Raw genomic sequence first — 115,343 nt, 5'->3', positions numbered from 1 at the left:
CCGACGAGTTCGCCGGCCTCGCTTTCGGCGTGGATGACCTCGAGCACGTCTTCGAGTGTGAGCGGCTCGAAGTACAGACGATCAGAGGTATCGTAGTCGGTCGACACGGTCTCCGGGTTGCAGTTGACCATGATGGTCTCGTAGCCCGCGTCGTGGAGTGCGAACGAGGCGTGCACGCATGAGAAGTCGAACTCGACGCCCTGACCGATGCGGTTCGGGCCCGAGCCGAGAATCACGATGCGCTTCTTGCCCGACTTGGCGACTTCGGTCTCCTGCTCGTAGGTCGAGTAGTGGTACGGCGTGCGCGCGGGGAACTCACCGGCGCAGGTGTCGACCGTCTTGTACACGGGGCGCAGCCCGAAGCCATGCCGGGCGTCGCGCACCTGCTGCTCGGTCAGACCGCGCAGCTGCGCGATCTGCACGTCGCTGAAGCCCTCTTCCTTGGCGATGCGCAGCACGTGCGCGTCGAGCTCGACCGCTTCGGCGATCCAGTCTGCGGTCTCGTTGATGTGCTGGATCTGGTCGAGGTACCAGGGGTCGATGCCGGTCGCCTCGTGCGCCTGCTCGATCGACGCGCCGGCGCGCATCGCCTGCTGCAGAGTGACGATGCGGCCGTCGGTCGGGCGCTTGGCGATGCGCAGCAGCTCTTCGGCAGTGCTGGGCCTGCCCTCGGCGTCGGTCGGCAGCTCGCCCCAGTGGAAGGTCGATCCCTTCTTCTCGACCGAGCGCAGCGCCTTCTGCAGTGCCTGTGTGAAGGTGCGGCCGATGGCCATGGCCTCGCCGACCGATTTCATCGTCGTGGTGAGCGTGTCGTCGGCGGCGGGGAACTTCTCGAACGCGAAGCGCGGCACCTTGACGACGACGTAGTCGAGCGTCGGCTCGAAGCTCGCCGGCGTCACCTGCGTGATGTCGTTGGGAATCTCGTCGAGGCGGTAGCCGATGGCCAGCTTGGCCGCGATCTTGGCGATCGGGAAGCCGGTCGCCTTCGAGGCCAGCGCCGACGACCGCGACACGCGGGGGTTCATCTCGATGACGATGATGCGCCCGGTCTCGGGGTTGATCGCGAACTGGATGTTGCAGCCTCCGGTGTCCACGCCCACGGCGCGGATGATGTCGATGCCGATGTCGCGCATCTTCTGGTACTCGACGTCGGTGAGCGTCAGCGACGGGGCGACCGTGATCGAGTCTCCGGTGTGCACGCCGACCGGGTCGAAGTTCTCGATCGAGCAGACGACCACCGTGTTGTCGGCGTTGTCGCGCATCAGCTCGAGCTCGTATTCCTTCCAGCCCAGAATCGACTCTTCGAGCAGCACCTCGGCCGTCGGCGAGTAGTCGAGCCCGGCCCCGGCGATGCGACGCAGGTCGTCTTCGTCGTAGGCGAAGCCCGAGCCGAGCCCGCCCATGGTGAACGAGGGGCGCACGACGACCGGGTAGTGCAGGTCTTCGACCGCCTCGAGGCAGTCTTCGAGCGTGTGGCAGATGTGCGAACGAGCCACGTCGGCGCCGCACTCGACCACGAGCTCTTTGAAGATCTCGCGGTTCTCGCCGCGTTCGATGGCGTCGACCTTGGCGCCGATCAGCTCGACGTCGTACTTCTCGAGGATGCCGGCCTTGTCGAGCTGGATGGCCGCGTTGAGCGCCGTCTGGCCGCCCAGCGTGGGCAGAATCGCGTCGGGCTTCTCTTTCGCGATGACGGTCTCGAGCACCTCGGTGGTGATCGGCTCGATATAGGTCGCGTCGGCGAAGTCAGGATCGGTCATGATCGTGGCCGGGTTCGAGTTCACCAGGATGACGCGGATGCCCTCGGAGCGCAGCACACGGCAGGCCTGGGTGCCGGAGTAGTCGAACTCGCAGGCCTGGCCGATGACGATCGGGCCCGAACCGATGACGAGCACACTGTTGATGTCTGTTCTGCGTGGCATTACTTGTCGTCTCCTTCCAGGCCCGAGGCCTGAACATCTGTGGCTGCGCCCTGCCCGCTGAGCACCAGCTCGCGGAAGCGATCGAAGAGGTAGCTCGCATCGTGCGGGCCGGCGGTGGCCTCGGGGTGGTACTGCACCGAGAACGCGGGGATGTCGAGGCAGCGCAGCCCTTCGACGACCTGATCGTTCAGGCCGATGTGGCTGACCTCGACGCGGCCGAAGCCCTCGGGCGAGTCGATGACGCCCTCGGTGTCGGCCTGCACCGCGAAGCCGTGGTTCTGCGCGGTGATCTCGACGCGACCTGTGGCCTTGTCGAGCACCGGCTGGTTGATACCGCGGTGGCCGAACGGCAGCTTGTACGTGCCGAGACCGAGCGCGCGGCCGAGCAGCTGGTTGCCGAAGCAGATGCCGAAGAAGGGGATGCGATGACCCAGCACCTCTCGCAGCGTCTCGATGACGTCGTCGCTGGCCGCGGGGTCGCCTGGTCCGTTCGAGAAGAAGACGCCGACCGGCTCGAGCCGCTGGATGTCTTCGAAGGTCGCCGTGTAGGGCAGCACATGCACGTCGAAGCCCTGTGCGGCGAGCTTGCGCACTGTCGCACGTTTGACACCGAGGTCGATGATCGCGATGTTGCCGTGCGACTGGCCGACCGCCGGCTCGACATAGGCCTCGGGCGTGGTCACCTGGGCCGACAGGTTCTGCCCGGCCATGTGCGGCGAGGCGAGCACCTGCTTCAGCTGCTCGTCCGGCGACAGTGCGGCGGCGTCTCCCGAGAAGATGCCGGCGCGCATCGCGCCTTTGTCTCGCAGGTGACGGGTCAGCGCACGGGTGTCGATGTGCGAGATGCCGATGATCCCCTGGCGCTCCAGCTCGTCGTCCAGGCTCGAGGTGGCGCGCCAGTTCGACACGATGCGACTGGGCTCGCGAACGGCATAGCCGGCGACCCAGATGCGACGCGACTCGTTGTCTTCGTCGTTCACGCCGGTGTTGCCGATCTGCGGCGCCGTCTGAATGACGATCTGCCCTGCGTACGACGGGTCGGTGAGGGTCTCTTGGTAGCCGGTCATGCCGGTGGCGAAGACGGCCTCTCCAAAGGTGGTGCCCTGTGCTCCGTAGGCGCGCCCGGTGTAGCGGGTGCCGTCTTCGAGCACGAGAATTGCTGGTTCAAACACTGGTGAGTGCTCCTTGCTCTGAATGGTCTCTGTGACGTTCGTGACGTCGTCGGTCTGATGGATGCTGGTGCAGGCTGCGGGGGATGTGCCGGAGAGCTGCGGTCTCGGTCTGCGTCTGATCAGAACATGAGATCGCGAGCCCTCCGTGCCGCAGACTGCGGTGGGGCGATGGTCCGGACGGCCGTGACGATGGCAGGGCCGTCCTGGGGTCGTCGCATGCGGAAGAACGAGGTGACCTCGCGGTCGCCCCACCGCCAGTCGATGCCGGTGAGGCCGCCTTTCTCCACGCCCTTGTCGACCGCGTAGCTTTCGAGTCCGGCACCGTCGAGGCTCGGCTGTGCGATGAACAGCGGCTGAGAGCCGTCGCGCTCGACGACGACGCCCTGCGCGTAGACGTGCACGGTCGCGCGTGCGCGGAACCCCAAGTCGCCTGCGGTGATGCGATTCAACGGGTCGTCGGCCTCGGTCGTCGCGACGTAGAGCCCGCTGCCGGCGGCCATCGGCTCGCCGAGCTGCTCGGTCGACGGCGCCGGCGCGAGCCCGGGCAGCTCGGCCTCCTGCTGGCGGGTGCGTCGTCGCCAGCCGAGCCACATGCCGACGAATGCCGCGATCACGACGAGCACGGTCACGACGGTGGGAAGGACTTTGGGGTCTAGATCCACGTGTGCACCGCCTCGGGTGTGCACAGCGCGCCGTCGAGCACGGTCGGCACGCCACGACTGATCGTGGCCACGATTCGACCGGGCAGCTGCTCCCCCAGCCAGGGCGAGTTCCATGACAGGCTCGCGATGTCGTCGCGCTGCAGCGTCGTGCTGCCCAGCGGATCGACCAGCACGAGGTTGGCGATCGCATCGGCGGTGAGCTGCTGCCCCTGTTCGGCGTCGCCGGCGATGGCGGCAGGGGCACTGCTCAGGACACGGGCGAGATCGCCCCAGCTCAGCACGCCGGTGTCGACCAGCGCCGCCTGGGCGACGTGCAGGGCGGTCTGCAGCCCCAGCATCCCCGGTTCGGCGTGTGCCCATTCGCACTCTTTCGCCTCGGGCGGCTGCGGAGCGTGATCGGTCGCGATCGCGTCGATGGTTCCGTCGGCCAGGCCCTCGCGCAGTGCCTCGACGTCGGCCTGAGCGCGCAGCGGCGGGTTGACCTTGTAGCGGGGATCATAGCCGGCGATGAGCTCTTCGGTCAGTGCGAGGTGATGCGGGGTGACGTCGGCGGTCACGTCGATGCCCCGCTGCTTCGCCCAGCGCAGCACGTCGACGCTGCCCTTCGCCGAGACGTGGCGCACGTGCAGTCGCGCCCCGACGTGGTCGGCGAGCAGCACGTCACGGGCGATGACCGAGGCTTCGGCGACGGCGGGCCAGCCGTGCAGCCCGAGACGGCTTGAGAGCTCGCCCTCGTTCATCTCGGCGTCTTTGGTCAGCAGCGGATCCTGCGCATGCTGCGCGATGACGCCGTCGAAGGGCTTCACGTATTCGAGTGCGCGACGCAGCAGCAGCGGGTCGGTGATGCCGGTCTCACTGTCGCTGAAGACCCGTACCTGTGCGGTGGAGTGCGCCATCGCACCGATCTCGGCGAGGCGCTCGCCCCGCATGCCGACGGTGACGGCACCGATCGGACGCACGTCGACGTAGCCGGCGTCCAGCCCAAGCCGGTGCACCAGTTCGACGTTGCCTGCCGTGTCTGCGACAGGGTCGGTGTCGGGCAGAGCGTGCACGGCGGTGAAACCGCCGAGTGCGGCTGCCTGCGACGCCGAGGTCACGGTCTCGACCTGTTCGAGGCCGGGCTGGCGCAGGTGCGCGCCGAGATCGACAAGACCGGGCAGTGCGATGAGTCCCGAGCCGTCGATGACGAGATCGGCGTCACGACCGCTCTCGCGATCGGCGGCGGATGCCGTGGTCGCGCCCGTCGGCTCGACCGACACGATCTGCTGACCTGAGACGCGGATGTCGACGGCATCGCGACCGAGCAGCCGTGCGTTGGTGATGACGATGTCGCGGCTCATGCGAGACCTCCGTTCGTTTCGCCGAGGCCGGCTCCCATGCCCGTTCCGAGCAGCGAGTAGAGCACGGCCATGCGCACAGAGACGCCGTTGGCGACCTGCTCGCGCACGGTGGCCTGCACCGAGTCCGCGGCGAACGAGCTGATCTCGAGGCCGCGGTTCATCGGCCCGGGATGCATGACCAGCGCCTGCTCTCCGAGACGGCGCAGGCGCTGCTCGCCGAGACCCCAGAGGCGGGTGTACTCCTCGCTGGTCGGGAAGAATGCGTCGTGCATGCGCTCCAGCTGGATGCGCAGCATGATGACGACGTCGAACCCGGCGGCGATCGCCTCGTCGAAGTCGTCGTACACACGAACCGGCCAGCCGTCGATGCCGAAGGGAATCAGCGTGGGCGGGCCGGCGAAGGCGACCTCCGCTCCCAGCGTCGTGAGCAGCCACAGATCGCTGCGCGCAACTCGGGAGTGGTCGATGTCTCCCACGATCAGCACGCGCACGCCGTCGAGAGCGAGGCCGCGTGAGGCCTCGCCGTGCAGGCGTTTGCGGATCGTGAAGGCGTCGAGCAGCGCCTGAGTGGGGTGTTCGTGCGTGCCGTCGCCCGCGTTCACGACGCTGGCGTCGATCCAGTCTGTCTGCGCGAGACGGTGAGCCGCCCCGTCGGCGCTGTGTCTGATGACCACGCCGTCGGCGCCGATGGCCGTGAGCGTCTGGGCGGTGTCTTTGAGAGACTCGCCCTTGGTGACGCTCGAGCCCTTCGCAGTGAAGTTGATCACGTCGGCCGACAGCCGTTTCGCGGCCGCCTCGAACGAGATGCGCGTGCGAGTCGAGTTCTCGTAGAAGAGGTTGACCACGGTGCGACCGCGCAGCGTCGGCAGCTTCTTGATCTCGCGGCGGTTGACCGCATCCATGTCTTCGGCGATATCGAGCAGGCCGACGGCGGTCGACTGGTCGAGATCGCGTGTGCTGAGCAGATGCTTCACGAGATCACCACCTCGTCGGTGGCGTCGAGCGGCTCGAGGTGCACCTGCACCTGTTCGCTGCGCGAGGTCGGCAGGTTCTTGCCGACGAAGTCCGCCCGAATGGGCAGCTGACGATGCCCGCGATCGACCAGCACCGCGAGGCGGACGACCTCTGGCCGCCCCAGCTCGCCCAGCGCATCCAGCGCCGCGCGCACGCTGCGACCGGAGTAGAGCACGTCGTCGACCAGCACCACGGTCTTGCCGTCGATGCCGCTCAGCGGCACCTGCGTGGGCTGGGGATGCTTCAGCGGCTTGGCGCGAAGATCATCGCGATACATGGTGATGTCGATCGAACCGACGAGCGCGTCGGGATCGGGAAGCGACTCGGTCTTCGCGATCTTGGCCGCGAGACGTTGAGCCAGGGGCACTCCCCTGCTGGGAATGCCGAGCAGCACCAGATTGTCTGGGCCTTTGTTGCCCTCGAGGATCTCGAAGGCGATGCGTGTCAGGGCGCGATCGATGTCGCCCGCCTGCATCACAGTTGTTGCCACGGGTTTCTTCCTTTCCCGCCTCACAGGACGGTCGTTAAAGGATGTTCAACCGAGTGTAGCACTGGCATCAGGCTCTGCGATCGGCAGCGCGGTGCCCGAAACGGTGATGCCGCCCGACCGCGGGATGCGCACGGCGAGTCGGCTGGGACGGCCGACGTGTCTGCCCTGCAGCACGGTCACGTGGCCGGGCACCGGGGCCTGGCCCAGCGCGCGCAGGTAGCCGCCGAACGCAGCTGCCGCCGAGCCCGTCGCCGGATCTTCGACGATCTGACCGACCGGAAACAGATTGCGAGCCTCGAACCGGTTGGCCGTCTGCCGATGCATCACGGTCACGGTGCCCGGCCACCCCTGCTCGTCCATCAGTGCCCGCACCGCCTGCGGATCGAAGGAGAACTCGTCGAACACCGCGGCGTCGGCGATGGTCAGCATCGGGTGGTCGTTGCCCGCATAGGCGACCCGCGGTGGCAGCTGTCGGTCGAGATCGTCGGTCTGCAGACCGAGCAGCTGCAGCAGCTGCTGCAGCACCTCGGCCTCAATCGGCCTCACGACGGGCTCGACGCTCGTGAACGAGGCGACCGTGCCGGAATCACTGCGCACGGTGTCGACCGTGAGCGGACCGACCGCGGTCTCGAAGACGTAGCGGTGACGATCGCCGGTCGGCTCGCGCTCGGCAAGCGCCACAGCCGTCGCGATCGTCGCATGCCCGCAGAACGGCACCTCGGCCTCAGGTGAGAAATACCGGATGCCGATCTCGTCCGGAACCTGCTCGGTCGCCGGGCGAGTCACGAACGCGGTCTCCGAGAACCCGACCTCACGGGCGATCGCGAGCATCGCATCAGCGTGGAGCTTCGAGGCGTCCAGCACGACGCCGGCGGGATTGCCGCCGCCCGGTGCGTCGGCGAAAGCGGCGAGGCGGAGCACATCGACTGATTCGATCATGCGGTCATTGTGTCACGACGGACGAGAGCACCTCGCCGCTGACCGATCGACGAACTGCGACGGGTCTCTCACTCTGTGGCGGCGAGCTGCCCGCAGGCGCCGTCGATCTCTTTGCCACGAGTGTCACGCAGAGAGGCGGCGACACCGGCTGCTTCGAGACGCCGGATGAACTCGCGGGTCGCGGCGGGCGTCGACGCCGTCCAGACTGAGCCCGGCGTGGGGTTCAGCGGGATGGGATTCACGTGTGCCCAGCCCTGCCCTCGCTCGTTGAGCTTCTCTGCGAGCAGATCGGCGCGCCAGCCGTGATCGTTCATGTCTTTGATGAGCGCGTACTCGATCGAGACTCGTCGACCGGTCACCTCGTAGTAGTGGTACGCGGCGTCGAGCGCCTCGTCCACTTTCCAACGGCTGTTGACGGGAATCAGCTCGTCACGCAGCTCGTCGTCAGGTGCATGCAGCGACAGCGCGAAGGTCACCGGGACGCCCTCATCGGCGAGCTTGCGGATGGCCGGGGCGAGCCCGACCGACGACACCGTGATCTGACGCGCGGCCATGTTCATGCCCTCGGGCTCGGGGTCGACCATGCGGTGCACTGCGCCCATCACCCGCTTGTAGTTGGCGAGCGGCTCTCCCATGCCCATGAACACCACATTGCTCACACGCTCGTCGTCGCGCGTGCCGCCTTTGAGCGCACCGCTTGCGATGACTGCGTTCGCCGCGACGATCTGGGCCACGATCTCGGCAGTCGAGAGGTTGCGAGTGAGTCCTGCCTGGCCCGTGGCGCAGAACGGGCAGTTCATGCCGCAGCCTGCCTCGCTCGAGACGCAGAGTGTGATGCGCCCGGGATACCGCATCAGCACCGACTCGACGAGCGCGCCGTCGAACAGCTTCCAGAGAAATTTGATCGTGTCACCGCGGTCGGTGACCAGGCGACGTTCCTCTGTGAGGAGCTGCGGCAGCACCGTGGCCACCAGCTCGTCACGGCCCTCTTTGGGCAGATCGCTCATCTTCGCCGGGTCGGCTGTGTGATGCACGAACCAGTGCTTCGAGAGCTGCTTCGCTCGAAAAGCCGGCACGCCGAGTTCTTTGAGCCACTCTTTGCGCTCGGCCAGGGTGAGGTCGGCGAGGTGCTTCGGCGGCTTCTTCACCCGTGGCTTCGCGGCGAACTGCAGCACTGGACGGCCGTCGGCCGCCACCTGCTGAGTCCAGCCTTCGGTGCGCGGGCGCACCTGTCTGTGCGCGCGCGCTGCAGGCTGCTGCTCGGTCACTCCGCCTCGGCAATCGCGTGCAGCACACCGCTCACGAAACGCGGCGAGCTGTCGGTGCTGAGCTCTGCGGCAAGCTTCGACGCCTCCGAGATCGCGACTGCAGCCGGAACCTCGTCGTTGTAGAGCACCTCCCACACACCGACTCGCAGAATGGCCAGGTCGACCTTGGGCAGGCGGGCCAGCGTCCAGTCCTTGGCGTAGCTCTCGATGAGCTCGTCGATGCTCGACTGGTGGTCGCCCACACCGGCGGCGATCTGCCGAGCGTAGGTGTACGTGTCGAGGTGGTCGAGTTCGCGCTCTGCCTCGAGCTGTCGCAGCCCTGCCGACTCGCTCTGCGGGCGGCTGTTCGCGAGGTTGTCTCGCGCGTTGCTCAGCCAGGCCTCGATCGCCTCGGCGACGGACTGCCCGCGCAGATCGGCGGCGTACAGCACATCGACGGCGCGCTGACGAGCCAGCGTGCGCCCGCTGAACGGGCGACGCGTGCTGTCTTCGGTCTGGTCGGTCACGGCCATCAGTCGGTCACGCGGCCGAGGTACTCGCTGGTGCGGGTGTCGACCTTCACCTTGGTGCCGGTCTCGAGGAACAACGGCACCTGGATCTCGTAGCCGGTCTCGAGTGTGGCGGCCTTCGTGCCGGCGCTCGAACGGTCGCCCTGCAGTCCGGGCTCGGTGTAGGTGACCTCGAGGGTCACCGATGCGGGCAGCTCGACGTAGAGCGGCGAGCCCTCGTGGAAGGCCACAGTGGCCTCCTGGTTCTCAAGCAGGAAGTGCTCGGCGTCGCCGACGACGTTGGCCGGCAGGGTGATGAGCTCATAGTCCGAGTTGTCCATGAACACGAAGTCTTCGCCGTCTTTGTACGAGAACTGCATGTCGCGCTTGTCGACGGTCGCAGTCTCGACCTTGGTGCCCGCGTTGAAAGTACGGTCGACCACCTTGCCGGTGAGCACGTTCTTCAGCTTGGTGCGCACGAACGCCCCGCCCTTGCCCGGCTTCACATGCTGAAACTCGATGACGGTCCAGAGCTGGCCGTCGATCTTCAGCACGAGTCCATTCTTCAGGTCGTTGGTGGTTGCCACAGTCTTCCGTTCGTTCAGTCGTCTTCGGTCACGTGACGGGGATGCTGCACTCACTCGCGCTGCGTCGACATCCGTCGCGCCGGTGTCGCTCATCCGGGGAGCAGACACACTCTGCCAGTCTACTCCCTCACCTGCCGGTGATGCGATCCACGTCGTGGCTCAGCGGCCCTGCAGCCGTGCGATCGCCTCGAGCGCGAGCACATACGAGTCGAAGCCGAAACCGGCGATCGTCCCGGTAGCCACCGCTGAGATCACGCTGCGCTGCCGGAACCGTTCCCGCCCGGCGGGGTTCGAGATGTGCACCTCGACCAGCGGCAGGCCAGCCTCGGGAACCTGCACCGCAGCATCCGCGAGCGCGTACGAGTAGTGCGTGAACGCAGCCGGATTCAGCACGACCGGGCTGCGCTGCTCGATGGCCTCGAAGAGCCAGCCGATCAGCTCCGCCTCGTCGTCGCTCTGCCGAACGTCGACCCGCAGCCCGAGTCGCGCGCCCTCGGCGCCAAGCTCGCGGGTCAGGTCGTCGAGGGAGGCTGTGCCGTAGACCTCGGGCGTGCGGGCTCCCAGCCGACCCAGGTTCGGTCCGTTGAGCACCAGCACTGTCGGTGCCTCGGTCGTCCGCTCGGCCGCGGCGGTCATTCGGCGATCTCCTGGTACGCGGTGAAGAGCAGATCGGGTTCGGGCCCGGTGAGCACGATCGGGCGACCGATGCCGTCGAGAATGATGAAGCGCAGCACGTCGCCGCGGGCCTTCTTGTCACGGTGCATCACGGCGAGCAGCTGCTCCCAGGCGCCCCGACGGTAGGTCGTCGGCAGCCCCAGCGACTGCAGCACGCTGTAGTGCCGGTCGAGGTCTGCGTCGCTGAGATGGCCGGTGAGGTGCGAGAGATGCGCGGCGAAGACCATGCCCACCGACACTGCTGCTCCGTGGCGCCACTGGTAGCGTTCGGCATACTCGATCGCGTGCCCGAGCGTATGCCCGTAGTTGAGGATCTCGCGTCGTCCGGCCTCGCGCAGATCGCCCTCGACGACGTCGGCCTTGAGCGACACGGCCTGGGTGAGCGCGTCGAGGAACACCGGCGACGCGGGATCGACCGCCTGGTCGCCGTGCTGCTCGATCAGGTCGAGAATCGAGTTCTGACCGATGAACCCGCACTTCGCGACCTCGGCGTAGCCGGTGAGCAGCTCATTGCGCGGCAGCGTCTCGAGCGTCGTCGTGTCGGCGAACACCGCCGCCGGCGTGTGGAACGCACCGGCAAGGTTCTTGCCCTCGTTGGTGTTGATCCCGGTCTTGCCGCCGACGGCGGCGTCGGCCATGCCCAGCACCGAGGTGGGCACCTGAATGACTTTGATGCCGCGCAGCCACGTCGCCGCAGCGAATCCGGCGATGTCGGTGACCGCTCCCCCGCCCACGCCGATGATCAGATCGGTTCGGGTGAAGTCGGCCTTGCCGAGCACCTGCCAGAGAAATCCGATCACTTCGATGCGCTTGCCCTCTTCGGCGTCGGGCACCTCGGCGGTCATCGCCTGCACCCGTCCGTCGAGCTGGGCGCGCAGCCGTTCGGCGAGCGCCTGCCCGGTCGGCTGGTGCACGATCAGCACTCGCGTGACCCGGTCGTCGATGGCCTCGGCAAGCCGGTCGAGCACGTTCTCGCCGATGAAGACGTCATACGGGTGCTGCCCGCCCACGTGCACGGTGCGAGGTTCGAGCCCGCTTCCCTGCGTCACGGTCTCGTCTGCCTGCTGCATTTGTCTCCTCTGTGCGATCGCCTGTTCGACCTCGTCGGCTACCGACTCTCGATCGAGATCGCGCGTGTCGACGGTGTGGTCCGCCAGACGTGCGTAGGTGTCGAGTCTCTGATCGTAGAGTCTCTGCCATGCGTCGATGCCGCCGGCCAACAGCGGTCGGGCCGTCTGCTGGTCGCCTGCGCCGGATCCGGCGTCGGCCTGCGAGGGCAGGCTGCCGTCGATGCGATCACCGACGTGTGCGGCGTCGACGTCGAGAAAGACGACGAAGTGCTCGGTGAGCAGCCGCTGGGTGGTCGCTGAGAGCGGAGCCCCGCCGCCGAGGGCGACGATGGCGTCCGGGTCGTCGTCTGCGAGCGCCTGTGCGACCATACGCTCCTCCTTGCGGCGAAACTCGGCCTCGCCGTCGTGCAGGAAGATCTCGGGGATCGGCCCGTACTGCTGCGAGATGAGCACATCGCTGTCGACGAAGGGAGCTCCGAGACGCGCCGCCACGGCTCGACCGATGCTCGACTTGCCGACTCCCGGTGGGCCGATCAGCACCGTCACCATACGGAGTTCACCTCATGGCTGGTGCGCAGCGCGTCTGGCACGCCGGCCTGGAAGCTCTGCAGATTGCGTCGCGTCTCGGCGATCGAGTCGCCGCCGAACTTCTCAAGCACGGCCTCGGCGAGTACGAGCGCGACCATCGCCTCGGCGACGACGCCGGCCGCCGGCACCGCACAGACGTCTGAGCGCTGGTGGTGGGCGCGGGCCGCTTCGCCGGTGCTGACGTCGACGGTGCGCAGTGCGTGCGGCACGGTCGCGATCGGCTTCATGGCGGCGCGCACCCAGAGGGGCAGCCCGGTCGACATGCCGCCCTCGAGACCGCCGGCGCGATTCGATGCGCGAGTGATGCGCTGCCCGGCGGGCGTCTCGACGGCGCCGATCTCGTCGTGCGCCTGCGAACCGGGCACCGCTGCGAGACCGAACCCCTGACCGCATTCGACCCCCTTGATGGCCTGAATGCCCATCAGCGCCTGGGCGAGGCGACCGTCGAGGCGGCGGTCCCACTGAATGTGCGAGCCGAGGCCGACCGGCAGACCGTAGGCCACGACCTCGACGACGCCGCCGAGTGTGTCGCCGTCTTTATGGGCCTGGTCGATGCGCTCGACGATGCGCTGCGAGGTCTCGGGATCGAAGCAGCGTACGGGATCGGCGTCGAGGCGCTCGACGTCGTCGGGCGTCGGGTGCGGCTCGTCGTCGGGTGCTGCGACGCCGCCGATGGCCGTGGTGTGGCTGACCAGTCGGATGCCGAGCTCGCCGAGGAACGCTCGGGCGACGGCGCCGAGCGCCACGCGTGCCGCAGTCTCACGTGCACTGGCGCGCTCGAGGATCGGTCGTGCCTCGTCGAAGCCGTATTTCTGCATGCCGACCAGGTCGGCGTGGCCGGGCCGAGGTCGGGTGAGCGGCGCGGCTCGACCGCCGGTGAGCGTCTGAGGGTCGACCGGATCGGGGGTCATGACCTCCTGCCACTTCGGCCACTCGGTGTTGCCGATGCGCAGCGCGATCGGCGAGCCGATGGTGCACCCGTGCAGAATGCCGGCCGAGAGCGTGATCGCGTCCTGCTCGAACTTCATCCGGGCGCCGCGGCCGTAGCCCAGTCTCCGGCGGGCCAGATCGGCAGAGATCTGCTCTCTCGTGATCGGAACGCCCGACGGAAGGCCCTCGATGAGCGCGATCAGTTCTGGACCATGAGACTCGCCTGCAGTCAGCCAACGCAACATGTGCTCCATCTTTCCATAGGGTCGAAGGTCAAACTCGTTTCGGTGCCGAAGCCGAGGCGTCAGGGCCGCGGCAGATCACCCGGCGGCATCCCGTTCGGCGGCAGCACCGCACGCATCGCACGCACGATCGTCGGTTCGTCGGGCAGCTCGCGCGTGTCGTCACCGAAGACGAAGAAGCGCACCTGCGCGACCGCCTGCCAGAGCAGCATCTCGATGCCCGAGACTGCGGTGCCGCCGATGGCCTGCCAGCGGGTCGCCAGCGTCGAGGGCCATGGGTCGTAGGCGACGTCCAGCAGCACGTCGCCCGCCGAGCCGAGTCGAGGTTCAATCGCATCTGCGGCATGGGCGGGCAGCGTCGACACGACCGCCGGTGCCGTCAGCGCGAGCTCTCCCCCGGTCAGCGTCACGACATCCACCGTGACGCCCCAATCGGCCGCGCGATCGACCAGCTCGCCGGCGTGCTCCGGCGTGCGTGCGTGCAGGCGGACGCGGCGGGCGCCGAGATCTGCGAGCGCCCGCAGCGAGCTCAGTGCGGTCGCACCCGAGCCGATCACCTCGGCGCTCTCGAGTCGTTCGATTCCGGCTTCGCGCAGGGCCTGTTCGATGCCCCACACGTCGGTGTTCGCCCCTTGCAGCACGCGGGTGTCGGAGCTCCTACCCGGGGCGAAGCGCAGCGTGTTGGCCACCTGCAGTTCGTCGACCAGCGGAGTCACTTCGTCGAGATAGGCGATGACCTCACGCTTCAGCGGCATCGTCAGGCTGAGCCCGAGCCAGTCGTCGCCGAGCCCCTGCAGAAAGGGCAGCAGCTCGCCGCCGCCGACCTCTGCGCGGTCGTACTGCCAGGGCAGCCCGAGGGCGGTGTAGGCGGCATTGTGCAGCAGCGGAGACAGCGAATGCTCGATCGGGCTGCCCAACACGGCCAGGCGTCGCTGCGACCGCACGGTCGCAGCGGAGGCATCGGCAGCCACTACTGAATGCCTTTCTGCTGCTTCCAGGCGTTGTACCGGTCGACCGACGCCTGATGCTCCTGCAGCGTCGTCGAGAAGACCGTCTCGCCGGTGTCGAGGTTCACCGTCACGAAGTACAGCCAGTCGCCGGGGGTCGGGTTGAGCGACGCCTGGATGGCGTCGTCACCCGGGTTGCCGATCGGTCCGACCGGCAGGCCCTTGTTGGCGTAGGTGTTGTACTTGTTGCTCGCATCGTCGCGTTCCTGTTTGTCAGGCTCGACGATATCGGTGCGCCCCGACCCGTAGGTCACAGTCGAGTCCATCTGCAGCGGCATTCCCTGGGCGAGCCGGTTGTCGATCACACGCGCGACTTTGCCCATGTCGGCGACGCTGCCCGATTCGGCCTGCACGACCGAGGCCTTCGTCATCACGTCGTAGCGTGCCGCGTCGCCCTGCACCCCGGCGTTGTCGAGGGCCTTGTTGGCGCGATCGACCATCTGCTTGATGATGTCTTTCGGCTCGGCCTCTGGGTCGATCGTGTATGTCGCCGGGAACAGGAAGCCCTCCAGGGACTTATGATCCTTCGCCTGCTGCGGAACGTCGTAGGCGTTCACGTCGCGCGCGGCGGCCTGCAGCTTCTCGAGCGGCAGATCGACCACCTCCGAGATGCGGGCCAGAATCTGCGACTGTCGGTAGCCTTCGGGAATGACGACTTTGAGGTCGACGCGGTTCGACGGGTCGCTCAGCACATCGATGACCGTGGCCGAGGGAGACTCTTTCTGCAGCTTGTACGCCCCCGGCTGGAAGACCGGTTCAGGAGACCGTTTGTGGTACTCGTCCAAGAAGCCCTTGTACGTCTTGATCACGCCGACGTCGACGAGGTTCTCGGCGATGTCGGTGCCCGACTCACCGTCACGGATCACGAACGTCACGTCGTCGGTGCCCGGCCCCGGATAGTCGATGACCTCGCCGATGCCCATCTCACGCATCAGCGACCGCCCGGCGAAGAGCAGCGCGGCGATGAAGACGGCGACCAACACCGTCACAACGATCCAGGTGATCGTGCGTTTGCGTCGTGTGCGGCGTCTGCCTGCGTGTCTGCTCATGCATCGTTCCTTTCGACAGCGTCGCCGGGCAGTCGCCCGGTGTGCTGCTCAATCTCCAGCGCCTGCTGCAGGATGGCAACTGCGGCTGCCTGATCGATCACCGATCGCTGCTTCCCGCGTTTGCGACCGCTCGGCCGCAGCTGACGGGCCGCGACGTTGGTGGTCAGCCGTTCGTCGACCAGATGTGCAGCGATGCCGGTTCTCTCGACCAGCTGCTGACAGACATCACGGGCGTCGTCCGTCGACTGTGTGTCGCCGCCGCGCAGATTGATCGGCAGGCCGCAGACCAGCCCTACGGCGCCGTACTCTTCGGCGATTTCTGCGATGCGTTCCGCCCATGAGCCGTCATCAGTGCGCTGCACCGTCTCGACAGGGTAGGCCAACAGGTGGTCGGCGTCGCAGGCGGCCACTCCGATGCGGGCCTTGCCGACATCGATGCCGAGCAGCACGCCGCGACGCTCACCCGCTGCTGTCACCGGTCGCGCACCTGCACACGCACCGCTTGGAGCGCGGCCTCGACTCCGCTGGCGTCGGTGCCGCCTCCTTGAGCGAAGTCCGGCTTGCCGCCGCCTCCGCCGCCCAGACGCGTCGCCGCAGCCTTGACCAGGGCCCCGGCCTTGACGCCGAGATCACGAGCCGCCTGATTCGTGGCGACGACGACCGTCGGTCGCTGACCGACGACCGCGACCAGCGCGACCACGGCTGCGTCCGCGCCCAGAGCTGACCGCACCTGCATGCCCAGCTCTCGCAGGGCATCCGCATCTGACACCTCGACGCGTGCGACGACCGCTCGCACGCCGGCGAGGTCTTCGGCACGTCCCACGAGAGCGGGAACCTGGGCGCCGAGCTTGGCCTTCGTGAGATCTTTTACCTGTTTCTGCGCGGCATGCAGCTCTTCGACCAGAGCCGAGACTCGCTGTTCGAGCTGGTCGGGCTTGGTCTTGAGCTGAGCGGCGAGCGAGGCGATGAGCTGCTGCTGCGTGATGCCGTGCTGCACGGCGTCCATGCCGACCAGTGCCTCGAGACGACGCGCACCTGAGCCCACCGACGTCTCGCTGATCAGGTTGACGACGCCGATCTGCGAGCTGTGCGCGACATGCGTGCCTGCGCAGAGCTCGCGTGACCACGGGCCGCCGATCTCGACGACGCGAACCTCGCGACCGTATTTCTCGCCGAAGAGGGCCATCGCGCCGGTCGCCTTTGCCGACTCGAGATCCATGATCGTAGCGCTGACCGGCAGATCGTTGCGCACGGCCTGGTTGCAGATCTCGTTGATCTCGCTGACCGTCTCAGGGCTCAGCCTGTTGTTCCAGGCGAAGTCGAGACGCATGTAGCCGGGGCGGTTGAGCGACCCCGACTGCACCGCGGTGCGGCCGAGCGTCTGACGCAGGGCGGCGTGCACGAGGTGTGTGGCCGAGTGTGCCTGGCTGGCCTCGAGACGATGCAGCGCGTCGGCGTGCACCTGCACGCGGTCATCGACCGCCAGTGTGCCTTTCGAGACCTGCACCGAGTGCACGGTGAGCCCCTTGACCGGTGCCTGTGCGTCGACGATGCGTCCGGTGAAGTTGGCACCGACGAGCGTGCCGTGGTCTGCGGTCTGGCCGCCGCCCTCGGCATAGATCGGCGTCTCGTCCAGAATGACGTCGACCGACTCGCCCTCGGTGGCAGTCGGAACCGACTGACCGTCGCGGATGAGGCCCAGCACACGTGCCTCGGTCGACAGCGCGTCGTAGCCGAGGAACTTGGTCGCACCCAGCGCGCGCAGATCCCGGTAGACCGCGAGATCGACGTTGCCGGTCTTCTTCGACTTTGCGTCGGCCTTAGCGCGTTCGCGCTGCTCGGTCATGAGCTTGGCGAACTCGTCGCGGTCGACGTCGAGGCCGGCCTCCTGCGCGATCTCGACGGTGAGGTCGATGGGAAACCCGTACGTGTCGTGCAGAGCGAACGCCGTGTCGCCCGACAGCGACGAGCTCTTCGCCTCTTTGGTGTGCTCGATCGCGAGGTCGAGGATCGTCGTACCGGCGCCCAGCGTGCGCAGGAATGAGTCCTCTTCGTTGTAGGTGATGTTCGAGATGCGCTCGAACCCGGTTTCGAGCTCGGGGTACGAGGCCTTCATGGCGTCTTTCGACACCGGCAGCAGGTCGGGCATGACCGGCCGGTCGACGCCCATCAGACGCATGGCGCGCACGGCGCGACGGATCAGGCGGCGCAGCACGTAGCCGCGGCCGTCGTTCGAGGGGCTGACGCCGTCGTTGATCAGCATCATCGCGCTGCGCACGTGGTCGGCGACGATGCGCAGCCGCACGTCGTCGTCGTGGCTCTCAGTGCCGCCGTAGCTGATGCCTGCAAGCTCGGAGGCCCGGTCGAGCACGGGGCGCACCTGGTCGATCTCGTACATGTTCTCGACGCCCTGTTTGACGAAGGCGACGCGCTCAAGCCCCATGCCGGTGTCAATGTTCTTGTGCGGCAGCTCGCCGACGATGTCGAACTCGGTCTTCGAGCGCACGTTGTTGATCTCGTACTGCATGAACACGAGGTTCCAGATCTCGAGGAATCTCGAGTCGTCCACGGCAGGCCCGCCGTCACGGCCGTATTTCGGGCCGCGATCGTAGTAGATCTCGGAGCAGGGACCGGCGGGGCCCGGCTGACCGGTCGACCAGTAGTTGTCCTCGCGGCCGAGACGCTGGATGCGGTGCTCGGGCAGGCCGGCGATACGGCGCCACAACTCGTGCGCCTCGTCGTCGTCTTCGTAGACGGTGACCCAGAGGTCTTTCTCGTCGAACCCGTAGCCGCCGTCGGCTTCGGACGAGGTCAGCAGATCCCAGGCATAGGTGATCGCGCCCTCTTTGAAGTAGTCGCCGAACGACCAGTTGCCGAGCATCTGGAAGAAAGTGCCGTGGCGGGCCGTCTTGCCCACCTCTTCGATGTCATTGGTGCGGATGCACTTCTGGCAGTCGGCCGCCCGCGGGTACGGGGCGGGAACAGCGCCCGTCAGATACGGGATGAACGGCACCATGCCGGCGACGGTGAAGAGCAGGGACGGATCATCCGAGATCAACGATGCCGAGGGAACGATGGTGTGATCTTTGCTGGCGAAGTAGTCGAGCCAGCGCTGTCGGATATCCGCAGTGTACATATGCCTTCACAGACGTTTCGTAGTGGGGAAACGGGTGCCAGGTGCGGATCTCTCCGCACGATGGCACCCGTCCGGTGAGTCGTTCACCGTGAGAAGTTTTGGGCTCAGCGCAGATCAGTGCTGCGCAGCGTCACGCAGTTCGTCCTGCAGATCGTCGATCGCCTCTCGAACCTCGGCAGTGCGCTCCTGAAAGCTGCGCGCCACGGTGTCGGTGAAGTCGTTGACCTCGGCGAAGAATGCCTGACCCTTCTCGGTCTGCGACACCTTGTGAGCCACGAGGAATCCCGTGCCGATGCCGACGATGAACCAGAATACCTTGCCCATATGCGCCTACTTTCGCTTCGCGGTGGTCTTGGCCTGCTTCGCCGTCGTGCGACGGCTTTTGCCGAACGACGCCGCGATGCCAGCGACGCGCCCTAACGGCGAGTTGACGACCGAGGTGACCGTCGCGACGACGCCGCTGACGTTGTCGGCGACCTTCGTCAGGTTGGTCGTGATGCCGTCGACCTTGACCAGCTGCCGATTGGCCTCGGCCACGGTCGCCGTGCTCTCTTCGATCAGGGGGGCGACGTTGTCGGTGAGATCGCGCACGCTCTCGCGTGCCTCATCGAGCAGATGGCCGAGCTTCCAGAGCGGCACGATCAGCACCGCCACCAGAACGACGAAGGCGATCGCAGCGATCAGCGCTGCAATGTCTCCTCCAGTCATGACCGTTCTCCTCTCTCCCACCGACAACGTCGGATGGGTCAGTGATCAGCGCGCAGCGTAGTACTCGACGACCAGCTGGACTTCACAGGTGACGGGCACTTCGGCGCGCTTCGGGCGACGCGTCAGCGTGGCCTCGAGCTTGTCGAGCGTGACGTCGAGATACTCCGGCACGGCCGGCAGCACCTCTGCGTGGGCGCCTTCTGCGGCGACCTGGAAGACGTCGAGCTTCTCGCTCTTCTCGTGCACGTGAATGAGCTGACCCGGCTTCACGCGGAACGACGGGCGGTCGACGCGTTCGCCGTCGACCATGATGTGACGGTGCACGACCAGCTGGCGAGCCTGCTGGATGCTGCGGGCGAAGCCGGCGCGCAGAACGAGCGCGTCGAGACGCTGCTCGAGCAGCTCGACCAGGTTCTCACCGGTCAGACCCTCCTGCTTGCGGGCTTCGCTGAACACGCGGCGCAGCTGTGCCTCGCGGATGCCGTACTGGGCGCGCAGACGCTGCTTCTCGCGCAGACGCACCGCGTAGTCGGAGTCGGTGCGGCGCTTCGTGCGGCCGTGCTGACCCGGGGGGAACGGACGGTTCTCCATCAGTCGGGCAGCCTTGGGGGTCAGTGCCACGCCCAGCGCGCGGGACAGACGGGTTTTGCTATGAGTACGCGACTTCGTCGCCATTGTTTCCTCTCGATGACGCTAAATACAATCAATCAGTGAGCCGGGGCAACGCTCGGCTACAGAGCGCCACCATTCACTCCGCGGGCGCAGCCGCTCGCCGTGCAGAGTTCAGGCCGAATAACACTACCACGCTCCTCTGTGCGCGGCGCCCGCCGCACCGTCACTTCTTCTCGAGCCCGTCGTCGGCATCCGCCGTCGCCTCAGGCGACGACTCAGCCGCCTTGCCGGAGGGCACCTCAGGGGTCTTACCGGAGGGCACTTCAGAGGTCTTCACCGTGGGGGTCTGCGCAGCTCGCTGCATCGGCAGCCCGGCGAGCAGCCGACGCACCTGATCGAGTCGACGGCCGATCGTGGCGTCGAATCCGTGGCCGGTCGGCTCGTAGTAGCGGCGTCCCTGCAGCGAGTCGGGCAGATACTGCTGGGCGCTCACTCCCGTCGGCTCGTCGTGGGGGTACTGATAGCCGATGCCGTGGCCCAGTGCTCGCGCCCCTTTATAGTGCGCATCGCGCAGATGGGACGGCACATCGCCTGCCTCACCGGCTCGGATGTCGGCGATCGCACGATCGATGGCCAGGTACGCAGCATTCGATTTGGGGGCCGAGGCCAGATAGACGGTGGCCTCGGCCAAAGGGATGCGCCCCTCGGGCATGCCCACCATCGCGACCGTCTGCGCGGCAGCCACAGCGATGCTCAGCGCCTGCGGATCGGCCGTGCCGATGTCTTCGGCAGCCGAGATCATGAGACGTCGTGCGATGAACCGGGAGTCTTCGCCGCCCTCGATCATGCGGGCCAGGTAGTGCACCGCCGCGTCGACGTCTGACCCGCGGATCGATTTGATGAACGCGCTGACCACGTCGTAGTGCTGATCGCCGTTCTGGTCGTACCGCACCAGCGCTCGGTCTGCCACGATCGCGACCACCGCCGCGGTGATGCGGGGCAGCCGAGCCTGTTCGGACGAGTCTGCGTCGTCGGTCTTCTCAGCGGACGCAATGTCGGCGTCTGCTTGGCCGGCGGCCGCCTCGAGCAGTGTCAGCGCACGCCGGGCGTCGCCCGAGGCGAGCTCGACGATGGCCGTTCGGGCCTCGTCGTCGATCGCGACCGCCCCGTGCAGCCCACGTTCGTCGACGATGGCGCGATCGATGAGAGAGAGCAGGTCGTCGTCGGAGAGCGACGTCAGACGCAGCAGCAGCGATCGGCTGAGCAGCGGCGAGATCACAGAGAACGAGGGGTTCTCAGTGGTCGCCGCCACCAGTGTGACGATGCCGTCTTCGACGCCGGGCAGCAGGCTGTCCTGCTGCGCCTTGGTGAATCGATGGATCTCATCGAGAAACAGCACCGTCTGCGTGCCATAGAGGTCACGGTCTGCCTGCGCCTGCTCCATCACGCGTCGCACGTCTTTTACTCCGGCGCTGATGGCCGAGAGCTCGATGAAGCGGCGCTGTCCCTCGGTGGCGATCACATGCGCCAGCGTCGTCTTGCCCGTTCCCGGGGGGCCGAAGAGAATGACCGATGCCGGGGTGCGCTCGCCCTCGGTCGGGTGGCACAGACGCCACAGCGGTGTGCCCGGTCGACGCAGCTCGCTCTGGCCGACAACGTCGTCGAGCGTTCGCGGTCGCATGCGCGCCGCCAATGGTCGGCTGGCTCGGGCACCTTGCAGAGACGTCATGCCGACAGCGTAGCGCCAGCCGACGACACGGCCGCTCAGACCGGCTTCGCCAGCGCGTCACGTGCACAGCAGCCGTCTGCCACCGGCTAGACTGGTGCAGCATCGAAGCGGGATTTGAGGAGAGTCGTGAGCGAGACACACCAGCAGCAGTTCGGCCGCGCCGACGGCGAGGGAAACGTCTACCTGGTCACAGGTGACGGCGAACGCTGGGTCGGGCAGGTCACCGGAGCCACCGCCGAGGAGGCGCTGGCCTTCTACAGCCGCAAGTTCCAAGACCTCGTCGGCCAGGTCGCTCTGGCCGAGCAGCGGGCACGCACCGGGGCGAAGGCCCGAGACGTGCGCAAGAGCGTCACGGCACTCGACGAAGCGCTGAAAGAGCCGGCGGTCGTCGGCGACCTCGACGCGCTGCGCACCAGGGTCGACGCGCTGCGCACGCAGGTCGACGCACTGGAGAGCAAGCAGCAGGAGCAGTCGGCGCAGGCCCTCGCAGAAGCCGCGGCACAGCGAGAGGCCATCGTCGAGAAGATCGAGCAGCTGGCCGCCACCCCGGTCGCCAACATCCGCTGGAAGGACGTTCACGCCCAGGTCGAGCAGATCTTCGGCGAGTGGAAAGAGCACCAGCGCACCACGGCCCGCCTGCCCAAGCAGCAGGCCGACGCCCTGTGGGCGCGGTTCAAGCAGTCTCGCCGCAAACTCGAAGACGGTCGACGGGCGTTCTTCGCCAGCCTCGACGAGCAGCATCGCACGGCCAAGCAGACGAAGCAGCAGCTGGTCGAAGAGGCGCAGAAGCTGGCCGAGCAGGCCGAGCCCCGTGTCAATGACTACCGCGCGCTGCTCGACCGTTGGAAGGCCGCCGGACGCGCCGGCGCCAAGGTCGACGACCGCCTCTGGGAGCAGTTCAAGGCAGCCGGAGACGTCATCTTCGCGAAGAAGCAGGAGCACGACGCCGTCACCGACGCCGAGTATGCAGAGAACCTGCAGAAGAAAGAGGGAGTGCTGACGCGGGCTGAGGCGCTGCTGCCGGTCACTGACTGGAAGGCTGCTCGCTCCGCGCTGCGTCGTCTGCAAGACGAATGGGATGAGATCGGTCGGGTTCCCCGTGCCAGCATGCGCTCCGTCGAGGCTCGGCTGCACGCTGTCGAGACGGCGGTCAAAGAGGCCGAAGACGCACACTGGTCCAAACGCAACAGTGAGAAGAGCGATCGCGCCACCGGTCTCGCCGCGCAGCTGCAGCAGAGCATCACCGATCTCGAGGCAGAGCTCGCTGCTGCTGAGGCGGCAGGTGACGCAGAGAAGACAGCCGAGATCACCAAAGCGCTTGAGACGCAGCGCAGCTGGCTGAAGGCCACCGGCATCGCCTGATCTGCCATCGGTCTCACAGGCCCGGCGGATGCTCCTTGTGCACAGGAGCATCCGCCGGGCCTTTCTGTACACAGCGTTGCTTTGACCCGTGTGCTTCGCCAGCGCTCATGATCGACTGGCCTCATGCACCAGACAGAGGCAAACGGCCTGCGAACTCCGGGCACCCGATCATCCGCTCACGCACCGAGCCCCGAATGCTCCGCTCTGGCGGCGTTCTTCTCACCAGAAGAGCGCCGCCGGCTCACTCTTGACGGCCTGCTGAATGATCTCGGCGGCGTGCACCTCCCGTGGTTTGCAGCCAGCACTCCCCGAGCGCGGGCCGCCTCCCTGCCGACGCTGCCCGAGCCACTGGTCTGGGCAGGACGAACCGCTGCCTGGGTCTGGACGGGGTCACGCCGCCGCCCGTTCTATGAGGCGATGACGGCTCCCGGTCGACGCTGGGACATCCGTCGCGACGCCCTCGGCTCCGGAGTGATCTGCAGAATTCGCCATATGCGGCTGCAGCACTCGCACGTCGACGCTCTCGACCGCGCTCGCGTCACCGGCCCGACGCGCACCGCGAGAGACCTCGCCATGACGCTCGAGCATCCTGATGACTGTGTGCTGCTGGCCGACCTCGCGGCGCAGCACCGCCACGCGGTCGAACGGGCGCTGCCCATGCTGCCCGCCGGCGATCAGACGCAGCACTCCGCGCATGCGCGACGCGCGCTGCAGCAGGCGCTCGCGCTCAGCCGTTGACGCGGTAGACGTCGTAGACGGCGTCGATGCGTCGCACGGCGTTCAGGATGCGATCGAGATGCACGGTATCACCCATCTCGAAGACGAACCGAGAGAGCGCCAGACGGTCGTCAGAGGTTTTGACGGAGGCTGAGAGGATGTTCACATGATGCTCGGAGAGCACCCGAGTGACATCGGAGAGCAGACCGGAGCGATCGAGGGCCTCGACTTGGATGTTCACCAGGAACACGCTCTTGTGCGTCGGTGCCCACGAGACCTCGACCATTCGATCATGCTGGTTCTCATTGAGGTCGGCAACGTTGCGACAGTCGGCTCGGTGCACTGAGACGCCTGCGCCGCGAGTGATGAAGCCCACGATGTCGTCGCCGGGCACCGGAGTGCAGCACTTCGCCAGCTTGACCATGACGCCCGACTGACCGCGCACCAAGACCCCGGAGTCGCTGGTGGCCGCGCGCTGATGCGTCGTCGGATGCGGATGCGCCATGATCGGCAGTTCGCTGGTCGTCTCATCGAATTCGTCGAGTTCGATGCGCTCGATGACCGATTGAGTCGAGACGTGTCCCTCGCCGAGCGCCGCGTACAGCGCCCCGATGTTGGGGTACCCGAGGCCTGACGCGACCCGTGTGAACGCCTGCTGATCGCCGATGACGCGCAGCGGCACTCGGTTCTTGCGCAGCGCCCGCTGCAGGGCCTCTTTGCCGGCTTCGATCGACTCGTCGCGGCGCTCTTTGCTGAACCACTGGCGAATCTTCGCACGGGCTCGCGGGCTCGTCACGAACGAGAGCCAGTCTTTGCTCGGCCCGGCGTCCGCAGAGCGCGAAGTCAGGATCTCCACGACTTCGCCGCTGGCGAGTCTGGTGTCGAGCGGCACCAGACGACCGTTCACCTTCGCTCCCATCGCACGGTGACCGACCTCGGTGTGCACCGCGTACGCGAAGTCGATCGGCGTCGCGCCGCCGGGCAGACCGACGACCTTTCCCTGCGGGGTGAAGACGTAGACCTCTTTGGCGCCGATCTCGAATCGCAGCGAGTCGAGGAACTCCCCCGGGTCTTTGGTCTCGGACTGCCAGTCGGAAAGGTGCTGCAGCCAGACCAGCTCCTGGTTGATGCCCTGCTCGGCGGTCTGATTCATCACCGGCTTCGCCCCGCTGGCCTTATAGAGCCAGTGCGCAGCGACCCCGTACTCGGCGCGCTGATGCATCTCGTAGGTGCGAATCTGAATCTCGACAGGGCGTCCGTCCGGACCGATCACCGATGTGTGCAGCGACTGGTACAGGTTGAACTTCGGGATAGCAATGTAGTCTTTGAAGCGCCCGGGAATCGGGCTCCACCGGGCGTGAATGGCGCCGAGAGCGGCGTAGCAGTCTCGGATCGAGTTCACCAGGATGCGAATGCCCACGAGGTCGTAGATCTCGTCGAACTCACGCCCGCGAACCACCATCTTCTGGTAGACGGAATAGTAGTCTTTCGACCGTCCGACGACCTCGGCCTTGATCCGCTGTCGACGAAGATCGTCGTCCACCATCGAGATCACGCGCTTGACGTATGACTCGCGCGCCGGCGTGCGCTCTTTGACCAGACGCACGATCTCGTCGTAGACCTTCGGGTAGAGCGCCTTGAACGAACGGTCTTCGAGCTCGTGCTGCAGGGCACTCAGGCCCAAACGATGAGCGAGCGGCGCGTAGATTTCAAGCGTCTCTTTGGCCTTGCGTGCCGCTTTCTCAGGCGGCACGAAGCCCCACGTCCGTGCGTTGTGCAGTCGGTCGGCCAGCTTGATCACGATTACTCGCACATCGCGAGCCATCGCGACGACCATCTTGCGAACAGTCTCGGCCTGGGCGTTCACCCCGTACTTGACTTTGTCGAGCTTCGTGACGCCGTCGACCAGCATGGCGATCTCGGCCCCGTAGTCGGCCGTGAGCTGATCGAGCGTGTAGTCGGTGTCTTCGACAGTGTCATGCAGCAGCGCAGCCGCCACGACTTGGGCTGATACGCCCAAGTCGGCCAGAATCTGCGCCACCGCGATCGGGTGGGTGATGTACGGTTCGCCGCTCTGACGCAGCTGCCCGTCATGGGCGGCATAGGCCGTCAGATACGCCCGCCTGATCAGTGCGAGGTCTTCTTTCGGATGATGGTGCCGAACCGTCTGCACCAGTTGCGAGACCTGAGCGTCAAGACCGGTCGCCGGCCGCTGGAAGAGACGCGGCAGGCCGAGACGTCGTGGGGCTGACGGTGTTGACTGCTGCTGTGGCTCAGGCATGGTGTCGCCCCCTGATCGGTCGTGCGCTGTGGTGCTCCTGATGACTACTTCAGAGTACTCGGTTCGCCCGCAGACGTCGCATCGCCCGCCATCGCCTCTGTCGCCTCGCCAGCAGACGATCCTGCAGCCTCGAGTTCGGCACGATGCTCGGCGACGACTTCGTCATGCGCGACGATCTTCGGCTCTCTGCTGCGCAGCAGCGCATAAGTGGGCGCGGCCAGGAAGATCGTCGAGTACGCACCGACCAGGATGCCGATGAAGAGCGCCGTCGAGATGTCACGCAGTGTTCCCGCACCGAGCAGCCCGCCGATGAACAGAATGGATGCGACCGGAAGCAGCGCCACCACCGTGGTGTTGATCGAACGAATCAGCGTCTGGTTGACGGCGAGGTTGACCAGTTCTCCGAATGTTCGCGTCTTCTGTTCTTCGAAGCCGCGCGTGTTCTCACGAATCTTGTCGAAGACCACGACGGTGTCGTACAGCGAGTAGCCGAGAATCGTCAGAAAGCCGATCATCGCCGAGGGGGTGACCTCGATGCCGACCGCACCGTAGATGCCAGCGGTGACCACGAGGTCATGGAAGAGGCTCAGCATTGCCGCGAGCGACATCTTCCAGGTTCGGAAGTAGATCGCCATCAGCACCGAGGCCAGTACGAGGAAGATGATCAGACCGCGCAGCGCCTGCGCTCCGACGTCCGCACCCCAGCTCGGGTTGATGTATGACACGGCCACGTCGTCGCCCGGCACCTGATACGTCTGTGCCAGAGCCGACGAGATCTGCTTCGACTCGTCTTCGCTGACCTGGTAGGTCTGCACACGAATGGTGTCGTCGCCGATCACGGCGATGCGCGGCTCGATCTCGCTGTTCTGCAGCACCGATTCGACGGCGTCACGCGCCGGCTGCTCCTGGGGGTCAACAACGTGCGTCACGCGGAACTCACTGCCTCCGCGGAACTCGATGCCGAGGTTGAACCCGCCCCGGGCGATCGGGAGGATCACCGAGAGCAGGATGAGCACGGCTGCGATGAGGTACCACACCTTCCAGCGACCGATGAAATTGACTGAACGCTTGCCTGAGTGCAGGTCGAAGCCCAACTGCGAGAAGGCGGCCATCAGCGCTGCTCCCCATTCTTCTCATCGGCTGCCGAGTCTGTCTGGGCAGCGTCTTTCTGTGCGTCGTTCGTCGAGGCGGCCTCGGCTGAGTCGACGCCGTCATGCGGATGCGGTTCGAAGCCCGCAGCGCGCGCCTTGCGTTCGGCGATGGTCAGGCGGCGTTCGGCCTCGCCGGCAGCCCGGCGCGACTTCTTCGCTTTGCGACTGCCTGGTTCGGCGGATTCTGCCGCCCGAGCGGCGAAGTCCAGGTTCAGGCGTCCCCGATAGGCGTTGCCGAGCATCTGCGGGTTCAGTCCCGAGAAGTGATGGCCCTCGCCGAAGAACCGTGTGGTCGCAAGCAGCTGCATCATCGGGTGGGTGAAGAGCATGACCACCACGAGGTCGACGATGGTGGTGAGCCCCAAGGTGAAGGCGAAGCCCTGCACACCGCCCACGGCGAGCACATAGAGCACGACGGCCGCGAGGAAGTTCACCATGTCCGAGGCCAGAATCGTGCGCAGCGCACGCTTCCAGCCGACCTCGACGGCGGGGATGAGCGTCGACCCGTCTCTGAGCTCGTCGCGTATTCGTTCGAAGTACACGATGAACGAGTCAGCCGTGATGCCGATCGCCACGATCAGGCCGGCGATGCCGGCCAGTGACAGGCGGTACCCTTCTGTCCACGACATCAGTGTGACGAGCAGATAGGTGATGCCCGAAGCGAGCACCAGTGACACGATGGTGACTAGGCCGAGGGCACGATACTGGAAAAGCGAGTACACGACGACGGCCAGCAGACCGATCGCACCGGCGATGAGGCCGTAGACCAGCTGCTGGGATCCGAGTGTCGGAGTGATCTTGTTCTGGCTCTGCACATCGAAGCTGATCGGCAGTGCGCCGTACTTGAGCTGATCCGCAAGCGTCTGCGAGCTCTCCTGGGTGAACTGCCCGCTGATCTGCGCGCGTCCGTCGGTGATGATCGCATTCGAGGTGGGTGCCACGATGACTTGTCCGTCGAGCACGACGGCGAAGCGGTTGGCCGGCTCGGTCTGGCTGGTGAGGTCGCTCGTGACCTTGTGGAACATGTCGGTGCCGACATCGTTGAATTCGATGTTCACGACCCAGTTGTTGGTGACGGTGCCGTTCTGACCGGCCTGCTGGCCCGCCTTGGCGTCGCTCAGCTGTTCGCCGTCGAGCAGCGCTCCGTCGGCTTTGTCATCCTGACGGTCGACCGGAGCGAGCAGCAGCTTCTCGCCGTTTGCGCTGCAGGCGATCTTCGGCAGGTCGGCACTGTTGACGCTGGTGCCGTCGGCATCGACCGAGGCACGGTTCGGCACGGGGTCGGCCATCTTGTACTGCTGCTGCGATGCGGCGTCGTCTCCGTTCTCCGGAGTCGATCCGTCTGCGGGAACCACGCAGCTGTATGCGTCGAACTGCGAGATGATGTCGTTCGACGCCTTCGTGCGAGCGGCGTTCTCGGTGGGATCCTCGCCGTCGAGCGTCGGCAGCTTCTCGGTGACGCCCGGCGTCGTCGGCGTCGTCGAGGTGGCGGCAGCGGAGCGCCAGACCCGACGAAACTCGAGCTTCGCAGACGACCGGATGCGCTGCAGCTGCTCGTCGGTGGGGTCGCCTGGAAGACTGATGACGATGTTGCGGCCGCCCTGCGTCGTGATCTCGGCTTCGGAGACGCCACCGGCGTCGACACGCTGGCGCATGATGCTCTGCGCCTGTTTCATCTGGTCGGCGCTCGGGTCGCTGCCGTCCTCGGTCTCTGCGGCGAGCACGATCTCCGTGCCGCCCTGCAGATCCAGCGCCAGCTTCGGCGTCGCCGAAGCTCCGCCCCAAAGGATGCCGCCGCCCAGGGTCGCCGCGAGAGCGACGATCACCACCCCGAGCCAGATCAGAGACTTGCGTGCCTGTCGCACCGGACCGCTTGCTGCCACTGTGTCGTTCTTCCTCGTCGTCAAGAGCACACGACCTGCCGGTCAGCGCACCGAACCGAGCGGTCGTTCCCCCCGGCTGCGTGGCCGTCTCATCTCTTCGAGACCGGACCACTCATGCGAATGAGCCGATGCACGTGGGCATCGGCTCATTCGCATGTCATCTAGTTGTTCTTGGGCTTGTCGTCATTCTGCGACGACGCATCGTCATGATCAGCGGTCGTGTCATAGTTCGAACCGCCGTTGTAGCGGTCGTTCTCGTCGCTGCGCAGGCCGTACTTCGGCGAGCCGTCCTCATCGGTGAGCGGCTCGGCAGCCGGGGTCGAGTCGCTCGCCACGGCGGCGGCCGGAGCATCGTCGACGGGAGACGATTCGATCTTGGTGATCGTCTGACGGTGCACGCGCACGAACGTTCCCGGCGTCGACTCGAGGGTCACGGTGTTGTTCGCCTCATCGATGTCACGGATCGTGCCGAACAGGCCGAAGCTGGTCATGACCTGGGCGCCGACGACGGCCTTGTCCTGGGTCTGCTTCGCCTCCCGCTGTCGTTTCTTGTTGTTGCGGAACGTCACGAAGATCAGCACGACGAATACCGCCAGCAGAATCAGAAGCATTGGATCCATGGAATAAAACTCCACTCTCATCGTCGGTTGCGGTCATCGGGCACGCACAGACGACCCGATCCAAGAGACTAGGCTACCCTAATCGTCCAAAAGCGTGGGCTGTGCGTTCCCTGCGGACGAGAGTTTCGCCTTCGGCGGAATCAACCCCAGATGCAGCCAGGCGTCACGCGATGCGACACGGCCCCGAGGGGTCCGCAGCACGAGACCGCTGCGCACCAGGTACGGTTCGACGACTGACTCCAGAGTGTCGGTCTCCTCGCCGACGCTCATCGCCAACGGGCCGAGCCCGACCGGTCCCCCGGCGAACTGTCGGATCAGCACGCCGAGCACGTCTCGGTCGAGCCGATCGAGGCCGAGCTCGTCCACCTCGTAGAGCGACAGCGTCGACGAGACCGCCTGCAGAGGATCCTCGTCGGGGTGCACGATGAGGTAGTCGCGAACACGGCGCAGCAGCCGGTTCGCGATGCGAGGCGTTCCTCGTGACCGCGAGGCGATCTCGGTGATGGCGTCTTCGCTCAGTTCGATCTCGAGCAGACCCGCGGTTCGATGCAGCAGCTGTGCGAGTTCATGAGGCGGATAGAACTCCATGTTCGCGGTGAACCCGAAGCGGTCGCGCAGCGGTGCGGGCAGGGCACCCGCGCGCGTCGTCGCACCGACCAGCGTGAACGGCGCCAGCTCGAGCGGAATCGACGTCGCACCAGGCCCTTTGCCCACCATGACGTCGACGCGGAAGTCCTCCATCGCGAGGTACAGCATCTCTGCAGCCGGCTTCGCGATGCGGTGGATCTCGTCGATGAAGAGAACCTCGCCCTCGGTGAGCGAGCTGAGGATGGCGGCGAGATCGCCGGCATGGGTGATCGTCGGGCCACTCGTCAGGCGCAGCGGTCGCCCCAGGTCATGCGCGACGATCATCGCCAGAGTCGTCTTTCCGAGTCCGGGAGGTCCCGCCAGCAGAATGTGATCGGCTGCACGCTCTCGCACTCTGGCGGCCTGCAGCACCAGATCGAGCTGTTCGCGCACTCGGCGCTGACCGACGAACTCATCGAGATGCTGCGGCCGGAAAGCGACGTCGTTGGCCGAATCGCGGTCGTCGAGCGGCGTCGGCGAGACGACGCTCTCAAGAGGCGCAGACGCTTCGCCGCGCGGGGTCTCGTCGCCCGCCGACGATCCTGGACGGCGCCTCGAACTCATCGAGCACCCCCGAGCAGGGCGAGCGCAGCTCGCAGCAGTGCGTCATCGCCTTTGGCGCCCACTTCGACGGCTCGCGCGACGGCCTCCTGCGCGTCACGCTCGGCCCACCCGAGGCCGACCAGAGCCGCGACCACGTTGACCGAGACGGCGGCGGATGCCGTGGACGTCTGCTGCGCAGGCGCCGGTGGTGCGATGCGGCCGGCAAGCTGCACGGTGATCAGCTTCGCGGTCTTCGCACCGATGCCGGAAATGGTCTGGAACGTCTTCGCATCTTCGTCGGCCACCGCCTGAGCGATGCGCTGCGGAGAGAGACCGCTCAGCACGGCGAGAGCCAGCTTCGGTCCCACACCGCTCACGGTGCGCAGAACGTCGAAGAGGCCTTTCTCCTCGGGAGTGCGAAAACCGAACAGCGTGACGGCGTCCTCACGCACGATCATGACGGTGAGCACGCTCACCTCGCTGCCCTCGCGCAGGCTCCGAGCCTGTTCTGCCGTCACCGACACCAGGTACCCCACTCCGTTGACGTCGATCAGCAGCTGGTCGGCGCCGGCGCTGACGACAGTGCCCCTCAGAGATCCGATCATCCTCGCCTCATCTTCCACTGCCCCGTCTTCGCCGCATCGCCTGCTGTGCGTTTGGAATTTGCCTGGCCGCGTTCGCGACCCAGCCGCCACTGCCGCTGCGCCGCCGTCTCGCCGGCCGGCGCGACGGCCTTCGTGTCGCTCGCAGTCGGCTTGAACGACTCGCAGATCGCCACGGCCAGGGCATCGGCGGCATCGGGCGGTCCGTCGACGTGGTCGATGCCCAGCAGCCTCGCGACCATGTGCTGCACCTGCGACTTGTCGGCTCTTCCGCTGCCGGTGACCGCAGCTTTCACCTCACTGGGCGTGTGCAGCACCAGCGGTATGTCGGCTTCGCCTGCGAGATGCATCACTGCGCCGATGATGTGCGCGACGCCCATCACCGACGGCAGGTTCTGCTGAGCGAAGACGCGTTCGACCGACACGGCTCGAGGCCGATGTCGCCGTATCAGCCGTTCGACCTCATGTGAGATCCGATGCACGCGAACCGCGATGTCGGCGGCCGGGTCGGAGCGGATCACGCCCACGTCGACCAAAGCGACGCGACGTCCCGGGTGCGACTCCACGACTCCGAACCCACAGCGGGTCAGGCCGGGGTCGATGCCCAGGATGACCGACATGTCAGTCTTCTTCGGCCAGCGTCTCGACGATCTCGTCGCTCACGTCGAAGTTGCCGAACACGTTCTGCACGTCGTCGCTGTCTTCGAGCGAATCGATGATGCGGAACAGCTTGCGTGCCGTGTCGATGTCGACATCGATCTGCAGACCGGCGACGAACTCGTTCTCTGCAGAGTCGTAGTCGATGTTCGCGCCGACCAGGGCCTGCCGAACGGCCACCAGGTCGTTGGGCTCGCTGATCACGCGGAAGCTGTCGCCGTTGTCGATCACTTCTTCGGCTCCTGCGTCGAGCACCGCCTCGAGGATGGAATCCTCGGTGACACCGTCAGCCTTGGCTACGGTGACGACACCCTTGCGGCTGAAGTTGTACGCAACCGATCCCGGATCGGCCAGCGTGCCGCCGTTGCGGGTCAGCGCGGTGCGCACGTCGGCCGCTGCGCGGTTCTTGTTGTCGGTGAGGCACTCGACCAGCAGCGCGACGCCGCCCGGAGCGTACGCCTCGTACATGATGGTCTCGTACTTCGCACCGCCGTCGACCTCGCCCGAACCGCGCTTGACGGCGCGGGTGATGTTGTCGGCCGGAACCGAGTTCTTCTTCGCCTTCTGAATGGCGTCGAAGAGGGTCGGGTTGCCCTCAGGGTCGCCGCCGCCCAGGCGTGCGGCCACCTCGATGCCCTTGATGTACTTCGCGAAGGCCTTGGCGCGCTTCGCGTCGATCGCGGCCTTCTTGTGCTTCGTGGTCGCCCATTTGGAGTGGCCTGACATGTGACTCCTTGTTCGTGATCTCTCGATGAATCTTACTCGTGATGACGATTCGGTACTCCGGTGGCCCGCTGAGCCGACTCGACCAGTGACCGTCGACGGATGCCGTGCGCCGCAGCAGCGTGCGGTGTCGGCCCGACGCGAATCGCTACTCGGCCGCGGCAGCGGCCTTCGCCTGCTGTGCTGCCACTTCGGCCAGTGCGACGGCCGGCGCCTCGACGCCGGAAGCGGACGTGGCATCCACCGCGCTGCTGACCTGCACCCTGGCGTCGGCGAGTCCGCGCAGCCAGGTGATCGCCTCGGCGACGGGCACACCGTTGCACTGCGAGCCGTCACGGAAGCGGAAGCTCACCGTGCCCGACGAACGGTCGTCCTCGCCGGCGATGAGCATGACCGGAACCTTCTGCTTCGAGTGCGTACGGATCTTCTTGGGCATGCGGTCATCCGACGTGTCGACGCTGGCACGCAGCCCGACGGCACGCAGCTGCGCCGCGACATCCTCGAGATACGGTGCGTACTCGTCGGCCACCGGGATGCCGACGACCTGCTCTGGTGCGAGCCACAGCGGGAACGCGCCAGCGTAGTGCTCGGTGAGCACGCCGAAAAAGCGCTCGATCGATCCGAAGAGCGCGCGGTGAATCATCACCGGGCGCTGCAGCGTGCCGTCGGGTGCGGTGTACTCGAGGCCGAACCGCTCAGGCAGGTTGAAGTCGAGCTGCAGCGTGCTCATCTGCCAGGTTCGGCCGATGGCGTCGCGCGCCTGCACCGAGATCTTGGGCCCGTAGAATGCGGCGCCCTCTGGATCGGGCACGAGTTCGAGACCGCTCGCCTCGGCGACCTCTCGGAGTGTGCGGGTCGCCTCTTCCCAGACCGCATCGTCTCCGACGTACTTCTTCGGATCCTTCGTCGAGAGCTCCAGATAGAAGTCGTCGAGACCGTAGTCTTTCAGCAGGTCGAGCACGAACTGCAGCACGCTGGTGAGCTCGTCTTTCATCTGCTCGCGCGTGGTGTAGATGTGCGCGTCGTCCTGGGTGAACCCGCGGGCACGAGTCAGACCGTGGATGACGCCGCTCTTCTCGTACCGGTAGACGGTGCCGAACTCGAAGAGTCGCAGCGGCAGGTCACGGTAGCTGTGCGCCTTGCTCGAGTAGATGAGGTTGTGCATCGGGCAGTTCATGGGCTTCAGGTAGTAGTCCTGCCCCTGACGCCTGACGTTTCCCTCTGCATCGAGCTCTTCGTCGACGTGCAGGGGTGGGAACATGCCGTCGCTGTACCAGTCGAGGTGACCGCTCACCTCGTACAGGTGTGATTTCGTGATGTGCGGGGTGTAGACGAACTGATACCCGGCCTCTTCGTGACGCTGACGCGAGTAGTCTTCCATCACCTTGCGGATGATGCCGCCCTTGGGGTGGAAGACCGGAAGGCCGGAGCCGATCTCGTCGGGAAAGCTGAACAGATCGAGCTCGACGCCGAGCTTGCGGTGGTCGCGCTTCGCCGCCTCAGCGAGGCGGTGCTCGTAGGCCTTGAGCTCCTCTTTGGTCGGCCAGGCCGTGCCGTAGATGCGCTGCAGCTGCGCGTTCGCCTGATCGCCGCGCCAGTAGGCCGCTGCGGTGCGCAGCAGGTCGAAACCGTTGCCGATCAGACGGGTGTTCGGCAGGTGCGGTCCGCGACACAGGTCGCACCAGATCGTCTCACCGCTCTTCGGGTCGACGTTGTCGTACATCGTGAGGCCGCTGCCGCCGACCTCGACCGACTCTTCGTCGTCACCTGCGTTGCCCTTGAGGCCGATCAGCTCGAGTTTGTACGGCTCGTTCGCCTCTTCGACGCGGGCGTCGGCCTCTGAGACGGGACGACGCACGAAGCGCTGCCCCTGCTTGACGATGCGCTGCATCACCTTCTTGATCTGTTTGAGATCTTCGGGGGTGAAGGGCTCCTCGACGTCGAAGTCATAGTAGAAGCCGTCGGTGATGAACGGACCGATCCCCAGCTTCGCGTCGGGGCGAACCTGCTGCACCGCCTGTGCCAGCACGTGCGTCGTCGAGTGACGCAGAATGTTGAGCCCGTCCTCGCTGTCGATCGTCACCGGCTCGACGGTCTCGCCCTCGGCGACGGTGCCGGCGAGATCGCGAAGCTCTCCGTCGACTCGCTGGGCGACGACGTCGCGGTGGTCGGCGAAGAGATCGGCGCCGGTCGTTCCAGCTGCCACCTCTCTGTGCTCGCCGTTGACAGTGATGGTGATGGGTGACGACACCGGAGCTCCTTGAGCATGGCCGCGCCGACCGATACGAAGCGGTCCGCGCGTGGGTGATTGCTGTTGACCTGACTATCCTACCGCAGGGTGTGCGCAGCCTTGGAAAAGTACGCTATACTTGTCGAGTTGCCTGAAAGGCAGCAGTCGTTTGGGCGATTGGCGCAGTTGGTTAGCGCGCTTCCTTCACACGGAAGAGGTCGCTGGTTCGAGTCCAGTATCGCCCACAGTAAGACAGCCCCGGAATCACGCGGATCGCGTGGTATCGGGGCTGTTCTCGTCTCATCTCGCAGGTGAGGGGCTGTGTCGAAGAGCCTCTCAGGCGCACGGCCAGACACGACGGTCACAACATGTGTCCGCTCCCTGGCTCAGTGGCCAATCGTATTCACTCCCACCAGGATGCTCAGTTCGCAGCAGAAGCCTCCTAGAATGCGAATCACCTGGTGATGCGCCAGGGGCTGTCAGACGCAACGAGGCGTCGACCGGCCGAGATGCAAGGAGGCATCAGCATGATCACCAAACGCGTCAGCCCAGTCGTCATCGACGGCCAGCGGTATTTTCCACTTGAGCGCCCAGAGCAGCTGCCTCGTGAGTTCGGCAGCATCGAGCTGTTCATACGCAACAAGGTGCCGGTGCGATTCACCCGAGTCGCCGACAACACCTGGGTTGTGCACCGCACTGATCGCCCGGGCTCGACCGGCGTGCTCGTGGATGACCCCGAGGGCGACGCAGAGGCCAGGAGCGGGGTCACTGTGAAGGCTCCGGAGGCTCACGAGTCGAACCGTCCACGTCCCCGTTTCATCTATTCCGCGGCTGCAGCCACCAACGTCGGTCTCCCCGATTGGCGAATCCCGCTGCAGCGCGTCTCATGGGACGACTTTCTGAAGTTCTTCGAGTCGGCATCAGTCTGATCACTGAGAGAGACGAAAACAGCGGCCCCGCATCCGTAAGATGTGGGGCCGCTGTTCTGCTCAGCAGGTCAGTCGACGATCAGTGTGCCAGCCGATTGCGGTGGTTCTCAAATGAGAAGCCGATGACGGTCACGACCAGCAGCGCACCGCCGATGATCGTCATCCACGTTCCGACGGCCAGGCCCAAGAAGATCACTCCAGCTGCCAGCGAGAGCGCGAAGGGCCACCAGCTCCACGGGCTGTACCAGCCGTAGTCGGGGTCGGCGTCTTCGATCTTCGCCTCGAGATCATCCTCAGGAAGGGTTCCGCCTGCGTTCTTCGACGCCTTGTAGAAGTAGAAGGCGGGAAACCACGCCATGCCGATGCCCAGGGCCAGCACGGTCGCACCTGCGGGCTCGATCGGAACGGCAGGGTTGAACAGGCCGACGCCGTCGTTGACGAACGCGAGGCTGCACACGAAGTATGCGACCAGACCGACCAGGAAGAACAGGCCGATGCCGAAGAAGATATGTGCTGCAGTCTTCATTCTCAGTTCTCTTTCTTGTCGCTCGCCGCACGGACGGCCGGCACGTCGGCGAGAGCCTCATGTCGATCTGCCTGCTCGGTCTGCTTGGCCGTGGCGAGTGCGAGTTCGGGATGGTGCAGGTCGAACGCCGGACGCTCCGAGCGGATGCGCGGGATCGCCGTGAAGTTGTGCCGCGGCGGCGGGCAGCTGGTGGCCCATTCGAGCGAGCCGCCGAAGCCCCAAGGATCGTCGACGTTGACGCGCTTGCCGTAGCGAGTGGTCATGTAGACGTTCCAGAAGAACGGCAGGAACGAGATCGCCAGAATGGCGGCACCGATGGTCGACACCTGGTTCAGCACCGTGAAGCCGTCCTGCGGCAGGTAGGTGTAGTAACGACGAGGCATGCCCATCGCGCCCAGCCAGTGCTGCACGAGGAACGTCGTATGGAAGCCGATGAACAGCAGCCAGAAGTGCACCTTGCCCAAAGTCTCGTTGAGCATCTTGCCCGTGAACTTCGGCCACCAGAAGTACAGACCGGCGAACATGGCGAACACGACGGTTCCGAACAGCGTGTAGTGGAAGTGCGCCACGACGAAGTAGGTGTCAGACACCTGGAAGTCGAGAGCAGGGCTGGCCAGGATCACACCGGTGAGTCCACCGAAGCAGAAGGTGATCAGAAAGCCGATCGACCAGAGCATCGGAGTCTCGAAGGTGAGAGACCCTCGCCACATCGTGCCTATCCAGTCGAAGAACTTCACGCCCGTCGGAATGGCGATGGCCATCGTCATCAGTGAGAAGAACGGCAGCAGCACCTGGCCGGTGACGTACATGTGATGCGCCCAGACGGTCGCGGAGAGGGCCGCGATCGAGATCGTCGCGAGAACCAGTGTGCGGTAGCCGAAGATCGGCTTGCGACTGAAGACCGGAATGATCTCTGAGACGATGCCGAAGAACGGCAGCGCGATGACGTAGACCTCAGGGTGCCCGAAGAACCAGAACACATGCTGGAAGAGCATGGCTCCACCGGTCTCTGGATCGAAGATGTGCGTGCCGAACTTGCGGTCGGCGAACAGAGCGAAGAGCGCAGCTGCGAACGGCGGGAACGCCATGATCACCAGGATGCTGGTGACCAGCGTGTTCCAGGTGAAGATCGGCATACGCCACATCGTCATACCCGGCGCACGCAGCGAGACGATCGTCGCGATGAAGTTCACCGCACCCATGATCGTTCCAAAGCCGGACATGGCGAGGCCAATGACCCAGAGATCGCCGCCCATACCGGGTGAGTACGTCGACGTCGACAGTGGGACGTAGGCGGTCCAGCCGAACGAGGCTGCGCCCTGAGGCGTGAGGAACCCGGCGACCGCGATGAGCGAACCGACGGTGTACGTCCAGTAGCCCAGCGCGTTCAGGCGCGGGAACGCGACATCCGGTGCACCGATCTGGAGTGGCACCAGGACGTTTGCGAAACCGGCGAAGAGCGGTGTCGCGAACATCAGCAGCATGATGATGCCGTGCATGGTGAAGAGCTGGTTGTACTGCTCTTTCGTCGGGATCACCTGAAGGCCCGGCTCGAAGAGCTGCGCTCGGATGAGCAGGGCCAGCACGCCGGCGAACAGGAACCAGACGAACGACTGGACGATGTACAGGTAGCCGAGCGTCTTGTGGTCGGTCGTCGTCAGGAATCTGACGATCGAATGGCCTTTCTTACCCAGCTTGGGCGAGTAGCCCGCGACTGCTGTTGCGGAAGTCATAGTTCTCTTCCCCTCAATTCTCTGTCACGGCAGCAGCGCTGTGCGTGTGCTCGGCATCATCGGAGTTGTATTTCAGATCTTGGCGGCGGTCGAGCTCATGCCCGAGTGCGCCGGTGTTGCCACGCTCGCGGAGCTCCGCGATGTGAGTCTGGTACTCGCTGTCGGAGACGACCTTCACGTTCATGAGCATCATCGAGTGGTACTCGCCGCAGAGCTCGGCGCACTTGACCGGGAACGTTCCTTCTTTCTCAGGAGTGAACGTCCAGTAGTTGTTGTGCACGCCCGGAAGCAGATCTTTCTTGTACAGGAACTGCGGCACCCAGAACGAGTGGGCGACGTCGCGAGCGTCGAGCTTGATCTTGACCTCTTTGTTCACCGGGAGGTACAGCGTCGGCAGCTTCGACTCGTCGAACGTCGGGCCGCTGACATAGTCGGCCTGAATGCCGGCGTCTTCGTGAACGTCAGGGTCGCCAGCAGTGGTGAGGTAGTTGATGTCCCAGCTCCACTGTTTGCCGACGACCTGCACCTGAACGTCGGCTCCGTCGTAGGCAGGCGTCGCCTTGGCCTCGGTTGCCGACTGCACATGGACGGTCGCAATGAAGAACCCGATGATCAGCACGAACGGCACGGCGGTGTACAGAACCTCGATCGGCAGGTTGTAGCGAGTCTGCGACGGAACGCCGGTGTCACCCTTACGACGCCGGTAGACGACGACGCACCACACGACCAGGCCCCAGACGACCAAGCCCACGCCCAAGAGCACGACCCATGAATGAACCCACAGATCAGTGATCTGCTGAGTGTGGTCAGTGGTGTCTGACGCGGGGAGAAACCCTCGCTTCGCATCATCTGAACACCCGCTCAACGCCAGGGCCGCGATGCCCAAGACGCCGCTCGCAGCGACGGCTCTCTTCACTCTCGAACGCACCATTGTTCCTATCGGTAGCTTCTGAACGCAGCATCGACATACATCGACGCACTATCCATATTACCCACTCCGAACCGTCTCACTGACCATATGCACACCGAAAGACTGAATTCTCCGTGCATCGGCTGTGAAATTCACAGCATGAGCCCTGAGCCCGTGGGCCTGGACGCCGCGACACGCAGACGGCGGTCACCGCCCGAGACTCACACTCGGGTGGTGACCGCCGTCTGACGAAGCCGAAGAATCAGTGGAACGAGTCGCCGCACGCACATGACCCCTGTGCGTTGGGATTGTCGATCGTGAAGCCCTGCTTCTGAATGGAGTCTTCGAAGTCGATGGTCGCACCGTCGAGATAGGGTGCGCTCATCTTGTCGACGACGACTTCGACTCCCTCAGCGAACTCGGCGAGCAGATCGTCGTCGAGCAGCCGCTCATCGAAGTAGAGCTGGTAGATCAGGCCTGAGCAGCCCCCGGGCTGAACGGCAACACGCAGGCGAAGGTCCTCACGGCCCTCCTGTGTGAGCAGAGCGTGCACTTTCTCCGCCGCGGAATCGGTGAGCGCGACGTTGTGCTTCTCAATGGTGTCGGTTGCCACGATGGTCTCCTTCTTCAGCTGCACCGCACGTCATCGACGCCCGGCGATCTCTGCAAGCATCCTACGTCGTTTCCAACGTCGTCGCGCACTGGTGTGTTCCCAGCACTGCGGAGTTTCGCCGTGCAGGGCCGGCTCGGGCCATCGCCATGCCGGTTGGCGTCGCTCCGGCACCGCATAGAATGGAGCAGTGCGTCGGAGACGGCGCCCGAAGGTCGGCGCTCCGCGTCGATCTGGCACACCTCGACTTCCAGGAGCAGCACGCGTGAGCAGCAGGCACCACGATTCCGCACAGGGCAACGATCAGAATGAGTCGACTGACGAGACGTTGCATCAGGGCAAAGGGCGCCCCACCCCGAAACGCCGTGAGGCTGAGGCCCGAAACCAGCGGCCACTCATTCCGAACGATCGCAAAGAGGCGAAGGCTCGTGCCCGTTCCGAAAGAGAGAAGGCACGGCTCGGTATGGCCGCGGGCGACGACCGGTTTCTGCCGGCCAAAGAGAAAGGGCCGCAGAAGCGTCTGATTCGCGACTACGTGGACGCCCGCTGGTCACTGGGAGAGTTCATGCTTCCCGTGATGATCATCGTCATCGTGCTGACCTTCATCCGCGAGCCGATGATCGTCACGATCTACACCGTCGGTCTGTGGGTCTTCGTCGCCGCTCTGCTCATCGACTCGTTTGTGATCGGACGAAAAGCACGGAAGATCGCGGCCGACCGCTTCGGCAAAGACGAGGTCGAGAAGGGTCTCGGCGTCTACGCTGCGATGCGCGCGATTCAGATGCGCGGCATGCGTCTGCCGAAGCCGGCGGTCAAGCGCGGCGAGTTCGACCCGAACCGCCGCCTCTGACTCAGCGGTACGCGGCTGCGGTCAGCTCGGCGAACGATGAGAAGCGGCTGCGCTGCAGCCGCTTCTTCAGCTGCCGGTTGATCTGTCGGGCCCACCCCGGGCCGGCATAAATGAACTCTGAATAGCCCTGCACGAGTGTCGCCCCGAGTTCGAGGCGCTCCCACACGTCAGCTGCGTCGCGGATGCCGCCCACAGAGACGATGGGCAGGCGGGCTTCGTTGTGTGCGGCGAGCAGACGCAGCACTTCAAGGGAGCGATCGTGCAGTGGCCGTCCTGAGAGACCTCCGGCGCCCATGCGCTCCACGGTCGCGGGGTCGGTGGTGAGCCCTTCCCGCGACACTGTGGTGTTGGTCACGATGATCCCAGCGAGCCCGAGCTCGGCCGCCATCGCCAAGATCGCGACGAGTTCGTCATCGCTCATGTCCGGAGCGATCTTCACCAGCACCGGCGTTCTGCCGGCGACCTCGCGAATGCCGCTGAGCAGTGGCTGCAGCGTCTCCACATGCTGCAGCGAGCGAAGCCCCGGCGTGTTCGGGCTGCTCACGTTGACGGCCAAGTAGTCGGCGAGCGGCGCCAGCGTTCTGGCAGCCCGCTGGTAGCTCTCGGGGGCCTCTTCGAGCGGGACGACTTTGTTCTTGCCGATGTTGACGCCCACCCGCAGCGCTGATCGCCGATCGCGCGCACGAAGGCGTTCCGCAGCCGCGGCCGCGCCTTTGTTGTTGAAGCCCATGCGATTGATGAGCGCACGGTCGGCGGGCAGCCGAAACAGTCGAGGCCGAGGGTTGCCCGGCTGCGGATCTGCCGTGATGGTGCCGACCTCGACGTGGCCGAAGCCGAGGTCACCAAGCGCCTCGAACATGACCGCGTTCTTGTCCAGGCCCGCAGCGATGCCGAACGGTGTGGCAAAACGCTGGCCGAACGCTTCGACTTCGAGCAGTTGATCCGGACGTGTGCTGGCTCTCGCGACGGCACCGACGCCAGTGGCATGGGCGACGCGCAGCAGCGCGACGGTGAGCACGTGCGCCTTCTCGGGGTCCATGCGGGTGAGCACGTTGTCGAACAGCAGCCGGTAGATCATGCGTCGCCCTTCTTGGTGCTCTTCGCGGTGGCAGCCGCCTGGTCATTCGCAGCCTCGTGTGCGGCTGCTCGGCCGCGGAGTCGTTTCACGGCCTCTTCGAAGTCATCAATCGACGAGAAACTGCGGTAGACGCTCGCAAAGCGCAGATACGCAACCTCGTCGAGTTCGAGCAGCGGCTCGAGAATGGCGAGTCCGACGTCATGCGACTTGACCTCGCTGGCGCCGCTCTGCCGAATGGTCTCTTCGACGCGTTGGGCGAGCAGGGCGAGGTCACTGTCGCTGACCGGCCGGCCTTGGCAGGCCTTGCGCACACCCGCGATGATCTTGTCACGTCGAAAAGGCTCGAGCACTCCCCCGCTCTTGACCACTGACAGCGATGCCGTCTCGATCGTGCTGAACCGACGACCACAGGCCGGGCACTGGCGACGGCGGCGAATGGACGTTCCGTCGTCGGACGTGCGAGAGTCGACGACCCTGGAGTCTGGGTGGCGGCAGAAAGGACAGTGCATCGGTGACTCAGGCCTTGCTCTCGAATCGTGCGGCGATGCTTTCGGCGTGTGCGTTCAGCTTCTCGGCCTCGGCGAATCGTTCGATGGGCTCGGCGATCTCGGCGAGGCCCTCACGCGTGTACTCGATGATCTGCTGCGGACGCAGGAAGGTGTAGGCGCCCAACGCCGGGCTGAACCGCGCGCGCCCACTCGTCGGCAGCACGTGGTTTGACCCTGCCATGTAGTCGCCCAGCGGAACCGGAGAGTAGGGGCCGACGAAGATCGCGCCGGCGTTGCGCACCCGATCGGCCAGCTCTTCGGCGCTCTCAGTGATGATCTCAAGGTGCTCGGGAGCATAGGCGTCGCTCACCGCGAGCGCGGCATCGAGGTCGTCGACCAGAACCACGGCCGACTGCTCTCCGTTCAGTGCGACTGAGGCACGTTCCCGGTTGGGAGTGTGATCCAGACGAACGCTCAGTCGCGCACGAACCTGATCGGCGAACGTCTCGGAATCGGTCACCAAGACCGAGGAGGCATCCTCGTCGTGCTCGGCCTGACTCAGCAGGTCTGCCGCGACCAGATCGGCGTCAGCGTGTTCGTCGGCGATGACGAGAATCTCGGTCGGACCGGCGACGGAGTCGATGGCCACGTCACGAGAGACGGCCAGCTTCGCGGCGGCGACGAAGGCGTTGCCGGGCCCGCTGATCACATCGACGGCGTCGAGCCCGATCTCAGGCACCCCGTAGGCCAGCGCAGCGATCGCTCCGGCTCCGCCGAGGGCGTAGATCTCGTCGAGCCCGAGCAGACCGGCCGTCGCAAGGGTCAGGGGGTGCACGGCGCCGCCGAATGCCTGCTGCGCCGGCGAGACGAGCGCCAGCCGCTGCACACCTGCGACCTGTGCGGGCACGACGTTCATGATCACGCTCGACGGGTACACCGCCTTGCCACCGGGCACGTAGAGCCCCGCAGCCTGCACCGGTGCCCAGCGCTGGGTGATGCGCGACCCGCCGGGAAAGGTTGTGACGACCGGCTCGCGCAGCTGAGCCGCTGTCGCCTTGCGCACGCGTTCGATGGCGATCTCGAGCGAGTGGCGGATGCTCGGATCGAGTTCGCGAACCGCGGCGTCGATCTCGGCCTGGCTGACCCGGAACTCGTCGATCTGCACGTGGTCGAACCGCTGAGCCTGATCGATCAGCGCCGCGCGACCGTTCTCTCGCACGTCGGCGATGAGCTGCTGCGCAGCCTGCTCGGCGGCGGCCACGTCATGGTGCGGGCGAGGAAGCCGGTCTCTGAGAGAGAGGGAGTGGACGTTCTGCTCGCGAAAATCGATAGTGTGCATCACACACCACAGTCTACTCTGCGCCCCGTGTCGACACTGTTCTCCGTGTCGGCTCTGCACCCAAGTGTCGACGCGGCCCAAGTGTCGACGCTGTCCCCAGGATCGACGCTGCCCTCAGTATGGACGCTGCCTAGACGGATGCGCCGTGGGCTTGGCCTCAATCGATGCAGCTGGCGCCGAGCAGTGCTTTGAGCTCGCTGTACAGTGCCGCAGTGACGCTGACCCGATAGGGAATCTCGAAGACGCGCTCGGCACCCGCAGTCATCAGTTTCAGCAGCACCTCGGTGTCTCCGCTGTGGCGCACCAGAATGGACGACAGATCTTCGACGATCTCTGGTGTCGCCGTCAGCTCTGGAATGCTCAGCATCAACGGCAGTCCGGCTCCCCCGGCACCCTTGATCTCGGGGGTGAAAACAGAATAGGCATGCAGCGTCGCGCCGTCATCACGCTCGTTGATGCGACCGCGCACGACCACGATGGAGTCGGCGACCAGCGCCGGAGAGAACTCCTGGAAGGTCTTGCCCATGAAGAGCGCTGACATCTCGCCGGTGAAGTCTTCGACCTCGATGATGGCGTACTCGTTGCCGCTGTTGCGCGCGATGCGCTTCTGCACGCTCGTGATGAGCCCGGCGATGGCGACTTTGTCTCCGTCGTGGAACCGTTCGCCACCGGTGATGTCGACGATGTTCGCGTCTGCGTGCCGAGAGAGCTCGCGCTCCAGCCCGTGCAGCGGATGGTCAGACACGTAGAGCCCGAGCATCTCGCGCTCGAACGAGAGCTTGATGTGTTTGTCCCACTCGGGGCGGTCAGGCACCTCGGCACCCGGCTGTTCGTCGAGATCGAACATCCCGGCGAACAGGTCGACCTGGCCGTGCGCTTCGTTGCGTTTGAGCTTGGCCGCTTCGTCGACTGCCTGCTCGTGAATCTCGATGAGCGCGCGGCGGGTGCTGCCGAGCGAGTCGAAGGCACCTGCTTTGATCAGCGATTCGATGGTGCGCTTGTTGCAGACGGTGAGCGGCACTTTGCGCAGAAAGTCGTGAAAGCTCGTGAACGGGTCTTCTGTCTCACGGGTCTTCACGATCGCGTCGACGACGTTGGCACCGACGTTGCGCACCGCTCCCAGACCGAAGCGGATGTCTGTTCCGACGGCCGAGAACCCGAGGAACGAGGAGTTGACGTCGGGCGGCAGCACCGAGATGCCCATATGGCGGCACTCGTTCAGGTACATCGCGAGTTTGTCTTTGGAGTCACCGACGCTGGTGAGCAGAGCCGACATGTACTCGGCCGGGTAGTTCGCCTTCAGGAAGGCTGTCCAGTAGGAGACGACCCCGTAGCCGACCGAGTGCGCCTTGTTGAACGCATAGCCGGCGAAGGGAAGCAGCGTATCCCAGAGCGCTTTGACGGCCTCTTCCGAGTAGCCGCGATCGACCATGCCCTGATGAAAGTTGGCGTACTGTTTGTCGAGCTCGGACTTCTTCTTCTTGCCCATGGCGCGACGGAGCATGTCGGCCTGACCGAGGGTGAAGCCGGCCACCTTCTGGGCGACGCCCATGACCTGCTCCTGGTAGACGATAAGACCGTAGGTCTCGCCCAGGATGTCTTTCAACGGCTCTTCGAGCTCTGAGTGAATCGGCTGAATCGGCTGCAGGCCGTTCTTGCGCAGCGCGTAGTTCGTGTGCGAGTTCATGCCCATGGGGCCCGGGCGGTAGAGCGCGATCACAGCCGAGATGTCGGCGAAGCTGTCTGGCTTCATCTGCTTGAGCAGCGTGCGCATCGGCCCGCCGTCGAGCTGGAACACACCGAGCGTATCGCCCCGGGAGAGCAGGTCGTACGTCGGTTTGTCATCGAGGGAGACCTCTTGCAGATTGAGCGTCTCGCCACGGTTCTGTTTGATCGAATCGACCGCATCGCCCATCACGGTCAGGTTGCGCAGACCGAGAAAGTCCATCTTGAGCAGACCCAGGTTCTCGCACGCCGGGTACGGGTACTGCGTGATGATCGCGCCGTCTTCTTCGCGCTTCATGATGGGGATGTTGTCGATCAGAGCCTCCTGGCTCATGATCACGCCCGCTGCGTGCACGCCCCACTGGCGCTTCAGCCCTTCGATGCCCCGCGCCGTCTCCAGGATCTTCTGCGAGACCTCGTCGCCTTCGACGACCTCGCGGAACTCGGCGCCCTCCTGATACCGCTTGGCATCCGGGTCGTACATCTCTTCGAGGGTCATCTCTTTGCCCATGACGGCGGGCGGAAATGCCTTCGTGAGCTTCTCACCGGCCGAGTACGGCAGTCCGAGGATGCGAGAGGAGTCCTTCAGCGCCTGCTTCGCCTTGATCGACCCGTAGGTGACAATCTGACAGACGCGATCATAGCCGTACTTCTCGGTGACGTACTTGATCACGTCGGTGCGGCGACGGTCGTCGAAGTCGACGTCGACATCAGGCATCGACACACGCTCGGGGTTCAGGAATCGCTCGAACATGAGGCCGTGTTCGAGCGGATCGACCTCGGTGATGTGCATGGCATAGGCGACCATCGATCCTGCGGCTGACCCTCGCCCGGGGCCGACGCGCACGCCGTTGCCCTTGGCCCACTGGATGAAGTCGGCGACCACGAGGAAGTAGCCGGGGAAGCCCATCTGCTCGATGATGCCCATCTCGTAGTTCGCCCGCTCGCGAACCGGTTCGGGAACGGTCTCGCCGTATCTGGAGTGTAGACCGGTCTCGACCTCGGACTTGAACCAGGTGAGCTCCGTCTCGCCCTCCGGCACGTCGAACTTCGGGGTGAGGTCGCGTTTGACGAACTCCACCTCGCAGCGTTCGGCGATGCTCAGCGTGTTGTCGCAGGCGCCTGGATAGTCCCGGAACAGCTCGCGCATCTGCTTCGGAGTCTTCAGATAGAACTCGTCGCTGCCGAAGCGGAACCTCTTGGGATCGTCAAGAGTTGAGGCGGACTGCACGCACAGCAGCGCGGCGTGCGCATGGGCATCCTCTGCATGCGTGTAGTGGAGGTCGTTGCTCGCCACCAGCGGAAGCTGCAGATCCTTGGCAAGGTCGATCAGGTCGCTCATCACACGGCGCTCGATGTCGATGCCGTGATCCATGATCTCGCAGTAGTAGTTGTCAGGCCCGAAGATGTCGCGGTACCGTGCCGCAGCCTCGCGAGCCTCTTTGTACTGGCCGAGGCGCAGGCGAGTCTGGATCTCGCCGCTGGCGCAGCCCGTCGTCGCGATGATGCCTTTGGCATACTGCTGCAGCAGTTCGAGGTCCATACGAGGCTTGAAGTAGAAGCCCTCGATCGACGACAGCGATGCGAGCCGAAAGAGGTTGTGCATGCCCTCCGTCGTCTCAGCGAGCATCGTGGCGTGGGTGTACGATCCGCCGCCCGAGACGTCGTCTTCGCCGCCGCTGCCCCACCGCACGCGGGAGCGATCCTGGCGTTTGGTGCCCGGCGTCAGATAGGCCTCGAGGCCGATGATCGGTTTGATCCCGGCGTCCTGACACGCATAGTAGAACTCGTACGTGCCGAACATATTGCCATGGTCGGTGATGGCCAACGCCGGCATCTCGAGCCGGGCCGCCTCGGCGATGAGCGGTTTGATCTTCGCGGCACCGTCCAGCATGGAGTACTCGCTGTGCACATGAAGGTGCACGAAGCTGTCGGAAGCGGTGCTCGATGATGCAGCCAAGAACGATCGCCTTTCGCAGACGTGACTCAGGGGAACTCGGCCCAGTCTACGCCTGTGGGTCGCGCAGCAGCGAGAGGGCGTGCCGCAGGTCTGTCGGCGGTTCGCTGTCGACGACCATCGGCTCTGCGGTCACTGGGTGAGCGAAGTCGAGACGCACCGCATGCAGCCACTGCCGGGTGAGACCGAGGTGCTCGGCCAGCACAGGGTCGCCACCATAGAGCGGATCGCCCATCAGCGGATGATGCCGTGCGGACATGTGCACACGAATCTGGTGGGTGCGTCCGGTCTCGAGGTGGATCTCGAGCAGCGAGCCGCGAGCGAAGGCCTCGAGCGTTCGGTAGTGGGTCACCGAAGGGCGCCCGCCGGCGACCACGCCGAACTTCCAGTCGGCACGCGGCAGACGGCCGATCGGCGCGTCGATGGTTCCGCTGCTGGGGTCTGGATGCCCGTGCACGACCGCCTGATACGTCTTGTGCACGGTATGATCGCGAAAGGCCTGCTTCAGCGCACTGTAGGCCGGCTCGCTGCGAGCCACCATCATCAGGCCGCTCGTGCCGACGTCCAGTCGCTGCACGATGCCGTGCCGTTCGGGTGGACCGCCCTGTGCCACACTGATCCCGCGTGCAGCGAGCACGCCGAGCACCGTCGGGCCGGTCCAGCTGGTCGCCGGATGCGCGACGACGCCCACCGGCTTGTTCACGATGACGATGTCATCGTCGAGGTAGACGATCTCGAGGTCGGGAACGTCGAGTGGACGCACCGCGAGACGGTCTTCCTCCTCCCAGTAGACGGTGACGAGACCGCGATCCTCGAGTCGGTCGGCTTTGTGCAGCGGTCGGCCTCCCTGTGTGACGTCTCCCGATGTCATCAGCGACTGAATACGGGCCCGTGACAGCCCGGTCAGCTCTGCCAGGCCTGTGTCTGCGCGCTGACCGATGAGCTCAGGCGGAATGGAGACGAGCTTACTGGGCATGTTCGTCTGCTCGTACAGCTGACGACTCGCCCTTGGCCGCTGCCGAGACCTCTTCGAACTGGCGAGGGCGGAAGAGCATGATCAGCACCAGCCCGATCACCGCACAGGTGAGCATGATGTCGGCGAGATTCACGATCGCGAAGCCCTTGAGCTGCAGAAAGTCGACGACGTGCCCCCGAGCGAATGCGGGCGGGCGGAACAGCCGGTCGACCAGGTTGCCGACGACCCCGCCCAAGAACACGCCGAAGAGCACGATCAAGGGGGTCGAGCGCAGCGACCGAGAGAACCAGACGAGCACACCGGACACGATGACGGCGAGCACGGTGAAGACCCACGTCATCTCTTCGCCCATGGAGAAGGCCGCACCCGGGTTGAACACCAGACGTAGCTGAACGAGGTCGCCGACCAGCGAGACCGGCTGCCCCAATGTCAGAGTCGCGATCGCCCAGATCTTGACGAGTTGGTCGATGACCACCGCCACAGATGCGATGCCCAGCACAGACAGAATCGAGCGGCGGGCCGAGGCCCGCCGCTCGATGTCGTGCGAGGCTGAGGAATCAGCCACGCGTCACGCTACTTTCGGCCGTTGCTGCTGCCGTGCACCGACTTCGTGGTGCTCTCAGCGAGCGAACCCGACGACTCGAGGTCTTTGAGCTGACCGCTGATGAACGACTTGAGCGACGAACGGTACTGACGCTCGAACGTCTCGAGATCTTTGATGTCAGCTTCAAGAGTGGTCTTGCGCTGGGTGAGGTCGTTGAGCTCTTTGGTCTTGCGATCCTGCACCTCGGTGAGGATGCGGCGGGCTTCGACGCGAGCCTCGGAGATGGTCTTCTCTTTGGTCTCTTCGCCTTCGCGAACATGCTGATCGTGCAGGGTGCGAGCAAGCTGCAGGAGCGAGGTGGCCTCGTCTGACTCGTTGCGCGGCTCGGCATCGTTTGACGCGTTGTTCGTCGTGGGCGCAGCAGCAGCGGGTGCGGTTGCGGCGACTGCTGCCGGCGCAGCCTCGGTGCCACGGCTCTGACGCAGCATCTTGATCTCGGCCTCGGCGCGAGCCAGCTTCGACTTCAGCTCGTCGGCTTCCTGAGCCTTGGCCTTGAGCGACTCGTTCTCATCGCTCAGGCGACGGAACTCGACGACGACCTCGTCAAGGAAGTCATCGACTTCGTCCTGCTCATAGCCATCGCGGAACTTCGTCGTCTGGAACCGCTTGTTCAGAACGTCATCGGGCGTTAAGGCCATTACTTACTCCTAATTCGTGTGTAGTTTCGCTCTCGACTTGAGCTTGAGCCAAACCCCATCAGATTCATCTTAGACCATTGAAAACCGCACCCAGGGTGCTGAAGACAAAAATGGAGAGGAAGATGCCGAAGTCGAGACTGACTTGACCGACTCGCAGTGGAGGAAGAAGTCGTCGTGCCAGCCGCACCGGCGGGTCGGTGATCGTGAAGAGCAGCTCAGCGAGAACTGTGACGAGATGCGGCAGTCGCGCTGATCTGCGCAGCCCCAGAACCAGCTCGACCAGAAACCTCAGGAAGAGAACGGATGAGTAGGTCTGGCAGAGCCAGCCGAGAATGCCAAAGAGGATGCTCACGCCGAGTCGCCGTCAGAGACTACTGCTCGGTGAAGAACCCGACCTGGCTGGGATCTTCGTCGTCTCGCTGCTGTCCGCCACTCACAAGCACGTTCTGTGGAGAGAGAAGGAAGACTTTCGGCGTCACCCGCTCGATCTTGCCCAAGAGCCCCTGTGCCAGACCTGATGCGAAATCGATCAGACGACGTGCGTCAGGCTCAGTCATCTGACTGAGGTTGATGATCACGGGGACGCCGCCTCGGAAGCCCTCGGCGATCATCTGCACGTCAGCGTATTTCTTCGGATGGACGGTCAGAATCTCGTTCAATTCACCTGCCTGGGTCTGTGCTGGCGTGCGTCGCAACGGCGTGACGTTGCTGCGCTGCTGGGCATGCGTTGTGGTCGTCTGTGCGGCGGCTGCCGCCGGACGCTCAGTTGCGGGCGCTGCCGGAGTCTCATCGACATACTGGTCGTCGTCGACGAGTCCGAGGTACTCAAGTGTCTTGCGCAGTGGGTTTCCCATGGGGCATCCTCCAATGTCTCTGTCACAGGTTAGCGGCCGGAGACCGGTTTTCCAGTGATTGCCGTGCCGATTCGCAGGTGTGTCGCACCATGACGGACGGCCGCCCGCCAGTCGCCGCTCATCCCAGCCGAGATGCTGCGGGCCTCGGGAGCGATGTGCTGAATGTGCAACGAGAGCTCCTGCAGTCGTTCGAACGCCCGATCGGCATCGACCCCGAGCGGCGCCACGGCCATCAGCCCATCAAGACGCAGGTGCGGCGAGGAGAGCACACGTTCGACCAGATCGTCGAGCTCGTCAGACGCCACTCCCCCTCGGTCGGGCTGACCGTCGAGCGAGACTTGGACGAACGCGTCGACAGCATGATCCAGCTCGATCCGGTCGATGCGATCGACCAGCTCCGGACGATCGATGGAATGGATCGCAGACGCGAGTCGAGCGACCTGACCGGCCTTCTTCCGCTGCAGCTGCCCGATGAAGTGCCACCGAGCCGACGCCAGCGCAGGATCTGCCTCGAGTTTGGCGTGCAGCCCCTGCAGAGTGTTCTCACCGAAGTCTCTCTGCCCGGCAGCGTACAGCACATCGGCGAGCTCCGGCGTGTGGTACTTCGTGACGACGATCACCTGCACCTCGTCACGGCGACGGCCGCACAGGCTCAGCTCTGCCTGCAGATCGGTCTCGACCGCGCGCAGACGCTCCGTGACGCCTGCCTCACCCCCGGCAAGCCGAGGCACCGGCTGCACCGACGACCCAAGGTCGATCGACTCGCTGGGGGCGGGCACGGACTCGAACTCCGCACTCACTTCAAGAAGTCAGGAACGTCGAGCTCCTGATCGTCGAGTCGCTCGAACGGATACGAACGCGCCGCATAGGGATCGGCGACACTGGTGTCGACCGACTGCTCAGCGCCGCTGGCATCGCTGCCGGCTGTGGTCGCGTCGGCGTCTGCGGCATTCGACGCGACTGCCTCGTCCGATTCGTCGGCTGTCTGGGCGGCCGTCGGCCTCTCGGCTGCCGCGGGTGCCGCATGACCGCGCTCGTCGCGTCCCCGACGCAGATTGCGCAGTTCGTCCTCTTCGTCGAAGCCGGCTGCGATCACGGTGACGCGCACCTCGTCGCCCAGCGCGTCGTCAAGCACGGTGCCGAAGATGATGTTCGCCTCTGCGTGCACGACCTCCTGCACCAGCTGCACGGCGTCGTTGATCTCGAAGATGCCGAGATCAGACCCGCCCTGCACCGAGATGAGCACACCGTGCGCGCCGTCGATCGTCGACTCCAGCAGCGGCGACGAGATGGCGAGCTCCGCCGCTTTGATCGCCCGGTCGGCGCCCCGTGCGGAGCCGATGCCCATCAGAGCCGTGCCGGCTCCCTGCATCACTGACTGCACGTCGGCGAAGTCGAGGTTGATCAGTCCCGGTGTCGTGATCAGGTCGCTGATGCCCTGAACACCGGCGAGCAGCACCTGATCGGCGATCGAGAACGCCTCGAGCATGGTAATGCCGCGATCGCTGATCTCCAGCAGCCGGTCGTTCGGCACGGTGATCAGCGTGTCGACCTCGGCACGCAGGGCCTGAACACCCGACTCTGCCTGAGACATACGCCGCTTGCCCTCGAACGAGAACGGCTTGGTGACCACGCCGATCGTCAGAGCCCCGATCGACTTCGCGATCTTGGCGACGACGGGAGCGCCTCCGGTGCCCGTGCCACCGCCCTCACCTGCCGTCACGAAGACCATGTCGGCGCCACGCAGCGTCTCTTCGATCTCATCGGCGTGCTCTTCGGCCGCGCGTCGCCCGACCTCAGGGTCGGCGCCAGCGCCGAGCCCGCGGGTCGACTCGCGACCGACGTCGAGCTTGACGTCCGCGTCGCTCAGCAGCAGTGCCTGCGCATCCGTGTTGATGGCGATGAACTCGACGCCTTTGAGCCCGCGCTCGATCATGCGGTTCACTGCATTGACGCCGCCGCCGCCGATGCCGACCACTTTGATCACGGCGAGGTAGTTCTGGTTCGACATATTGGACCGGCCTTCCGTCAACCTTCAACTTCAACTAGAGCGTTAAAGTTATACTGCGTATACGTTTGATCTCTGAGAAAGTATCCACGTCTGAACGCCGAAACACGACGGCTCATGCGGTGTGTCGCGACTTGGATGCGAAATCCGAGCATGCCGGACGCGCTCGTCATGAGGCCACCGGGAGCGACGGCGAGGACACATCGATGTGCTTGGCATCCGGCCGATCCCCCACCAGAGCACGAAGCACGCGCGCCTTGAGCTCCGTCTCGCTGCCGTCTCCCCAGACGACGGTCGTCCCGCTGCGCAGTGTGAGCTGCACGTCATCCTGCGTGCTCGCCTGCGCAGAAGCCACCTGAGCCAGCAGGTCACCGTCCAGGCTGCGCAGCACAGCTGCGACCGACGAGAACGCCGGCGACTGCGGATCCGTCGAGGCGACCTGCAGTGTGGGGTACCCCTCCTCAGGCTGATCTGCGCTCTGCACCACCACACCTGCCGCATCCACCAGCAGGTAGGAATCGCCCTTCTTGAAGACGCCGATGGGGGCCCGTTCGGTCACTGTCACGATCAGGGTGCCCGGCAGCTCGGCACGGATGCTGTACGACTCGACAGCACTGAACTGCTGCAGCTCGCGCTCGATCTGCGCCCCGGAGAGTCCGATGATCGGTCGCCCCACTTGGTCGCTCAGCGCGTCGCTCAGCTCGGCTGCAGATGCACGCTGCGTTCCACGCACCTCGATATGCTGCACCGACAGCCACGGCGAGAACACGAGGCCGATGGTGACGGCGATGACCACGGCCAGGCCGATGATGAGGAACCGCCCGAGGTGCAGGTCGTGGAAGAGCGAGCCGATGCTCGCCCGAGTCGCCGCAGTCCCTGCTCTCCCCTGCCCCGCCCGCTGCTGACCGCCGGCGAGATCGCCGGAGCGATCGAGACGACCAGCAGCGCGCAGATCCTCGCGCTCACGTGCGCGCCGTCGACGAACCGTCGCTCGCAGCTGGGCTCTGGCGGCGCGAGCCGTTCTGGCCTCCTGCCAGCGTGTGCTCAGCCCCGACCGCCAGTCGGTCGACTCGGCGTCGCGGGACGGCGTTCCAACCTCGCGAGGCCGGGACGCTCCTCGCCCTCTGCTCTTTCGACCGCTTGCGCGCCCGGCGCGTCCCCGTTCACCGGGTTCGTCATCGCCCTGGGTTCGCAGGTGCGGTCGCCGAATGCGATCGTCATCGGTCACGCAGACGCTCCAGCAGTCGCGGCAGAATCGGGTAGAGACCCACGCCGAGCGTCAGCACGATATCGCCCGGCCGCGCACGACGCACGATCTGTTCGACGGCGTCGTCCCACGTCGGGCTGTAATGTCCGAGATCGGGACGCAGGAACCTGCTCACCAGCCAGGCCGAGTCGATGCCCGGGATCGGGTCTTCACGAGCTCCGCGCAGCGTCAGCACGTCGACGAAGTCGGCCCAGCGGTCGAAGACCTGTGCGAACTCGTCGGCGTGATCGCGCGTGCGGCTGTAGAGGTGTGGTTCGAAGATCACCAGCACGTGCCCGTCACCGGCCAGCTCGTGGGCGGCGGTGAGCACCGCGGCGACCTCGGTGGGATGATGCGCGTAGTCGTCGACGACGGTCACCCCGCCGACCACGGCCTGACGGTCGAACCGACGAGCGGTTCCCTGGTAATGACCTGCCGCGCGCAGTGCATCGGCCAGCGGATATCCGAGCTGACGCAGCACTGCGGCGACACCGAGCGCATTCAGTGCGTTGTGGTGGCCGAGCAGGTCGCTGCGAAAGCGGATGCTTCCCTCGGGCTGCGCAGTCACGGCGACGTCGGTCTCCCACCCCTGTGGCGTCACCTCGGTCAGCTCGAGATCGTTGCCGTCGCCCGCCTCGCCGAATGTGATCAGGTGTTCGGCACCGTCGAGTCGCGGCAGAATCGCTTTGGTGAGACGGTCGCTGCCGTTGACCACGGAGAACTCCGCGGCGCTGGTGATGAAGCGCACGAAGGCGTCTTCGATGCCCTGAGCGGTGCCGTAGTGGTCGAGATGCTCGGTGTCGATGTTGGTCACGAGCACGCCGGCCGTCTCGTATCGCAGGAACGAGCCGTCCGACTCATCGGCCTCGAGCACGAACAGGTCTGATTTGCCCCAGCCCGCGTTCGTGCCGAGCTCTTTGATGATCGCGCCGTTGACGAAGCTCGGATCGGCGCCGAGTTCGCGCAGGGCGGTGATCAGCATGCCGGTGCTCGTGCTCTTGCCGTGTGCTCCGGCGACCGCGATGACGCGGTGGCCGTGAGTCAGCCACTCCAACGCCTGTGACCGGTGGATGACGCGCAGACCTGCTGCTCTGGCCGCCGCCAGCTCGGGGTTGCTCTCGTGCACCGCAGACGAGATCACGACGGTGTCGACGTCGTGCACGTGGTCGGCGGAGTGCCCGATGGCGACGGTGACGCCCAGCTCGCGAAGGGCCTGCACATTGGCGCTGTCGGCCTGATCGGAGCCGGTGACCTGCAGCCCCTTCGCAGCCATCATGTGCGCGATGCCGCTCATACCGGCACCGCCGATGCCGATGAAGTGGATGCGCCCCAGCTCGTCAGGCAGCGTGTTCGACGAGTCGACGGATGTGTTCGTGTCGTTCATTTCGTCCTCCTCAGTGCTTCTGCTCGGCCACTTCTCGTGCCATGTCGGCGAGTCGCTGCGCGGCGTCCACGATGCCGATGCCGACCGCAGCATCGTGCATGGCGTCGAGCCGGTCGCGATCGGCCAGCAGCGGCAGCAGCACCTGCGTCACCCACGTCGCGTCGAGTTCTTCGTCGCGCGCCAGCATCGCGGCGCCGGCGGCGATCGCCGGGCGTGCGTTCAGCTCCTGCTCGCCGTTGCCATGCGGATACGGCACGTACACCGCCGGAATCGCCAGGGCGGTGAGCTCGCAGACCGTCGAGGCTCCCGACCTGGAGACCGCCAGCGACGCGACCGCGAGGGCGTCCTGCATGTGGTGGCAGTACTCCATGAAGTGATAGCCGTCGACATCGGGAGCGGCCACGTCGTTGCGCGCTCCGGCCACGTGCAGCACCTGCCAGCCGGCATCGACGATCTGCTGCGCCGCAGAGGCGAGCACCTCGTTGATGTGCTTCGCTCCGAGCGAGCCGCCGGTCACCAGAAGCACAGGACGTTCGTCGAGGCCGAGGCTGGTTCGACCGGCGGCGACAAGCTGTGCATCGCTGCCCGCAGCACGTGCGTGAGCGATCTCGGCGATCTCAGGCCGCAGCGGCATGCCGATCACCTCTGCGCCGGCCAGCGGAGTGTCGGGAAAGGCGACCGCGACGTGCGCCGCACGCTTCGCCCCCAGGCGATTGGCCAGGCCGGGCCGGGCGTTCGCCTCGTGCACGAGGTAGGCGACGCCTTCGCGTCTGGCAGCGAGATAGGCCGGGGCCGAGGCATAGCCTCCGAAGCCGACGACGGCGTCGACGCCCCGACTCACGATGATCGAGCGCACCTGCCGCACCAGCGATCCGAGACGCTTCGGAAAGGCCAGAGCCTGCGCGTTCGGCCGACGCGGAAAGGGCAGCTTGGCGATGGGGATCAGCTCGTATCCGCGGGCCGGCACAAGTTCCGCTTCGAGCCCCTCGGCGGTGCCGAGCACCAGAATGCGAGCATTGGGATCGCTCTCACGCAGGGCATCGGCTGTCGCGAGCAGCGGGTTGACGTGTCCGGCGGTGCCGCCGCCTGCAAGCAGATAGGTCGTCACGAAGAAGTCCTTTCGGTATTGGCGATGCCGAGCACCACCCCGAGCATGAGCAGATTGGCCACCAGCGATGATCCACCATAGGACACCAAAGGCAGCGGCACGCCGAGCACGGGCAGTAGACCGAGCACGACCGCGATGTTGATGAAGGCCTGACCGACAGTCCACGTGAGGGCTCCGGCGACCACGATCTGCTCGAACGGCCGATCGGCGAGACGCACGATCAGCCGCACCATCAGAACCGCGAGCAGCACATAGAGTCCGATCAGTGCGATCAGCCCGACCAGTCCGAGCTCTTCGCCGATGATCGCGAAGATGAAGTCGTTCTCGGCCTCGGGCAGCCACGCCCACTTCGACTTGGAGTTGCCCAGGCCCACCCCGAAGATTCCGCCCGCCGCCAACGCCCAGGTGCCGTGCGTGGTCTGCCAGCAGGTGCCGCTGTAGTCGGTGCAGCCCGACGACCCGGCCCAACTGGCGATGCGGCTCAGACGGTTGGCGCTGCCGATCGCGAAGATTCCGGCGATGATCCCGCCGGCCACGGCCAGAGCCCCCAAGAAGCGCAGCGGCACCCGACCCACGAAGAAGCAGCCGAACACGATGATCAGCATCACCATGGCCGTGCCGAGATCGCGACCGGCCATGACGAGTGCGATCGCTGCGACGACCCAGACCAGCACATGTTTGACGAAGGCTTTGAGACTCGTCAGATCGTCGCGTCGCTCGCTGAGCACTCGTCCGAGCCAGATCACCAGCGCCAGCTTCATGAATTCGCTGGGCTGCACGGTGAATCCGCCGACGTTCAGCCAGTTTCGGTTGCCGCCGCCGGCCGATCCAAGCGAGGTGCTCACCACGAGCAGCTGCACCAGCATGGTCGCGATGAGGAACGCCTTCGACCACCGTCTCAGCACCTCCATCGGTATGCGTGAGACGAGCAGCATCGCAGGAAAGGCGAGCAGGGCGATCAGGCCCTGCTTCATGAACAGGCTGAAGAAAGAGTTCGAAGCCGAGTACGAGTCGATCGACGAGGCAGAAAGCACCATGGTCAGACCGAGCAGCAGCAGCAGCGTGATCACGCCCAGCAGCTGGCCGAACGACTTCGTGATGTGGCGTTGGCCGCCGAGCAGCCGGATGCGCGTGTTGTTCGCGCTCATCACGCGCTTTCCCGAAGCCCCTGCACTGCTGCGGCGAAGAGATCGCCGCGCTGGGCGTAGCTGACGAACTGATCCCACGATGCTGATGCCGGTGCCAGCAGCACGACGTCGTCAGGGTGCGCCATCTGCGCCGCAGCAGCCACAGTCTGGCGCATCAGTTCGGCGCCGGCTTCAACGTCACCGGGTTGGGCCACGACGTCGATCTCGTGCGTCTCGACCTCAGGTGCGAGGCGGGCGAACAGGTCACGCACCGTCGATCGATCGGCGCCGACGATGACGGCGCCCCGCAGCCGACCATGCTCTCGCTCGATGAGCGGCGCGAGGTCGATGCCCTTGAGCATGCCGCCAACGATCCAGACGACTGAGTCGAACGATTCGATCGCCACACGTGCGGCATGCGGATTCGTCGCCTTCGAGTCGTCGATCCAGACCACACCGTCGATCTCGGCGACCGGCGTGATGCGGTGCCCATCGGTGTGGAACTCGTCGAGCGCCCGTCCGATTGCGGCTGCGTCGACCCCCACCGAACGAACCAGCGCGATTGCAGCCAGCGCGTCGAGCACGAGGTGGCGCAGGCCGAGCCCATGCGCCTGCAGGCGAGACACCGTGGTGATCTCCTGCGCATGCGTCTCACGGTTCGCGATGAACGCGCGGTCTGCGATCACGTCGTCGACGATGCCGATCTGGCCGATCGAAGGGGCCACCGGGCCCACCCCGATCGCTCGGGCACCGGCCACGACATCCGCCTGCTCGACGATGTCAGTGACCTGCTCGTCGCCGATCGGATACACGCACGCCGTCTGCACGTTCTCGTAGATGCGGGCCTTGGCCGCCGCATACGCCTCGATGCTGCCGTGCCAGTCGATGTGGTCGGAGTCGATGTTCAGGCAGACGCTCGCCCACGGACTGATGTGGTTGATGTAGTGCAGCTGAAAGCTGGAGAGCTCGACCACGATCGCGTCATAGGCCACCGGTTCGCGCACGAGATCGAGGATCGGCACACCGATGTTGCCGCACGCGGCAGCGCGCAGGCCCCCCGCGACGAGCATGTCAGTGGCCATCTCGACGGTCGTCGTCTTGCCATTGGTGCCCGTGACGCAGAGCCACTTCGTGTCATGACCGCGCTGACGCTGAAGGTGCCAGGCCAGGTCTATGTCGGTCAGCAGCGGAATCTGCTGCTCACACGCCCACCGAACCGCGGGATGATGCGGCGAGAACCCGGGAGAGACCACGATCGCCTCGGGCGCGAACTCCTGGAGCACAGCCACCTCATCGCCGTCGTGGGCGATTGGCCGCCATTGGGCCCCCAGCACGCCGAGCAGGTCGATGTGCTCGGCAGAGGCGCTGCGCCCCATGGCGAGCACGTTCGCGCCGAGTTCGACCAAGGTGTCTGCCACCGAGAACCCGGTGACGCTCATGCCGAGCACGGCGACGCGCCGACCTGCGAAGGTCTGGTCGTCGTGCGTGCTGTCGAAGAAGTCGGTTTTGTCAGTCATCGTGTCGTACTCACCCACTGCACATAGAAGATCGCGAGCCCGGCGACCGCGCAGAGGCCGGCGAGCACCCAGAAGCGCACGACGACGGTCACCTGCGCCCAGCCTTTGAGCTCGAAGTGATGGTGCAGCGGTGCCATCAGGAACACCCGCTTGCCGCCGCTGATCTTGAAGAAGCCCATTTGGATGAGCGACGAGAGCAGCGCGACGACGAACATGCCGCCGATCAGCACAGAGAGCACCTCGGTGCGGGTGACCATCGCCACCGCGGCGAAGGCGCCGCCGAGCGCAAGTGACCCGGTGTCACCCATGAAAATCTGCGCCGGCGACGTGTTCCACCACAGAAAGCCGATCAGCGCCGCCACGATCGACGTGACGATGATCAGCACGTCGAGGGGATCGCGCACCTCATAGCACTGCCCGAACGAGACGCCCGAGGCACGTTCGCAGTCCTGGTTGAACTGCCAGAAGGCCAGCGCCCCGTAGGCCCCGAAGGCGAGGATGCCGATGCCTGCGGCGAGCCCGTCGAGGCCGTCGGTCAGATTCACCGCGTTCGAGAAGCCGGCCACGATGCCGTAGACCCAGACGAAGAAGATGACGGCTCCCGGAATCACTCCCCAGGCGAACAGGTTGATCGGGGTGTCACGCAGCACGGACACGTACGTCGAGGCCGGGGTCAGCCCGCTCTGATCGGGAAACTGCAGCACTCCCCAAGCGAACAGGCCGGTGATCACCAATTGGGCGATCAGCTTGGCCGCTGGGGTCAGCCCCAGCGAACGGTGATTGCTCACCTTGATGTAGTCGTCGGCGAAGCCGACGAGCCCCATGCCGACGGTGAGTCCGAGCACCAGCATCCCGGTGGCCGTCACTCCGGCGCCGGTGACCAGTGCCGAGACGAAGTACCCGGCGAGCACTGCGATGAGGATGACGATTCCGCCCATCGTGGGCGTGCCCCGTTTGGTGAGGTGGGTGCGCGGGCCGTCCTCTCGGATGAACTGTCCCCATTCCAGGCGGTGAGCCAGCCTGATGAACAGCGGCATGCCGAAGATCGAGATGATCAGCGACACGGCGGATGCGACGAGTACGCTGATCATGCTCTGGCGGCATCCTCATACAGGCGGTCGCCCAGGAATCTGAGCCCCGCAGCGTTCGACGACTTCACCAGGACGACATCTCCTTCTCGCAGTCGTGGCGCCAGCCAGTCGTGCGCTTCATCCGCGTTCTCGCAGTAGACCGCTTCGCCGCCCCAGGATCCCTCCTGCTCGGCGGCGAGGAAGATGCGGCGGGCGTCGTTACCGACGACGACGAGCTGATCGATGTTCAGTCGAACGACGTCCTGGCCGATCTTATCGTGCTCGGTGCCGCTGGCCTCTCCCAACTCGCCCATGGCACCGAGAACGGCAATGGTTCGATGCCCGGTGCGACGGATGCCTGCGAGCGTGCGCAGGGCGGCTGACATCGAGCCGGGGCTGGCGTTGTAGCCGTCGTTGATCACGGTGACGCCGTCGGCGCGGTGCAGCGCCTGCATGCGCCAGCGTTCGCCTGAAGACAGGCTTTCGAGACCGGTGACGATCTGCTCACGACTGAGCCCCATGTGCAAGGCCGCCGCCGTCGCCGCAGCGATGTTCCAGGCGTTGTGCTCGCCGAGCAGTGCGACGCTGGGGTCGACCGTCTCACCGTCGAACGTGAGCTCGACGCGAAGCCGCTCTCCCTCCGGCTCGACGGCACCGATGCGCACAGCAGCATCGCTGCGCGCTCCGAACCAGACGACCTGAGCACTGGTGTGCTCGGCCATGCGACAGACGTTCGCGTCATCGGCATTGAGCACCGCGACACCGGTCTCGGGCAGTGATTCGACAAGCTCCTGCTTCGCGATGCGGATGTTGTCGACCGAGCCGAATTCGCCCACATGAGCCAGACCGACCTGCAGCTCGATGCCGAGGTCTGGATGCGCGATGCCTGAGAGATAGCGCAGATCGCCGATGTGGCTCGCACCCATCTCGACGACCACGAAACGCGTCTGCAGCGTCGTCTGCAGCATGGTCAGCGGCGCGCCGACCTCGTTGTTGAACGACCCCTGCGGAAACACCGTCTCGCCCGCCTCCGAGAGCAGATGAGCGAGGATGCGCTTTGTCGTGGTCTTTCCCGCCGAGCCGGTGATGCCGATGACATGCTCGAGACGGCCGTCGGAGCGAGCCTGAAGCAGTACCGCCTCTGCGAGCAGTCCGAGCGCCCGCGTGGCGTCGGCGACCACGATCTGGGCCAGCGTGGCGTCGGGCACGGGATGCTCCACGATCGCGGCAGCCGCCCCTTGACGCTGAGCCGTGACGACATAGTCGTGCCCGTCGCCGCTCTCGCCCCGACGAGCCACGAAGAGATCGCCTGTCGACACCTCGCGGGAGTCAGTGCGCACGGCACCGGTCACCAGACCGGCCTCAGCAGAACCGGTCAGCGTGCCGCCGACGGCCTCGGCGATCCAGTCAACGTCTGTCGTGATCATGCCTGCTCCTTCTCACTCTCGGCGTCGTGTCGCTCCGCAGCCGCCAGATCGTCGGCGTGCACGCCGTCGGCGGGATCCTGCCCTCCGCGCCGGGAGTGGTTGGGCTCGAAACCGGCCTCCCGCAGTGCCTCGCGGGCCGCTCCGCGTGAGGAATACGGAAGCTTGACGCCGCGCACCTCGTGGTAGTCTTCGTCGCCCGGACCGCACACGATGATCGTATCGTCGTCATGAGCGATGCGGATCGCAGTGCGGATGGCCGCCGACGGGTCGCCGACGTCATAGATCTCAGCCGGGTGATCCGCGGCACGGGCGGCCTCGACGAGCACCGATCTGATCGCATCGGGATCTTCGAATCTGGGGTTGATGTCGTTGACCACGAGCACGTCGCTGAGCTCGCTGGCGACCCGTCCCATCGCTGGGCGCTTGTACGGATCGCGGCCGCCGTCCGCGCCCAGAATGAGCACGATGCGACCCTTGGTCTGCTTGCGCACCGCCACCAGCGTCCGCTCCAGCGCATCCTCGGTGTGGGCGTAGTCGACGAAGAACGTCGGCCCGCTCTCACCGGAGACCCGCTCCAGACGCCCTGGCAGATACACGTCTGCCAGCACGTGAGCCTCGAGGCCGGACTCAATCTGCTGCGCATCGATGATGCCCGACTCCACGAGCATCACGACTGCGAGCACTGCATTGACGTCCATGTGCACGCCGGGCACTGACAGCACGATCGGCCAGCGCTGACCGTTCGGCCCGACCAGCGTGCCGGTCGATCCGTCCGCTCGATCGCTCTGCTCGACGAGCTGCCAGTCACATTCGTCGCCGGTGCCGACAGTGGTCACCGAGAGTTCGGTCTCTCGTGCCAGCCGCCTGCCCCATTCGCTCTCAAGCGAGATCACGGCGCGATCTGCCCGATCTGCGGTGAACAGTGCGCGTTTCGCGGCGTAGTAGTGCTCCATGTCGCCGTACTCGTCCAGGTGCTCTGGACTCAGGTTGGTGAAGCCGACCACCGCGAAGTGCACCCCGTCGATGCGGTGTCTGGTGACTGCCTGAGCCGACACCTCGACCAACAGGGCTTTGGCGCCGAGCTCACGCATGCTGGCGAGCAGGCCGTGCAGCTCGCTGGCCTCCGGCGTGGTCAGGGCGCTGCCCAGCACGTGTTCGCCAACATGCCGCTCGACGGTCGTGCTCAGTCCGGTGCGCACCCCCGCGTGTCCGAGCAGGGCCTCCATGAAGTACGTGGTCGACGTCTTTCCGTTCGTGCCGGTGACGCCCAGCGCGGGCAGACGATGCGTGTCGTTCGCGTAGATGTGCTCGGCGACCTTGCCGAGCACCAAGCGCGGGTCCGGCACGATCAGCAGCGGCAGATCCTTCGCCGTGCTGGCGGCGACGTAGCTTCGCCCGGCTTCGTCGGTCAGCACGGCCACCGCTCCGAGACGCCGAGCCTCCTCGGCGTACTTGGCGCCATGGGTGTGCTGACCGGGCATGCCGACGTACAGATCGCCAGGCCGCACGTCGCTGCTGGTGAGCGTCACACCGCTGATCACACGTGCGGCTGCGGCGTCGGCCGCGGGCTCGCCCGCCGACGTGACGACCGACGCGCCGAGCAGGTCGGCGACGGCGGCCAGCGTCAGATCAGCCGAGTGTTGGGGACGAATATGAGGTGCGGTTCGCGAAGACATCAGTACATTCTCCCACTCTCACCACGTCGGTGCGTAGTCGGGCAGCTCTCCGGTGGCTGGCGGCACGTTGTTCGTGATCAGCGTCTGCGCCATGACATCGTGAAACAGCGACATGGTGTTGTCCGAGGTCTTGTCTGTGGCCGGGTTGTAGATCGTGATGCCGACGACGAAGCGGGGGTCTCCGGCGGGCGCCATGGCGGCCAGCGAGTTCACATACTGGTTGGGCAGATAGCCGCCGTTCGTTCCGGCGATCTGTGACGTGCCCGTCTTACCAGCCAGGCTGTAGCCTGCGATCTGCGCAGACTTGCCCACGTACTGGGTGAAGAGCGGTTCGAGCATTCCTCGCAGTTTGCGGGCGGTCTCGGGCTGGATGACCTGCTCGGGCTGAGCCGACGGGTTCTCCGTCGTCGTGCCGTCCGCACTGGTGCAGCTCTTGATCAGCCGAGGCGAGATGCGCACGCCGTTGTTCGCCACCGCCTGATATGCGCTGGCGACCTGAATCGGCGTCGCCGCGATGCCCTGACCGAACATGGTCGTGTAATGCGAGATTTTGTCCCATTTGTCGACCGGCGCCAGCGTCCCGCTCGACTCTGCGGGAAAGTTCACAGCAGACTTCTCGCCGATGCCGAATCGCTTGAGGTAGTCATAGCGTGTGGCGTCGTCGACTTTGTCTCCGACCTGCATGATGCCGGTGTTCGACGACTTCATCAGGATGCCCGTGCTGGTCAGATTGAGGGTGTCGTGATCCCACGCATCTTTAATGGTGTGCGGGGTGCCGGGAACCGCGATCGACCCGGGGGCCTGGAACTGGCTCTCGGGGCCCACGTCGCTGTGCTCCATGGCGGCGGCCATCGTGATCGTCTTGATCGGAGACCCCGGTTCGTAGGTGCTCTGGAAGATGCGCGAACCGCGATCCTGCTCTTTCGACGCCCCGACGTCGTTGGGGTCGATGCTGGGAGTCTCTGCGGCGACGAGGATGTCTCCCGTCTTCGCGTCGAGCACCGTCGCCGAGATCCACTGTGCACCGAGTTCGCTCTGGCGCTCGGTGATCTTCTGCTGCACATACCACTGCAGATCGCGATCGATGGTCAGTTCGACCGTGCCACCGTCGGTCACCTGCTGCTCGGTGACCGTGGTGCCCGGGATGCGGATGCCGTCGGCGCCGCGTTCGTAGCTCTCTTTTCCGTCGGTGCCGGCGAGGCAGCTGTCAGCCAGCACTTCGACGCCTGCCTGCGGCTGCTGCTCAGCGCTGATGAAGCCCAGCAGGTTGCCGGCCACTGCACCCGAGGGATACGTCCGGTGTGGCACTGCTTCGATCGCGAGCCATTTGATGTCGAGGGCGCGAAGCTCTTGGTACTGATCGGCGTTCAAGTCCTGCGCCACGACCGAGTACTGGCTGTTCCCCTCCAGCGCCGTCTTGATCCGGGCTGGATCCTTCTTCGTGATCTGCGCCAGCCGATCGATGATCTGCTGGAGGGTCCACTTCTGACCCTTGCCGTCGACCTGGACGATCGAGTCTCCGGCCAGCGTCTGATCGGCCGCCACACGATATCGCTGCACGCTCTGCGCGAGCACGTTGCCAGAGCGGTCGGTGATCGTTCCGCGCACCGCCTGCAGGGTGAGAGGCACCGACCGGTTGCCCTCCGCCTGCGCGTTGAGGCCGGGGGCGTCGACGATCTGGATGAACACCAGTCGAACGACGAAGACGAGTGCGACTGCGACCACCGCGGTCAGAACCGCGATCAGACGACGCCGACGATTGCCCAGAACCGGTGCCATTTCAGCATCCCCTGTCGACGGCTGGGACGGACTGCGAAAGCAGAGCCCTCATCGCAGCGTCACCTGTGGCAGTTTGGAGCCTCCGTCTTGACCGGCATCGCCCGACTGGCTGTCGTCGCTCGGCGCCGCAGTGCCGTCGGCAGAGCCTGACGAGGAATCCGAGCCGTTCGCATCCGCAGTCGCACCGGCCTGCAGCTCTTGCTGGTCCACCCGCTGTGGCGCCTTGGCCTCGTCGCCCGCCGTCGGCTTCGCCGTGGCATCGGCCGCGTCGAGCGTCGCGAGCATGCGGTTGTTCACGAGCCCCTTCTGCGCAGCGATCTGCGCACCCTTGCTGTCGGCCGACCCGATGGTCTGCCCGTCGGCAAGACGGAGGAAGGTCACCTGCGTCGAAGGCTCCATGCCCAGCTCTTTGGCGCGGTCGGCGAGGTGCTGCGGTGACTGCAGCGCCGAGATCTGCTCGCTGAGGCTTTGGCGTTCGCGCTTGACCTGGTTCTGATCCTGCTGCAGTTGGTTGATCTGGTATCCGCCGTCGGCCAGACCGATGCTGAGCATCAGCTGGGCCACAAGCGCCACCGCGATGACGGCCACCAGGATGCCACCGTGGACGATCCGCGTGCGCACGCGAGACGACATCTGCGTCATGGTCATCGGCCCCTCCGAACTCTCTGCACCGCTCGGAGACGTACCGAACGCGCTCTGGGATTCTGCTGCTGCTCTTGGTCTGCCGCCTGTTCGGCTCCTCGGGTGAGCGAGACGAACCGCGGGGCGTGCTCCTCGAGTTCGACAGGCAGCCCGCTCGGCGTGCTCGAGGTGGTCGCGTCGCGCATGATGCGCTTGACGATGCGATCCTCGAGCGACTGAAAACTCATCACGACGACTCGCCCGTCGACCGAGATTCGATCGAGTGCCTTCGGCAGGGCGTCTTCCAGCCCGCGCAGCTCTTGGTTGACCTCGATGCGGATCGCCTGGAACACACGCTTCGCCGGGTGCCCGCGGTGGTCGGTCGCCTGGGTCGCGGTGCGCACCGCTTCGACCAGGTCAGCGGTCGTGCTGAGCGGATGCTGTGCCCGCATCTCGCCGATGCGCTCGGCGATGCGCCGGGCGTGCTTCTCTTCGCCGTAGCGCCGCATGATCGTCCAGAGACGGCTCACCTCATAGGTGTTCACGACATCTGCGGCGGTCAGCGTCTGCGACGGATCCATGCGCATGTCGAGCGGGGCATCGGCACGGTACGAGAACCCGCGTTCGAGATCGTCGAGCTGCAGCGACGAGACGCCGAGGTCGAAGAGCACCGCCTGTGCCGCTTCGACGCCGCACTGATCCAGCGCCTGATCGATGTGGTCGTAGGAGGTGTGCACGAAGCGCACACGGTCGCCGAAGCGCTGCAGACGTCTGCCTGCCAGGGCGATGGCGTTCTCGTCACGGTCGATGCAGATCGCCTGCGCGTTCTCACACCGGTCGAGCACGGCCTCGGTGTGCCCGCCCATGCCCGTGGTGGCATCGACGTAGATGCTGCCGGGTGCGCTGAGCGCGGGGGCCAGCAGGTCGACGCAGCGGTCTCTCATGACTGAGACGTGCAGCGCGCTGGGATCGGCATCGGCGCGCAGATGGGGGTAGGTCTCGTCAGAAGACACCGGGGATCACCTCTTCTGCGGTCTCGGAGAACGGCTCTTCGTTGGCGTTCAGGTACTGCTGCCAGGCGGATGAATCCCAGATCTCGGCTCGGTTGCCGGTGCCGATCACGGTGAGGTCTCTGGTGAGACCGGCGTAGCGTCGCAGGTCGGCCGGCACGCTGATGCGGCCCTGCTTGTCGGGCACCTGATCGCTCGCACCAGAGAGGAAGAGTCGCAGAAAGTCTCGGGCCTGCTTCGACGTCATCGGCGCTTGGCGAATCGACTGGTGGATGTTCTCGAACTCCCCTGCACTGAACACGTAGACGCAGTGCTCCTGCCCACGCGTCAGAACGACGCCGTCGGCCAGCTCGTCACGAAACTTCGCAGGCAGGACGAGCCTTCCTTTGTCATCCAGCCGGGGAGAATGCGTGCCGAGAAACATGCCGCACTCCTTCCTCGGGCTGGTTGGTCTGCAATGCTCACCACTTTACCCCACTTCCCTCCACCACAGTCCACCTACCTCGCAGAACACACCGCATTCTCAACGTTTCGACTCGTTCGGAGCCGCCGTGTCTGGTCGCCGTCTTAACGAGCGGCACCTGCCGATGCTTGGAATACCGCGGCAGCGAGCCGTCGCGTGGTGCGTGCGGTCGCAGATGTGGAGGAGAGTGGGAGCTTTCAGCCACCCAGAGATGCGAAAAGCCCGCCCCTTGCGGGACGGGCTTTGTGATTGACCGGAGCTGCGGTCAGAAGGTCATGTGGTCGATCACTGGAATCGACGGTTCCAGCGATCCTCCATGCGCTGCCCCATCGAGTCGCCCTTCGCAGACTTCGTCTGGTCAGAGCCGTTGGGGCCATCGTGACGGTCGGAGCCGGCTGATGCGGTTCCGGCCGCAACCGGGGTCGGACGCATCGCCCAGATGATGCTGGCGACGATGAGTACGAAGCCGACCACACCCACGACGATGAGCTTGGCCGACACCGCCCACAGCAGCAGCGCGAGACCGATGACGACGCCGATCACGCCGAGCACGACGGCCATGCGGTTCAGCGAGCGCGGCACCTGATCGGTCGAGACTTCGTCAGACTCGGCCTGGTAGAGGTTGCGCTCCATTTCTTCGAGCAGCTTCTGCTCGTGGTCTGAAAGCGGCATGAGCACCTCCGTTCTCTCGCTCGGGGACTGCATCGCAGTCTTCATCTGCGCTCATTCTAAGGGCAAGCGAAGCATTAGGCTAGACAGGTGACCGCCCATTCCACTCTGCTGCAGCTGGTGCAGGATCGCATCGACGCGTTTCTCAGTCGAGAATCCGCACACCTGCGTCGAATCTCCTCACTCGCCACTCCGCTCACCGACGAGCTCTCCGGCCTGCTGCACGGCGGCAAACGATTTCGTTCCCAGTTCTGCTATTGGGGCTGGCGAGCGGCAGAGACCGACGCCGACGAGGAGCTGTCTCGCATACAGCTGGAGTCCGTGCTGCAGCTGAGCGCCGCCATCGAGCTCTTTCATGCGGCCGCGCTCGTGCATGACGACGTGATCGACAACTCCGACACCCGACGTGGTCGCCCGGCTGCGCATGTGAGCTTCGCCGAGCTGCACCGCTCTGGCCAGTGGCGCGGGGATGCCGCCCAGTTCGGCTCGTCTGCCGCCGTCGTCCTCGGTGACCTCCTTCTCGGTTGGTCGCAGCGCGGTTTCGCCGATGCCGTCGATCTGCTGCCCGAGGACGGCATCCGCCAGCGTCTGCGCGAGCTCATCGCAGATATGACGACTGAGGTGATGGTCGGGCAGTACCTCGACATCCTCGGCGAACACGCCTGGCCTGCTCTGCCTGACGACGAGGCACTCGAACGCTCAGAAACCGTCATGCTCTACAAATCGGCGAAGTACTCGATCGAGCAGCCGCTGCTGATCGGCGCAGCGGTGGCCGGTGCCGACGACGAGCAGGCCAGCGCGCTCTCGGCTTTCGGCGTGCATGCCGGCTTGGCCTTCCAGCTGCGCGACGACGTGCTCGGCGTCTTCGGCGATCCCGCGCAGACCGGCAAGCCGGCTGGCGACGATCTTCGCGAGGGCAAACGCACCGTGCTCGTGGCTCTCACCCGATCGATGGTGCCCGCGACCGTGCGTCACGTCGTCGACGACCTGCTCGGCGACCCGACGCTCACGAGCGAGCAGATTCAGATGCTGCAGGAGACGATCGTCGAATCCGGCGCACTCGCTGCGACAGAACGCCTCATCGACGATCACTCGTCGCAGGCGGATGCCGCGCTGCAGTCCGCTCCGATCGTTCCGCCCGCCCGCCGGGCACTGGGCGATCTCGCCCGACAGGCTGCTCAGCGCACCCGCTGATCCGGTCGAAAGAGCCTGCCGTCTAGGATGGTGCCGTGACCGACGACTACACGCCTCCAGCAGATCCCCTCATCGGGATGCTGCTCGACGGCCGTTATCGGGTGAACGAGCGCATCGCTCGCGGCGGCATGGCGACCGTCTACCGGGCACGGGACGAACGCCTCGATCGCGTGGTCGCCGTCAAGGTGCTGCACCTGCATCTGGCCGAAGACGAGTCGTTCCGCGACCGCTTCACCCGTGAGGCGCTGGCCGCGGCGAGACTGTCGCACCCCAACGTCGTCAACGTGTTCGACCAGGGCCAGCAGGCCGGAGTCTGCTACCTCGTGCTCGAGTACGTTCCCGGGCAGACGCTGCGCCACCTGCTGCATCAGCAGGGTCGGCTCACTCCGCAGGTCGCACTCGAAGTGCTCTCACAGGTGCTCGAAGGGCTCGCCGCCGCTCACCAGGCCGGGCTCATGCATCGCGATCTCAAGCCCGAGAACATCCTGCTCAGCCCGGACGGCCGGGTGAAGATCGCAGACTTCGGGCTGGCTCGAGCGGTGGAGAGCTCGACCTCGGCCACCTCCGCGCTCATCGGCACCGTGGCATATCTCTCGCCCGAACTGCTGCGCCGCGGCACGGCCGACGAACGCTCGGACATCTACGCGCTCGGCATCATGCTCTTCGAGATGCTCACGGGCGAGCAGCCCTTCACGGGGTCGGCCCCAGCTCAGGTCGCCTTTCAGCATGCCAACGACGAAGTGCCGCTGCCCAGTTCGATCGTGCACACCCTGCCTGCCGAGCTCGACGACTTAGTGGTCTGGGCGACGCGCGCCGACCCGCAGGATCGGCCCGCCAACGCCACCGATCTCTTCGAAGAGACCCGACGTGTGCAGTCCGAGCTCGCTCTTCCGGTCGGCTCCTACCGTGCGCTGCGCGCGCTGCTCGCACACGCAGCGGCCGGTGACCGCTCGCTGAACGCCACTGAGGTGCTGCGCCCGACCATGGTCGCGCCTGCCGTGTCGGCCGCTCCCCCGTCTCCGGCATCCGCCATCGCCAAGCTGCCCACAGTCACACCGCCGCTGCCTGTTGCCGGCGCTGACGATCGCGGCGACGGTGGCGACGGGCACGGCGCCGACACGCCGGATGACGATGCGACCGCTGCGCACGAACCGGTCGCCCCTGAGGCATCGACTGCCGCAGCTGCCCCAGTGGTCGCTGATGCCGGCGAAGATCCAGAGTCTGAGCGCGATGCGGTGGACGCCGTGCTCACACGGGTGCAGACGCGACGTCGGCGAGGGTGGTCGATCACCGCAGTCGTCGTTGTGGTGACCGTGCTGCTGGCCGCGGCGGGGTGGTTTCTCGGGGATGGCCCCGGCGCACGCCTGACCGTGCCGAACGTGGCAGGCGCGACCCTCGAAGACGCCCAACGCGTGCTTGCCGATGCCGGCATCGACTCGACGCAGGCACAGGCCAACAGTCTGGACGTGCCAGCAGGCCAGGTGATCGGGACCGACCCTTCGGCGGGCACGCGCGTGCCGAAAGACGCATCGGTCTCAGTCGTCGTCTCGCTGGGCCCGCGCATGATCGCGCTGCCCGACGTGGTCGGTTCGAAGGCCGATCTCGCCGACGACGCCCTTGCACAGGCAGGCTTCGTGGTGTCGGACGACCGCGCGGAGCAGTTCGACGACAAGGTGGATTCGGGGTCGGTGATCGGAGTCACGGGCAGCGACGGCAGCATGGTCAAGGCATCGACCGAGCTGGCCGAGCGAACGCAGCTCGGGCTGGTCGTCTCGCTCGGTGCGGTGCCGGCTGTCTCCGGGCAGTCACTGGCAGACGCGACGACGCACCTGCAGGACGTGGGGCTCAAGGTCAGTTCGTCCGAGGCCTTCCACGATACGGTTCCCGCAGGCTCCGTCATCTCGGCGGCGCCGGACAAGAAGCCCGTGCACAAGGGCGACACGATTCGTCTGGTGGTCTCGAAGGGCCCCGAGATGGTCACAGTGCCCGATGTGAGCGGACAGACCCTCAACGACGCACGTGCGACGCTGCGCGCAGCCGGGCTCGACGGCACGTCGAACTTTCCCGAGCAGGCGATCCCGTTGAGCACGAAGAGCTATTGGGACGTCGTCACTGTGTCAGGCACCGACCCTGCCGCCGGCACGTCGGTGAAGAAGGGCACGACCGTGAAGATGAACGGGTCGCTCTTCGACGCGTTCTGATCGACGGCCGAGGGTCGAGGTCCCCGCCAGCGCAAAAGCAGCACCGCGAACCACGAGGCGCACTGACGCGGGTGCTGACGAGTGCGACTCGCAGTGAGCCACACCCGTCAGCGTCGGTCAGGCGGAGTGAGACTTCTTGAGTTCCTCGGCCACCAGGAACGCGAGCTCCAGAGACTGCCGGTGGTTCAGACGCGGGTCGCAGAGCGACTCGTAGCGAGTGGCCAGCCCGGCCTCGTCGATCTGTTCGACGCCGCCCAGGCACTCGGTGACGTCGTCACCGGTGAGCTCCACGTGGATGCCTCCTGGAACGGTTCCGACTGCCGCATGCGCCTCGAAGAAGCCGCGCACCTCGTCGACCACGTCATCGAACCGACGAGTCTTGTAGCCGGTCTCAGTGGTGATGCCGTTGCCGTGCATGGGGTCGGTGATCCACAGCGGCTGAGCGCCGCTCGCCTTGACTGCCTCGAGCAGCGGCGGCAGCGCCTCGCGAATGCGGCCGGCGCCCATACGAGTGATGAAGGTCAGACGACCGGGGATGCGATCCGGGTCGAGTCGGTCGATCAGACGAAGCGCGTCGTCGGGGTCGGTCGTCGGGCCGAGCTTGACGCCGATGGGATTGTGGATCTTCGAGAAGTACTCGATGTGTGCGTCGTCGAGCCCGCGGGTGCGCTCACCGATCCACTGGAAGTGCGCCGAGGTGTCGTAAACCAGCCCGGTGCGCGAGTCGATGCGTGTGAGCGGGCGCTCGTAGTCGAAGAGCAGCCCCTCGTGGCCCACGTAGAAGTCGACGCGTTTGAGATCGTCGAAGTCGGCGCCGCAGGCGGCCATGAACTTGATGGCCCGGTCGATCTCTTGAGCCATCTCGTCGTAGCGGGAGTTGGCCGGGTTGCGTGCGAAGCCCTGGTTCCAGCGATGCACTTCGCGCAGATCGGCGAACCCGCCCTGGGTGAAGGCCCGAATCAGGTTCAGCGTCGAAGCCGAGGTGTGGTACGCCTGCACCAGTCTCTGCGGATCTGCCTCACGTGACTCCGGAGTGAAGTCGTAGCCGTTGACGATCTCACCGCGGAACGCGGGCAGTGTGACGTCGCCGCGCGTCTCGGTGTCTTTCGAGCGCGGCTTCGCGAACTGACCGGCCATGCGCCCCATCTTCACGACGGGCACCGACGCACCGTAGGTCAGAATGACCGCCATCTGCAGGATCGTCTTGACGCGATCCTTGATCTTGTCAGCGGTGGCACCCTCGAAGGTCTCGGCGCAGTCGCCGCCCTGCAGCACGAATGCCTCGCCTCGGGCTGCCGCCCCCAGACGGTCACGCAGGGCATCAGCCTCACCAGCGAAGACCAACGGAGGCAGCGCGCTCAGCGTCGCCCGAGCATCCGCGAGCGCAGCCGAATCAGGCCACGACGGCTGCTGCTTCGCAGGCAGCTGCTCTGCGGCGTCGAGCTCGGCCAGCAGCGACTGTGCGACCGTGTCGCTGACGACCGGCTGCTGGTCGGTGATATTGGCATTCACGTGGCGTTCCCCAATCATTTGGTGCTGTCGGCTCGATGCAAGGTGCGTCGGGTCGGCGGTTCCGCGTCGCCGCGGGATCACTGCTGAGCTGCGGCGAGACGGTGGCGCACGCTCGACGCGTACACGTCGCGGTACTCCTGCTCGCTGATCATCTGCAGCTCGTGCATTATCTCATCTGTGATCGATCTCAACACGAATCGATCGCCTTCCATTCCCGCGAAGCGGGTGAAGTCGAGCGCTGGCCCGGCGATGACGGCCAGCGGCACACGCTTCGGCCATTTGGCGCCGATCGGCATCATCTTGTCGGTGTTGCGCACTGCGACGGGCACGACGGGGCAGCCTGCGGCGAGAATCGTGCGGGCGGCACCCGTGCGGCCACGGTAGAGATAGCCGTCCGGACTTCTCGTTCCCTCGGGATAGAGCGCCAGCACATGACCTTCAGAGAGCACGCGCAGACCGGTGTTGAGCGAGGCCTCGCTCGCTTTGCCGCCGCTGCGGTCGATGGGCAGCTGACCGGTGCCCTTCATCATGACCCGGGTGAACCACCCTTTGATGCCCTTGCCGGTGAAGTACTCGCTCTTCGCCAAGAAGCGCACCGGGCGCTTCGCGAAGAGCGGCATGATGATTGAGTCGATGAACGACAGGTGATTGCCGACGAGCACGACAGGGCCCCGGTCTGGGATGTTCTCAAGACCGCGCACCTCAGTGCGGAAGAACAGTCGCAGCCAGGGGCCGATGAACACCCATTTGAGCAGCCAGTAGAGCACGGTGAAACCTCCAGTGGGCCAGTCTACCGGGATAGTCTGGGGGTCTGGGCGCAACACGGCGCATGGCACGGTGCCCGTCAGTGAACCGTGCGCAGCAGTCCGAAAGGGGAACATGGATATCCGGACCCTCCGCACGCGCTCGACCGCGCTGGTGCGCAACCGCACCAGAATCGCCAGGCTGCTTGACGGATTCTTCTTCGTCTTCGCCGCCGTGGCCACGTTCTGGCTCGCATTCACGCTCTTCACCGACTCGCTCGACACCGGCTGGTGGGGTGCGCTGGTCGCCATCGTGTTCTGGGTGCTGATCGCCTACCTCGCGCTGCCCCGACTGCATCGCATCCTCACTTCGATCTACGTGCCCGACTACTTCATCGGCCGCACCCGCACCAGCGACGGTCTGTTGGGCGACCCCGTGAACCTGGCGCTGATGGGCGACGAGCAGCGTCTGCATCAGATCATGGACGCGGCCGGCTGGACGCGCGCCGACGACCTCGGGCTGCGCTCGAGCATCCGCATCGTGACCTCGACGCTGTCTCGACGCAGCTATCGCGAGGCGCCCGTGAGCCCGCTGTTCCTCTTCGGCAGGCAGCAGGACTTCGCCTATCAGCAGGAGGTCGAGGGCAACCCCGCCAAGCGGCATCACGTACGATTCTGGCGCTGCCCGCCCGACTGGCTGCTGCCCGGGGGCCACCGCGTCGACTGGCTCGCGGCCGGCACCTTCGACCGTGCGGTCGGGCTCTCGCTGTTCACCCTGCAGGTCACGCACAAGATCGACGAGAACACCGACATCGAGCGCGACCACATCGTGGCGAGCGTGCTCGGCGCCGACGACGACGTGACCGTTCACGTGCTGCGAGACTTCTCGACCGGCTATCACTCCCGCAACGGCGGCGGAGACTCCATTCGCACCGACGGCGATCTGCCGATCATCGATCTGCGTGACGACGGCGTCGAACCGTTCGCCGGGCAGGGTGTCGTCGAGGCGTCTGACGCTGCGGCCTGGCTGCCCGGTGCACGTCAGGACCGTGCAGCGGATGCCGTGCCTGCGCACTCGGCACGGGCTGCGGCAAGAGCTGCGGCTCGACTGAAGCGACCGGCGTTCGAGCTGCTCGATGACGACTCAGGCGAACAGTCGACCCTCGAAGAGGTTCGGCGTCACGGTCGGCCCGTGACGATCACGTTCGGTGCGGCCGTGCTGATGCTGCGCGCACTGGGGTCTCTGGTGCTGATGGTCAGCGGCGCGCTGCTGCCCGACGCCGACGTGCATGAGCTCGTCGCCGACGTCGGCGTCGATGCGGCGACGCTGCCCCAGGCCTTTGACGTGCGCTGGGTGCTGGTGCTGCTGGGGCTGGCCATCGCGGCCGTGACCGCGCTGCTCGCCATCCTGGTGCTGCGCGGCTCTGACTTCGCCCGCATGGTCGTGCTGGTGTTCGCCACACTGTCGACGCTGCTCGCTTTCGCGAGCCATGCTGCGGGGCTGCCCCTGCTGTCCGACTTCTCGACGCTGATGACGGTGACTCTGAACATCTTGATTCTGATCGCGCTGAGCGGACGACCCGCTCGCGCCTACGCGACGACGCGTCGAGAGCGGCGCAGAGCACGCATCGCATCCGCAGCTGCCTGAGAATGCGATGCGGCTGATGGTGCTGCGGCAGAGGCCCGGTCAGAACCAGGGCTGAGCGCGCACCTCGCGCATGGCAGCACGCCGGGTCTCGCCCTGCAGCCGGTGCAGATAGACCGTGCCGCCGAGGTGATCGATCTCGTGCTGCAGCGCCTGGGCCATCAGCCCGTCACCCTCCAGCGTCACGGCATTGCCGTCGAGGTCGATGCCCTCGGCACGCACCCAGCTGTACCGCGGTGTGTCGAACCACAGGCCGGGCACCGACAGGCAGCCCTCCTGAATCTCGACGATCGGCTCGCGAAGCTCGACGATGCGAGGGTTCAGCAGGTAGCCGACCTCGCCGTCGACGTTGTAGCTGAACGCCGCAAGGCTCACGCCGATCTGCGGCGCGGCCACGCCGGCCCGCCCGGGCAGTTTGACCGTGTCGATGAGATCCTGCACCAGCTGGCGCACGTGCTCATCGATGTGGTCGATCTGTTCGGTGGGCTGGCGCAGCACCGGATCGCCGTAGAGGCGAATGTCGCGAACCGCCACGTCACTCCCCTGCCACGTTCGTCACCGTGCTCGGAGCGATCACCAGCAGCAGGTCGCCGGGCTCGACCTGGCGCGACCCGTCGAAGACGACGCGCTCGACGACGCCGTCGGCGCCGGCGGCGATGTTCGCCTCCATCTTCATGGCCTCGATGCTGGCCACCGGCTCGCCCACCGAGACGGTGTCGCCCGGCTTGACCTTGAGAGTGACAACCCCCGCGAAGGGAGCGGCCACCTGGTTCGGGTTGCTGACGTCGGCGCGCTCGGCCTCTTCGGTCTGCACCTTGATCGACTCGTCGCGCACGGTGACCGGTCGCAGCTGACCGTTCAGCACGCCCATGACGGTGCGCTCGCCCTTGTCGTTGGCCGGGCCGATCGCCGAAAGCGCGGTGTAGAGTCGCAGCCCCTTGTCGAGCTGCGCCGCGTGCTCTTTGTTCGCTTCGAAGCCGTACAGATAGTCTTCGGTGTCAAGCGTCGACAGATCGCCGTAGTCCTGACGGAACTTCTCGAAGTCGTCGGCCGGCCCCGGGAACAGCAGGTGGTTCAGCTGACGACGACGCGACGCGGAGTCGCCCTCGAGCGCACGCTCCTGATCTTCGGTGAGCTCGGTCTCGGTGAGGTGCACTTCGCGCCCGGCGAGCACCTTCGAGCGGAAGGGCTCAGGCCACCCGCCCGGCAGATCGCCGAGTTCGCCGGCCATGAACTTCACGACCGAGTCGGGCACGTCGTACTTCTCGGGATGCGCCTCGAAGTCGTCGGGATCGGCACCGACGGCCGCGAGGTGCAGAGCGAGGTCGCCGACCACCTTCGACGACGGGGTCACCTTCGGCGGGCGACCGAGGATGCGATTGGCCGCCGCGTAGTTGTCTTCGATGACCTCGAACTTGGTGCCCAGGCCGAGGGCGATGGCCTGCTGCCGCAGGTTCGTCAGCTGCCCGCCGGGAATCTGGTGGCGGTAGATGCGGCCGGTGGGCGCATCGAGCCCCGACTCGAACGGTCGGTACAGGTGCCGCACGGCCTCCCAGTACGGCTCGAGATCGCTGATCGCATTGAGGTCGAAGCCGGTGTCGCGCTCGGTGTGGCTGAGCGCGGCGACCAGGGCCGAGAACGACGGCTGGCTGGTCGTTCCTGCGAGCGGTGCTGCGGCGACGTCCACCGCATCCACACCGGCCTCGCTGGCGGCCAGCAGCGTCGCCAGCTGACCGCCGGGCGTGTCATGCGTGTGCAGGTGAACAGGCAGATCGAACTCGCGCCGCAGCGCGGTGACGAGCTGACGTGCGGCCTCGGGGCGCAGCAGACCGGCCATGTCTTTGATGCCGATCACGTGGGCGCCCGACTGCACGATCTGCTCGGCAAGACGCAGGTAGTAGTCGATCGTGTAGAGGTCTTCGCGCGGGTCGAGCAGGTCGGCGGTGTAGCACAGCGCGCCTTCGGCCACCGCGGTGCCGGTCGCCAACACCGACTCGATCGCCGGGCGCATCTGGTTGATGTCGTTGAGCGCGTCGAAGATGCGGAACACGTCGACGCCGCCCTTCACCGCCTCTTCGATGAACGCGTCGGTGACCTTGGTCGGGTACGGGGTGTAGCCGACGGTGTTGCGACCGCGCAGCAGCATCTGCAGCGGGATGTTGGGCAGCGCGACGCGCAGCTTGTCGAGACGCTCCCACGGGTCTTCGCCCAAGAAGCGCAGCGCGACGTCGTAGGTGGCACCGCCCCAGGCCTCGACCGACCACAGACCCGGCGCAGCGGCTGCGACGTACGGCGCGGCTTCGAGCAGGTCTTTGGTGCGCACGCGCGTCGCCAGCAGCGACTGGTGGGCGTCGCGGAACGTGGTGTCGGTGACGCGCAGCTGGGTGTCGTTGCGCAGCGCCTCGGCGAAGGCGCGCGGCCCCACCTGGTCGAGCAGCTGCTTCGCGCCGTCGGGCACGACATTGGTGTCGATGGTCTGCGGCAGCTTCTGCGTCGGGTCGACCAGCCCTGCGGGGCGCTCTCCCCAGGGCTTGTTCACCGTCACGTTGGCGAGCCACGTGATCAGCTTGGTGCCGCGGTCTTTCGACTTGCGCATGTCGAACAGCTCGGGCCGCTCGTCGATGAAGTGCGTGCTGAGATCGCCGGCGATGAAGTCGGGCTCTGCGAGCACGTTCAGCAGGAACGGGATGTTCGTAGAGACCCCGCGGATGCGGAACTCGGCGAGAGCACGACGGGCACGGCGCACGGCCGACGGAAAGTCACGGGCTCGGCAGGTGAGCTTGGCGAGCATCGAGTCGAAGTAGGGGCTGACCTGCGCACCGGCCGCGGTGGTGCCGCCGTCGATGCGCACGCCCGCACCGCCCGGCGAACGGTACGTGCTGATGCGGCCGGTGTCGGGCCGAAAGTTCTCGGCCGGGTTCTCGGTCGTGATGCGGGTCTGCAGCGCCGCCCCGTGGATGCTGATGCGGTCTTGCGAGAGACCGAGCTCTGGCAGCGTGGCGCCGGCCGCGATGAGCATCTGGGTCTGCACGAGGTCGACGTCGGTGACCTCTTCGGTCACGGTGTGCTCGACCTGGATGCGCGGGTTCATCTCGATGAAGACCGGCGTGCCAGCGCGGTCGCCGACGGTCTCGACCAGGAACTCGCAGGTGCCGGCGTTGACGTAGCCGATCTCTTTGGCGAATCGGATGGCCGCCGTGGTCAGCTGCTCGCGCAGCTCTGCGGTGATGTTCGGCGCCGGAGCGATCTCGACGACCTTCTGGTTGCGGCGCTGCACCGAGCAGTCGCGCTCGAAGAGGTGCACCGTGTAGCCGCTGTGGTCGGCGAGCACCTGCACCTCAATGTGACGCGGACGCAGCACGGCCTGCTCGAGGAACATGCGCGAGTCGCCGAACGCATTACCGGCCTCGCTCATGGCCTGTTCGAGTGCGGGCTTCAGCTCTTCGGCGGTGTCGACCTTGCGGATGCCGCGACCGCCGCCACCGGCCAGGGCCTTGGCATACAGCGGAAAGCCGATCTCGTCTGCCAGCGCGACCAGCTCATCCGGGTCGCTGCTGGCGTGCGTCGATGCGAGCACCGGCACACCCGCACGAATCGCCGCCTCTTTGGCGTTGACCTTGTCGCCGGCCAGCTCCAGCGCATCCGCACCGGGCCCGATGAAGGTGATGCCGTTCTCGGCGGCAGCGCGGGCCAGCCCGGGGTTCTCAGAGAGAAAGCCGTAGCCCGGGTAGATCGCGTCGGCACCCGATTCGAGGGCGACGCGAATGATCTCGTCGATGTCGAGGTAGGCCTTCACCGGGCGCCCCGCCTCACCGATCTGGTAGGCCTCATCGGCCTTCAGCCGGTGAATGGAGTGTCGGTCTTCGTAGGGGAAGACCGCGACCGTCTTCGCACCGAGCTCGAATGCGGCCCGGAACGCACGAACGGCGATCTCTCCACGATTGGCCACCAGGATCTTCTTGAACAATTGGTCTCCCCACATCGCGAGTCGTTTGCACGATTGTACCGTGCTGCCGCGCCCCGCTCACACGCCCAGTTCACACGCCCAGCCGACGGTCAGAACCGAGACGGTTGTGCAGAGTCGCGCTCTACCGGGTAGCGTAGATGGTCGTGGACGTACTCAGTGTGAGCTCTCTTAAAGGCGGGGTCGGAAAGACCACCGTCGCCCTCGGTCTTGCCTCAGCGGCCCTGGCGCGCGGAAAGCGCACCCTGGTCGTCGACATCGACCCCCAGACAGATCTGACCACCGGTCTGGCCGTCGACCCCGGGTCGGCGCTGACCGTGGCAGACGTGCTCAAGAACCCGTCGCCCGACGTCGTGCGTCGCGCGATCGTGTCGAGCGCCTGGACAGAAGACCGCACACTGTCAGTCGACGTCATGGTCGGCTCGCCGCGAACCATCGAGTTCGACGTGCCCGCCCCTCGCCCACGCGATCTCTGGAAGCTCGACGAGGCGCTCGCGCTGCTCGAAGACGCCTATGACGTCGTCATCATCGACTGCCCGCCGTCGCTGAACTCGCTCACCCGCAACGCCTGGCTCGCCAGCGACCGAGTGCTGCTCATCGCCGAGCCGAGCCTCTTCGCCGTCTCAGCCGTGGGCCGCGCGCTCAAGGCCATGGAAGAGCTCAGCCTCGATCAACAGGTGCCGGTGAAGCCTCTCGGCGTGTTGGTCAACCGCTTTCGCAAACAGTCGATCGAGCATGAGTTCCGCATCTCAGAGCTCGAACAGCTCTACCCGCGCCAGCTGCTCGACGTGCGTCTGCCCGAGCGGGCCAGCCTGCAGCAGGCTCAGGGCTCAGCGCGGCCGGTGCATTCCTGGCCGAGCGAGTCGGGCAAGAAGATGGCCGCACAGTTCGACCAGGTGTTCGATGTGTTCGAGCAGGCCGTCGACGGTCACCCGCAGGCTCGTGGGCATGCCGGTCGCAAAGCCGCTGCCAAGGCAGCCGAGAAGAAGACTCACTGACCCTCAGCGGTCAGCGCGGGCGGCCACTCCCCTATTTTGAGCTGGCTCTTCTCCGCTGAGGCAGGGACGCGGCGGCTCAGCTAGCTGAGCGGCGGCGATGGCGGCGTTCGGCGAGTTCGTCGACGTGCGTCTCAGTCGCACCGATCGTCACTAGATTGTCTTCGACTTCACGCAGCACCTTGCCGACGGCGATGCCGAACACGCCCTGGCCCCGACTCACCAAGTCGATGACCTCGTCGTTCGAGGTGCAGAGGTACACGCCGCCGCCGTCACTCATCAGAGTGATCTGCGTCATGTCCTGAATGCCCGCATCGCGCAGCTGTTCGACGGCGACGCGAATCTGCTGCAGCGAGATGCCCGTGTCGAGCAGACGCTTCACCAGCTTGAGCGTGAGGATGTCGCGAAAGCCGTACAGACGCTGAGTGCCAGACCCGTGTGCGCCGCGAATCGTGGGCTTCACCAAGCCCGTACGTGCCCAGTAGTCGAGCTGTCGATAGCTGATGCCGGCGGCGTTCGCTGCGACGGCACCACGGTAACCACGGTCTCGGTCGAGCCCGGGAATGCCATCGGTGAACAGCACGTCAGAAAGTTCAGGGTCGTCGACTGACGAAAGCTGCGCATCCGGCATATCTGGGTGCTGTTCATCAGTCATGAACGACTCCTTCGAGGGGGCTGTGACGACCGCAGCTTGTGCGCGATCTGTGAGTCACATTACCAGCCGCACCCCGCTCGAAGACTGAAGACGAGGCTTTCTCGTCGGCGTGTCGAAGTCTCAACGTTCACGTGAGACTTGAATCAGCTGTCGAGCTGTTGAACCGCTCGCTCAAGCAGAGTGCGTTTCAGGTCGACGAGTGCCTCGACCACCTCGGCGGTGACGTTCGCCGCCTGGGCACGAGCCTCTGGCACATCGCGGCGGAAGCCACTGATCGCGCCCTCGACGAGCCCGATCTCACGATCGGTCGAGGCCTTCACGCCTCGCAGATGTCTGGGCTCGATGCCGCGCTCTTTGAGCGAGACCAGCAGGGTCAGCACCTCGCGAGCCTTCTGGTCGAAGCGCGACCCTGTGGGCAGCAGACCGACCGAGACCGCGTCGCGCACCAGCTGTGCGTCGGCGTGTGTGATCTCGATGAGCTCGGCTCGCGAGTACGCCTGCTGGTCGGCCTGGTGGTCGAGTGCGCTGAGCGGATGCGCGATGCCCGGAAGCATCGGGGACTCCCCCGCGTCGATCTCGTCGACATACTGGCGGATGACTTTGAGCGGCAGGTAGTGATCGCGCTGCAGGCTCAGCACCAGGCGCAGACGGTCGACGTCTGCGGGGCCGAACTTGCGGTACCCGGATTCGGTGCGCTGCGGCGAGACCAGACCGCGTTCTTCGAGAAAGCGGAGCTTCGACGGGGTGACGTCGGGAAACTCTGAGACCAGTCGAGTGAGCACCTGGCCGATGCTCAACAGCTTCTGGGCGTCATCGCCTGACTCGGGTGCTGACTGTGCAGCCGCCGAGTGGTCGATGTGCCTGCGTGCAGCCTGCCCCATCAGCCGTTCTCGCCTGTGAGCAGATCGCGACGTGACGGGTAGTAGGTGAGTCGGAACTTGCCGATCTGCACTTCTGCGCCGTCTTCGAGATGCGCACTCTCAATGCGAGTGCCATTGAGGTACGTGCCGTTCAGCGACCCGAGGTCGACGACGTCGTAGCCGACGGCGGCACCGGTGCCTGTGCGACGGAACTCCGCATGACGACGCGACACGGTCACGTCGTCGAGGAAGATGTCGGCGTGCGGGTGACGGCCGACCGTCACCACGTCGGAGTCAAGCAGAAAACGCGACCCGACATTGGGCCCCTGGCGCACGATCAGCAGTGCCGACCCAGCAGGCAGCGAGGCGATGGCCTCGAGCTCTTCGGTGCCGACGCCGATCTGAATCGCCCCAGTCGCAAGCAGCTTCTGCGCGAACGTGCCGGTGAAGGTGAGGGTCTCATCTTCGGTCGAGAGATTCACGACCGGCTGCACTCGCGTGGCCGGCTCTTGGGGATCATTCTCGGGATGCTGCTGCCCCAGATCTTGGTCTGCGCTCATTCATCCCTCCTCTCAACACAATCTGCTGACCACTTTAGTCGATCAATGAAAGGTGTGGGCGCGGCGTGTCGTGCCGATTTACGCACCCTCAGGCATGTGCGTACCGATGCACCCGTGCGCATGTGTATTATGGGTGGGGTTGTCCACGAAATGGATGACGGGCTGTGGCGCAGTTTGGTAGCGCACTTGACTGGGGGTCAAGGGGTCGCAGGTTCAAATCCTGTCAGCCCGACCAAATAGGCCGTATTCAAACCTTCGACATGAAGGACGGATGCGGTGGTTGTTACTGAACAGGCGAGTTGGCCGGATTTTCCGGTCAGCTCGCCTTTTTCGTTGTCTGGGGTGGCGGCGCTCCCCTGCTCTGGGAGATGTCGCGCACGGCTCGTGACTGGGCTGGCATAGACCCAGTCGAGCGGTTTCTCGAAGTGCCCTATAACGGTGAGCGGTTGGTCGTTGTCCTCGGGGAAGATGTAGAGGCGGTCAAAGAAGAGCTGGATCAGCAGGCGTTTCATTTGTTCATCGGCAGCCCGGTAGGCCGCTCCACAGTACTGAGCGAAGTCAAGCGCCTGATGGACGGTGCGCTGCTGTTCGGCCAGGTCCTGTTGCAACGCGCCGATGCGGCGGTCCACTTGCTGAAGTTCATGATCGAGCTTCGTTTGCTCTTGCCTGAGGATGTCGATGGAGATCGCGTCTGCGTAGTGGGCCTCAAGGAGCTTGTGGCGTTTTCGTTCTATAGCTTCGCGGGTACGCGTGTAGTCGTCGAGCTCCTGCTGCTGTGAGCTCTTCAGCTTCAGGAATTGTTCATCTGCAAGCTGCTCGTACCGTGCTCGTGCTTCTGCACTGATCGTGATCTGATCGAATACCTTGCATATCTCTTCTTCGACCTGGTCGATGAGGGTGGCGCGGAAGTTGCAGGTGCGTGAGCGTTTGGCGTGACGGCCCGCACAGAGGAAGTACGGGTAGACGTCCCCGCTCCGAGACGTGGCGTGCGTGACGATGAGGCGTTCGCCGCAGATCCCGCAGAAGACTTGGCTCTTGAGGTAGTGCGGGTGCACCCGTGTTCGTTCGCCGTTGGCGTGGAGTTTGAGGATGACCTGGACTTGGTCGAACACCTCCGGTTTTACAAGCGGTGTGTGCTGCCCGTTGTACAGTGCCCCACGGTACTTGACCTTGCCCATGTAGAACTCGTTGATGAGTACTTTGTGCAGATACTGCGGGGAGATTGGTTTGGAGGGGACACGGGCGGTAGCCACCGTCCTGAGACCACGCGCGGTCAGTTCTTCTGCCATGCCAGCGAGTGTCCAGTTTCCTGTGGCGTACGCTTCGAAGCACCAGTGGATGAGCGAGCTACGCTCGGGGTCAAGGACGACCGCGCGATTCTCCTGCCCGTTCACGACTTCGCGAGCGTTCAGGTAGCCGATCGGCGCACGTCCCACTGCCCCGCCTCCACGCACCTTTTGCGCCATGCCTTTCTTGACCTCGTTGGAGAGGTTCTTCGAATAGAACTCCGCGATAGATGACATAATGCCGTGCACGAGCAGCCCTGAAGGAGACTGGTCGATATTCTCGCTGGTAGATACCAGCCTGATGTTGAGCTCGTCGAGAATGCTGTTGATGTAGACGTCGTCAGCACGATTTCTCGCCAGACGGTCGACCTTATGCACGACAAGGTAGTCAATGGTGTCTCCCTCTTCTTTGAGGTAGGCGATCATCTCCTTGAGCCCGGGCCTGTTGATGCTTGTACCGGACTCCCCTGGGTCGATGAATTCCTTGACGATGAACGCGCCGAGTGACTGTGCCTTCTTCTTGTTTGCGTCTCGTTGAGCGGGAATGGAGAACCCTTCGTCTCGTCCGCCGCGGGTCGCCTGCTCTTTTGTCGAGACGCGCAAGTAGGTCACTGCCCGTTTTGGGGCAAACGCCTGCGCGATCGCCGACATCGGGTCCATGCCCACTTCGGGGCTTCCCTGCGCTCGTGGTGATGTTACGTATGCCATGTCACCATTGACCCTTCTTTCCGGTAAAGAGTCCAGCCCTTTCTGCGCCGGGCCGACGGGGTTTTCCACAGGCTGCCCGCCAGATTGGGGGTGGACGCTGGAGCATTCGGGATGAGCGTCGGAGTGTTCGAGGTGTGTCATGAGGTAGTTCTCCTGTTCTGCCCACCTGTGTTGGTTCTTATGGTGTGTTCTGTCTGGTGTCTATTTGGCGAAGAGGTAGGTCGTGTTGCCTCGGTGGATGACGTCGTAGCCGTCGCGGATGTAGCGCAGGATGATTGGGTAGTTCCAGTTGAGGGCCTGCTCGGGGATGGCCTGCTCGCTGAGGACGTGGGTGATGGCCTGTTTCCAGCCGAGGGCGGTCAGAATTTGATCGGCGATGGCTTGTTCGGATTCGTATGTTCCTTGGTAGGAATCGATGAAGCAGGGTTCGAGTTCGTCTGGATCTGTTGGGAGGTTGTCAAGAGTGAGGAAGGCCTCGAAGGGTTCTCCGTATTTGGCGATGAGACGCTGACAGATTTCTCTGCGGTGTCGTCGACTCGTGTCTGTTTCGCCAGGGTGGTGTCCGGGGGGCTTGTTCAACGTTTGGGTGCATGTCAGGTTGTGATTGGTGGTGTTCATACATGGTGGTGCTCCTGTTCTGCCCACCCGTGAATTGTTGATTATGGTGGTGGCCGCCACCCTCCCTTGTGAGGCGTGCGGGTGGCGGCCGGGGTCACCGTCGAGGATGTGGGGTCAGTCTTCTGCGACGGTGATCGGGTCCCAGAGGCGTCCTCGTCCGAGATCGGCTTGGAGCTGGAAGTGCTCGCCACTTCTCTCTTTCAAGACGCGTTCGTCTCCGAGGTATAACCGTGTCGGCGGGCGGTTTCCCCACGCGGTGAGCAGTTCCAGTAGAGCGGGTCGTTCGTAGAGAGGATCTTCGCGGTAGGTGTCGATGAACTCCTCGACGACGATCACGTGCTCGCGTAGTGCGGTTTCGGCGATGCGCCGTCGTTGTTCATCGAGACTCGGAAACGCGTAGGGCCCATCCGCGTACTCCTGCTCTTCTGGGGTTGCTTCGCCGATGTAGGCGAACCCGTACTGGTAGGTTGTGCCCTCGTAGTACGGGCTGTAAATGGGTTGGTGTTCAGGCATTGCTCACCTCCTTTCAGATGATGCCCACGATTGGGTACGTGGCGCTGTTCAGTTAGTTGTTTCCCTCCGCTGGCTGCGGAGAGCTTGGCCCACCCAAAGGTCGCTCATAGGACGTCCGTTGGGCGGAAGTGGGTAGGTGCGGGGTGGGCCGAAGCCGGTTGGCTCTGGCCCACCCCTTTTGGTGGTGTCACTTGTTGGACGAAAGATGCTCGAGTATGTGGTTTCCGTCGAAGGCATACCAGCCAAAGACAGCTCTCACGATCTTGAATCGTTCCATGAAGCGCCGCAGGGCGTTGTCACTGCCTGTCCAGAAGAGCGTCACTTCAGGCTGTGCCGATACTGAGCCGATCCGGGTAGTGATGCTGAGCTGCCGGTGAAGACCGAGTTGCTGAGCGAGCTTTTCGTAGGTTTCCGCCTGAGTGCAAGCGCTCACCCACAAGGCTTCGGTGTGCATCTCTGGGATGCTTCTGAGGCCTCGCGGTGTCGCGGTTACGGCCAGTAGGTAGGCTGCGTATGCGTCGCCGTGTCTCTCGATATTGTCCAGCAGTATCTTCATCTGATCCGGGTTCTGAATCAGTGCGAGCACCCGTATGAGCGAGTCCTGGGTTGGTCGCAGTTCATCGAGTGGAACGCGTATTATGGTTAGTCCTGACATAGTGTTTTCCCTCCTTTCAGGGTTGTTATGACATTGCCCGGGCCCTCCTCACTGGATGTAAGGAAGGGACACCGGTCTGGGGAGAGTGTGCTGCGCAGTGAGCGCAGACACTATTCAGGGCGCAGGGCCATTTCGGATGAGCGTTTCGAGCCCGTCCATGGTGATCACGCGGAAGAGATAGCTCGGCAGACCATGCTCGTGATCGATGTAGCGTTGGAGCTGTTCCCGGCGTTCAGCGGTGGGGGTAAGCCAGATGACTGCCGGGTAGATCCCGGTGGCGTGTTGTTCTCTTCCAGTGGTCTTGTAAGCGGCGTATTGCCAGCAGGTTCGCATCACCCGTGCGGGGTTCTCCGTTGCCCGATCAGCCTCGAAGAAGTAGTGGTCAGTGAACTGTTGGCTGGTGATCGTGGCGGCCAGGTCAGGGCGCAGGGTGCGTTGCATTCCTGAAGCTGCCGGGTAGGTGCGCCAGCAGTCGGGCTCCCCTTGCAGCTGGGCGATGGTCTGCCCGGTGGTCTGGGTGATCTCGGCCAGTCGGATGCGGATCTCGGTGATAGCGAGCTGGTGTTCGAGGAACGTGGTCGACAAGAGTCCGGGTCGTTGCCGCGCCCGGGTGCCGGTGGTCAGGCGTGCACCGGTCGTGGTCAGCGCCCAGATCGTCACCGACGACCCGCCCTGCCATCCGCCGACTCGTCGTTCGAGGTGCTGGATGATGCCGTGGTTTTCGAGCGAGTGCAGGTGACGGATCGTCTGCCGCACCCCAGTGCGGGCGTTGCGGTACAGGTCGGCTGTGTCACGAGCAAGCTGGGTGGTGGTGGCGAAACGGAACCTAGCTAGCCCACCTGCCAGCCGCCAGTGAATCGGGTGCGACAATGCTGTCGGCCACTGCTGAGGGAGGTTCATGGCTGGACTCCTGTCTGTTCCCGGGGGTCGCGGTGACCCCAGGTTGAGGGGTCAGTCACGGCCACACGATCCGAGCCTGCGGCCAACACTCGGGGCTCCCCCGGGTGCGTGGTCGAGGCGGCACGTCTGCCGACACGTCTCCACCACTGCCTGTATTTATCGCATCTCACTCGTGTACTCATCGTGGGACTCTCCCGATCGGTTCATCTGTGGATGCTTCTGGGCGTGTGCCGTTCGGGGTGATCAGGTCGATGACGGCCTGGTCGGTTTCGACAGCTGACACACCGTAGAGGGTCTGGCTGTGGGCGGCGACCTGGGCGGGATCACTGATCGATGCTGCGGGCGGTGTGGTGGTGATGGTCGTCCACCCGGTGGCGTTCCCGTCTTGCATGAGGGTGGCGTAGGCGTGGTATTTCGGCAACAGCATCAAGTCTTGGGCGTCGAGTCCGGTCATCGTGCGGGCCAGTTCGGTGGCGTCTTTACTGCCGAGTCCGAAATAGACCTTGCTGCGCGTGTTGGCGTCGATCGCTTGGCGCATGTCGCTGCTGAGTTGCGCCAGGTGTTGGTGGGCGAGCGTGAACGCCACCCCGAGTGACCGGGACAGGGCGAGCGCGTCGGTGAGGTCTCCGGGGATTCCTTTGAGGAAGTCTTGGACTTCGTCGATGTAGATCGTCACTGTGTGACGGCGAGGTTTGGGCAGGCGTTGGCGTTCGAGGATCAGCGACCAGAGCTGCCCCATGATGAGACTGCCGAGGAGCCGGGCGGAGTCCGCTCCGAGTAGTCCTTTGTTGAGGTTTACGATCACGATTCGTCGTCTGGTGAACAGGTCGGCCAGGTCGAACCGTGGGTGCGCTTGTCCCAGCACGGCGCGCAGACCGGGCCGCATGGTCAGTTGCCTAACCTTGTTGAATACGGTCTCGAGTTCTTGACCGAGCTGGCGTTCATTCTTCGCCTCATAGCTCTCCCAGAACGCTCCCACCCCGAGCGGGTCATCTATGTTTCGCAGTGCGCGGTGTCGGAACGTCTTGTTCGTCAGCAGTGGCGTCAGCCACAGCAGATTCGCGCCCGGAATACGACCGAGCGTGGTGAACGCGGCGGTGAACACATCGACCGAACGGACGCCGAAACTGGAGGCGAACACGGAGCGAAACGCCGCCAGCAGACTGTCCGCAACCAGTTCAGGTGCACGCGACGAAGCAGCTAACGGGTTCAACCCGACCGGGTGCGTACTCGACGAGTCGATGATCACAACGTCGTCGAGCCGGTGTTCCGGGATATGCGCCAGCACATCGACGGCGAGATCACCTTTCGGGTCCAGCACTAAGACACCACGTCCTGCATGGATATCTGCCCGGATCAAAGACAGCAACAGGGTGGATTTCCCCGAGTTGGTTGGGCCAAGCACATGCAGGTGGGTCAGCGCGTCACGGACCGGTATCCCCACAGGAGTGTTCGTGCCAGGTGCAGCGGTGACCCCGATGACCCGCTCCGTCGCCACCAGGTGGGCTGGTGGCGGCAGAATCCTAGGGTGGAGGCTGCCAAGGACCGGCAGGGGCGGTGCCCCGACGGGCCACCCGAGCAGCGAGACCGCCTCGTGACTCGACACCCGCAGCGGCCACTTCCACGGCCTGGACACCTGTGTGATCTCCCTCGGATTCGCCGGGGTCAGGCGTAGCCGAGTCCCGGCAGTCTCTGCGACTCTGAGCGCCCCGAACACGTCGATGATCAGCTGCCTGACCCGGCCCGGGGTCACGGCGGTGGCCCCGATCCTGACCAGTCCGGCGAATCCATGGGTTGTGCCGCGCTTGCGGTGCACGAGATCACTCGTTCCCGGCCGTCTCGACGCCGGGGCACCGACGAGGAGTTCAAGCCATCCCGGCGGGGCAGGTGCGGCAAGCTCACCAGGGGTCAGGCGTGGTCCGAGCAGCAGTTGGAGGACGACCTGCTCGCCCCGGCCGAGTCTCGTGAACCCGCCGAACAGGGTGCGGGTGATTGCTTGTGCCCGTTCCCCGTTGAGTGTCCCGACCGGGCGCAGCAGTCGCACACGACCCGCCGATACCATCTCGGCCCTGGTGCGACGCGGGGTGAGAACACGCACTGGCAACGCCCCCACATGCCCAACCAAACCCCCGACAGCAGCCGATGTGGTGGCGATCAGCCAACGGACCCCGTCATGGTCGGCACGTACCTCGAGGACCACAGCACCGAGTTCCTCAGCGGTCGCAATCCGCTCCAACACCTCGGCAGCAGCCTCCGGGGTGATGGTGTCCTGCCAGAGCAGCTCACGCCACTCCCACCCCTGCTCACGACGGTTATTCGCTGTGCTCATGATGCCCCACCTCCCTCAGACCCTCCGGGTGCGCCCGGCACGTCCTGTTCAGATTTCTGCCCCTGTTTATGAGGCAGCGGCCCGGTTTCGTCAAGCCTCTGCAAGGCCAGCACCACGAACCAGCGTGCCAACGCCTTCTCGTCGAGTTTCTGCTTCCATACCGGCACTACTCGCAGCCGTTGGGACCGCGCCGTACCGGCCTCGATTTCCCGTTTCCGACCGGCCATCACGCTCGCCTCCGGTATCTCGCAGTCAGAACCTGTTTCTGTACCGCCACCACGCCACCATCGCCGCGACGACCGCTGCGACGGCGAGAGCGGCGACGATCCACATCCAGATCGCGCCGAGCAGACACACGGCGAGATTGAGTGCGATGGCGCACCCGAGCACGAGCAGACAGGCCCGCCAGATGCGTTGTATCACCGGCGGCGTCTCGGCACTCATCACGCCGCCCCATGCTCGGACTCCTCATCAGGTGCCACCGCACCTGGCGCGGGCGTATCAAACAGGGCATCAGAGGGCACCGGATACCCCGGGATGCGCACCGTCTGCTCCGCACTCGTCACCGGTGCCTGATCACCCCACACCCGCCACTCATACTCGCCACCGTCACGGACTATCCACGACGGCGGGAACCGGCGAGCGAACAACTCGATCGCAGGACCAGAACTGGCACGGTGAATGAGGCTGAACTGCTCATCTGGCTTCTCTGAGTTCTCCAGACGTGGCGAATAGATCGACGTCATCACCGACCGGTCATGGAACTCCGCCTTCCCACGAGTCGCGAACAACAACGGCTCGTGATCTGACATGCCATACGCTGTCGGTCGACCAGGTCGCCCCTTCCACCACGGCACTTCCTTACGGAACGTGAACCCGTAGCTTTCGATGATCGCGTGCGCCTCAGGCTGCAGTCCGTTGACCGTCCATAACCACAAATGGGCATCGTCCTCAGCGAGATCGGCGATCGGCATATCTCGAATCTGCTTCAGCCTCATCGACTTGTATATGCTCCGAGGCACCTGTCCCGGCCACGGCGGATCCATCAGGATCGTACGGAACCTCGGCCCCACGTACGCCGACGGTACCGACTGTTGTTGTGTTCGTGTGTTGCGTTTGCTCATAGTTTTCTTTCTCCTCTCACACCTCGGTGACCGGCCCGGCCACTTCTGGGCGCAGACCAGCCACCCCCCGCCACAGCGGGTCACTGATATTGCCCCTGATTACGCACCACCCGGGCAGCAAAAGGAAGAAACCCCCTCCCCGCAACTCACCCCGGTACGACACCGCCCCACCCCTGTTAGGAGGGCGGTTACGGTGCTGCGATAGCCGTCGCAGTATTTCTCACAACACCCCAGCCACCACGTGCACCACCGCTTACCCAGCCGCCTCCCGGATCGCAACTTCCAGACCATCCACGAGGGAGGCCACCATGAACTGCAGACCATTACTGGGCCGGGTGCCATTGACAGCCTCCGCGAGTGGCACATCGATGACTGCCGCCTCCAGTACCCGATAGGCCAGCGGTGAAAGAACGGTTGCAGCGTCGCGTAAACGCGCCCCCGCACGCAGCTGGCCAGCAGGAGAAAGCTCCAACCCTGCACTGGCATGAATCGCACTGCACAAGAAACGCAAACCCAGCTCGGCCGAGGCCGACAGCAGGAACGTGCCCTCAACATGCCGATTGCTCACTGGTAACACTGTGTTCGTCTGCTGAGCTTTCGTGACGGCTGCCTGCAACTCGTGCAATGATGACGGCGCATGGGCTGAGCCCACATACCCGCAGATATCCATGCGTTTGACGACCCGAGGCACGAGCTGCCCCACCCAATGCTGCACCTGACGAACAGCAGCAAAAAACTCACCCCCTTCAACACTCAACGAACCCGTCTCAGCGTTGAGGTACACACCAAGCTGCCTCGGCGTCTGTGTATTCCTTGTCATGACGACACTCCTCATCGATTGGAAAATTGAAATTGCTTCTTCGCGTGCCACAGCAGCTGCAAAACGGCTACCGGTGTTGTTGTCTCTCCATTTGGGCCCGAGCGTCACGAAGCATGCGTGCCTTCCTGAACACACGCTCCAGCTCACGAGCCGAGACCCGAACCGCCTCACGCTCTTCGCGTAGAACACGGCACTGAACCAGCTGCATTCGCCACAGGTGTCGGAACATTGCCGCCCGAGCCTGCAGTCGCCGTGTAGTTGCCCTCACCAGATAGACGGCCACGATGAAGGCCCACCACACGAGCACTGCAAGACCCAGCCAGCTCAGAGCGGTGATGACCCACCACATCAGGCACGTCATTGCTGGTCAGTACTGCTGCATCCGGCGGACGGCCCCGTGCGCGTACCCCTGCAAGATCGGCGCCACAAGTCCAGCGGCCTCAGGGATATCTGCTACACCTGCCTGCGCCATGCGGAACAACGAGACGGTGTTGGTCATCGCCACACTCGCATGAAACGCAGCCGCATTCTCGGTGCTCACCGCCAGATCGGATCGGATAGCCAGCTCCTGCTGCGCCTGATTCGCCTGCTTGGCAAGCGCGCCACCAATTTTCTGGCCGCTCACACTGGTGTACGAATTGTTCCCACCTGACATCGGGATAAGTGCGTTCATGGGGTACCTCCTCGTGTTCTGAATGTTGGTATTCAGTAGACGCTCCCCGACTGGAACAGCCCCGGTTGCTCTCGCGGAAAATTCTGGGCAATATATGGTCATGGTGGGCAAAATCGAAATACCGAGCTACGAGCAGGTTCTCGTGGACCTCAGACTGGTCGTAGCTCATGGCGTCGGCGCGATACGCTCACTCGATCTCCCGGCCATCCATCAGATCGCCACCCTGGCAGACCTGGAGGATGCTCCATGCCGAGAGCCAGCGCCCGTGATCACGGTGCTGCGCAAGGCAATGGCAAACCTCGGCGGAGGCACGCTACAAGAGCAGGCAGAGGCCTTACTGGGAATCGGTCAAGGCACTGCCCTGTGGAGTCTTACCAAGCGCAGAGAAGCTGCCGCCGCACTGGACCTGATCGTTGCGGACACATTCAGGAAAGAGCCAGAGCGGAAACTCGTCGCGTTCCTTGCCGAGAAGATTCTTGAAGTCGCACAGGAAACCACAATGCGACAAGCCCGGCTCGAGATGGAACAGCACCGCCACCCAGCGGACAGCCGCCTCGCAGTGCAATGGGTTGAGCGTTTCGAGGCCTACTACCGCATCTGGACACCGGTCTACGCCTTGGCCGCCAATCTCGAAGCGGCACTCATCGTCGCCAACGCCGCCAACGACAACACCGAACCATCATCATTCGACGTGCTGGGTTCAACTATGACATTCGACGACTACGTCCGGCACGCCCTCCACCGATACGTGCAGTACGCCCTCGAACTCAGACGATTCGTCTCATCCCACGGCGGGCACTGGATCGCCTCAGACGCCGAAACCGAATACGCCATCTCCGACACCATCTACCGCATCGGCTGGCACAACAGCTTCACCTACGATGAAGAATCCTGGCTACGCCGCCAACTCGCTGACAGCCGACACGAGGAAGTCGAACACTTCTGGAACGTCGTACTCGCCACAACCCAGGGGACAATGCTTCGAGACAAATGGCGCGACTACATTTCAGAAGGCATCGGCCGAACCAGCGACTCTGATAAACAAACCAGCCAAGTCTGGCTCACCATCGACGCCTGCCACACCTACTGCGACCTCATCGACAACGACTGGCTCAAGATCGCCGACTGGTACCGCCCAGGCAGCAAACCAGCCCACGCCGTCAACGGCGAAACACTCTTCGACCAACTCGCACAAAGAATCAGCGACCAACGCAACAACGAAAACCTTGACCGGTAAGCTCACGGAGTCGTATCAGTTGCAGCTGCCTAGGTGTCGAAATCGGGCACCCCAGAGCACCAACTTGCGTCGATACCGAGCGAACCGAGCGCCGGCAGTCGGCCGAGCGTCCGTAGATCATGTGTGCTGACGTCGACGGGATCTGCCCATTCGATGTCAGCAACGGCTCTTGCCGACGGTTCGAGAGTCGTCCATAAGGTGGGCGTAACCGACGTCAGATTGTGGAGTGTCAGACCAGCCGCGACGATCACGTTCGGGTTGTGAGAACGGCGCCACCCAGTCTTGGTACGCCAGTGTCCGTCGGCATTGAGGTCGATATGGTCCGTGACACTGGCGGGCGGCAGAGCGCTCAGGCCGTAGAGCGCCTCTGAGATGTCGTAGTTGCGCGTCGGGAAATCCGTGTTGCTGAAAATTGCCGTGACCAAGGGGTACGGAAGGCTGGTCCCGTACCTGCTTGACTTTGCGTCGAGAACTCGACGAAGACCAGTCTTGTTGTCCACCCCCTTGGCCCGACCGTCGCCACGTATTCCGATCAGCGGCGATTTGCGGGACGTTCCTCTTGCGGTTGGCAATGCCTCGAAGGCTAAATACCAGCCTTCGTCCTCGAATTCGTATGTCGGGCGGTGAGCGCCGGGTCGAAATTCATCGCGTTGCAATGCCAAATCATCGGCATTGAGCCGGTCGATCCATCGGAGGAGTTGGTCTCGAAGTTTGGCAGCCCTGATCGGCTTTGAGCCGACTTGATGGTGCTCGAAGTTCAAGGTCACGCCGGTCACCCGGACGCGATCGAGCACAGCCTCGACATCGCGCAGCCGTCGCTCGGTGGCAACTCGCTCGGGCCGACGACCGACGGCAACCGCCTCGAGGTAGTACGACGTCGCGCCGTGCACCAGGAAGTCGGGGTGCCGGGAGGTGCCAGTGACGTCAGGATGAAACTCCACGTGGTCAGCAGACCCGGATGCCACTTTATAGAGATACAGCTCCCACAGGGCACTATAGAACTTGTCGTCTCCGCTCGAAAGGTTGCCCACGATGCCCCCGCGGGCCTCAGCTGGAACATCACTGACCCAGGCTTCGAGCAGATCACGTACAGGCTCGAAGTATAGCAATCCGGTGCGATCCAGAAAGTTGAACATCGTTTCGTTCGCCCTTCTGGGCGACCCGTCAGTCCGGGCGCTGCTCGAGAAGATCGTCATAAGTACACGTTATCAACCGACCGACCCGCACGCTGCGGGGTCACCAGCACGACTGATCGGCAGGGTTGTTGAAGCAGCCACTTGATCACGCACATGTTCTGAGGCTCACGAGAGATCTCACCCTCCCTTATCTGCGAGATCACAGGGAATTGGTGTGCATCGGACGTCGTCGCCGATCTCCTCGCTTCGGGTGCGAGAAGTGGAGCTAAGCTGCGCCCTCCGGCATTCCTGAGGTTGGCAACATCACACATCAGTTCTCGAAACGACGTATAGGCGTTCTTCAGTACTCAACGTGACGGTCGGCAAGCGTCCAACAAGGCTGAGCACTCACCTGATACATCACGTTGGGTTCGCAGCCGTGCTCGTTCCGCTCACGGCGATCAGCTTGACCAGCTCACTCGTCGGGCAGGCACCAGCGAATCGCGTCCTGAGTACTATCCCGTGAATCACTCTCATCATCGGTGTATTTTCGTTTGAAAGGCTCGCCGACCCGCGGCGGCTTGCGCCGATTGCACTCACCACCTGAAACCGCCGTCGACCGGACACTTTAAGTGCATTGTTTGCCAGCCCTGCCGATGCAGTGCTCCCGACTTCGAACACGAACAATGGCACATCGTTGTAGTCAGCGGCTGTCCAAGACAGGTCTACTGCCGCAGTTCTTCCGATGACGTGTTCGCAGGTGTCCGAATACCCGAGGGCATGACCGAGATGATCGAGCGCGTCGATGATTGATCGGCCTGGTTCGAGTGTGTGCTTCATCAGTTTCGGATAGCGCGTTGATCGGTCATCGACGGACTACTCGTCTCGGCCGTCAAACCATCGAATGGGAACACTGGAGTATCCACTAACGCGTTGCTCCAGGAGTCCTGCGCGATGGCGCAAGAACGTCTCTGGGTCCGCCAACGATTCCAGCAACGGTCCGCCCGGTAGCAGTTGCGTTTCAAGGGTAACTTCAGGGACAGTACTCAGGAAGCGGCCGCGATCCTTCCGCATCTGACGCGCCGACTGGCGCGTCATCAGGACCATCCCAAGGACACGTAGGTGAAGGTTCCCTTCGCCACGTGGAAAGAGACTGACAACGACTGCCTCTTCCGCGGGGCTAGTGATTACTTCGCCGGTTAGCAAATCACGGGGTTCTTCTGCCGCCAGAAGTGAAGTAAACGCTGACCAGAGGGCTGACTGTTGCCGGCGAGTTGCACTCTGAAGCAGTCGACGATCGATCGCGAAGGAAGCTGACGACCAGTCCGGGCTCTCCTTAGACAGTAGCCGAGCGTCCAACGCTATTCGGGTACTCGACCCGACTCCGTAGTCCATGCCTAGGGATCGAGCCCAGAACCAGGTGGCGAGCTCAGCGTCATCTTCGAGTGAATCCGACCCCAGACGCATCGCCCGATCAGCGAGCGGAAGCAGTAGACCGCGGTATGGCATCCAGGAAGGCGCAGGGATACCAATGCTACGGAGCTTCAAGATCGCGGCCTCACTCGCTTCCACTGCCGCATCCCACGAGCTACGAATGTCTCGCGCTTTGAGGCTCAGGAGTGCAGGCTGGCGCACGTCGCCCTCTAGATTGAGCGAGATTGTCTGGATAACAGGAAGCCCATCGTCTGCAAACCAATGCGCAATCGGCTCACTCTCGCGACGTGCTGTTTCCCACCTATCGCGCAGATTCCATTCAGGATCGTACACCCGTGCGACGAGGAGATCGAACGTATTTAGCCGCAGTCCCGTCAAGTTGATTCGTTCGAAAATCCGAGCGACGGCCGCCGGTGGCAGGTCGTTGTCGAGCAGTACGGCCGGGAACGCATATGTATTCAACCGGCCAAGGTGAGATCGGTAGACATCAGCCAAGAGCCTGCCGACTTCTGCGCGTTCTTTCTCCGGCGTCGCTTCGATCACGCGGTCGCGCCAGGCGAAGAAATCTGACGCAGTTCGGAGCTCATGAAGCGGCACCAAGCGCTCTCGACTTTGGCGTTCAAGCGGGTAGTCGCGTCTCCACTCCCCGCGCGGGACAAGCTCGATGAGTTCCTCGATCGCATCGGCGCTCCCGTCAGAGTTAACCAAGTCTTGCGCGCGAAGGATGAAAGCAACATCTCCGCGACCCCGGATCGCGTGAAATAACGCAGTGAGACGCTGCTGGCCGTCGAGAACGACATACCGCACATCGTTTGCGAGATCTGGACCGTCCTCAAACTTACGAACTTCAAAAAACTTCGGTGCTCCACTCATCAGCAGAATACTCCCTGCTGGCCAATCAGAGAGCAAAGTCGCAAGCAAGCTGACGACGTCCGAGGACGACCAGTCGAAGTCACGCTGAAATGCTGGGAGTACCGCCGTGCCTTCCTCCACTGAGTTGAGCAAGTCCTCAAGGCGGATCTGCTTCGCATCGACAGCTAGTGCACTCATCGTCTAGACCTCATCCATTCTTCTCATGTCGTCCAGGTCCTCCTTGTACGCTGTGAAGAAGTTCGTGGGATACTCCTCCGGACTCTGGTTATACACGAACGCAACACGATCACGAAGTTCGTCCGAATCTCCGGGAGCAGCGAGGGTCACAATCGTCGTTCGATCGATTGTGACAACCTCATAGCCGAGGTCGAGATCGTGCTCGACAACTCTAAGTTTGCTTCCTCTGTGTAGCTGCTCAGAGCCCTGTTTTACATCGCGCCAAAGTCGCGCAGCTCGTGCAACTACGCCGGCGATTTCCTCAGCTAATCTGTCGGCAGGGATCCCGCGCAACTCGGCTTCTCGCCCGAGCTGGGCTCCACCGTTCACTGGCACTGCGACGGTCACCGACAGCGGCCTCTCACGTGCGACGTCTCGAATAACGTATGCATTTCTGTCGAGCCAATCTCCGTTGTAGGTAAGTACGGTGATGTCATTCGCAGACTCCAGCAAATGTTGCCAATCCAACTTCGAACGAGGAGACACATCCTGTAATCCCGACTTTGCGATGCTCGATCCTAGCCGGAGATAGTGCAGGAGATCCTTGCTGTGTTCGCGACGAACAAGAAACTCCCAGATCAACGAAACGACCGCCAACCCGAAGAGCACTCCCAACACGTTGGTTGCCGCCGCATATAGCCATGGCCAAAGACCATCGCGGAAAACTTCTAGGAGGATAAGTGCCAGGAGCGTTAGAGCACCACCGAGAACTACGATACTGAGGACACTCCTGCGCGTCGCTTTGAAGGCTTTATCCAAGAGAGACCCCCCGCTCGTTTCCAATGAGCACTTTGTCGAGACTTATTCCACTCATCGCTCTGCCCCATGCCAAGATTGGATCAGACCTCCGCCAACGCTCCTCTTTGCCCAAGTGTACAGGAGTGGCTTCGATCACGCTCCGCACCATTTCCGCGATGAAGTACACTAGATCGAGATCAGCGGGGACAAGCTTGGCACGGATCGCAACGTAAGAAAGGTTCGCCATCACTTCTTGAATCGCTGGGTTTTCAACGTTTTCCCCGATGGCCAGATGTGCTCCATATTCAATGATGATAAGGGCAACCGCGTGATAGACGTCATCTTCTCTGCCGAGCTCCTGGACCAAGTCGGTCAGCCATTCGGCATTGTCAGGTGACTCCCCAAAGACCGTTGGCCTCAGACCGTACGCAAAGCCGAGCGCTGCGAGCGGATGACGTCGCACCGCTTGCACGAGAAAGGCAGCGTCCCCTGCGGACGGCTCTAAGGCCATCTCCTCTGTGGTGCACACCACCCAGCCTGTGGTGTCGCGAGTGATCGCACCACCGGTGAGGAAAGCGTCGCGAGCCTTCTGCAGCTCGTCAGTGTCGACGTCGGCGGGCACGGTTAAGCCGAACATGTAGACATTCTCTCACATACATCTGGCATCCTCGGTGAGACTGCATCTTAAGGTGCTCCTCGGGCCACAGTGGCTCGCCGCAGGGGCTATCTCTCAAATGGAAGCACATAGGGTTCTCGCGTGCGAGTCGACAGAAGACGAGAGCATAAATCATGATTTATCCGTCCGTTTAGCCACTTGATCGAACGCAGCGTCGAGCAACCAGGCAGTGATGGTCTTCACGGTCTCGTTGCTATACTACTGTTCGCGTAGTCATTCGATGCTTAGTCTTGCATTAGGAGTTCGTTTCAGATGAGTTCAGTCTTGTAGACTCTTTTAACGATCTTGCGATGAGTCCGACTTCATCGGTATCGAACACTCGCTCTGCCCTACTCAGATCCATGGTACGTCGCTTCGTACCGGTTATTCCTGCTCGTCGGATGGCTCGATGAACTGTGGAGAGGCTCACACCGTACGCTTTGGCGATGTCGGCGGCACTCTGTCCTGTAGATGTGTCCTTGAGGTGTTCGCTTATCCTGTTCACATCAGCTGGCTGGACGTAGTGTCCTCTGACGTGGGAGGTCCTTCCGTAGGCTGGAGTAGCGGTGATTTGCAGCTCTGACATGGTTCCCGTGATGGTGGCGATGCTGGTGTTGAGGCTGCGGGCGAGTTCCTTGATGGTCTTGGCGCCCTCGGTGGAGATGTGCACGTGGTTGATGATCTGTTCCTGCTCGTCAGTGGTGAGTGCTGTCGCACCGTGTGCAACGCCTTGGGATCGTATGCGGGTTCCGGTGAGGCCGAGCTCTTTCATAGCAGTTCTGATGAGTGTTGGGCCGAACCCGCTCGATCGGGAGAACTCTCGAATCGTGCTGAGCATCTGACGGGTGTTCGACTGGGTTTGCGGAAGGTGCTGCTTTAGGTGCTCGATCTGGTCTGGTGAGAAGTAGTAGCCTTCCCGGCCGTGACGGCGACGCATCTTGACGAGCGGAATGTCGAGGTCTTGGCAGGCTTGCTTCAGTACTTGTGTGCTGTGGCCGAGTATGGTGGCAAGTTCGCTGAGGTGTTGGTAGCCGGGTGGGGCGGCCGGCAGTGGTGTCTGGAGTTCGTGGAGTCGTTGGATGATGGCCATGTCCTGACGGGTGAAGTGCACGTCGAACTCTTGGATGTCCGCATCGGAGATTCCTGCTCTGCGGAGTGTGTTGCCGGCGGTCTTGACTGAGCGGCGTAGATGGTAGAGGTCGTGCAAGCGTTCGCTGGTACCGACGAAGTCCATGATGGTGACCTGCTGTTTTCCTGCTGTTTTGCGCAGTCCCCGGCCAAGCTGTTGCTCAAATATGGTACGGCTCGCGGTGGAGCGCAGAAAGACGATCAGGCTTGCCTCGGGAATGTCAACGCCCTCGTTGAACATATCAACGGTCACGACAGCGGGGATCCGCCCGTTGCGGAACCCGGAGATGATCTCGCGTTGCCGGGCTCGTGGGAGCCCTGAGTGCAGCACCCGAGCGTGCGGGAGATACGCACCGAAGTGCTCTGCCGCAGCAATACTTCGAGTAAACACGATTGTTCGGGGCTTTCCAGGCATGGCTCGTTCGGTATCCATGATCAGGGTGGCGATCTGGTCATTGCGGGTATGGGAGAACAGTGCGTGATTCAGTGAGCTCACGGATAAGAAGTCTTGTCCGATGATGTCGTTGATGACTTCATCGCGGTAAAGCCGGTAGTCCGGAGACATCAGCCAGCCCGCTGCGATAGCGTCTGCCAGGGACATGGAAAAGATGGTAGGCCCGAAGGTCTCGGCGAGGTCAGCCTGGTCTCGGCGGAAGGGCGTTGCAGTGATCCCGAGCAGGAACGCGGGGCTGAAGTGCCGGATCACTCGATTGAAGTGTGGTGCTGCGCTGTGATGAGACTCGTCGACCACGATGTAGTCGTAGTGCGAGGCGTTGAGCTGTTTGAGCCGGTTCACCATGGACTGCAAGGTCGCGAAGGTCAGGCGGGGGCTCTTCCATCGACGCTGGTCCTGCCCGCCGAGCCCTGAGTAGTTGATTCCCGGTAGCAAGGTGCTGAGTTCTGATCTGGCCTGTGCCAGGAGTTCCCGCTGATGAGCGAGGAAGAGGATATGAGGCGGCGGGTCCCCCGCCCTACGACGCTCTTCAATGAATTGTGCGATATCTCCGGCCGCAACGATGGTCTTCCCGAGCCCCGTCGCCATGTGCACCAGCCCTGACCGCTGCCCCTGGTCGCGTACGTTACGCAACCGCTGCCATGCCTCGACTTGGTATGGGCGTGCTTCGATACCGGGGAGAGGAATCTTGAGGCGCGGCGCTTCCATTCGGCGGCCTTACCGTATCTTGTTCGAGCTGCTATCTACGTTGTGCACGATCGCAACACCAGCTCCTGGTGGAAGGTCACGGGCCGCACGACTGAGCACTGCACCGGAGTCGCTGCCAAACTTCCCTTGCAAGGTCGAGTCGTTGCGGATGTCTTCGACCGCGCCGATGAACGATTTGACGGCTGCATCGTTATCATTCTTGTTCTTGAGATACTCCATATATTGCTGTGTCGTCTTAGCGCTGAAGCCTGTCAGCTCTTCACCGGTGACGTTACCAAAGGCCGCATCTTCACCCTTGACCAGGTCAGGTGCCTTCTTCGCAAGACTTCCAGCGTTTGAGGATATCGCCTCCTGCACCGTTCGCTGATCGACAGAGCTGTCCTGTGCCAGGTCTCTGAGTACTCCGTCGCGTCCGAGTGAAGCTGCTTGATGAACGGCTGCCGCACGGTCAGAACCTGAACGACTCGTGTCCTTAGCTCTATCTCGTAAGAAATCGTCTTGGTTGAACGCAGCCTCGTTTGCCCCTCGCGGACGGGACTTCTCTGTCGCGATCTCACGAGCCAATCCCTGCAGAGCCTCCTTGAGCTGGTCCGCCTCAAGCGATGCCTGTAGTTTCATCTGCAGCGATTCGCCGCCAGCTGCACTGCCGGCAATCTTGGCGGCCAGCGCCTCATTGCCAGCCACACGCTCGACTTGTCTCTTGCGGCGTGCGTTCGACAGCTCTTGGTCCTCCATGGCGGAGCTATCCTGAAGACCCTCGATCTTTCGCCCGATGCCGCCAGCGATATTGCCTACCGATGCAGTTGCGCCACGAGTTCGCGACCACAGCGTTTCACGTCCACGCTTGTTGTATGTGGCAGTGTGTTCAAGCCCACCCTTCGTACGATTGAAACCTCTGGACAGCCCCTTCCTACCGAAGTCGCGGCTGCGATTGGACAGACCACCAGTCAGGCGTTGTCCACGCGCCTTGATATTGCCGGCAATCTTGTCGATACCACCACCGCTGAACTTCGTGATGAGCGGGAAGATAAATACAAGCGGCAGCACCATGACGAGCTGGCCAGACAGGATCGCCACACCCGTCGTGACCGGGTCGCCCGAGGTTCCAACAGTCGACAAGATAGCGAGTCCAGCGATCTGAGCACCAGCAAAGATCAGGGCGATGATCGGATACATCAAGAGGAGCGAGAGGAACATCTGTCGCCACTTCGTGAACCACTTCTCCGTGTTTGGCAAGAGCATGGCCACAAATGCCAGCGGAGCCGCCATCACCAGGATGATGATAAGTGCTTGCCGGGCAACCAACGCGAAGACGGCGACCAGCACCGCGAGCAACGCTGCGAGCACCATCGGTACGGCTAGGGCGATCAATGCTGTGCTGGCACCTGAGGCAATAACAGCACTCCCAGCAACGATCGTAGCGGCACCTGCTCCGACTGTGATGGCATAGCCGCCAAGCAACGCTGGAATGATCGTCGCCCAGCTCTGACTGATCTTGACCGACATCTGATCTCGTATCCCCATCATGATGTTGTAGAGACCATTCCCGAAGATGTTCGACACGTCAACAATAAGTGCACAGAGGAAGTACGAAACATTCACGAGGATCGCCGCGATGATGAGACGCGGCAGCATCTTCTTGATGCCGTAGTTACTCACCCCAGCACTCGTGATCTGCGAATAGATGATGATTAGGAAGGAGATCACAAACGCGACATTGGCAATATTGCGAAATACCTTCCAGCCGTTGTACGTCCCGTTTTCGCTAGACGTGTCCATAGATATTGGTGGCGTCGCGAGCATCTGCTCGATCACATTGGTATAGAGCGCATCGACCAGGTCAGACACCCATGTCGCTACCGCACAGACGATCCAGCCGACACCATCGACGATGCAGGAAGACTTCTCGTCCTCGTCACCATCGGTAGAGCCAGAGTTGTCGCCGGAGTTCTCTTGATTTTGTTGCTCACTACTACCAATAAACCACGGATTCTTATCCAACCAGTCTTTATATGCTTGTGCATGTTGATTCACTTGACTGGCAATGTACTCACAAGTATTCTGATGAACCTGGAGATCCGCTCCCGTGTAAGCGAGAGTAGTCTCGTTCTTGGATTTACCTTCGAAGCGCTTTTCAGAGATCGTTCCATCGTCATTGACCGTATTGACAGTATAGTTATTGTCACCGCTTCCATTGTTCGATTCGACCGCATTACATCCTTCTTGAAACGCAGCAAGATATATCTGGTAGTAGTCAGCGCCTTGCATGCCAGGCGTTTGTCCGTCAAATCCTTTGGCGATAATAACCTCAGATAGCGCTGCCCAATTTTCAGGTCGTAAGTCGAAGTTCCCTTCACCATCACACGATATATTATTGGTGTGATGAATACCTGAATCACAAATAATGTCACGAGGATTCGCGAAGCCCCAGGTCTGAGCGCCTTGCCTGACCACGTCATTACACAGAGCAACTCCTCCATCCTTTATGGAGTCCGCCAAGTATGACGGAGCAGCATACGGCGCAGAGCCCGAAGGAACGAGCTGTCGGGCGCCGAACATAGCAATTGGGCCGAGCCCCAAGGTTGCATATGGCAGCCCAGCTACGCCTGCAATAAGATCAGCTGAAGCATTGCGCTCACCTTCGCCCATCCACCACTCACCCGCAGAGGCTTCTTCATCTGTAAAGTATCCGCTTCCACCACCGAAGTTTGCGTGTTTTTGAACACCGCGACTGTTCTGCACACACCCCTGCAGCGCATAGTATAGCTGGCTTGATCTTGCCCAGTCATATGGGTTGTTTGGGGCGGCATATGTACTTGTGGGAGTGAGAATGGAAGTCACAGTTGACGCTAGGATCAGCATGATCCCGATACGCGCAGCTACCCCTCGACGTCTACTTGCTGACGAGCTGCGAAGTCTCTCTCCATAATGCCAAGAACAGTAAGCCCGTATAGGGCTTACTGTATGTAGTACTACATACGCACGATGAAGATAGTCTAAGAGCGTATAGCGTTGCTTCATGCCTGCACATAGTTAAGCACAAACATCATGATGTGTGAAGAGGTTTCACCTCAGTCGTAGGAATTACTCCCAGTTAGCAATGCGCTCCGTACCGTCGACAATCTGCGTTGTCCAGGTGCGAGTGAATTCCAATCCGTTATTTGCGGCAGTACCAGCAGCATCTCGGTTGACTTCGTTACCGTTATTGTGTTCGATCCCTGTCACTTGTATAGTACGAGTTCCACTTGATGGGTCTTCCTTGAGTACTTGGACCTTTGTAACACTTGTTGACTGTTCATAGTCAGGCTGGTCTTCATTATGATTGATAGCCCACTGATGTATAAGCGCAAGTGTCCCACCTGTTGCCTTGAACTGCGAGGCATTTACGAGTCGCTGGTTTGTTTCCCAGTTCGGGACAAAGAGTGCATCAGTATATAAAACCTTGTTCATCTCAGCGAGTTTAGACCTGATCTGGTCTTTTTCTGAAACCGGAATGTTTGCCTTAAGAACGTTTTGATAATAGTCCTCGTTCGCTCCAGCCATGTCCCATTTATTTAGGCGATCAACAAACTGATTCGCCCATTCTGTAGCCGTAAGTCCAGCTGGAATCTCGATCTCTTTGATGAGTGCTTCACGATCGGCAGCAGATAGCTCGGTGCCATTCTTGACGACGTCGATTGGGATGGACGGTGCTGCAGGGGCAACATCAGGTGTTTCTTGTGACTGGTCTTGCTCCAGAATGTCACTTGTCTCACTCGGATCAGTCGGTGCTGGTCCGTTGCTCTCACCACCCTTGAGCCCCAGCCATGCACCGACACCTCCTGCGACGAGGACAGCGCCAGCGGCTATGCCACCGACTGTCGCGTAGAGGCGCTTCTTTGAGGTCTTGTCTTTCCGGTCGTCCGGGTCGCTATTGTGCTTCTCTGGTGGGAGTGGCGGGAGGTTGCTCCCGCCGGCGGTTATGGCACGTGGAGTGTGCTCACTGGAGTGCCCTGCCGGAAGCTGCGTCGTTGGGGTTGAAAATTCGAGCGGAGTAAGCCGTGGTGGCATGCCTGTTGCGCTGAAGCCTTGGGCATGTTCTGTGTTGTTGTGAACGCTTTCGCCATGATTCTTGTTCATGAGAGTGGGTTCCTTGCCGGTGTTACGGCATTAGAGGTGACCAAGCTTGGTCGTTGTCTGGTATTCGCACTGGCTGGGAGGCTGTGGCCTACGACCGAATAATCAATGCGTTGATCTATGTATACCATATTCGGTATATTTTGTAAATACTTCGCTGCTAAATGAAGCCCGTGTACCTCTGTACGAGGACTGGAACTATTTCTCCGTGCTCGTTGTCTTGCGCTCGTTGCGCGAGCTGTGTTGACGCGTGTCATGCTCGTACCCCCTCTGGTCTGCTCAGGCATTGTCCTGAGCGTGTCGCCTCTGACGCACGTAGGACGTTACGAGTACGTACGGTCCGTCCGATGAGAATCAGGATCATTCGAGGCAGAGTTGACGGTTTGTGAGGCCGATCCGACATTCTCTGGACTTGAGTGCTCCTCCGGTTGCTCAGTTGGTGCTTTGAGGGCGGAGCAATAGCGCCTGGGTGACTGCATGCCGCAGGTGGCGAATGCGTTCCGCAGACTACGAGCGTTCTTGAAGCCGGCGTACTGAGCCACCTGATCGAATTGCATGCTGCGAGCTGGAACATCCTGCAGAAGTGCCAGCGCGCGATTGACCCTGGCTGTGCGGATATCTGCGGCGATCGAATGCCCGTGCGCTTGGAAGCAGCGCTGCAGCGTCGGTAGAGACACGTGTAGCGCCGTACACAGACGCCGTGGGGTCAAGTCAGGTTCATGGCAGTGACGCTCGATATAGTCCTGCGCCTCGACAAAAGTCGATCCGGGCAGGGATGTACTCCCGATGTGCTCGCGCGCGAACTCTTCTTCAAGCACCGCTCCAGCCAGTCGCGTCAGGCCCACCTCCAGTACTGCGTCAACCGTGGAAGTAACCGTCTCTGGTTCATGGGAGAGCCGGTGGATAGCGTTGATGAGCAGCCAACTCATGAGCCTATCGTCAGCAAGCCGCCCGCTGACGAGCCCTCCAAGTTGTTCGACTTCATGAGTCACAGCGCCGGCGAATGTCATGACATGCAGTACGGAACGTCTCTCGAGCTCGATGACCGGGTCGCAAACGCCAGAGGCCATGCACCATTCGTCATGCCCGAATACCTGCGGTTCCCGGGCCGACACCGAAACGGTCACGTTTCCTGCGCCAACGTGGAGGAATACACCGCTGTTCGGTGTCGGTCCCGGAGCGAGCCTGACCGACTGAGCGGCGGTGACCCGGGCTACCCAGCAGGAGCCGAGAGACCGCTGCGAGGCAGTCGGGGCGAAACGAGACAGGCCAGCCCTCCACGGAGTGCTGACTACGCGTCTCACCTGGTCAAGCCGCTCTTCCACTTAGGCGGGTGATGCATCATCCGGCCACGGGGCGCGACCGGTACTGCATTCTGTTCGGACAAGACAAGCAAGCGACAGATGCGCCTCACAAAGCGACGAATACACGTCAGAAAGATCTAAGAATCGCCAACGGAGAACGCCTCCCCCGGAATCTGAGATTCAAGACTGTCTGTCAGCGATGCCGCAAATACGGCGTAAACCGTGCCAGAGCACACGAAAATCGCGACGGCTGATGGATGATTTACGGGGGCGTTATGAGCGAGTCAGATGAACAGGCGACACAGCAGCGCGGATGGCGCAAGTGGTGGCACCGATCCATCGCGACGGGTGGAGCTGCCGCGCTGTTCTCCATCGTATTCACGGTCGGATGGCCTTTGCTCCAGACGTCTTGGAGCAAGCATCAACAGGCCAAGGCATTCATGACTGCTTAGCGGACAACAGCGTCACCAGCGTCTATGGGGCACAGAAGAGCGTCGCGGCCGGGAGCTCAGCCCAGACCTACACAGATGTGCTGGGGCGACTCTGGCAGGCCGCGTACGCGGCCAATGACACGAAACTGTCTGAGAAAGTTCTCGGGACGCCGGGGTCGGTCAAGCAAAAGCTCCCATTCACTCTCGATAGCACCTACTCATACTGCTACCCAGAAGTTGACGGACTACCGAAGGGATGCTTCACGTTCGCGGACTTCCAATTCAACGACGACGGCCTCATCCGGGACTTCACGATCGATGAGATCCCCGTCAGTCGCCTCGTCATGAGCACAGACTGGGACGATTTAGACAAAGACGACCTCGTCATGGACGCAGCAAACGTCAACCTGCGCTTCTACTCAAGCGGCGGCATACTAAGCCCAACCCTCGACACGATGTACCAATCCCTCTGGTTCTACCCAGAAAATCTGGCCGCAGGTGAGACGATCGTGTTCAACCACAACGATGTCATATTCCAGGACCGCAACAATAGCTCCACCCCAGGCACTCTCGTAATCCCAGACAAGATCACCCAGTTCGGCCGATCGTACGCAGCGCTATCCATCAACACCAACGGCCAGGGATTTGTCAGGATCACCTCAGCAACGGGCAAGGGCTACGAGGAGTTCAGCAATGTCGGCGATCCCGAGAACCACAGTCAGAAGTTCTGGCTCTCACTCCAGCGATCCACCATCTAATCGCTGGACTTCAGAGAGAACACAACGGGGCCGGCACAATCGCAATGATCGTACCGGCCCCGCTCACACTGTGAGACGCTTGAGCTACTTCTCGTTGCTAAGAAGCTCCTGCACCTGCTCGTAGCGCTCCTGGGCCTTCTGCAGTTCTTGCTCGGCACGCTTCAGCGCCGACTTCTTCAGACGGTTCGCTTCAGCCTTGAGCTTGGCGGCCTTGGCATTCGCGTCTTTACTGAGTTCCTTCAAATGGTCAGCCTCAGCACGAGCCTGCTGCCACTCATCGTGCACGATATCGAACGTGCGGGTTGGGTCTTTGGGGGTTCTGGGCATGATTCCTTCTTCCGATCCACGTACCAAGACACTGTAGCAACTCCGACTCTTCGATTCGCTGCTCCATCTTTGAATTCATTCGCCGGGGTTGTCAGTACCGTGGAACGGCAGCTCGTCGACTCCCTGATCGCGAACGATCTCCAGCATTTCTCGCCATGCAAGCAGACCGTCCATCTCAGCACAGAGCTGTTCGATTTCGTGCGTGGCAATAGTGATTTGTTCCACAATATTCATACTCCCATGTTCTATAGAAGAGTTCATAAAGTTCATCTTGTACACAAGGGATATTCTCTCGACACTATGCATATACATTAACTTGTAGAACGACACTTTCAGTAGATGAAGCGCTGTAGGTTTTGTGCCATTCCCTTTTGAGTTGAGAGGTCGATATGGATTCGCCATTCTCGAACTGTTGGAAGATGTAGCAAGAGAGCCCTGCAGCGTCGGCGACTTGTTCCTGGCTGAGGCCTGCAGCAACGCGGAGCCGTTGAATGTTCCTACCCAATTCACGGGTGGAAGTGGCCCACTCTGTGGATACAGGACGTTTCTTTGCTATGCCAAGACCCCCTGTGAGTCCTTCCTTACGCAACATCATGGCGATCGCCCAGGTGCTTGACGTCACGCTGGACGAGCTGATGCCCGCGGAATGGCCGGACTTGCGGGCGTGAACAACGACCCAGGTTAGTCCGTTAGACCGCCGTAGTTTTTACAACGTCCCGATCGGAATATTGACTCTGCATCGTTAGTCGTCATAATCAGTCGTCACTTCGTTCCTGCTCTGCGGCCTGAACGTGATCCACACGAGATCGCGGGCCGCACGTATGAAGGAGGTCTCGCCGTGAGCGAGCAGACACCCGCCGCCACGCGATACGGCAGCGCTGCCTACAAGGAGCTGTCGGTACGGACGAGCGAGGACGCCCGGACACAACTCGAAGTCCTCGCCCAGCTCAACGAGCGCAGCTTGACGGAGGAGACTCAGACCACACTGGAGCACTGGGTCGAAAAGCTCAAGTCCGACCCTGCAGTACTAAAGCGCGCTGGACAGGTACAGGCCGAGATCTACAGTATCCTGCAGCAACGTGGCGAGGAAGCGTCAGACCTCTGACTCGTTGACGGGCGCGCGGTCTTGTCTCTGTGCCGTGCGACACGCCATAAGTTGATGTGGAAGTTCTTTTACTGCATGTTGTAGGCTGTGGTCAGCTCACCGCGAGAAAGAGGTTCCTCATGACGATTCACACTCCAAAGACCCGTGAGGCTCTCGCGAGCATGCTCGCCCCTCTTCGGCTCGAGGCTTCAGTGTTCGAGCGAGCCGTGTCTGTTGCGGCTGCGGAGAGCCGCACCTTCAGTCCTGGGGCACCTAAATCTGCGCCAGAGTTCACCAGGTGGGCGCGTACCATCGAGACAGTGCATGAAGATCTGATGCTTCTGAAACTCGGGTGGCGGCGTTTCGATCCGGACAATCTTCCCTACTTCCTGCAACCGGATCTCAACCTCGGCTTCATCGTGAGCAGTGGTGACTCGTTCACGGGGGTCACGTATGGCACCCCTAAAAACCGTAATCCCAAGGGCACAGAGTTCGCTCGTCGGGTTGACAAGAACGGGGCAGTCGCGATGTTCGGACAACCCACCGACGAAGGTGAAGTCAACGTCGATGACTTCCGGGTGTTGCTCTACAACGAGCGTGACGGTTTGGTACATCTCGAATTCTCGCGGCCAGACGCACGAGTGGGAGATTTTGTAAGCAACTGGTCCGAGCGGATCATCTTCCCTGCTTTCGACCTCGCACTCGGTACGTTTAGCTTCGAGGAGAACAACGACGAGGGCGACTTTGGTTTCACGATAGCCCGGAGATAAGGCGAAGGTCCGCGCTCGATGAGCACTATCTTCGTTGCCGCGCGCCTGGAGATGGCACGTTCGATTCGGCAGATGACTGCCACCGCCCTCGCGGCGGAGGTTGGCGTGACCGCGCCGTGGGTCTCTCAGACGGAAAATCTGAAGCGCATGCCGAGTCCTGAGCTAGTGCGCGAGTTTGCGCGTGCGCTGGATTTCCCGCTGGAATTCTTCTACCGACCGGTCACTACATTGCCGCCCTCGGATGCCTTCCATTTCCGCGCCACGTCACGTCTGGCGAAAAGAGATGAAAAGACGGCACGGTCGTTGTCGACGCTGGCCATTGAGCTATCTGACTGGATCGAGGCGACATACCAGGCACCACCACCATCGGTACCGGAACTTCAGGATCTACTAGAGGCGGAGGACACGCTCCCTCCCGAGCAGGCGGCCGAGGCACTCCGCGGCGCATGGGGTCTGGGGGCGGCACCGATCAAGAACCTGCTGCAGATACTTGAATCTAAGGGGGTGAAAGTGTACTCGGCAGGCGGCCCACTCCAGGCGGTTGATGCGTTCTCGTTCCGGCACGGGGCAATGCCCGTGATCTTCCTCAACGTGCACAAGTCGGCCGAGCGCCTGCGCTTTGACCTGGCCCACGAGCTCGGCCACTTGGTGATGCACGGCGGGTCGCTGCACGTGGAGCCCGGTAAAGAAAAGGAGCAGGCGGCAAACGAATTCGCTTCCGCGTTCCTGATGCCGCGTGCTGACGTACTCGGCTCGATCCGGGGAAACCTCATGCTGGAAGATGTCTTGGTGCTCAAGCGGCGGTGGCGCGTCAGTGCGATGGCACTGAACTTGCGTGCCCACCGGATCGGGGTTATCTCTGACTGGACTTACGGCACGCTCGCTCGGCAACTCTCCAGCGCAGGTTTCCGTCGGGGAGAACCCGGATCAGACCTGATCGCGGAAAGCTCCAGCCTGTTGACACAAGTGATGGCCGACCTACGCTCTCAAGGCAAGAGCTTCATCGACATCGCACGGGCACTCGATGTCCGGGCACAGGATGTCCGTGACCTCATGCTCGGCCTGGTTACCTTCGCAGTGGAGGGCGAAGCGCGCATACGAACACCGAGCCGCGGTAACCTCCGAGCGGTATGACTGAAGCTTCACGAAAAGAACGGAACATGAGAGAATATGAATAGATCGCGGTACTCGGTAGAGCGAATTAGCTCCCGGACGCGATGTCTCTCGGCTCGGACGATGCTTTCTGCTGCCGGCCATGTCGTCGGTCATCGCTACCATGAGACATATACGAATCAAAACCTAAGCACGCCGTCGGCGTGGGGAGAACATTTCGCATGACATCCTCCAACATCAGATGGTCGCATAGCGCCAGCAGTACTGTGCTTGACTGTCCCGTCGACAGTCGGGAGGTCACGCGATGAGCCTTGCGGTCACAGCGGGCGCGGTGCGCATCGACGGCTCCGACAGCCGTATTGATGCGTCTGAGTATGCCTATGGCTACGAAGAGAAGACTCGTGGAGCGATCTTCACCCGAGCATCGGTGGTCGAGTTCATGCTTGACCTCATTGGCTACACCGATGACAAGCCGCTTCACCGGATGCGGCTTCTTGAGCCGTCGTTCGGTGGCGGTCGTTTCGTGTTGCTTGCAGCTGACCGCTTGCTGCGAGCGTGGAGGCGTACCTCTGAAACAGACCCACTTGAACTTCGTAGCGCGCTTCGAGCGGTTGAACTGGACGCCGATACCTTCTCTGCCTTCCACGAGACGCTCCAGGCTTATCTGATCGATCAGGGAATCGCTGATTCTGCTGCAAGGCAGCTCGCAGATTCATGGCTCCACCACGAGGACTTCCTGCTCGGAAACGAGACTGGAGCGTTTGACTTCATTGTTGGGAACCCCCCCTACGTTCGACAGGAGCTGATCCCGAATGATCTTCTCCACGTTTACAGGTCGACCTACCCGACGATGGTCGGTCGCGCAGACCTCTACATTGCGTTCATGGAACGATCCCTTGATCTCTTGGCGGACGGTGGCACACTTAGCTTCATCTGCGCCGATGCATGGACACGCAACGACTATGGGCGAGGCATCCGTGGAAAGATCGCCCGCGGTTACGCGCTCACACATTACGTTGATATGTATGGTCTCGACGCGTTCGAAGTGCAGGTCGGTGCCTACCCGTCCATCACGGTGATCACACGTAGCAAATCTGCCTTGACGCGCGTTGCACACGCACGGAGCGTCGGCTCGTCGTACTTGCGGGGGCTCTCGTCGAACTTGCTTAGCGAGCAGCCTGGATCCGCTGACGTGTTGACATTGGATGCCGTGCGCGGTGCTTCTCCATGGCTTCTGTCAGTCAGCCCCAAAGTTGCCGTGATTACAGAGCTTGAGTCGCGGTTCCCTACCGTAGTCGAGTCTGGTTGCCGGATCGGGATCGGCGTGGCTACGGGCGCAGACAAGGCATACATTGGAGCATTTGAGGAGCTCGATGTCGAAGACGACCGTAAACTTCCTCTTGCTACGAATAAGGACATGTCCAGTGGTGTACTCCACTGGAGTGGCAAGGGTGTCATTAACCCTTGGCGAGACGAAGGCGGCCTGGTTGATCTCGCGGACTACCCTCGACTCGCTGCCCATCTGGAACAGTTCCGCGCCCAATTGAGTCGGCGACACACCGCGAAGGGTGATGTTGAGCGTAAATGGTACAAGACAATCGATAGGATCACGCCGAGCCTGATGCACAAGCCGAAGCTTCTGATCCCCGATATCAAAGGTAATGGCGATGCGATTGCCTATGATCCTGGAACGCTGTATCCGCACCACAATTTGTACTTCATCACATCGACCACATGGGATCTTCGGGCGCTACAAGCGCTGCTCCGTAGCGGCATCGCTCACCTCTTCGTCGCCGCCTACTCAGTGAAGATCGGCGGAGGGTATCTACGCTTCCAAGCTCAGAATCTGAAGCGGATTCGAGTACCGCACTGGAATGAAATTGGTACGGAGGATCAAACGGAGATGCGTCGAGCTGGGGAAGCTGGAAAAAAGCTCCCCACCGCCCTACTAGAGCGAATTTATCAACTTAGCCCAGGGACGTTGACGTTCTTGGAGGAGGACTAACTATGGGTATTGATCTTGCAGATTTCGAAGAACGCGCGGCCCAAGCCATCCGAGCTTTCTGGGACACTCGTGCCGCAGCCGTGGAGCGGCAAAAGCTCAACGGAGTCACCGATCAAGGGGAGCGTGCTGGCGTCACAAATGGGAAAAACATGGACGGATTTGTCACGCTGCTTGCCGACCTCGTTGCCGCGAATGGTTTACCCGATGCTGAACTTTACATGACCCGCGGTGTCAATACTCTGCCCGGCTACTTCCGCCCAACGAAAGACTGGGATTTACTCGTCATGCACCAGGGCGTGTTGATCGCCACTATTGAGTTGAAGAGTCAGGTCGGGCCGTCCTTTGGAAACAACTTCAACAACCGTACTGAGGAGGCGGTCGGATCTGCTGTCGACCTCTGGACTGCGTTCCGGGAGGGTGCACTCGGTGAACAGCCGGCTCCGTTCGTTGGGTGGCTCATTCACGTCGAGGATGCGCCAGGGTCAACTCGGCCAGTCAGAGTCTCAGAACCGCACTTCCCTGTCTTCCCAGAGCTGCGCGATATCTCGTATCTGGAGCGCTATGACCAGCTTTGTCGTCGCCTCGTATTGGAGAAGCACTACACGGAAGCAGCGTTGATTGTCTCAACACGCGAAGGCGGTCTGCGAGGCGAACATGGAAGTCTAAGCAATTCAACAAGCTTCAAGCGGTTTGTCGTGGCGTTCGCCGCACACATTGCTCAGGAGGCTGCACTATTTCGTTGAAATAGCGCAGGAGAGAGGATTTCATGATGGTGCCGAACGATCACTGCGCGGACGCGGATGACTCTCGCAGGCTTGGAGTTAGTGGTGTCAATTTGAGTGATCCTGTGCTGCCACTCTCTCTCATGAATCGTGACCGATTCCTGAAACTGTTCTATGATCCGGTGCAGTTCGACATTCAAACCAAGACGGTCATGCACCTACATGTCCTGCGCGTCGACGGCGGTGACTTCGCTTTCAAGCCGCTGTTCAAGGAGCTGGTGAACAACAGCATCAGTTACGTGCTGTCGCGGCAGAACCTGGGCAAGCTCACCAGCGATCTCAGTCGCATGGGTGAGTTCTTTAGGAAAGCGCAGATCCAGTTTAAAGCGCCGGATCCCAAGGCGGGCGAAGGCGGAGAGCTGCTCCTCTACTCCTTCCTCGAAGCTCACCTTGGGGCGCCGAAGATCCTCTCGAAGATGGAACTCAAGACGTCGTCGGAGCACTACGTGCACGGCACAGACGGGGTGCACCTGCTCGAGGTTGCTCCGGGCAACTACCAGCTGATCTTCGGAGAGTCCAAGATGTACGGCGATGTTGTCGGGAGTATCGGGTCGAGCCCTCGTCGTGGTGTCAAAGCAGCCTTCGCAAGTATGGGCAAGGTTCAAGAGGACGACTTCGATTTCGATACCTGGCTCGTCGAGTCTGAGCTTCTCAAGGAGAGTCTTGACGACGACAAGGTCGAACTTCTGGCATCAATACTCTTGCCGCCGGCCTCGGGGGCGCCAGCGATCACGAAGTCGAATGCGTTTGGGGTTTTCATCGGCTTCGAGCTGGACGTGACCACCTACCCGTTCGCAGACCATACGGCCGAGGAAATTGAGACACATCTGCGCGATCTCGCCCACGCAGCGATAACCGCTGAAGTTGACACCATCAAGGCTGAGATTCAGAACCGCGGGCTTGGCGGGTACCAATTCCACATCTACGTGGTGCCATTCCTGAAACGAAATGTCAACGGCACTGTGCGTGGCATCGAGGATATCCGGATTGATCTTGCTTCTGAGCTCAGCGGCAAGAATCTACGCCCATCAAAGGAAAAGGCGAAGAAGTGACGTCGCGTGTGGCTGCTGATCTACTTAGCGAAATGATCCTCCAGCGTGCGGATTTTCAGTCCGCATACGGCGGTCTTGAGCGGGCCGTCGCGGAGTCATTCCTCTCGGGCGAGTTGACCCAAGTACTGAATCCGGTCGACGCCAAGCACCTCTTACGCTATGCCGACGTGCTGTCGCACTCCAGCGATGCGCGTCATCGGGAGCTGGCGTACACGACGATTGCGCTGCTTCGCGAGTACGACACTGCCGTAGGGCTCGGACAGGAACTGAGCGACCGGGTACTCGCGGTCGCGGAGGCAGTGCTTGTTCAGCTCGGGAACTTTCCTGGAATCCGAACCATACAAAAGGGTATCGGCAGCCGCTACGCGCTCCCACTATCTCGAGGCGCACTGCGCATCGCGAAGGAGGTGCTGCAGCGCACGAGCAAGGGCGATGCGACACTCACTGATGCGCAATATGCGATAACGGAGAAGATGCGCGGCGAGGACTACTTCAGCTTCTCGGGCCCTACGTCGCTCGGCAAGTCGTTCATCATCAAGGACGCGCTCTACGACATCGTTCGCCGAGACGAGCTCAACGACCACTGCGTCGTTGTCCTCGTTCCAACGAAGGCACTCATCGGACAGACGGCGGCCGATCTCAGAAATCTCCTGTCCGAAGTTCCACAAGTGAACGTCGCGACCTACCCTTCGCTGCCGAAACTACTGCGCCAGAAGTACCGGCGCACCATCTTTGTTCTGACTCCCGAGCGATTGCTCCGCTACCTGGCGGATCCAGTGCGTGAGATTGACTACCTTGTGGTCGACGAGGCGCAGAAGGTCATCGCCAAGAACGATGCGCGCAGCTCGCTCTACTACCACGCGATCGTCGAAGCGACACGTCGGTTCGCAACGAAGCTCGTCTTCGCATCGCCAAGCATCGCGAACCCAGAGCTGTTCCTGGAGCTGTTCGGTAAAGCGACCAACGGGGCGTTGGCCGTTAAGGAGCGGACGGTCGCGCAGCATCGATACTTCGTTGACCTGGTCGCTCAACGCCAGTACTACTTCTCCGGGATAGACGCGACACCACAGGAACTCGAAGACACTCCTCGACAGACGGGCGTGGTCGATCTCATTCTGTCCCGGAGCGGTGATCGCAAGGCAATCATCTATATCAACGGCTCGCTGAAGTCTGCGGAGTTCGCACTTCGGCTTGCGGAGCATCGTGGCGTGGTTTCCGACGAGAAGGTCGATGAGCTGATCAAGCACGTTCGCGAGTACGTGCACAAGGACTATTTCCTGGCGAGCACGTTGAGCCGTGGCGTCGCCTTCCATCACGGCAAGATGCCCCAAGAAGTGCGTGAACGGGTCGAGCAAGCGTTCGCGGATCCCGACTCACCAATCCAGTTCGTGGTCTGCACGTCGACGCTGCTTGAGGGAGTGAACCTCCCGGCGAAGAACATCTTCGTTCTTAGCGACAAGCACGGCAATAGTTCCTTTACGAAGATCGACTTCGAGAATCTCGCTGGCCGCGCTGGTCGGCTCACCTACGATTTCTCCGGCAACGTCGTCTGCGTGCGCGAAGAGTCAAACCGCTGGGCCGACACGACCCTGGCACTGATTCCTCGGGCCGAACCCGCCCGCGCTGAGAGCTTCCTCGTCAATCCTGCGAACAACCGAAAGAAGGAATACACGGACATAGCGCGGATCCTGCGAGGCGAGAGCTTGCCGGGCACGCCGTCGGCAGATCAGCAGCGAAGCGTT

Annotated in this window: 103 protein-coding genes, 2 tRNA genes and 1 pseudogene (2 of these 106 only partly in view); 19 read left to right on the top strand and 87 right to left on the bottom strand. The window is 63.5% G+C overall.

Features of this window, described 5'->3' with window-relative positions; all coding sequences use genetic code 11:
• The 22 genes and pseudogenes from carB to F8O09_RS00910 all read right to left on the bottom strand — a co-directional run.
• Positions 1–1,922 carry the 5' portion of a carbamoyl-phosphate synthase large subunit gene (carB, locus tag F8O09_RS01010; RefSeq protein WP_158038075.1) on the bottom strand. 1,381 nt of this gene lie to the left of the window's left edge, so 1,922 of the gene's 3,303 nt are visible here — the first part of the coding sequence; its start codon is at positions 1,920–1,922; the stop codon falls past the left edge of the window.
• On the bottom strand, positions 1,922–3,094 hold the full coding sequence (gene carA, locus F8O09_RS01005) for a glutamine-hydrolyzing carbamoyl-phosphate synthase small subunit (protein WP_158038076.1): 1,173 nt from the start codon (positions 3,092–3,094) through the stop codon (positions 1,922–1,924). The genes carB and carA overlap by 1 nt, the downstream gene beginning before the upstream one ends.
• 119 nt (positions 3,095–3,213) lie before the next feature.
• Positions 3,214–3,756 carry a transporter gene (locus F8O09_RS01000; protein ID WP_158053641.1) on the bottom strand — a complete coding sequence of 181 codons (543 nt, stop codon included), beginning with the start codon at positions 3,754–3,756 and terminating at the stop codon, positions 3,214–3,216.
• Entirely contained in the window at positions 3,747–5,096 is a 1,350-nt protein-coding gene (locus F8O09_RS00995) for a dihydroorotase (protein WP_158053640.1), read from the bottom strand. Before F8O09_RS00995 ends, F8O09_RS01000 begins: the two co-directional genes overlap by 10 nt.
• Complete coding sequence (locus F8O09_RS00990; RefSeq protein ID WP_158053639.1) at positions 5,093–6,070, bottom strand: aspartate carbamoyltransferase catalytic subunit; 978 nt, start codon at positions 6,068–6,070, stop codon at positions 5,093–5,095. The genes F8O09_RS00995 and F8O09_RS00990 overlap by 4 nt, the downstream gene beginning before the upstream one ends.
• Entirely contained in the window at positions 6,067–6,585 is a 519-nt protein-coding gene (gene pyrR, locus F8O09_RS00985) for a bifunctional pyr operon transcriptional regulator/uracil phosphoribosyltransferase PyrR (RefSeq protein WP_158031858.1), read from the bottom strand. The genes F8O09_RS00990 and pyrR overlap by 4 nt, the downstream gene beginning before the upstream one ends.
• 60 nt (positions 6,586–6,645) lie before the next feature.
• Complete coding sequence (locus tag F8O09_RS00980) at positions 6,646–7,539, bottom strand: PhzF family phenazine biosynthesis protein (protein ID WP_192497506.1); 894 nt, start codon at positions 7,537–7,539, stop codon at positions 6,646–6,648.
• Positions 7,540–7,607: 68 nt separating this feature from the next.
• The gene (gene rlmN / locus F8O09_RS00975) at positions 7,608–8,807 is read right to left on the bottom strand and encodes a 23S rRNA (adenine(2503)-C(2))-methyltransferase RlmN (RefSeq protein WP_158053638.1); all 1,200 of its coding nucleotides are present in this window, start codon (positions 8,805–8,807) and stop codon (positions 7,608–7,610) included.
• On the bottom strand, positions 8,804–9,313 hold the full coding sequence (gene nusB, locus F8O09_RS00970; RefSeq protein WP_225732791.1) for a transcription antitermination factor NusB: 510 nt from the start codon (positions 9,311–9,313) through the stop codon (positions 8,804–8,806). Before nusB ends, rlmN begins: the two co-directional genes overlap by 4 nt.
• Positions 9,314–9,318: 5 nt before the next feature.
• A complete protein-coding gene (efp, locus tag F8O09_RS00965; protein WP_158031577.1) occupies positions 9,319–9,882 on the bottom strand; it encodes an elongation factor P in 564 nt (187 codons plus the stop codon).
• A gap of 159 nt (positions 9,883–10,041) precedes the next feature.
• Entirely contained in the window at positions 10,042–10,518 is a 477-nt protein-coding gene (locus F8O09_RS00960) for a type II 3-dehydroquinate dehydratase (RefSeq protein ID WP_158031578.1), read from the bottom strand.
• On the bottom strand, positions 10,515–11,627 hold the full coding sequence (gene aroB / locus F8O09_RS00955; protein ID WP_225732911.1) for a 3-dehydroquinate synthase: 1,113 nt from the start codon (positions 11,625–11,627) through the stop codon (positions 10,515–10,517). The genes F8O09_RS00960 and aroB overlap by 4 nt, the downstream gene beginning before the upstream one ends.
• 27 nt (positions 11,628–11,654) lie before the next feature.
• Positions 11,655–12,176 (bottom strand): annotated as a pseudogene (locus tag F8O09_RS10475) (shikimate kinase); the annotation flags it as partial.
• Positions 12,170–13,390 (bottom strand): chorismate synthase, encoded by a 1,221-nt coding sequence (gene aroC / locus F8O09_RS00950; protein WP_158053635.1) that lies wholly within the window; start codon positions 13,388–13,390, stop codon positions 12,170–12,172. The pseudogene F8O09_RS10475 and the gene aroC, both read right to left, overlap by 7 nt.
• A gap of 59 nt (positions 13,391–13,449) precedes the next feature.
• The gene (locus F8O09_RS00945) at positions 13,450–14,358 is read right to left on the bottom strand and encodes a shikimate dehydrogenase (protein ID WP_192497505.1); all 909 of its coding nucleotides are present in this window, start codon (positions 14,356–14,358) and stop codon (positions 13,450–13,452) included.
• The gene (mltG, locus tag F8O09_RS00940; RefSeq protein WP_158031583.1) at positions 14,358–15,443 is read right to left on the bottom strand and encodes an endolytic transglycosylase MltG; all 1,086 of its coding nucleotides are present in this window, start codon (positions 15,441–15,443) and stop codon (positions 14,358–14,360) included. Before mltG ends, F8O09_RS00945 begins: the two co-directional genes overlap by 1 nt.
• Positions 15,440–15,919, bottom strand: coding sequence for a Holliday junction resolvase RuvX (gene ruvX / locus F8O09_RS00935; protein WP_158053633.1), 480 nt, complete (start codon positions 15,917–15,919; stop codon positions 15,440–15,442). The genes mltG and ruvX overlap by 4 nt, the downstream gene beginning before the upstream one ends.
• Entirely contained in the window at positions 15,916–18,579 is a 2,664-nt protein-coding gene (alaS, locus tag F8O09_RS00930) for an alanine--tRNA ligase (RefSeq protein WP_158053632.1), read from the bottom strand. The genes ruvX and alaS overlap by 4 nt, the downstream gene beginning before the upstream one ends.
• A 114-nt stretch (positions 18,580–18,693) precedes the next feature.
• Positions 18,694–18,903 carry a hypothetical protein gene (locus tag F8O09_RS00925; protein WP_158053631.1) on the bottom strand — a complete coding sequence of 70 codons (210 nt, stop codon included), beginning with the start codon at positions 18,901–18,903 and terminating at the stop codon, positions 18,694–18,696.
• Between the two features lie 6 nt (positions 18,904–18,909).
• Positions 18,910–19,287, bottom strand: a complete 378-nt coding sequence (locus tag F8O09_RS00920; protein ID WP_158031587.1) for a DUF948 domain-containing protein — start codon at positions 19,285–19,287, stop codon at positions 18,910–18,912.
• A 45-nt stretch (positions 19,288–19,332) separates the two neighbouring features.
• Entirely contained in the window at positions 19,333–19,962 is a 630-nt protein-coding gene (rpsD, locus tag F8O09_RS00915) for a 30S ribosomal protein S4 (RefSeq protein ID WP_158031588.1), read from the bottom strand.
• 160 nt (positions 19,963–20,122) lie between these two features.
• Positions 20,123–21,628, bottom strand: a complete 1,506-nt coding sequence (locus tag F8O09_RS00910) for a replication-associated recombination protein A (RefSeq protein ID WP_158053630.1) — start codon at positions 21,626–21,628, stop codon at positions 20,123–20,125.
• 126 nt (positions 21,629–21,754) lie between these two features.
• Here F8O09_RS00910 and F8O09_RS00905 point away from each other — a divergent pair, with 126 nt between their 5' ends.
• A complete protein-coding gene (locus F8O09_RS00905; protein WP_192497504.1) occupies positions 21,755–22,990 on the top strand; it encodes a DUF349 domain-containing protein in 1,236 nt (411 codons plus the stop codon).
• 123 nt (positions 22,991–23,113) lie between these two features.
• On the top strand, positions 23,114–23,728 hold the full coding sequence (locus F8O09_RS00900; RefSeq protein ID WP_158053628.1) for a hypothetical protein: 615 nt from the start codon (positions 23,114–23,116) through the stop codon (positions 23,726–23,728).
• Here the strand turns inward: F8O09_RS00900 and F8O09_RS00895 are convergent.
• The 9 genes from F8O09_RS00895 to thrS all read right to left on the bottom strand — a co-directional run bounded on the left by F8O09_RS00895 (position 23,718) and on the right by thrS (position 35,045).
• A complete protein-coding gene (locus F8O09_RS00895; RefSeq protein WP_158031592.1) occupies positions 23,718–25,988 on the bottom strand; it encodes a RelA/SpoT family protein in 2,271 nt (756 codons plus the stop codon). The genes F8O09_RS00900 and F8O09_RS00895 overlap by 11 nt on opposite strands.
• A gap of 44 nt (positions 25,989–26,032) precedes the next feature.
• Entirely contained in the window at positions 26,033–27,100 is a 1,068-nt protein-coding gene (secF, locus tag F8O09_RS00890; protein WP_158031593.1) for a protein translocase subunit SecF, read from the bottom strand.
• The gene (gene secD, locus F8O09_RS00885; protein WP_158053627.1) at positions 27,100–29,022 is read right to left on the bottom strand and encodes a protein translocase subunit SecD; all 1,923 of its coding nucleotides are present in this window, start codon (positions 29,020–29,022) and stop codon (positions 27,100–27,102) included. The genes secF and secD overlap by 1 nt, the downstream gene beginning before the upstream one ends.
• Before the next feature lie 161 nt (positions 29,023–29,183).
• Entirely contained in the window at positions 29,184–29,642 is a 459-nt protein-coding gene (gene yajC / locus F8O09_RS00880) for a preprotein translocase subunit YajC (RefSeq protein WP_192497503.1), read from the bottom strand.
• Positions 29,643–29,720: 78 nt separating this feature from the next.
• Positions 29,721–30,833, bottom strand: coding sequence for a Holliday junction branch migration DNA helicase RuvB (ruvB, locus tag F8O09_RS00875; protein ID WP_158053625.1), 1,113 nt, complete (start codon positions 30,831–30,833; stop codon positions 29,721–29,723).
• Positions 30,830–31,417 (bottom strand): Holliday junction branch migration protein RuvA, encoded by a 588-nt coding sequence (ruvA, locus tag F8O09_RS00870; protein ID WP_158031597.1) that lies wholly within the window; start codon positions 31,415–31,417, stop codon positions 30,830–30,832. The genes ruvB and ruvA overlap by 4 nt, the downstream gene beginning before the upstream one ends.
• Positions 31,414–32,034 carry a crossover junction endodeoxyribonuclease RuvC gene (ruvC, locus tag F8O09_RS00865; protein ID WP_158053624.1) on the bottom strand — a complete coding sequence of 207 codons (621 nt, stop codon included), beginning with the start codon at positions 32,032–32,034 and terminating at the stop codon, positions 31,414–31,416. The genes ruvA and ruvC overlap by 4 nt, the downstream gene beginning before the upstream one ends.
• A gap of 1 nt (position 32,035) precedes the next feature.
• Positions 32,036–32,797 carry a YebC/PmpR family DNA-binding transcriptional regulator gene (locus F8O09_RS00860; protein WP_158031599.1) on the bottom strand — a complete coding sequence of 254 codons (762 nt, stop codon included), beginning with the start codon at positions 32,795–32,797 and terminating at the stop codon, positions 32,036–32,038.
• Positions 32,798–32,942: 145 nt separating this feature from the next.
• Positions 32,943–35,045, bottom strand: coding sequence for a threonine--tRNA ligase (gene thrS, locus F8O09_RS00855; RefSeq protein WP_158053623.1), 2,103 nt, complete (start codon positions 35,043–35,045; stop codon positions 32,943–32,945).
• 150 nt (positions 35,046–35,195) lie between these two features.
• On the opposite strand from thrS, the gene F8O09_RS00850 reads away from it, so the two are divergent.
• Positions 35,196–35,269: transfer RNA gene (locus F8O09_RS00850), tRNA-Val, on the top strand.
• A gap of 282 nt (positions 35,270–35,551) precedes the next feature.
• On the top strand, positions 35,552–35,953 hold the full coding sequence (locus tag F8O09_RS00845) for a hypothetical protein (RefSeq protein WP_158031601.1): 402 nt from the start codon (positions 35,552–35,554) through the stop codon (positions 35,951–35,953).
• A 79-nt stretch (positions 35,954–36,032) separates the two neighbouring features.
• Here F8O09_RS00845 and F8O09_RS00840 read toward each other — a convergent pair whose 3' ends face one another.
• From F8O09_RS00840 to F8O09_RS00825, 4 genes are all read right to left on the bottom strand, one after another.
• On the bottom strand, positions 36,033–36,479 hold the full coding sequence (locus F8O09_RS00840) for a cytochrome c oxidase subunit 4 (protein ID WP_158031602.1): 447 nt from the start codon (positions 36,477–36,479) through the stop codon (positions 36,033–36,035).
• 2 nt (positions 36,480–36,481) lie between these two features.
• On the bottom strand, positions 36,482–38,212 hold the full coding sequence (ctaD, locus tag F8O09_RS00835; protein WP_158031603.1) for a cytochrome c oxidase subunit I: 1,731 nt from the start codon (positions 38,210–38,212) through the stop codon (positions 36,482–36,484).
• A gap of 13 nt (positions 38,213–38,225) precedes the next feature.
• Positions 38,226–39,143, bottom strand: a complete 918-nt coding sequence (coxB, locus tag F8O09_RS00830; protein WP_158031604.1) for a cytochrome c oxidase subunit II — start codon at positions 39,141–39,143, stop codon at positions 38,226–38,228.
• 241 nt (positions 39,144–39,384) lie between these two features.
• Complete coding sequence (locus F8O09_RS00825; RefSeq protein ID WP_318655640.1) at positions 39,385–39,735, bottom strand: iron-sulfur cluster assembly accessory protein; 351 nt, start codon at positions 39,733–39,735, stop codon at positions 39,385–39,387.
• 262 nt (positions 39,736–39,997) lie between these two features.
• Here F8O09_RS00825 and F8O09_RS00820 point away from each other — a divergent pair, with 262 nt between their 5' ends.
• On the top strand, positions 39,998–40,582 hold the full coding sequence (locus F8O09_RS00820; protein ID WP_158053622.1) for a DUF3043 domain-containing protein: 585 nt from the start codon (positions 39,998–40,000) through the stop codon (positions 40,580–40,582).
• A 1-nt stretch (position 40,583) separates the two neighbouring features.
• Here F8O09_RS00820 and F8O09_RS00815 read toward each other — a convergent pair whose 3' ends face one another.
• From F8O09_RS00815 to F8O09_RS00700, 24 genes are all read right to left on the bottom strand, one after another.
• Positions 40,584–41,657 carry a quinone-dependent dihydroorotate dehydrogenase gene (locus F8O09_RS00815; RefSeq protein WP_158054401.1) on the bottom strand — a complete coding sequence of 358 codons (1,074 nt, stop codon included), beginning with the start codon at positions 41,655–41,657 and terminating at the stop codon, positions 40,584–40,586.
• Entirely contained in the window at positions 41,657–42,169 is a 513-nt protein-coding gene (gene nrdR / locus F8O09_RS00810; RefSeq protein ID WP_158031606.1) for a transcriptional regulator NrdR, read from the bottom strand. Before nrdR ends, F8O09_RS00815 begins: the two co-directional genes overlap by 1 nt.
• Before the next feature lie 7 nt (positions 42,170–42,176).
• Entirely contained in the window at positions 42,177–43,487 is a 1,311-nt protein-coding gene (gene hisD / locus F8O09_RS00805; RefSeq protein WP_158053621.1) for a histidinol dehydrogenase, read from the bottom strand.
• A 157-nt stretch (positions 43,488–43,644) separates the two neighbouring features.
• The gene (dnaE, locus tag F8O09_RS00800; RefSeq protein WP_225732788.1) at positions 43,645–47,172 is read right to left on the bottom strand and encodes a DNA polymerase III subunit alpha; all 3,528 of its coding nucleotides are present in this window, start codon (positions 47,170–47,172) and stop codon (positions 43,645–43,647) included.
• 46 nt (positions 47,173–47,218) lie between these two features.
• On the bottom strand, positions 47,219–48,145 hold the full coding sequence (locus F8O09_RS00795) for an RluA family pseudouridine synthase (RefSeq protein ID WP_158053620.1): 927 nt from the start codon (positions 48,143–48,145) through the stop codon (positions 47,219–47,221).
• Positions 48,135–48,710, bottom strand: a complete 576-nt coding sequence (lspA, locus tag F8O09_RS00790; protein ID WP_158031608.1) for a signal peptidase II — start codon at positions 48,708–48,710, stop codon at positions 48,135–48,137. Before lspA ends, F8O09_RS00795 begins: the two co-directional genes overlap by 11 nt.
• An 8-nt stretch (positions 48,711–48,718) precedes the next feature.
• Complete coding sequence (locus F8O09_RS10580) at positions 48,719–49,387, bottom strand: DivIVA domain-containing protein (protein WP_158031609.1); 669 nt, start codon at positions 49,385–49,387, stop codon at positions 48,719–48,721.
• A 64-nt stretch (positions 49,388–49,451) separates the two neighbouring features.
• Entirely contained in the window at positions 49,452–49,739 is a 288-nt protein-coding gene (locus F8O09_RS00780) for a YggT family protein (RefSeq protein ID WP_158031610.1), read from the bottom strand.
• A 19-nt stretch (positions 49,740–49,758) separates the two neighbouring features.
• Positions 49,759–50,241 carry a cell division protein SepF gene (locus F8O09_RS00775; protein ID WP_158031611.1) on the bottom strand — a complete coding sequence of 161 codons (483 nt, stop codon included), beginning with the start codon at positions 50,239–50,241 and terminating at the stop codon, positions 49,759–49,761.
• 29 nt (positions 50,242–50,270) lie between these two features.
• Entirely contained in the window at positions 50,271–51,020 is a 750-nt protein-coding gene (locus F8O09_RS00770) for a YggS family pyridoxal phosphate-dependent enzyme (RefSeq protein WP_225732787.1), read from the bottom strand.
• Positions 51,021–51,037: 17 nt separating this feature from the next.
• Entirely contained in the window at positions 51,038–52,252 is a 1,215-nt protein-coding gene (gene ftsZ / locus F8O09_RS00765; protein WP_158031612.1) for a cell division protein FtsZ, read from the bottom strand.
• Positions 52,253–52,418: 166 nt separating this feature from the next.
• The gene (locus tag F8O09_RS00760; protein WP_158053619.1) at positions 52,419–53,477 is read right to left on the bottom strand and encodes an FtsQ-type POTRA domain-containing protein; all 1,059 of its coding nucleotides are present in this window, start codon (positions 53,475–53,477) and stop codon (positions 52,419–52,421) included.
• Positions 53,467–54,879, bottom strand: a complete 1,413-nt coding sequence (gene murC, locus F8O09_RS00755; RefSeq protein ID WP_158053618.1) for a UDP-N-acetylmuramate--L-alanine ligase — start codon at positions 54,877–54,879, stop codon at positions 53,467–53,469. Before murC ends, F8O09_RS00760 begins: the two co-directional genes overlap by 11 nt.
• Positions 54,880–54,889: 10 nt before the next feature.
• Positions 54,890–55,987: a UDP-N-acetylglucosamine--N-acetylmuramyl-(pentapeptide) pyrophosphoryl-undecaprenol N-acetylglucosamine transferase gene (locus tag F8O09_RS00750; protein ID WP_158031615.1), complete on the bottom strand. Its 1,098-nt coding sequence runs from the start codon at positions 55,985–55,987 to the stop codon at positions 54,890–54,892.
• Positions 55,984–57,135, bottom strand: a complete 1,152-nt coding sequence (ftsW, locus tag F8O09_RS00745; protein ID WP_158031616.1) for a putative lipid II flippase FtsW — start codon at positions 57,133–57,135, stop codon at positions 55,984–55,986. The genes F8O09_RS00750 and ftsW overlap by 4 nt, the downstream gene beginning before the upstream one ends.
• On the bottom strand, positions 57,135–58,631 hold the full coding sequence (gene murD / locus F8O09_RS00740) for a UDP-N-acetylmuramoyl-L-alanine--D-glutamate ligase (protein WP_158053617.1): 1,497 nt from the start codon (positions 58,629–58,631) through the stop codon (positions 57,135–57,137). Before murD ends, ftsW begins: the two co-directional genes overlap by 1 nt.
• Entirely contained in the window at positions 58,628–59,722 is a 1,095-nt protein-coding gene (gene mraY / locus F8O09_RS00735) for a phospho-N-acetylmuramoyl-pentapeptide-transferase (protein ID WP_158053616.1), read from the bottom strand. The genes murD and mraY overlap by 4 nt, the downstream gene beginning before the upstream one ends.
• Positions 59,719–61,128 carry a UDP-N-acetylmuramoyl-tripeptide--D-alanyl-D-alanine ligase gene (locus F8O09_RS00730; RefSeq protein WP_158053615.1) on the bottom strand — a complete coding sequence of 470 codons (1,410 nt, stop codon included), beginning with the start codon at positions 61,126–61,128 and terminating at the stop codon, positions 59,719–59,721. The genes mraY and F8O09_RS00730 overlap by 4 nt, the downstream gene beginning before the upstream one ends.
• Positions 61,125–62,804: a Mur ligase family protein gene (locus tag F8O09_RS00725; protein ID WP_158053614.1), complete on the bottom strand. Its 1,680-nt coding sequence runs from the start codon at positions 62,802–62,804 to the stop codon at positions 61,125–61,127. Before F8O09_RS00725 ends, F8O09_RS00730 begins: the two co-directional genes overlap by 4 nt.
• Positions 62,805–62,822: 18 nt before the next feature.
• On the bottom strand, positions 62,823–64,583 hold the full coding sequence (locus tag F8O09_RS00720) for a peptidoglycan D,D-transpeptidase FtsI family protein (protein ID WP_158031621.1): 1,761 nt from the start codon (positions 64,581–64,583) through the stop codon (positions 62,823–62,825).
• A gap of 48 nt (positions 64,584–64,631) precedes the next feature.
• Positions 64,632–65,231 (bottom strand): hypothetical protein, encoded by a 600-nt coding sequence (locus F8O09_RS00715; protein WP_158053613.1) that lies wholly within the window; start codon positions 65,229–65,231, stop codon positions 64,632–64,634.
• Positions 65,228–66,217: a 16S rRNA (cytosine(1402)-N(4))-methyltransferase RsmH gene (gene rsmH / locus F8O09_RS00710; RefSeq protein ID WP_225732786.1), complete on the bottom strand. Its 990-nt coding sequence runs from the start codon at positions 66,215–66,217 to the stop codon at positions 65,228–65,230. The genes F8O09_RS00715 and rsmH overlap by 4 nt, the downstream gene beginning before the upstream one ends.
• Positions 66,207–66,638: a division/cell wall cluster transcriptional repressor MraZ gene (mraZ, locus tag F8O09_RS00705; RefSeq protein ID WP_158031623.1), complete on the bottom strand. Its 432-nt coding sequence runs from the start codon at positions 66,636–66,638 to the stop codon at positions 66,207–66,209. Before mraZ ends, rsmH begins: the two co-directional genes overlap by 11 nt.
• Before the next feature lie 324 nt (positions 66,639–66,962).
• Positions 66,963–67,394 (bottom strand): DUF3040 domain-containing protein, encoded by a 432-nt coding sequence (locus F8O09_RS00700; protein ID WP_158031624.1) that lies wholly within the window; start codon positions 67,392–67,394, stop codon positions 66,963–66,965.
• A gap of 42 nt (positions 67,395–67,436) precedes the next feature.
• On the opposite strand from F8O09_RS00700, the gene F8O09_RS00695 reads away from it, so the two are divergent.
• Positions 67,437–68,540: a polyprenyl synthetase family protein gene (locus tag F8O09_RS00695; protein WP_158053612.1), complete on the top strand. Its 1,104-nt coding sequence runs from the start codon at positions 67,437–67,439 to the stop codon at positions 68,538–68,540.
• Between the two features lie 35 nt (positions 68,541–68,575).
• A complete protein-coding gene (locus F8O09_RS00690) occupies positions 68,576–70,741 on the top strand; it encodes a protein kinase domain-containing protein (RefSeq protein WP_158053611.1) in 2,166 nt (721 codons plus the stop codon).
• A gap of 117 nt (positions 70,742–70,858) precedes the next feature.
• Here the strand turns inward: F8O09_RS00690 and F8O09_RS00685 are convergent, their stop codons facing one another.
• Both F8O09_RS00685 and F8O09_RS00680 read right to left on the bottom strand, forming a co-directional pair.
• Positions 70,859–72,196: a class II 3-deoxy-7-phosphoheptulonate synthase gene (locus F8O09_RS00685; RefSeq protein WP_225732910.1), complete on the bottom strand. Its 1,338-nt coding sequence runs from the start codon at positions 72,194–72,196 to the stop codon at positions 70,859–70,861.
• A 134-nt stretch (positions 72,197–72,330) separates the two neighbouring features.
• On the bottom strand, positions 72,331–73,020 hold the full coding sequence (locus F8O09_RS00680; protein WP_158053610.1) for a lysophospholipid acyltransferase family protein: 690 nt from the start codon (positions 73,018–73,020) through the stop codon (positions 72,331–72,333).
• A 112-nt stretch (positions 73,021–73,132) separates the two neighbouring features.
• On the opposite strand from F8O09_RS00680, the gene F8O09_RS00675 reads away from it, so the two are divergent.
• Positions 73,133–74,644 carry an LssY C-terminal domain-containing protein gene (locus F8O09_RS00675; protein WP_158053609.1) on the top strand — a complete coding sequence of 504 codons (1,512 nt, stop codon included), beginning with the start codon at positions 73,133–73,135 and terminating at the stop codon, positions 74,642–74,644.
• Between the two features lie 39 nt (positions 74,645–74,683).
• Here F8O09_RS00675 and def read toward each other — a convergent pair whose 3' ends face one another.
• Together def and F8O09_RS00665 are read right to left on the bottom strand one after the other, a co-directional pair.
• On the bottom strand, positions 74,684–75,175 hold the full coding sequence (def, locus tag F8O09_RS00670) for a peptide deformylase (protein ID WP_158053608.1): 492 nt from the start codon (positions 75,173–75,175) through the stop codon (positions 74,684–74,686).
• A 1-nt stretch (position 75,176) separates the two neighbouring features.
• Positions 75,177–78,608: a pyruvate carboxylase gene (locus tag F8O09_RS00665; protein WP_158053607.1), complete on the bottom strand. Its 3,432-nt coding sequence runs from the start codon at positions 78,606–78,608 to the stop codon at positions 75,177–75,179.
• 143 nt (positions 78,609–78,751) lie between these two features.
• Here F8O09_RS00665 and F8O09_RS00660 point away from each other — a divergent pair, with 143 nt between their 5' ends.
• A complete protein-coding gene (locus F8O09_RS00660; protein ID WP_158031632.1) occupies positions 78,752–79,603 on the top strand; it encodes a ParA family protein in 852 nt (283 codons plus the stop codon).
• A 76-nt stretch (positions 79,604–79,679) separates the two neighbouring features.
• Here F8O09_RS00660 and F8O09_RS00655 read toward each other — a convergent pair whose 3' ends face one another.
• From F8O09_RS00655 to F8O09_RS00645, 3 genes are all read right to left on the bottom strand, one after another.
• Positions 79,680–80,231, bottom strand: a complete 552-nt coding sequence (locus F8O09_RS00655) for a MerR family transcriptional regulator (RefSeq protein WP_158031866.1) — start codon at positions 80,229–80,231, stop codon at positions 79,680–79,682.
• 167 nt (positions 80,232–80,398) lie between these two features.
• On the bottom strand, positions 80,399–81,136 hold the full coding sequence (locus F8O09_RS00650) for a MerR family transcriptional regulator (protein WP_158053606.1): 738 nt from the start codon (positions 81,134–81,136) through the stop codon (positions 80,399–80,401).
• A complete protein-coding gene (locus F8O09_RS00645) occupies positions 81,136–81,675 on the bottom strand; it encodes an FHA domain-containing protein (protein WP_158031634.1) in 540 nt (179 codons plus the stop codon). Before F8O09_RS00645 ends, F8O09_RS00650 begins: the two co-directional genes overlap by 1 nt.
• A gap of 158 nt (positions 81,676–81,833) precedes the next feature.
• On the opposite strand from F8O09_RS00645, the gene F8O09_RS00640 reads away from it, so the two are divergent.
• Positions 81,834–81,910: transfer RNA gene (locus F8O09_RS00640), tRNA-Pro, on the top strand.
• Here F8O09_RS00640 and F8O09_RS00635 read toward each other — a convergent pair.
• The 10 genes from F8O09_RS00635 to F8O09_RS00590 all read right to left on the bottom strand — a co-directional run bounded on the left by F8O09_RS00635 (position 81,873) and on the right by F8O09_RS00590 (position 91,301).
• The gene (locus F8O09_RS00635; protein ID WP_158053605.1) at positions 81,873–83,810 is read right to left on the bottom strand and encodes a recombinase family protein; all 1,938 of its coding nucleotides are present in this window, start codon (positions 83,808–83,810) and stop codon (positions 81,873–81,875) included. The genes F8O09_RS00640 and F8O09_RS00635 overlap by 38 nt on opposite strands.
• 60 nt (positions 83,811–83,870) lie before the next feature.
• Positions 83,871–84,287: a hypothetical protein gene (locus F8O09_RS00630; protein WP_158053604.1), complete on the bottom strand. Its 417-nt coding sequence runs from the start codon at positions 84,285–84,287 to the stop codon at positions 83,871–83,873.
• 114 nt (positions 84,288–84,401) lie between these two features.
• Entirely contained in the window at positions 84,402–84,800 is a 399-nt protein-coding gene (locus F8O09_RS00625) for a hypothetical protein (protein ID WP_158053603.1), read from the bottom strand.
• 187 nt (positions 84,801–84,987) lie between these two features.
• Positions 84,988–85,455 carry a hypothetical protein gene (locus F8O09_RS00620; RefSeq protein WP_158053602.1) on the bottom strand — a complete coding sequence of 156 codons (468 nt, stop codon included), beginning with the start codon at positions 85,453–85,455 and terminating at the stop codon, positions 84,988–84,990.
• A 114-nt stretch (positions 85,456–85,569) separates the two neighbouring features.
• Positions 85,570–86,355: a replication-relaxation family protein gene (locus F8O09_RS00615; RefSeq protein WP_158053601.1), complete on the bottom strand. Its 786-nt coding sequence runs from the start codon at positions 86,353–86,355 to the stop codon at positions 85,570–85,572.
• 178 nt (positions 86,356–86,533) lie between these two features.
• Complete coding sequence (locus tag F8O09_RS00610) at positions 86,534–88,684, bottom strand: type IV secretory system conjugative DNA transfer family protein (protein WP_158053600.1); 2,151 nt, start codon at positions 88,682–88,684, stop codon at positions 86,534–86,536.
• A gap of 252 nt (positions 88,685–88,936) precedes the next feature.
• Complete coding sequence (locus F8O09_RS00605; protein ID WP_158053599.1) at positions 88,937–89,128, bottom strand: hypothetical protein; 192 nt, start codon at positions 89,126–89,128, stop codon at positions 88,937–88,939.
• Positions 89,128–89,808, bottom strand: coding sequence for an MT-A70 family methyltransferase (locus F8O09_RS00600; protein ID WP_158053598.1), 681 nt, complete (start codon positions 89,806–89,808; stop codon positions 89,128–89,130). Before F8O09_RS00600 ends, F8O09_RS00605 begins: the two co-directional genes overlap by 1 nt.
• A 253-nt stretch (positions 89,809–90,061) precedes the next feature.
• Positions 90,062–90,628 carry a hypothetical protein gene (locus F8O09_RS00595; protein WP_158053597.1) on the bottom strand — a complete coding sequence of 189 codons (567 nt, stop codon included), beginning with the start codon at positions 90,626–90,628 and terminating at the stop codon, positions 90,062–90,064.
• Positions 90,629–90,995: 367 nt separating this feature from the next.
• Positions 90,996–91,301: a hypothetical protein gene (locus F8O09_RS00590; RefSeq protein WP_158053596.1), complete on the bottom strand. Its 306-nt coding sequence runs from the start codon at positions 91,299–91,301 to the stop codon at positions 90,996–90,998.
• 100 nt (positions 91,302–91,401) lie between these two features.
• Between F8O09_RS00590 and F8O09_RS00585 the strand changes: the two genes are divergently transcribed.
• Positions 91,402–92,538 (top strand): hypothetical protein, encoded by a 1,137-nt coding sequence (locus tag F8O09_RS00585; RefSeq protein WP_158053595.1) that lies wholly within the window; start codon positions 91,402–91,404, stop codon positions 92,536–92,538.
• Positions 92,539–92,567: 29 nt separating this feature from the next.
• Here F8O09_RS00585 and F8O09_RS00580 read toward each other — a convergent pair whose 3' ends face one another.
• The 9 genes from F8O09_RS00580 to F8O09_RS00540 all read right to left on the bottom strand — a co-directional run bounded on the left by F8O09_RS00580 (position 92,568) and on the right by F8O09_RS00540 (position 105,102).
• Positions 92,568–93,734, bottom strand: coding sequence for a hypothetical protein (locus tag F8O09_RS00580; protein WP_158053594.1), 1,167 nt, complete (start codon positions 93,732–93,734; stop codon positions 92,568–92,570).
• A 339-nt stretch (positions 93,735–94,073) separates the two neighbouring features.
• Entirely contained in the window at positions 94,074–94,493 is a 420-nt protein-coding gene (locus tag F8O09_RS00575) for a hypothetical protein (RefSeq protein WP_158053593.1), read from the bottom strand.
• 36 nt (positions 94,494–94,529) lie between these two features.
• Positions 94,530–96,137 carry a DUF262 domain-containing protein gene (locus F8O09_RS00570; RefSeq protein WP_158053592.1) on the bottom strand — a complete coding sequence of 536 codons (1,608 nt, stop codon included), beginning with the start codon at positions 96,135–96,137 and terminating at the stop codon, positions 94,530–94,532.
• 3 nt (positions 96,138–96,140) lie between these two features.
• On the bottom strand, positions 96,141–96,935 hold the full coding sequence (locus F8O09_RS00565; RefSeq protein ID WP_158053591.1) for a hypothetical protein: 795 nt from the start codon (positions 96,933–96,935) through the stop codon (positions 96,141–96,143).
• Positions 96,928–97,551, bottom strand: coding sequence for a hypothetical protein (locus tag F8O09_RS00560; RefSeq protein ID WP_158053590.1), 624 nt, complete (start codon positions 97,549–97,551; stop codon positions 96,928–96,930). Before F8O09_RS00560 ends, F8O09_RS00565 begins: the two co-directional genes overlap by 8 nt.
• Positions 97,552–97,825: 274 nt before the next feature.
• A complete protein-coding gene (locus F8O09_RS00555) occupies positions 97,826–99,859 on the bottom strand; it encodes a DEAD/DEAH box helicase (RefSeq protein ID WP_158053589.1) in 2,034 nt (677 codons plus the stop codon).
• A gap of 9 nt (positions 99,860–99,868) precedes the next feature.
• Positions 99,869–102,601: a hypothetical protein gene (locus F8O09_RS00550; protein ID WP_192497502.1), complete on the bottom strand. Its 2,733-nt coding sequence runs from the start codon at positions 102,599–102,601 to the stop codon at positions 99,869–99,871.
• Positions 102,602–102,943: 342 nt separating this feature from the next.
• Positions 102,944–103,978 carry a hypothetical protein gene (locus F8O09_RS00545; protein WP_158053587.1) on the bottom strand — a complete coding sequence of 345 codons (1,035 nt, stop codon included), beginning with the start codon at positions 103,976–103,978 and terminating at the stop codon, positions 102,944–102,946.
• A gap of 320 nt (positions 103,979–104,298) precedes the next feature.
• Positions 104,299–105,102 (bottom strand): AraC family transcriptional regulator, encoded by an 804-nt coding sequence (locus tag F8O09_RS00540; RefSeq protein ID WP_158053586.1) that lies wholly within the window; start codon positions 105,100–105,102, stop codon positions 104,299–104,301.
• A 565-nt stretch (positions 105,103–105,667) separates the two neighbouring features.
• Between F8O09_RS00540 and F8O09_RS00535 the strand changes: the two genes are divergently transcribed.
• Positions 105,668–106,468, top strand: coding sequence for a hypothetical protein (locus tag F8O09_RS00535; protein WP_158053585.1), 801 nt, complete (start codon positions 105,668–105,670; stop codon positions 106,466–106,468).
• Between the two features lie 84 nt (positions 106,469–106,552).
• Here the strand turns inward: F8O09_RS00535 and F8O09_RS00530 are convergent, their stop codons facing one another.
• Positions 106,553–106,795, bottom strand: coding sequence for a hypothetical protein (locus F8O09_RS00530; protein ID WP_158053584.1), 243 nt, complete (start codon positions 106,793–106,795; stop codon positions 106,553–106,555).
• Positions 106,796–106,870: 75 nt separating this feature from the next.
• Entirely contained in the window at positions 106,871–107,074 is a 204-nt protein-coding gene (locus F8O09_RS00525) for a hypothetical protein (RefSeq protein ID WP_158053583.1), read from the bottom strand.
• A gap of 559 nt (positions 107,075–107,633) precedes the next feature.
• Between F8O09_RS00525 and F8O09_RS00515 the strand changes: the two genes are divergently transcribed.
• From F8O09_RS00515 to F8O09_RS00485, 7 genes are all read left to right on the top strand, one after another.
• Positions 107,634–107,900, top strand: coding sequence for a hypothetical protein (locus F8O09_RS00515; RefSeq protein ID WP_158053582.1), 267 nt, complete (start codon positions 107,634–107,636; stop codon positions 107,898–107,900).
• 119 nt (positions 107,901–108,019) lie between these two features.
• Positions 108,020–108,649, top strand: coding sequence for a hypothetical protein (locus tag F8O09_RS00510; protein ID WP_158053581.1), 630 nt, complete (start codon positions 108,020–108,022; stop codon positions 108,647–108,649).
• Between the two features lie 18 nt (positions 108,650–108,667).
• On the top strand, positions 108,668–109,783 hold the full coding sequence (locus tag F8O09_RS00505) for an ImmA/IrrE family metallo-endopeptidase (RefSeq protein ID WP_158053580.1): 1,116 nt from the start codon (positions 108,668–108,670) through the stop codon (positions 109,781–109,783).
• Positions 109,784–110,066: 283 nt separating this feature from the next.
• A complete protein-coding gene (locus F8O09_RS00500) occupies positions 110,067–111,767 on the top strand; it encodes an Eco57I restriction-modification methylase domain-containing protein (RefSeq protein ID WP_158053579.1) in 1,701 nt (566 codons plus the stop codon).
• A gap of 2 nt (positions 111,768–111,769) precedes the next feature.
• Positions 111,770–112,510: a PaeR7I family type II restriction endonuclease gene (locus F8O09_RS00495; RefSeq protein ID WP_158053578.1), complete on the top strand. Its 741-nt coding sequence runs from the start codon at positions 111,770–111,772 to the stop codon at positions 112,508–112,510.
• Positions 112,511–112,533: 23 nt separating this feature from the next.
• Positions 112,534–113,601: a DUF1837 domain-containing protein gene (locus F8O09_RS00490; RefSeq protein WP_158053577.1), complete on the top strand. Its 1,068-nt coding sequence runs from the start codon at positions 112,534–112,536 to the stop codon at positions 113,599–113,601.
• A 32-nt stretch (positions 113,602–113,633) separates the two neighbouring features.
• Positions 113,634–115,343 carry the 5' portion of a DEAD/DEAH box helicase gene (locus F8O09_RS00485; protein WP_158053576.1) on the top strand. 921 nt of this gene lie beyond the right edge of the window, so 1,710 of the gene's 2,631 nt are visible here — the first part of the coding sequence; the start codon lies at positions 113,634–113,636; the stop codon falls past the right edge of the window.

The organism is Pseudoclavibacter sp. CFCC 11306, assembly GCF_008831235.1.
Taxonomy (GTDB): domain Bacteria; phylum Actinomycetota; class Actinomycetes; order Actinomycetales; family Microbacteriaceae; genus Pseudoclavibacter_A.
The sequence above is the reverse complement of the archived record's forward strand: the minus strand, read 5'-3'. Positions and strand labels throughout refer to the sequence as shown.

Coding starts and splice junctions, on each gene's coding strand:
- F8O09_RS00995 (WP_158053640.1), bottom strand. CDS start 5,096: ATGAGCCGCGACATCGTCATCACCAACGCACGGCTGCTCGGTCGCGAT.
- pyrR (WP_158031858.1), bottom strand. CDS start 6,585: ATGCAGGCGGGCGACATCGATCGCGCCCTGACACGCATCGCCTTCGAG.
- F8O09_RS00980 (WP_192497506.1), bottom strand. CDS start 7,539: ATGATCGAATCAGTCGATGTGCTCCGCCTCGCCGCTTTCGCCGACGCA.
- F8O09_RS00960 (WP_158031578.1), bottom strand. CDS start 10,518: ATGACCGCCGCGGCCGAGCGGACGACCGAGGCACCGACAGTGCTGGTG.
- aroB (WP_225732911.1), bottom strand. CDS start 11,627: ATGCAGCAGGCAGACGAGACCGTGACGCAGGGAAGCGGGCTCGAACCT.
- aroC (WP_158053635.1), bottom strand. CDS start 13,390: ATGTTGCGTTGGCTGACTGCAGGCGAGTCTCATGGTCCAGAACTGATC.
- mltG (WP_158031583.1), bottom strand. CDS start 15,443: ATGAGCAGACACGCAGGCAGACGCCGCACACGACGCAAACGCACGATC.
- alaS (WP_158053632.1), bottom strand. CDS start 18,579: ATGTACACTGCGGATATCCGACAGCGCTGGCTCGACTACTTCGCCAGC.
- F8O09_RS00925 (WP_158053631.1), bottom strand. CDS start 18,903: ATGGGCAAGGTATTCTGGTTCATCGTCGGCATCGGCACGGGATTCCTC.
- F8O09_RS00920 (WP_158031587.1), bottom strand. CDS start 19,287: ATGACTGGAGGAGACATTGCAGCGCTGATCGCTGCGATCGCCTTCGTC.
- rpsD (WP_158031588.1), bottom strand. CDS start 19,962: ATGGCGACGAAGTCGCGTACTCATAGCAAAACCCGTCTGTCCCGCGCG.
- F8O09_RS00910 (WP_158053630.1), bottom strand. CDS start 21,628: ATGACGTCTCTGCAAGGTGCCCGAGCCAGCCGACCATTGGCGGCGCGC.
- F8O09_RS00900 (WP_158053628.1), top strand. CDS start 23,114: ATGCACCAGACAGAGGCAAACGGCCTGCGAACTCCGGGCACCCGATCA.
- F8O09_RS00895 (WP_158031592.1), bottom strand. CDS start 25,988: ATGCCTGAGCCACAGCAGCAGTCAACACCGTCAGCCCCACGACGTCTC.
- secF (WP_158031593.1), bottom strand. CDS start 27,100: ATGGCCGCCTTCTCGCAGTTGGGCTTCGACCTGCACTCAGGCAAGCGT.
- yajC (WP_192497503.1), bottom strand. CDS start 29,642: ATGGATCCAATGCTTCTGATTCTGCTGGCGGTATTCGTCGTGCTGATC.
- ruvB (WP_158053625.1), bottom strand. CDS start 30,833: ATGAGTTCGAGGCGCCGTCCAGGATCGTCGGCGGGCGACGAGACCCCG.
- ruvA (WP_158031597.1), bottom strand. CDS start 31,417: ATGATCGGATCTCTGAGGGGCACTGTCGTCAGCGCCGGCGCCGACCAG.
- ruvC (WP_158053624.1), bottom strand. CDS start 32,034: ATGTCGGTCATCCTGGGCATCGACCCCGGCCTGACCCGCTGTGGGTTC.
- F8O09_RS00860 (WP_158031599.1), bottom strand. CDS start 32,797: ATGTCAGGCCACTCCAAATGGGCGACCACGAAGCACAAGAAGGCCGCG.
- F8O09_RS00845 (WP_158031601.1), top strand. CDS start 35,552: ATGATCACCAAACGCGTCAGCCCAGTCGTCATCGACGGCCAGCGGTAT.
- F8O09_RS00840 (WP_158031602.1), bottom strand. CDS start 36,479: ATGAAGACTGCAGCACATATCTTCTTCGGCATCGGCCTGTTCTTCCTG.
- ctaD (WP_158031603.1), bottom strand. CDS start 38,212: ATGACTTCCGCAACAGCAGTCGCGGGCTACTCGCCCAAGCTGGGTAAG.
- coxB (WP_158031604.1), bottom strand. CDS start 39,143: ATGGTGCGTTCGAGAGTGAAGAGAGCCGTCGCTGCGAGCGGCGTCTTG.
- nrdR (WP_158031606.1), bottom strand. CDS start 42,169: ATGCACTGTCCTTTCTGCCGCCACCCAGACTCCAGGGTCGTCGACTCT.
- hisD (WP_158053621.1), bottom strand. CDS start 43,487: ATGCACACTATCGATTTTCGCGAGCAGAACGTCCACTCCCTCTCTCTC.
- F8O09_RS00795 (WP_158053620.1), bottom strand. CDS start 48,145: ATGCCCAGTAAGCTCGTCTCCATTCCGCCTGAGCTCATCGGTCAGCGC.
- F8O09_RS10580 (WP_158031609.1), bottom strand. CDS start 49,387: ATGGCCTTAACGCCCGATGACGTTCTGAACAAGCGGTTCCAGACGACG.
- F8O09_RS00775 (WP_158031611.1), bottom strand. CDS start 50,241: ATGGGAAACCCACTGCGCAAGACACTTGAGTACCTCGGACTCGTCGAC.
- ftsZ (WP_158031612.1), bottom strand. CDS start 52,252: ATGTCGAACCAGAACTACCTCGCCGTGATCAAAGTGGTCGGCATCGGC.
- murC (WP_158053618.1), bottom strand. CDS start 54,879: ATGAACGACACGAACACATCCGTCGACTCGTCGAACACGCTGCCTGAC.
- ftsW (WP_158031616.1), bottom strand. CDS start 57,135: ATGAGCGCGAACAACACGCGCATCCGGCTGCTCGGCGGCCAACGCCAC.
- murD (WP_158053617.1), bottom strand. CDS start 58,631: ATGACTGACAAAACCGACTTCTTCGACAGCACGCACGACGACCAGACC.
- mraY (WP_158053616.1), bottom strand. CDS start 59,722: ATGATCAGCGTACTCGTCGCATCCGCCGTGTCGCTGATCATCTCGATC.
- F8O09_RS00730 (WP_158053615.1), bottom strand. CDS start 61,128: ATGATCACGACAGACGTTGACTGGATCGCCGAGGCCGTCGGCGGCACG.
- F8O09_RS00725 (WP_158053614.1), bottom strand. CDS start 62,804: ATGTCTTCGCGAACCGCACCTCATATTCGTCCCCAACACTCGGCTGAT.
- F8O09_RS00720 (WP_158031621.1), bottom strand. CDS start 64,583: ATGGCACCGGTTCTGGGCAATCGTCGGCGTCGTCTGATCGCGGTTCTG.
- F8O09_RS00715 (WP_158053613.1), bottom strand. CDS start 65,231: ATGACCATGACGCAGATGTCGTCTCGCGTGCGCACGCGGATCGTCCAC.
- mraZ (WP_158031623.1), bottom strand. CDS start 66,638: ATGTTTCTCGGCACGCATTCTCCCCGGCTGGATGACAAAGGAAGGCTC.
- F8O09_RS00700 (WP_158031624.1), bottom strand. CDS start 67,394: ATGAAGACTGCGATGCAGTCCCCGAGCGAGAGAACGGAGGTGCTCATG.
- F8O09_RS00675 (WP_158053609.1), top strand. CDS start 73,133: ATGGATATCCGGACCCTCCGCACGCGCTCGACCGCGCTGGTGCGCAAC.
- F8O09_RS00655 (WP_158031866.1), bottom strand. CDS start 80,231: ATGCCGGATGCGCAGCTTTCGTCAGTCGACGACCCTGAACTTTCTGAC.
- F8O09_RS00650 (WP_158053606.1), bottom strand. CDS start 81,136: ATGGGGCAGGCTGCACGCAGGCACATCGACCACTCGGCGGCTGCACAG.
- F8O09_RS00645 (WP_158031634.1), bottom strand. CDS start 81,675: ATGAGCGCAGACCAAGATCTGGGGCAGCAGCATCCCGAGAATGATCCC.
- F8O09_RS00635 (WP_158053605.1), bottom strand. CDS start 83,810: ATGACACACCTCGAACACTCCGACGCTCATCCCGAATGCTCCAGCGTC.
- F8O09_RS00630 (WP_158053604.1), bottom strand. CDS start 84,287: ATGAACACCACCAATCACAACCTGACATGCACCCAAACGTTGAACAAG.
- F8O09_RS00625 (WP_158053603.1), bottom strand. CDS start 84,800: ATGCCTGAACACCAACCCATTTACAGCCCGTACTACGAGGGCACAACC.
- F8O09_RS00620 (WP_158053602.1), bottom strand. CDS start 85,455: ATGTCAGGACTAACCATAATACGCGTTCCACTCGATGAACTGCGACCA.
- F8O09_RS00615 (WP_158053601.1), bottom strand. CDS start 86,355: ATGAACCTCCCTCAGCAGTGGCCGACAGCATTGTCGCACCCGATTCAC.
- F8O09_RS00610 (WP_158053600.1), bottom strand. CDS start 88,684: ATGAGCACAGCGAATAACCGTCGTGAGCAGGGGTGGGAGTGGCGTGAG.
- F8O09_RS00605 (WP_158053599.1), bottom strand. CDS start 89,128: ATGAGTGCCGAGACGCCGCCGGTGATACAACGCATCTGGCGGGCCTGT.
- F8O09_RS00600 (WP_158053598.1), bottom strand. CDS start 89,808: ATGAGCAAACGCAACACACGAACACAACAACAGTCGGTACCGTCGGCG.
- F8O09_RS00595 (WP_158053597.1), bottom strand. CDS start 90,628: ATGACAAGGAATACACAGACGCCGAGGCAGCTTGGTGTGTACCTCAAC.
- F8O09_RS00590 (WP_158053596.1), bottom strand. CDS start 91,301: ATGAACGCACTTATCCCGATGTCAGGTGGGAACAATTCGTACACCAGT.
- F8O09_RS00585 (WP_158053595.1), top strand. CDS start 91,402: ATGGTGGGCAAAATCGAAATACCGAGCTACGAGCAGGTTCTCGTGGAC.
- F8O09_RS00580 (WP_158053594.1), bottom strand. CDS start 93,734: ATGACGATCTTCTCGAGCAGCGCCCGGACTGACGGGTCGCCCAGAAGG.
- F8O09_RS00575 (WP_158053593.1), bottom strand. CDS start 94,493: ATGAAGCACACACTCGAACCAGGCCGATCAATCATCGACGCGCTCGAT.
- F8O09_RS00570 (WP_158053592.1), bottom strand. CDS start 96,137: ATGAGTGCACTAGCTGTCGATGCGAAGCAGATCCGCCTTGAGGACTTG.
- F8O09_RS00560 (WP_158053590.1), bottom strand. CDS start 97,551: ATGTTCGGCTTAACCGTGCCCGCCGACGTCGACACTGACGAGCTGCAG.
- F8O09_RS00555 (WP_158053589.1), bottom strand. CDS start 99,859: ATGGAAGCGCCGCGCCTCAAGATTCCTCTCCCCGGTATCGAAGCACGC.
- F8O09_RS00545 (WP_158053587.1), bottom strand. CDS start 103,978: ATGAACAAGAATCATGGCGAAAGCGTTCACAACAACACAGAACATGCC.
- F8O09_RS00535 (WP_158053585.1), top strand. CDS start 105,668: ATGGCCTTTGCTCCAGACGTCTTGGAGCAAGCATCAACAGGCCAAGGC.
- F8O09_RS00530 (WP_158053584.1), bottom strand. CDS start 106,795: ATGCCCAGAACCCCCAAAGACCCAACCCGCACGTTCGATATCGTGCAC.
- F8O09_RS00510 (WP_158053581.1), top strand. CDS start 108,020: ATGACGATTCACACTCCAAAGACCCGTGAGGCTCTCGCGAGCATGCTC.
- F8O09_RS00505 (WP_158053580.1), top strand. CDS start 108,668: ATGAGCACTATCTTCGTTGCCGCGCGCCTGGAGATGGCACGTTCGATT.
- F8O09_RS00500 (WP_158053579.1), top strand. CDS start 110,067: ATGAGCCTTGCGGTCACAGCGGGCGCGGTGCGCATCGACGGCTCCGAC.
- F8O09_RS00495 (WP_158053578.1), top strand. CDS start 111,770: ATGGGTATTGATCTTGCAGATTTCGAAGAACGCGCGGCCCAAGCCATC.
- F8O09_RS00490 (WP_158053577.1), top strand. CDS start 112,534: ATGATGGTGCCGAACGATCACTGCGCGGACGCGGATGACTCTCGCAGG.